The sequence below is a fragment of the Caballeronia sp. KNU42 genome (assembly GCF_053760385.1).
Window position 1 is genome coordinate 2,581,034 of the sequence record NZ_CM132388.1, and the last position, 115,343, is coordinate 2,696,376.

General features: G+C 59.4%; 101 protein-coding genes and 1 pseudogene (2 of these 102 running past the window's edge). 45 read left to right on the top strand and 57 right to left on the bottom strand.

Annotated features, from left to right (window positions below; all coding sequences use genetic code 11):
• On the bottom strand, positions 1–254 hold the 5' end (the start) of the coding sequence (locus ACSOSP_RS11620) for a TIGR03862 family flavoprotein (protein WP_455306729.1). The gene continues 1,018 nt to the left of window position 1, outside the view; the window shows 254 of its 1,272 coding nt (coding positions 1–254); its start codon is at positions 252–254; its stop codon lies off the left edge, out of view.
• Between the two features lie 148 nt (positions 255–402).
• Between ACSOSP_RS11620 and ACSOSP_RS11625 the strand changes: the two genes are divergently transcribed.
• The 9 genes from ACSOSP_RS11625 to ACSOSP_RS11665 all read left to right on the top strand — a co-directional run bounded on the left by ACSOSP_RS11625 (position 403) and on the right by ACSOSP_RS11665 (position 8,193).
• Positions 403–1,812, top strand: coding sequence for a dipeptidase (locus ACSOSP_RS11625; RefSeq protein WP_455306731.1), 1,410 nt, complete (start codon positions 403–405; stop codon positions 1,810–1,812).
• A gap of 118 nt (positions 1,813–1,930) precedes the next feature.
• Positions 1,931–2,929, top strand: coding sequence for a 1,2-phenylacetyl-CoA epoxidase subunit PaaA (gene paaA / locus ACSOSP_RS11630; protein ID WP_455306733.1), 999 nt, complete (start codon positions 1,931–1,933; stop codon positions 2,927–2,929).
• Positions 2,930–2,939: 10 nt separating this feature from the next.
• Positions 2,940–3,224, top strand: coding sequence for a 1,2-phenylacetyl-CoA epoxidase subunit PaaB (paaB, locus tag ACSOSP_RS11635; protein WP_455306735.1), 285 nt, complete (start codon positions 2,940–2,942; stop codon positions 3,222–3,224).
• A 16-nt stretch (positions 3,225–3,240) separates the two neighbouring features.
• Positions 3,241–4,041, top strand: a complete 801-nt coding sequence (paaC, locus tag ACSOSP_RS11640) for a 1,2-phenylacetyl-CoA epoxidase subunit PaaC (RefSeq protein WP_455306737.1) — start codon at positions 3,241–3,243, stop codon at positions 4,039–4,041.
• 5 nt (positions 4,042–4,046) lie between these two features.
• Positions 4,047–4,577, top strand: a complete 531-nt coding sequence (gene paaD / locus ACSOSP_RS11645) for a 1,2-phenylacetyl-CoA epoxidase subunit PaaD (protein WP_455306739.1) — start codon at positions 4,047–4,049, stop codon at positions 4,575–4,577.
• 8 nt (positions 4,578–4,585) lie between these two features.
• On the top strand, positions 4,586–5,674 hold the full coding sequence (paaE, locus tag ACSOSP_RS11650; protein WP_455306741.1) for a 1,2-phenylacetyl-CoA epoxidase subunit PaaE: 1,089 nt from the start codon (positions 4,586–4,588) through the stop codon (positions 5,672–5,674).
• A gap of 136 nt (positions 5,675–5,810) precedes the next feature.
• Positions 5,811–6,626 carry a DUF1835 domain-containing protein gene (locus ACSOSP_RS11655; RefSeq protein ID WP_455306743.1) on the top strand — a complete coding sequence of 272 codons (816 nt, stop codon included), beginning with the start codon at positions 5,811–5,813 and terminating at the stop codon, positions 6,624–6,626.
• A 73-nt stretch (positions 6,627–6,699) separates the two neighbouring features.
• Positions 6,700–7,305, top strand: coding sequence for a TetR/AcrR family transcriptional regulator (locus tag ACSOSP_RS11660; RefSeq protein ID WP_299714269.1), 606 nt, complete (start codon positions 6,700–6,702; stop codon positions 7,303–7,305).
• Between the two features lie 222 nt (positions 7,306–7,527).
• Positions 7,528–8,193 carry a GNAT family N-acetyltransferase gene (locus tag ACSOSP_RS11665; RefSeq protein WP_455310933.1) on the top strand — a complete coding sequence of 222 codons (666 nt, stop codon included), beginning with the start codon at positions 7,528–7,530 and terminating at the stop codon, positions 8,191–8,193.
• Positions 8,194–8,328: 135 nt separating this feature from the next.
• Here ACSOSP_RS11665 and ACSOSP_RS11670 read toward each other — a convergent pair whose 3' ends face one another.
• Entirely contained in the window at positions 8,329–8,832 is a 504-nt protein-coding gene (locus ACSOSP_RS11670; protein WP_455306746.1) for an Lrp/AsnC family transcriptional regulator, read from the bottom strand.
• 157 nt (positions 8,833–8,989) lie between these two features.
• On the opposite strand from ACSOSP_RS11670, the gene hppD reads away from it, so the two are divergent.
• Positions 8,990–10,093, top strand: a complete 1,104-nt coding sequence (gene hppD, locus ACSOSP_RS11675; RefSeq protein WP_455306748.1) for a 4-hydroxyphenylpyruvate dioxygenase — start codon at positions 8,990–8,992, stop codon at positions 10,091–10,093.
• A gap of 640 nt (positions 10,094–10,733) precedes the next feature.
• Complete coding sequence (locus ACSOSP_RS11680) at positions 10,734–14,333, top strand: indolepyruvate ferredoxin oxidoreductase family protein (protein ID WP_455306750.1); 3,600 nt, start codon at positions 10,734–10,736, stop codon at positions 14,331–14,333.
• 72 nt (positions 14,334–14,405) lie between these two features.
• Here ACSOSP_RS11680 and ACSOSP_RS11685 read toward each other — a convergent pair whose 3' ends face one another.
• The 11 genes and pseudogenes from ACSOSP_RS11685 to ACSOSP_RS11735 all read right to left on the bottom strand — a co-directional run bounded on the left by ACSOSP_RS11685 (position 14,406) and on the right by ACSOSP_RS11735 (position 32,322).
• On the bottom strand, positions 14,406–18,062 hold the full coding sequence (locus ACSOSP_RS11685; RefSeq protein ID WP_455306752.1) for a YadA-like family protein: 3,657 nt from the start codon (positions 18,060–18,062) through the stop codon (positions 14,406–14,408).
• 395 nt (positions 18,063–18,457) lie between these two features.
• Positions 18,458–19,033 (bottom strand): C40 family peptidase, encoded by a 576-nt coding sequence (locus ACSOSP_RS11690; protein ID WP_455306754.1) that lies wholly within the window; start codon positions 19,031–19,033, stop codon positions 18,458–18,460.
• 726 nt (positions 19,034–19,759) lie between these two features.
• A complete protein-coding gene (locus tag ACSOSP_RS11695; RefSeq protein WP_455306757.1) occupies positions 19,760–20,152 on the bottom strand; it encodes a C40 family peptidase in 393 nt (130 codons plus the stop codon).
• A 282-nt stretch (positions 20,153–20,434) separates the two neighbouring features.
• Positions 20,435–22,507 carry an ATP-binding cassette domain-containing protein gene (locus tag ACSOSP_RS11700; protein ID WP_455306758.1) on the bottom strand — a complete coding sequence of 691 codons (2,073 nt, stop codon included), beginning with the start codon at positions 22,505–22,507 and terminating at the stop codon, positions 20,435–20,437.
• Between the two features lie 159 nt (positions 22,508–22,666).
• Entirely contained in the window at positions 22,667–27,460 is a 4,794-nt protein-coding gene (locus tag ACSOSP_RS11705) for a beta strand repeat-containing protein (protein ID WP_455306760.1), read from the bottom strand.
• A gap of 69 nt (positions 27,461–27,529) precedes the next feature.
• Positions 27,530–28,255, bottom strand: a complete 726-nt coding sequence (locus ACSOSP_RS11710) for an HlyD family efflux transporter periplasmic adaptor subunit (RefSeq protein ID WP_455306762.1) — start codon at positions 28,253–28,255, stop codon at positions 27,530–27,532.
• On the bottom strand, positions 28,255–28,824 hold the full coding sequence (locus ACSOSP_RS11715; protein ID WP_455306764.1) for a hypothetical protein: 570 nt from the start codon (positions 28,822–28,824) through the stop codon (positions 28,255–28,257). Before ACSOSP_RS11715 ends, ACSOSP_RS11710 begins: the two co-directional genes overlap by 1 nt.
• A gap of 48 nt (positions 28,825–28,872) precedes the next feature.
• On the bottom strand, positions 28,873–29,400 hold the full coding sequence (locus tag ACSOSP_RS11720; protein WP_455306766.1) for a hypothetical protein: 528 nt from the start codon (positions 29,398–29,400) through the stop codon (positions 28,873–28,875).
• Complete coding sequence (locus ACSOSP_RS11725; protein ID WP_455311047.1) at positions 29,400–29,570, bottom strand: hypothetical protein; 171 nt, start codon at positions 29,568–29,570, stop codon at positions 29,400–29,402. The genes ACSOSP_RS11720 and ACSOSP_RS11725 overlap by 1 nt, the downstream gene beginning before the upstream one ends.
• A gap of 42 nt (positions 29,571–29,612) precedes the next feature.
• Positions 29,613–29,700 (bottom strand): annotated as a pseudogene (locus ACSOSP_RS11730) (ESPR domain-containing protein); the annotation flags it as partial.
• 333 nt (positions 29,701–30,033) lie between these two features.
• The gene (locus ACSOSP_RS11735; RefSeq protein ID WP_455306768.1) at positions 30,034–32,322 is read right to left on the bottom strand and encodes an NADP-dependent malic enzyme; all 2,289 of its coding nucleotides are present in this window, start codon (positions 32,320–32,322) and stop codon (positions 30,034–30,036) included.
• 39 nt (positions 32,323–32,361) lie between these two features.
• Here ACSOSP_RS11735 and ACSOSP_RS11740 point away from each other — a divergent pair, with 39 nt between their 5' ends.
• Together ACSOSP_RS11740 and ACSOSP_RS11745 are read left to right on the top strand one after the other, a co-directional pair.
• Positions 32,362–32,502 carry a hypothetical protein gene (locus tag ACSOSP_RS11740; RefSeq protein WP_455306770.1) on the top strand — a complete coding sequence of 47 codons (141 nt, stop codon included), beginning with the start codon at positions 32,362–32,364 and terminating at the stop codon, positions 32,500–32,502.
• Positions 32,503–32,847: 345 nt separating this feature from the next.
• Entirely contained in the window at positions 32,848–33,534 is a 687-nt protein-coding gene (locus tag ACSOSP_RS11745) for an orotate phosphoribosyltransferase (RefSeq protein ID WP_031360493.1), read from the top strand.
• 87 nt (positions 33,535–33,621) lie between these two features.
• Here ACSOSP_RS11745 and ACSOSP_RS11750 read toward each other — a convergent pair whose 3' ends face one another.
• Positions 33,622–34,326 (bottom strand): response regulator transcription factor, encoded by a 705-nt coding sequence (locus ACSOSP_RS11750; RefSeq protein WP_031360492.1) that lies wholly within the window; start codon positions 34,324–34,326, stop codon positions 33,622–33,624.
• A 396-nt stretch (positions 34,327–34,722) separates the two neighbouring features.
• Here ACSOSP_RS11750 and ACSOSP_RS11755 point away from each other — a divergent pair, with 396 nt between their 5' ends.
• The 6 genes from ACSOSP_RS11755 (at position 34,723) to ACSOSP_RS11780 (ending at position 41,330) form a co-directional block, all read left to right on the top strand.
• Positions 34,723–35,250, top strand: a complete 528-nt coding sequence (locus tag ACSOSP_RS11755) for a YbhB/YbcL family Raf kinase inhibitor-like protein (protein ID WP_455310934.1) — start codon at positions 34,723–34,725, stop codon at positions 35,248–35,250.
• Positions 35,251–35,413: 163 nt separating this feature from the next.
• On the top strand, positions 35,414–35,980 hold the full coding sequence (locus tag ACSOSP_RS11760; RefSeq protein ID WP_455306773.1) for a flavodoxin family protein: 567 nt from the start codon (positions 35,414–35,416) through the stop codon (positions 35,978–35,980).
• A 149-nt stretch (positions 35,981–36,129) separates the two neighbouring features.
• Positions 36,130–37,083 carry an N-acetyl-gamma-glutamyl-phosphate reductase gene (gene argC, locus ACSOSP_RS11765; protein WP_455306775.1) on the top strand — a complete coding sequence of 318 codons (954 nt, stop codon included), beginning with the start codon at positions 36,130–36,132 and terminating at the stop codon, positions 37,081–37,083.
• Positions 37,084–37,585: 502 nt separating this feature from the next.
• Positions 37,586–39,037 (top strand): DUF2957 domain-containing protein, encoded by a 1,452-nt coding sequence (locus ACSOSP_RS11770; RefSeq protein WP_455306777.1) that lies wholly within the window; start codon positions 37,586–37,588, stop codon positions 39,035–39,037.
• 115 nt (positions 39,038–39,152) lie between these two features.
• Positions 39,153–40,400, top strand: coding sequence for a DUF2957 domain-containing protein (locus tag ACSOSP_RS11775; RefSeq protein WP_455306778.1), 1,248 nt, complete (start codon positions 39,153–39,155; stop codon positions 40,398–40,400).
• Between the two features lie 93 nt (positions 40,401–40,493).
• Positions 40,494–41,330 carry an OmpW/AlkL family protein gene (locus ACSOSP_RS11780; protein ID WP_455306780.1) on the top strand — a complete coding sequence of 279 codons (837 nt, stop codon included), beginning with the start codon at positions 40,494–40,496 and terminating at the stop codon, positions 41,328–41,330.
• A gap of 166 nt (positions 41,331–41,496) precedes the next feature.
• On the opposite strand, the gene ACSOSP_RS11785 is transcribed toward ACSOSP_RS11780, so the two are convergent.
• From ACSOSP_RS11785 to ACSOSP_RS11795, 3 genes are all read right to left on the bottom strand, one after another.
• Positions 41,497–41,862, bottom strand: coding sequence for a response regulator (locus ACSOSP_RS11785; RefSeq protein ID WP_455306782.1), 366 nt, complete (start codon positions 41,860–41,862; stop codon positions 41,497–41,499).
• Positions 41,863–41,872: 10 nt separating this feature from the next.
• Positions 41,873–42,325, bottom strand: coding sequence for a hypothetical protein (locus ACSOSP_RS11790; protein ID WP_455306784.1), 453 nt, complete (start codon positions 42,323–42,325; stop codon positions 41,873–41,875).
• Positions 42,326–42,669: 344 nt separating this feature from the next.
• On the bottom strand, positions 42,670–43,548 hold the full coding sequence (locus tag ACSOSP_RS11795; RefSeq protein WP_455306786.1) for an NAD(P)-dependent oxidoreductase: 879 nt from the start codon (positions 43,546–43,548) through the stop codon (positions 42,670–42,672).
• A gap of 82 nt (positions 43,549–43,630) precedes the next feature.
• On the opposite strand from ACSOSP_RS11795, the gene ACSOSP_RS11800 reads away from it, so the two are divergent.
• Together ACSOSP_RS11800 and ACSOSP_RS11805 are read left to right on the top strand one after the other, a co-directional pair.
• Positions 43,631–44,410, top strand: coding sequence for a Mut7-C RNAse domain-containing protein (locus tag ACSOSP_RS11800; protein ID WP_455306788.1), 780 nt, complete (start codon positions 43,631–43,633; stop codon positions 44,408–44,410).
• A 93-nt stretch (positions 44,411–44,503) separates the two neighbouring features.
• Positions 44,504–44,788, top strand: a complete 285-nt coding sequence (locus tag ACSOSP_RS11805) for a hypothetical protein (protein WP_455306790.1) — start codon at positions 44,504–44,506, stop codon at positions 44,786–44,788.
• A gap of 200 nt (positions 44,789–44,988) precedes the next feature.
• Here ACSOSP_RS11805 and ACSOSP_RS11810 read toward each other — a convergent pair whose 3' ends face one another.
• The 4 genes from ACSOSP_RS11810 to ACSOSP_RS11825 all read right to left on the bottom strand — a co-directional run bounded on the left by ACSOSP_RS11810 (position 44,989) and on the right by ACSOSP_RS11825 (position 48,235).
• On the bottom strand, positions 44,989–45,300 hold the full coding sequence (locus ACSOSP_RS11810; RefSeq protein WP_455306792.1) for a cupin domain-containing protein: 312 nt from the start codon (positions 45,298–45,300) through the stop codon (positions 44,989–44,991).
• A 192-nt stretch (positions 45,301–45,492) separates the two neighbouring features.
• Positions 45,493–45,804 carry a high-potential iron-sulfur protein gene (locus ACSOSP_RS11815; protein ID WP_455306794.1) on the bottom strand — a complete coding sequence of 104 codons (312 nt, stop codon included), beginning with the start codon at positions 45,802–45,804 and terminating at the stop codon, positions 45,493–45,495.
• Positions 45,805–45,956: 152 nt separating this feature from the next.
• Positions 45,957–47,057, bottom strand: coding sequence for an NAD(P)/FAD-dependent oxidoreductase (locus tag ACSOSP_RS11820; RefSeq protein WP_455306796.1), 1,101 nt, complete (start codon positions 47,055–47,057; stop codon positions 45,957–45,959).
• A 200-nt stretch (positions 47,058–47,257) separates the two neighbouring features.
• Positions 47,258–48,235, bottom strand: a complete 978-nt coding sequence (locus ACSOSP_RS11825) for an AAA family ATPase (RefSeq protein ID WP_455306798.1) — start codon at positions 48,233–48,235, stop codon at positions 47,258–47,260.
• Positions 48,236–48,617: 382 nt separating this feature from the next.
• Between ACSOSP_RS11825 and ACSOSP_RS11830 the strand changes: the two genes are divergently transcribed.
• Both ACSOSP_RS11830 and ACSOSP_RS11835 read left to right on the top strand, forming a co-directional pair.
• Positions 48,618–49,121, top strand: coding sequence for a hypothetical protein (locus ACSOSP_RS11830; RefSeq protein WP_455306800.1), 504 nt, complete (start codon positions 48,618–48,620; stop codon positions 49,119–49,121).
• A gap of 55 nt (positions 49,122–49,176) precedes the next feature.
• Positions 49,177–49,983: an endonuclease/exonuclease/phosphatase family protein gene (locus tag ACSOSP_RS11835; protein ID WP_031360474.1), complete on the top strand. Its 807-nt coding sequence runs from the start codon at positions 49,177–49,179 to the stop codon at positions 49,981–49,983.
• Positions 49,984–49,995: 12 nt separating this feature from the next.
• On the opposite strand, the gene ACSOSP_RS11840 is transcribed toward ACSOSP_RS11835, so the two are convergent.
• From ACSOSP_RS11840 to ACSOSP_RS11850, 3 genes are all read right to left on the bottom strand, one after another.
• A complete protein-coding gene (locus ACSOSP_RS11840) occupies positions 49,996–50,409 on the bottom strand; it encodes a response regulator (RefSeq protein ID WP_455306803.1) in 414 nt (137 codons plus the stop codon).
• A gap of 115 nt (positions 50,410–50,524) precedes the next feature.
• Positions 50,525–51,463, bottom strand: a complete 939-nt coding sequence (locus ACSOSP_RS11845; RefSeq protein ID WP_455310936.1) for an aldose 1-epimerase — start codon at positions 51,461–51,463, stop codon at positions 50,525–50,527.
• A gap of 83 nt (positions 51,464–51,546) precedes the next feature.
• Complete coding sequence (locus ACSOSP_RS11850) at positions 51,547–52,347, bottom strand: phytanoyl-CoA dioxygenase family protein (protein ID WP_455306804.1); 801 nt, start codon at positions 52,345–52,347, stop codon at positions 51,547–51,549.
• 288 nt (positions 52,348–52,635) lie between these two features.
• Here ACSOSP_RS11850 and ACSOSP_RS11855 point away from each other — a divergent pair, with 288 nt between their 5' ends.
• The 6 genes from ACSOSP_RS11855 (at position 52,636) to ACSOSP_RS11880 (ending at position 59,249) form a co-directional block, all read left to right on the top strand.
• Entirely contained in the window at positions 52,636–53,724 is a 1,089-nt protein-coding gene (locus ACSOSP_RS11855) for a LacI family DNA-binding transcriptional regulator (RefSeq protein WP_455306806.1), read from the top strand.
• Between the two features lie 124 nt (positions 53,725–53,848).
• Entirely contained in the window at positions 53,849–54,862 is a 1,014-nt protein-coding gene (locus ACSOSP_RS11860) for an ABC transporter substrate-binding protein (RefSeq protein WP_455306807.1), read from the top strand.
• Between the two features lie 141 nt (positions 54,863–55,003).
• The gene (locus tag ACSOSP_RS11865) at positions 55,004–56,578 is read left to right on the top strand and encodes a sugar ABC transporter ATP-binding protein (RefSeq protein WP_455306809.1); all 1,575 of its coding nucleotides are present in this window, start codon (positions 55,004–55,006) and stop codon (positions 56,576–56,578) included.
• Positions 56,575–57,561 (top strand): ABC transporter permease, encoded by a 987-nt coding sequence (locus ACSOSP_RS11870; protein ID WP_455306811.1) that lies wholly within the window; start codon positions 56,575–56,577, stop codon positions 57,559–57,561. Before ACSOSP_RS11865 ends, ACSOSP_RS11870 begins: the two co-directional genes overlap by 4 nt.
• 12 nt (positions 57,562–57,573) lie before the next feature.
• The gene (locus tag ACSOSP_RS11875) at positions 57,574–58,530 is read left to right on the top strand and encodes an ABC transporter permease (RefSeq protein WP_455306813.1); all 957 of its coding nucleotides are present in this window, start codon (positions 57,574–57,576) and stop codon (positions 58,528–58,530) included.
• Positions 58,531–58,652: 122 nt separating this feature from the next.
• On the top strand, positions 58,653–59,249 hold the full coding sequence (locus ACSOSP_RS11880; protein ID WP_455306815.1) for an alpha-ketoglutarate-dependent dioxygenase AlkB family protein: 597 nt from the start codon (positions 58,653–58,655) through the stop codon (positions 59,247–59,249).
• A gap of 11 nt (positions 59,250–59,260) precedes the next feature.
• Here ACSOSP_RS11880 and ACSOSP_RS11885 read toward each other — a convergent pair whose 3' ends face one another.
• A complete protein-coding gene (locus ACSOSP_RS11885; RefSeq protein WP_455306817.1) occupies positions 59,261–59,653 on the bottom strand; it encodes a RidA family protein in 393 nt (130 codons plus the stop codon).
• 193 nt (positions 59,654–59,846) lie between these two features.
• Here ACSOSP_RS11885 and ACSOSP_RS11890 point away from each other — a divergent pair, with 193 nt between their 5' ends.
• Positions 59,847–61,079, top strand: a complete 1,233-nt coding sequence (locus tag ACSOSP_RS11890; protein WP_455306819.1) for a DUF2252 domain-containing protein — start codon at positions 59,847–59,849, stop codon at positions 61,077–61,079.
• A 98-nt stretch (positions 61,080–61,177) separates the two neighbouring features.
• Here ACSOSP_RS11890 and ACSOSP_RS11895 read toward each other — a convergent pair whose 3' ends face one another.
• A complete protein-coding gene (locus ACSOSP_RS11895; RefSeq protein WP_455306821.1) occupies positions 61,178–61,477 on the bottom strand; it encodes a hypothetical protein in 300 nt (99 codons plus the stop codon).
• A 181-nt stretch (positions 61,478–61,658) separates the two neighbouring features.
• Between ACSOSP_RS11895 and ACSOSP_RS11900 the strand changes: the two genes are divergently transcribed.
• From ACSOSP_RS11900 to ACSOSP_RS11910, 3 genes are read left to right on the top strand one after another with little or no spacing between them, the layout of a single operon-like run.
• Entirely contained in the window at positions 61,659–61,931 is a 273-nt protein-coding gene (locus ACSOSP_RS11900) for a hypothetical protein (RefSeq protein ID WP_455311048.1), read from the top strand.
• Complete coding sequence (locus ACSOSP_RS11905) at positions 61,928–62,941, top strand: DUF2515 family protein (RefSeq protein WP_455306823.1); 1,014 nt, start codon at positions 61,928–61,930, stop codon at positions 62,939–62,941. Before ACSOSP_RS11900 ends, ACSOSP_RS11905 begins: the two co-directional genes overlap by 4 nt.
• Entirely contained in the window at positions 62,938–63,567 is a 630-nt protein-coding gene (locus tag ACSOSP_RS11910; RefSeq protein ID WP_455306825.1) for a flagellar biosynthesis sigma factor, read from the top strand. The genes ACSOSP_RS11905 and ACSOSP_RS11910 overlap by 4 nt, the downstream gene beginning before the upstream one ends.
• 189 nt (positions 63,568–63,756) lie before the next feature.
• Here the strand turns inward: ACSOSP_RS11910 and ggt are convergent, their stop codons facing one another.
• The 6 genes from ggt to ACSOSP_RS11940 are packed head-to-tail and all read right to left on the bottom strand — an operon-like array spanning position 63,757 to position 70,933.
• Complete coding sequence (ggt, locus tag ACSOSP_RS11915) at positions 63,757–65,394, bottom strand: gamma-glutamyltransferase (protein ID WP_455306827.1); 1,638 nt, start codon at positions 65,392–65,394, stop codon at positions 63,757–63,759.
• Positions 65,395–65,438: 44 nt separating this feature from the next.
• On the bottom strand, positions 65,439–66,311 hold the full coding sequence (locus tag ACSOSP_RS11920; RefSeq protein ID WP_455306828.1) for an ABC transporter permease: 873 nt from the start codon (positions 66,309–66,311) through the stop codon (positions 65,439–65,441).
• Positions 66,311–67,255: an ABC transporter permease gene (locus tag ACSOSP_RS11925; protein WP_455306830.1), complete on the bottom strand. Its 945-nt coding sequence runs from the start codon at positions 67,253–67,255 to the stop codon at positions 66,311–66,313. Before ACSOSP_RS11925 ends, ACSOSP_RS11920 begins: the two co-directional genes overlap by 1 nt.
• Before the next feature lie 7 nt (positions 67,256–67,262).
• Positions 67,263–68,774, bottom strand: a complete 1,512-nt coding sequence (locus ACSOSP_RS11930) for an ABC transporter substrate-binding protein (RefSeq protein ID WP_455306832.1) — start codon at positions 68,772–68,774, stop codon at positions 67,263–67,265.
• Between the two features lie 15 nt (positions 68,775–68,789).
• Positions 68,790–69,893: an ABC transporter ATP-binding protein gene (locus tag ACSOSP_RS11935; protein ID WP_455306834.1), complete on the bottom strand. Its 1,104-nt coding sequence runs from the start codon at positions 69,891–69,893 to the stop codon at positions 68,790–68,792.
• The gene (locus tag ACSOSP_RS11940; RefSeq protein WP_455310938.1) at positions 69,890–70,933 is read right to left on the bottom strand and encodes an ABC transporter ATP-binding protein; all 1,044 of its coding nucleotides are present in this window, start codon (positions 70,931–70,933) and stop codon (positions 69,890–69,892) included. Before ACSOSP_RS11940 ends, ACSOSP_RS11935 begins: the two co-directional genes overlap by 4 nt.
• A gap of 204 nt (positions 70,934–71,137) precedes the next feature.
• Here ACSOSP_RS11940 and ACSOSP_RS11945 point away from each other — a divergent pair, with 204 nt between their 5' ends.
• From ACSOSP_RS11945 to ACSOSP_RS11955, 3 genes are all read left to right on the top strand, one after another.
• Positions 71,138–72,001 (top strand): LysR substrate-binding domain-containing protein, encoded by an 864-nt coding sequence (locus tag ACSOSP_RS11945; RefSeq protein WP_455306836.1) that lies wholly within the window; start codon positions 71,138–71,140, stop codon positions 71,999–72,001.
• A gap of 180 nt (positions 72,002–72,181) precedes the next feature.
• Positions 72,182–72,457 carry a hypothetical protein gene (locus ACSOSP_RS11950; RefSeq protein ID WP_455306838.1) on the top strand — a complete coding sequence of 92 codons (276 nt, stop codon included), beginning with the start codon at positions 72,182–72,184 and terminating at the stop codon, positions 72,455–72,457.
• Between the two features lie 342 nt (positions 72,458–72,799).
• Entirely contained in the window at positions 72,800–73,918 is a 1,119-nt protein-coding gene (locus tag ACSOSP_RS11955) for a fimbrial protein (protein ID WP_455306840.1), read from the top strand.
• Positions 73,919–74,232: 314 nt separating this feature from the next.
• Here the strand turns inward: ACSOSP_RS11955 and ACSOSP_RS11960 are convergent, their stop codons facing one another.
• Both ACSOSP_RS11960 and ACSOSP_RS11965 read right to left on the bottom strand, forming a co-directional pair.
• On the bottom strand, positions 74,233–74,598 hold the full coding sequence (locus tag ACSOSP_RS11960) for an L-rhamnose mutarotase (RefSeq protein ID WP_455306842.1): 366 nt from the start codon (positions 74,596–74,598) through the stop codon (positions 74,233–74,235).
• A 3-nt stretch (positions 74,599–74,601) separates the two neighbouring features.
• On the bottom strand, positions 74,602–75,720 hold the full coding sequence (locus ACSOSP_RS11965; RefSeq protein ID WP_455306844.1) for a mandelate racemase/muconate lactonizing enzyme family protein: 1,119 nt from the start codon (positions 75,718–75,720) through the stop codon (positions 74,602–74,604).
• Positions 75,721–76,133: 413 nt separating this feature from the next.
• Between ACSOSP_RS11965 and ACSOSP_RS11970 the strand changes: the two genes are divergently transcribed.
• Positions 76,134–77,219: an IS630 family transposase gene (locus ACSOSP_RS11970; protein ID WP_455306846.1), complete on the top strand. Its 1,086-nt coding sequence runs from the start codon at positions 76,134–76,136 to the stop codon at positions 77,217–77,219.
• 705 nt (positions 77,220–77,924) lie between these two features.
• On the opposite strand, the gene ACSOSP_RS11975 is transcribed toward ACSOSP_RS11970, so the two are convergent.
• From ACSOSP_RS11975 to ACSOSP_RS11990, 4 genes are all read right to left on the bottom strand, one after another.
• Positions 77,925–78,785 (bottom strand): carbohydrate ABC transporter permease, encoded by an 861-nt coding sequence (locus tag ACSOSP_RS11975; RefSeq protein ID WP_455306848.1) that lies wholly within the window; start codon positions 78,783–78,785, stop codon positions 77,925–77,927.
• A gap of 4 nt (positions 78,786–78,789) precedes the next feature.
• Positions 78,790–79,644: an ABC transporter permease subunit gene (locus ACSOSP_RS11980; RefSeq protein ID WP_436183216.1), complete on the bottom strand. Its 855-nt coding sequence runs from the start codon at positions 79,642–79,644 to the stop codon at positions 78,790–78,792.
• Positions 79,645–79,743: 99 nt separating this feature from the next.
• Positions 79,744–81,078, bottom strand: a complete 1,335-nt coding sequence (locus tag ACSOSP_RS11985; RefSeq protein ID WP_455306850.1) for an ABC transporter substrate-binding protein — start codon at positions 81,076–81,078, stop codon at positions 79,744–79,746.
• 68 nt (positions 81,079–81,146) lie between these two features.
• Positions 81,147–82,211: an ABC transporter ATP-binding protein gene (locus ACSOSP_RS11990; RefSeq protein WP_455306852.1), complete on the bottom strand. Its 1,065-nt coding sequence runs from the start codon at positions 82,209–82,211 to the stop codon at positions 81,147–81,149.
• Between the two features lie 252 nt (positions 82,212–82,463).
• Here ACSOSP_RS11990 and ACSOSP_RS11995 point away from each other — a divergent pair, with 252 nt between their 5' ends.
• Both ACSOSP_RS11995 and ACSOSP_RS12000 read left to right on the top strand, forming a co-directional pair.
• On the top strand, positions 82,464–83,255 hold the full coding sequence (locus ACSOSP_RS11995) for an IclR family transcriptional regulator (protein ID WP_455306854.1): 792 nt from the start codon (positions 82,464–82,466) through the stop codon (positions 83,253–83,255).
• 54 nt (positions 83,256–83,309) lie between these two features.
• The gene (locus ACSOSP_RS12000; RefSeq protein ID WP_455306856.1) at positions 83,310–83,699 is read left to right on the top strand and encodes a cupin domain-containing protein; all 390 of its coding nucleotides are present in this window, start codon (positions 83,310–83,312) and stop codon (positions 83,697–83,699) included.
• Between the two features lie 476 nt (positions 83,700–84,175).
• Here ACSOSP_RS12000 and ACSOSP_RS12005 read toward each other — a convergent pair whose 3' ends face one another.
• From ACSOSP_RS12005 to ACSOSP_RS12015, 3 genes are all read right to left on the bottom strand, one after another.
• Positions 84,176–85,150: a VTT domain-containing protein gene (locus ACSOSP_RS12005; protein WP_455306858.1), complete on the bottom strand. Its 975-nt coding sequence runs from the start codon at positions 85,148–85,150 to the stop codon at positions 84,176–84,178.
• A gap of 136 nt (positions 85,151–85,286) precedes the next feature.
• On the bottom strand, positions 85,287–87,296 hold the full coding sequence (locus ACSOSP_RS12010) for a VTT domain-containing protein (RefSeq protein ID WP_455306860.1): 2,010 nt from the start codon (positions 87,294–87,296) through the stop codon (positions 85,287–85,289).
• A 365-nt stretch (positions 87,297–87,661) separates the two neighbouring features.
• Positions 87,662–88,267, bottom strand: a complete 606-nt coding sequence (locus ACSOSP_RS12015) for a DnaJ domain-containing protein (protein WP_455306862.1) — start codon at positions 88,265–88,267, stop codon at positions 87,662–87,664.
• Positions 88,268–88,464: 197 nt separating this feature from the next.
• Between ACSOSP_RS12015 and ACSOSP_RS12020 the strand changes: the two genes are divergently transcribed.
• On the top strand, positions 88,465–88,947 hold the full coding sequence (locus tag ACSOSP_RS12020; protein ID WP_455306864.1) for a DUF2934 domain-containing protein: 483 nt from the start codon (positions 88,465–88,467) through the stop codon (positions 88,945–88,947).
• 828 nt (positions 88,948–89,775) lie between these two features.
• Entirely contained in the window at positions 89,776–90,453 is a 678-nt protein-coding gene (locus ACSOSP_RS12025) for an H-NS histone family protein (protein WP_455306866.1), read from the top strand.
• A 322-nt stretch (positions 90,454–90,775) separates the two neighbouring features.
• On the opposite strand, the gene ACSOSP_RS12030 is transcribed toward ACSOSP_RS12025, so the two are convergent.
• The 14 genes from ACSOSP_RS12030 to ACSOSP_RS12095 all read right to left on the bottom strand — a co-directional run bounded on the left by ACSOSP_RS12030 (position 90,776) and on the right by ACSOSP_RS12095 (position 106,297).
• Positions 90,776–91,126 (bottom strand): hypothetical protein, encoded by a 351-nt coding sequence (locus ACSOSP_RS12030; protein WP_455306868.1) that lies wholly within the window; start codon positions 91,124–91,126, stop codon positions 90,776–90,778.
• A 139-nt stretch (positions 91,127–91,265) separates the two neighbouring features.
• A complete protein-coding gene (locus tag ACSOSP_RS12035; RefSeq protein ID WP_455306870.1) occupies positions 91,266–91,550 on the bottom strand; it encodes a hypothetical protein in 285 nt (94 codons plus the stop codon).
• Between the two features lie 107 nt (positions 91,551–91,657).
• A complete protein-coding gene (locus ACSOSP_RS12040; RefSeq protein ID WP_455306872.1) occupies positions 91,658–92,719 on the bottom strand; it encodes an EamA family transporter in 1,062 nt (353 codons plus the stop codon).
• Positions 92,720–92,957: 238 nt separating this feature from the next.
• The gene (locus ACSOSP_RS12045; RefSeq protein WP_455306874.1) at positions 92,958–93,320 is read right to left on the bottom strand and encodes a copper-binding protein; all 363 of its coding nucleotides are present in this window, start codon (positions 93,318–93,320) and stop codon (positions 92,958–92,960) included.
• The gene (locus ACSOSP_RS12050) at positions 93,317–96,517 is read right to left on the bottom strand and encodes an efflux RND transporter permease subunit (RefSeq protein ID WP_455306876.1); all 3,201 of its coding nucleotides are present in this window, start codon (positions 96,515–96,517) and stop codon (positions 93,317–93,319) included. Before ACSOSP_RS12050 ends, ACSOSP_RS12045 begins: the two co-directional genes overlap by 4 nt.
• A complete protein-coding gene (locus ACSOSP_RS12055) occupies positions 96,514–97,995 on the bottom strand; it encodes an efflux RND transporter periplasmic adaptor subunit (protein ID WP_455306877.1) in 1,482 nt (493 codons plus the stop codon). Before ACSOSP_RS12055 ends, ACSOSP_RS12050 begins: the two co-directional genes overlap by 4 nt.
• 13 nt (positions 97,996–98,008) lie before the next feature.
• On the bottom strand, positions 98,009–99,304 hold the full coding sequence (locus ACSOSP_RS12060) for a TolC family protein (RefSeq protein ID WP_455306879.1): 1,296 nt from the start codon (positions 99,302–99,304) through the stop codon (positions 98,009–98,011).
• Between the two features lie 92 nt (positions 99,305–99,396).
• Positions 99,397–99,669, bottom strand: coding sequence for a hypothetical protein (locus ACSOSP_RS12065; protein ID WP_455306881.1), 273 nt, complete (start codon positions 99,667–99,669; stop codon positions 99,397–99,399).
• A gap of 189 nt (positions 99,670–99,858) precedes the next feature.
• Positions 99,859–101,199 (bottom strand): hypothetical protein, encoded by a 1,341-nt coding sequence (locus ACSOSP_RS12070; protein WP_455306883.1) that lies wholly within the window; start codon positions 101,197–101,199, stop codon positions 99,859–99,861.
• Entirely contained in the window at positions 101,196–102,785 is a 1,590-nt protein-coding gene (locus ACSOSP_RS12075; protein WP_455306885.1) for a vWA domain-containing protein, read from the bottom strand. The genes ACSOSP_RS12070 and ACSOSP_RS12075 overlap by 4 nt, the downstream gene beginning before the upstream one ends.
• Positions 102,775–103,815, bottom strand: coding sequence for a vWA domain-containing protein (locus ACSOSP_RS12080; RefSeq protein WP_455306887.1), 1,041 nt, complete (start codon positions 103,813–103,815; stop codon positions 102,775–102,777). Before ACSOSP_RS12080 ends, ACSOSP_RS12075 begins: the two co-directional genes overlap by 11 nt.
• A complete protein-coding gene (locus tag ACSOSP_RS12085; RefSeq protein ID WP_455306889.1) occupies positions 103,802–104,317 on the bottom strand; it encodes a DUF4381 domain-containing protein in 516 nt (171 codons plus the stop codon). Before ACSOSP_RS12085 ends, ACSOSP_RS12080 begins: the two co-directional genes overlap by 14 nt.
• Entirely contained in the window at positions 104,314–105,276 is a 963-nt protein-coding gene (locus tag ACSOSP_RS12090) for a DUF58 domain-containing protein (protein ID WP_455306891.1), read from the bottom strand. Before ACSOSP_RS12090 ends, ACSOSP_RS12085 begins: the two co-directional genes overlap by 4 nt.
• A 55-nt stretch (positions 105,277–105,331) precedes the next feature.
• The gene (locus ACSOSP_RS12095; protein WP_455310940.1) at positions 105,332–106,297 is read right to left on the bottom strand and encodes an AAA family ATPase; all 966 of its coding nucleotides are present in this window, start codon (positions 106,295–106,297) and stop codon (positions 105,332–105,334) included.
• 446 nt (positions 106,298–106,743) lie between these two features.
• Here ACSOSP_RS12095 and ACSOSP_RS12100 point away from each other — a divergent pair, with 446 nt between their 5' ends.
• From ACSOSP_RS12100 to ACSOSP_RS12115, 4 genes are all read left to right on the top strand, one after another.
• Positions 106,744–107,994 carry a formylglycine-generating enzyme family protein gene (locus ACSOSP_RS12100; protein WP_455306893.1) on the top strand — a complete coding sequence of 417 codons (1,251 nt, stop codon included), beginning with the start codon at positions 106,744–106,746 and terminating at the stop codon, positions 107,992–107,994.
• A 58-nt stretch (positions 107,995–108,052) separates the two neighbouring features.
• Positions 108,053–109,108: an HAD family hydrolase gene (locus tag ACSOSP_RS12105; protein WP_455306895.1), complete on the top strand. Its 1,056-nt coding sequence runs from the start codon at positions 108,053–108,055 to the stop codon at positions 109,106–109,108.
• Positions 109,109–109,232: 124 nt separating this feature from the next.
• Positions 109,233–110,924 (top strand): arylsulfatase, encoded by a 1,692-nt coding sequence (locus ACSOSP_RS12110; protein WP_455306897.1) that lies wholly within the window; start codon positions 109,233–109,235, stop codon positions 110,922–110,924.
• Positions 110,925–110,990: 66 nt separating this feature from the next.
• The gene (locus tag ACSOSP_RS12115) at positions 110,991–113,573 is read left to right on the top strand and encodes a fused MFS/spermidine synthase (protein WP_455306899.1); all 2,583 of its coding nucleotides are present in this window, start codon (positions 110,991–110,993) and stop codon (positions 113,571–113,573) included.
• A 222-nt stretch (positions 113,574–113,795) separates the two neighbouring features.
• On the opposite strand, the gene ACSOSP_RS12120 is transcribed toward ACSOSP_RS12115, so the two are convergent.
• The gene (locus ACSOSP_RS12120) at positions 113,796–114,194 is read right to left on the bottom strand and encodes a hypothetical protein (RefSeq protein ID WP_455306901.1); all 399 of its coding nucleotides are present in this window, start codon (positions 114,192–114,194) and stop codon (positions 113,796–113,798) included.
• A gap of 375 nt (positions 114,195–114,569) precedes the next feature.
• Positions 114,570–115,343 carry the 3' portion of an IS630 family transposase gene (locus ACSOSP_RS12125; protein ID WP_455306846.1) on the bottom strand. It continues 312 nt past the right edge of the window, so the window shows 774 of its 1,086 coding nt (coding positions 313–1,086); its start codon lies beyond the right edge, outside the window — the gene reads right to left on this strand; its stop codon occupies positions 114,570–114,572.

Consider the following 115,343-nt stretch of genomic DNA (forward strand, 5'->3'; position numbering starts at 1 on the left):
AGCGGTTCGATCAGCGGCCGGCGCTCCGCGTAACGCGAGAGGAATAGTTCAGTGGGTTCGGAGTGCGTGAGATTCATCCCGCCCTTGCCGGCCATCAGGAACTTGCGTCCGACCGAGGGCATGGCGTCATAAAGATCCACTTCGACGCCGCCCGCCGCCAGCGCTTGAGCTGCCATCAAGCCTGCAGGGCCGCCGCCGATAACGGCAACGCGCGTGCAGCGAGGTTCGGAAGAGGACGGCGGAGGTGACGGCATGCGGAAGACGCGGTTGGAAGCGAAGCCGCATTGTCGCATTCGGCATCGGGGAACCGTGAACGGCCCCAGGGTCGCACCGAGACACAAACTGAGTCCGCTCCGCCTCCCGCTGCATAATCCGGCGACAAAGTTCGAAAAGGAGATGTCGATGCAAATCGATTGGTCGAGCATCCGTTCCGGTCAGGCCGATGCGCTGCACGACGTAGTGGTCGAGCTGTCCGGCTGGATGATTCCGCTCGAATTGGAATCTTGCGTCGATTATTTTCTGCTGGCTGCCGACGCACCGTGTTGTTCCGGTTGCGTGCCGACGGATCCGCGGTCGAGCATCGAAGTCATGGGAGCGTCGTTGATTCAGGTGCAGAACGGCCCGGTGACGATTCGCGGACGACTGCGGCGACTGGTCAATGATCCGGCGGGTTGGCGGTATCAACTTGTCGATGCCTGCGTGACGAGCCAGGACAGAGCATTCAGTCGGCGAGCGTTCCTGGCATCGACGGCTGCGTTGGGTTTGGCCGCCTGCGCCCGGGGCCGCTTCGCGGGCTATACCGATAATCAGGACGCTCAGGCTACCGTTCAAAGCTGGCGCTCGAGCGACACGCTGACGATGGACATGCACAGCCACGCCGGCCGGGTGACCATTTCCCGCGACCCCGCGATTGGCGCCAACCGCCCTTTCACCGCGCTTGCCGCGCCCATGCGGAGCGGCGGGATGAACGTGGTTACGCTGGCGATCGTCACCGATACCGTGGTCACACAGGTGTCCGCAGATCGAAAGCGTTTCGAGGCGTACCGGGCGCCCGCGCCCGGCGAGCTGTACGCGCTTGGGCAATCCGAATTCGCGCGCGTGCACGCATTGATCGAGCGCGAACAGTTGAATGTCATCACCAGCGGCGCGTCGCTGAAAGCGAACGCCGGGCCGAGCGCGATCATTGCGTCGGAAGGCGGCGACTTTCTGGAGGGGCAATTGGATCGCGTGGATGAGGCGTACACGCAGCATCAGTTGCGGCACCTGCAATTGGTGCACTACCGCGTAAACGAACTCGGCGATATCCAGACCGAGCCATCCCAAAATGGGGGTTTGACTGATTTCGGCGCGCAGGTGGTCCGGCGATGCAACGATCTCGGGATCGTTGTCGACGTCGCGCATGGCACGTTCGATCTGGTTAAACGGGCGGCGTCGGTGTCGTCGAAACCGTTGGTTTTGTCTCATACGGCGCTGTCTGCCCATCCCCGCGACCGAAGCCGGCTGATCAGCCCGGATCACGCTCGCGCCGTCACCGATACGGGCGGCGTAATCGGCGTCTGGCCAAGTTCCGGGTCTTTCCGGGATTTGGAGGGGATGGCCGAAGGCGTCAAGCGCATGGCCGATCTGGTCGGCGTCGACCATGTCGGCATGGGCACGGACATGCTGGGCTTTATTTCTCCGCCGGTTTTCACCCACTACGGTCAGTTGCCCGACTTCGCGAACCAGCTCCTCGCCTCAGGATTCTCGAACGAAGAGACCCGAAAAATTCTCGGGGAGAATTACCGGCGAGTGTTTGAGGCGAGCGTGGGGTAGACGGTAGAGAGATGGACGGGGGAAGGAAATTTCACCCATCTCAAAAAAATAGCTATTAACCGACCGGACGGTCGGCTTATAATTGCGCCACAGTGACTTCCTAGAGCGAGCGATCGTCATGTATACGCAATCCCTCGATATCCCCGGCAACGTGCAGTCCATCGATCCGGCGTCCACATCGCCGGAACTCAGCCGTTTTGACGCCGTGATGGCCGCCGACGGCAAGATCGAACCCCAGGACTGGATGCCCGAGGCGTATCGCAAGACACTGGTCCGCCAGATCTCGCAGCATGCGCATTCGGAAATTGTCGGCATGTTGCCCGAGGGCAACTGGATTTCACGCGCGCCGAGCCTGAAACGCAAGGCAATCCTGCTCGCGAAGGTGCAGGACGAAGGCGGCCACGGTCTCTATTTATATAGCGCGGCGGAAACCATGGGCGTGTCGCGAGATCAGCTCGTCGATGCCCTGCACGCCGGCAAAGCCAAATATTCGAGCATTTTCAATTACCCGACGCCCACCTGGGCGGACGTCGGCGTGATCGGCTGGCTGGTGGACGGTGCGGCGATCATGAACCAGATTCCGCTCTGCCGCTGCACCTATGGCCCTTATGCACGCGCCATGATCCGCATCTGCAAGGAAGAGTCATTCCATCAGCGGCAAGGTTTCGACGCGTTGCTCTCCATGATGAAAGGCACCGACGCCCAAAAAGAAATGGTCCAGCAGGCAGTGGACCGCTGGTGGTGGCCGGTGCTGATGATGTTCGGCCCGAGCGACAAGGATTCCATCCATAGCGGCCAGTCGTTCAAATGGGGCATCAAGCGGATATCGAATGACGATCTGCGGCAGAAATTCGTCGATGCCACCGTCGAGCAGGCCAAGATTCTCGGCGTCACACTGCCCGATCCCGATCTGAAATGGAACGAAGAACGGCAGGCGCACGACTACGGCGAGATCGACTGGGAAGAATTCTGGCGCGTGGTGAACGGCGACGGTCCGTGCAACAAGGAACGCCTCGCCACGCGAGTCAAGGCACACGACGACGGCCTCTGGGTTCGCGAAGCCGCCCTCGCCTACGCCGCCAAACAAGCCGCGCGCGCGCAAAAGCAAGCTGCATAAGGAGAGTGAAATGAATAACGAATGGCCGATCTGGGAAGTGTTCGTGCGCAGCAAGCAGGGCCTTGACCACAAGCATTGCGGCAGCCTGCACGCACCGGACGCACCTGGCGCGCTGCGCATGGCGCGCGACGTCTACACGCGCCGCCAGGAAGGCGTCAGCATTTGGGTTGTGCCGTCGTCGGCAATCACGGCCTCCGATCCCGCCGATAAAGCCGAGTTCTTCGACCCGGCCGGCGACAAGATTTATCGTCACCCGACGTTCTTCGTGCTGCCCGACGAAATCAACCACATGTGATGGAAGGGTCCAGCCCATGACGACGCCCCAACATCTGTCCTACGTATTGCGCCTCGCCGATAACGCCCTGATCCTCGGTCAGCGCAACGGCGAATGGTGCGGACACGGCCCGGTGCTCGAGGAAGATATCGCGCTGGCCAATATCAGCCTCGACCTGATCGGCCAGGCGCGATTGCTTTACTCGCACGCGGCCACGCTCGATGCCGAGCTTTTCGGCACGAAGAAAACCGAAGATGACTACGCGTATTTCCGCAACGAACGCGATTTCCGCAATTACACGCTGACGGAGCTGCCGCATGCGGGTCCGCTGTCGGGCACGGCGCGTTCGGATCGCGACTACGCGGTGACGGTCGTGCGCAACTTCCTTTACTCGACGCTGATGGCGCATCTCTGGACCGCGCTCACGCAATCGACCGACGCGCAACTTGCGGCTATCGCGTCGAAGTCGATCAAGGAAACCCGTTATCACCTGAATCACGCGAGCGACTGGCTGCTGCGTTTCGGCGATGGCACCGAGGAATCGCATCGTCGTGCGCAAGCGGCGGTGGATTACCTGATGCCGTACACGCGCGAGTTTTTCAGCATCGACGACGTGGAAACGAGCATCGCCGATGCGGGTATCGGTCCGCTGACCGCCGATCTGGAAACCGCGTGGCGTGAAGACGTGGACGCAACGCTTGCACAAGCCACGCTGCAAAAACCCGCCGATGCCAAACACGTGACCACCGGCAAGTTGGGCGAGCATTCCGAGCACATGGGCTTCCTGCTCGCGGAGTTGCAAAGCCTCGCGCGGCAGCATCCTGGTGCGAGCTGGTGAACTCGATGACGACCGCCTCCGAAGCTTCGCTCGATCGCGTATGGGAAGTGCTGGACGCCGTGCCCGATCCGGAAATTCCGGTGGTATCCATACGCGAATTGGGCATTCTCCGCGATGTCCGCCGCGCCGCCGACGACGCATTGGAAATCGTCATCACGCCCACGTATTCGGGCTGCCCGGCGATGTATCAGATTGCGGAAGACATTGGCACGGCATTGAACGAAGCCGGTTTTACCAAGCATCGTATTGAGACCGTGTTGGCGCCAGCATGGACCACCGACTGGATGACCGACGCCGCCCGCGACAAGCTCAGGCAATACGGCATCGCCCCGCCCATGGGCAATTGCGGTTCAAACGAACACGCGCCGCAGGAGCGGCCGATTCGCTTCGTGCCGCGTGTCGTCGATAAACCCGCCTGCCCGCGCTGCGGATCATCCCATACCGAGCGCCTCGCTCAATTCGGCTCGACCGCGTGCAAGGCGCTGTATCGCTGCATGGATTGCCGCGAGCCGTTCGACTACTTCAAACCGTACTGAAAACGACCATGGCGACTCCGCAATTCCACTCGCTGCGCATCCGCGACGTCCGTCCCGAAACCGCCGACGCCGTGACGGTGTCCTTCGATGTCCCCGAAACCCTGCGCGATGCTTTCCGCTTCACGCAAGGTCAGTTCGTCACGTTGAAGACGCATATCGACGGTGAGGAAACGCGGCGCTCGTATTCCATTTGCGTTGGTGTCGCCGATTACGACCGCGACGGCGAATTGCGTCTCGGCATCAAGCGCGTGCGAGGCGGCCGCTTCTCGAACTTCGCGTTCGATACGCTGAAACCCGGCCACGAAATTGAAGTGATGACGCCCGATGGCCGCTTTTTCACGCACCTGAACGCCGATCACGTGAAGCACTACGTGGCGTTCTCGGGCGGCTCGGGCATCACGCCGGTGCTCGCGATCATCAAGACGACGCTGGAAACGGAGCCGACCAGCCGCTTCACGCTGATCTACGGCAATCGCAGCGTGGACGCGATCATGTTCGCCGAAGAACTGGAAGACCTGAAGAATCGATTCATGAGCCGATTCTCGCTGTATCACGTGTTATCGGACGATTTGCAGGACGTCGAGTTGTTCAACGGTGTGCTGAACCAGGAGAAATGCGCGGCATTCCTGGAAGCGCTCGTGCCCGCCGATGCTATCGACGAAGCCTTCATCTGCGGCCCCGGCCCGATGATGGACGCCGCCGAAGCCGCGCTGAAAAGCGCAGGCGTGCCACCTAAACAAGTCCACGTCGAGCGGTTCGGCACGCCCTTGCCGCAAGCGGGCGTGCCGGCAATCGAGATCACCGACGACACCCCCGCCGCCGATCTGGAACTTGTCATCGATGGAAAAAAGCGCAAGCTGCGCCTGCCGTATCAGGGCGTGAGCGTGCTCGACGTCGGGTTGAAAGCCGGACTCGCGCTGCCCTATGCGTGTAAAGGCGGCGTGTGCTGCACGTGCCGTGCGAAGGTGCTGGAAGGTGAAGTACGCATGGAAAAGAACTACACGCTCGAGCAGCATGAAATTGACGCGGGTTTCGTGCTGACCTGCCAATGCCATCCGATTTCTGATCGCGTGGTTGTGAGCTATGACGAACGTTGAGCGCGGGGTTGGCGGATTGCGCTGATTCGATTCGCTTACACTAGGGGCCGCCCGTTGCAAATGCGGTGTGCAGCGCCTCGTCGCCGCACTCGCCGCGCACAGGGCAGCCTACTTACGTTTGCGGTCACCGTCACTGATGAGCATCATCCACGTTACCAACGGCGACCACGCCGCCGAGATTCTGCGCGAAGCCTTGCAAACAGCGGCCCGCGAGGAACGCGTCATCCCGCTGAAGGACGACCTTGCGGTCGGCCAGTTGCGAGGCATCGACGACAATCCGGAAACCCGGGCGTTGTTCTGGCAACAGGTGCTCAACGAACAAAAGTTCGACTTCATATCGAAGCTCAAGGAACAGGACGCGCTCCTGCGCGAACTCGCGCAAGGCAGCGGACAGGTCGTGATCTGGCACGGTCAGAGCGCCAGTGACCAACTCACGCTGCGACGAGTGGCCTACACGTTGCGCAACACGCCGCAGCGCCTGAACGAAGCCAAGCTCACCCATGAAGACCTGCCCTTCGTCACCGCCAGCGACGGGACGCAGCAGCGCCGCGGCCGTGAAGACGGCGTGACGGCGGTCGGCATGTTCACGGCGGCTGAATTGGGCGACAAGCTGCCAACGGCCGCGCCCATTTCGGTGTTGCGCATCAGCCGTCTTGCGCTGGAATGGCAGGAAGTGAAGCAGATCAATAGCGAGACCCGCCGATGGCGTGACAACACATTCACTGCCGGCACCTATTCCGATGTCGATGAAACCATCCTCCAGATAGCCAGCGATGGCTGGCAGGAAGCGCGCAAGCTTGCCGGCCAGGTGATGGGCTCGAGCTTCGGTTTCCTGGTCAGCGATTCGATTGCTTTCTGGCGTTGCCGCGAACTCGTGGCGGCGGGAAAACTGCAGATTCGCGGCGATCTCGGCAAGATAGCCGACGCCCAGCTGCGCCGCGCCGTGCGGTAGTCGCCTGTGCGTCTATTCGTCCCGCATTCGTCAGACTAGAATCCCCGATCGACCCGCACTTCTTCGAGACTCAATGGCCCGTACCAGAGCGCCTGACCACGACACCCAACGCGAGCAGATCCTCGAACTCGCTGCCGCGAAATTCGCGCAGACCAGCTACCCGAGTACATCGATGGCCGATCTGGCTGCGGCCAGCGGCACCTCCAAAGCGCGGCTTTACCACTACTACGCGAGCAAGGAAGCGATTCTCTTCGACCTGCTCGATCGCTACACGAAGCGGCTGATGCTGATCATCGCGGAAGTGGAAGGAGCGAGCCAGCGGCGTGGGTTGACGGAGCGCGAGGCGTTCGCCGAGCTGATTCGCGCGTTCCTGACCGAATATGAAACGTCGCATAGCCGGCACGTTGCATTGCTGAACGACGTCAAATACCTTGAGGACACGCAGCGTGAAATCGTGCTCGAACGCCAGCGCGGCATTGTCGCGGCGTTCGCCCGGCAACTCGCACGCGCTTACCCGAAGCGGGCGACGAAGGAAAACCAGACCGCGCTCACGATGATGGTGTTCGGCATGATCAACTGGACGTTCACGTGGCTCAAGCCGGATGGGAAGCTGGGCTATCGCGAATTCGCGGAGCAGGTTGTGGGCGTGATCGAGCACGGAATGAACGGCGACAATTGAAATGCTGCGTTGCGACATTTTGTTACCGCACGACTGTACGCTTCACGCAACATGGCATAAGTGTTTGTTTAATATAAATTTTTATTCGTAATACTTGAGCGTTAGACGTACTCCTCCATAGTAAATTACGGGTTTTCCCTAGTGCTCAAACGGTGGTTCGGTTAAAATTCGTTTTGCGACGCACCATGTCGCACGACGAATCAAGGAGCCACTATCGTGAACATGCCTTTAAACCACCGCACTGCATCGATCTTCGCAGCTGCCGATCGTTTTCAAACGGTTGCCGGTCGTCCGCCCGTTCTCGTCCGTGAATTGTCCTCGACCGATCGCGAACGCTTGCTCACCCACTTCCTCGCCCTCGATGAAGACGACCGCCTCCTGCGCTTCGGCCAGATCGTGCCGGATCGTGTGATCGAGAATTACGTCGCGAACATCGATTTTTCGCGCGATACCGTTTTTGGCGTCTTCGACGAGCAATTGAACCTCGTGGGCGTCGGCCATCTGGCCTATCTGCCGGCCGAAGGCGACAAGCGCACGGCGGAGTTCGGCGTCTCAGTGCTGGAAAGCGCACGTGGCGAAGGCGTGGGTAGCCGCTTGTTCGAGCGCGCCGCCATCCGCAGCCGCAACACGCACGTTTCAATGCTCTACATGCATTGTTTGTCACGAAACAAGACCATGATGCACATCGCGAAGAAGTCGGGAATGAAGATCGAGTATGCGTATGGCGAAGCCGACGCTTATTTGTCGCTCACACCCGCCGACCAAGGCAGCATCCTGTCGGAAATGTTGCAGGAGCAGGCGGCGGTCTTCGATTACGCGGTCAAGCGCCAAGCGCGCCGGACATCGCAAATGTTTCAGGCGTTCATGCCTACCGCGGACGCGGCCTGAAGTAAGGACCTGCAGTAGCAGGGTCCCAGGCACACATCAGCAAGCATGCGCAAAAGCACGAAAGGCGGCGAAAGCCGCCTTTTTTGCGTCTAGCGCTTTTGGAGTGAGTGTTCGCGCACCAATTTATGAACCGGTTTAACGAATGGGCAGTGCCGTCGTATCCTTGAAGCGCTCCAGCGAGAAGCTGCTCTTCACGTCGATCACCGACGGATGGTGCAGCAACTGCTCCTGCACGAAGCGTGAAAAGTGCTCCATGTCTTCCACCTGGACGCGCAGCAGATAGTCCGTGTCACCGGTCATGGCGTCGCACGCCACCACTTCCGGCCAGGCGCCGACGGCTTCGCGAAACCGGTCCGCATGCGTTGGTGGATTTTTCATTCCCGCCGATACCGGCGTCCCGCCGCGTTTTTCCAGCCGCACATTGACGTAAGCGAGCAGCCCGAGTCCGAGGAGGCGCGGTTCCAGCAGCGCGACGTAACCGCGGATCACGCCCTCTTCCTCCAGCCGCCGGATTCGCCGCAAGCATGGACTTGGTGAGAGGTTCACCTGATCAGCGATGTCCTGGTTCGACAGCCGCCCGTTCACCTGAAGAATCGCGAGGATTTTCCGATCGATCGCATCGAGTTCGATTCGAGCCATTTTCTGTCTCCTTCGCTCATTATGCCGCTATGAACGTGCGCCATCGTAGACATGGACGATTTACTTCGCAACTATCTGCCTCCCTTCCATCGATAAACTTTGTCCCAATAACCATCGACTAATCAGCGATCTATTCTCACGGTTCAGGAGACAAAGCATGCAGGCAACGACTTGGGACAACCCGGTTGGCACGGATGGTTTTGAATTCATCGAATACACGGCGCCCGATCCCGTGGCGCTCGGGCAATTGTTCGAACAAATGGGGTTCACCGCGATTGCGCGTCATCGTCACAAGAAGGTGACGCTGTACAGGCAGGGCGAGATCAACTTTCTGGTCAACGCCGAGCCTGATTCCTTCGCGCAGCGGTTTGCGCGTTTGCATGGCCCGTCGATTTGCGCGATCGCCTTCCGTGTCGCCGATGCAGGCAAAGCCTACAAACGCGCGCTCGATCTCGGCGCGTGGGGCTTCGACAATAAAACCGGCCCGATGGAGTTGAATATCCCCGCGATCAAGGGAATCGGCGATTCGCTGATTTACTTCGTAGACCGCTGGCGCGGCAAGAATGGCGCGGAGCCGGGCAGCATCGGCGATATCAGCATCTATGACGTCGATTTCGAACCCATTCCAGGCGCGGAGCAAAACCCGGTCGGGCACGGCCTGACGTACATCGACCATTTGACGCATAACGTTCATCGCGGACGGATGATCGAATGGGCCGAGTTCTACGAACGCTTGTTCAATTTCCGCGAGGCGCGTTACTTCGATATTGAAGGCAAGGTGACCGCGGTCAAGTCGAAAGCGATGAGCTCGCCGTGCGGGAAAATCCGCATCCCGATCAACGAAGAAGGCTCGGATACGTCGGGCCAGATCCAGGAATATCTCGACGCATATCACGGCGAAGGCATCCAGCACATTGCGCTCGGCAGCGACGATATCTACAGCACCGTCGACAATTTGCGCGTCGCCAAAATCGCGCTGCTGGACACCATCGACACGTATTACGAACTCGTTGACCGACGCGTGCCGAATCATGGCGAATCGGTGGCGGAACTGCGCAAGCGCAAGATCCTGATCGATGGCGTGCGCGACGAAATCCTGCTGCAGATCTTTACGGAAAACCAGATTGGCCCGATCTTCTTCGAGATCATTCAACGCAAGGGCAATCAGGGTTTCGGCGAAGGCAACTTCAAGGCGCTGTTCGAATCGATTGAACTCGATCAGATACGGCGTGGCGTGGTGAAGGACACAAGCGCCAGCTAAAACGTGCGGTCTAAATAGAAATGCCGGAGATCCAAAGATCCCCGGCATTTTTTTGTTCATGCGCGATTAGCGCGTAACGAGTTTGCGCATTCGCTCGCAGCCACGACGCCGCGCGGCCTGAACCAACTACAACCCTTCAAGCGTCAGCGTCGTCCTTGTTTTCCGCCGTCTGCTTACTGGAAACCTGTTCGACCCGAACCTGCGAAATTCGCGGTATGCGCGAGATCGTTGCCTCCGATCCAGCCGGTCCGCCAACGCGAACTGGCGCGTTCATCGCAAAAAATGCTGCGGAAACCATCAAAAAGCTTTGGATGTATCGTTGTTTCACTGCTTCCTCCTTCAACTGCGTGCATCGGTTGCCCAACAATCGTGCTTATCCCGCTGGCAAAGCCAACGAGAACGGACATCGATCGCGGGTTTGAATACCCTCAGCGCGAGCGGTTCCCCGATGACATCGAAATACGGCCGTTTTTACACGTCGTAACACCTGTGCAATGTTGAAATTACTTTTCAGCGGGTTATTACCAGTGCTGTAAAAAAGGCAAAACAGGCAAACTCAGAATCCCGGCCAACGCGTCCACAAGACGCGGAGGCCCTAAAAAGCTTTGGCGATCCCAAACGTTGGCGGAGAGACCCCACAATGAATGCCCCCCTTGACGCGGAACAACAAGCTTCCCTAGAAGCCGCGCTAAAAACCGTCACTCTCGACGACAAATACACACTGGAACGCGGTCGCGCGTACATGAGCGGCATACAGGCGCTGGTTCGGCTGCCGATGCTGCAACAGCAACGCGATCACGCCGCAGGACTCAATACCGCCGGTTTTATTTCCGGTTATCGCGGTTCCCCGCTCGGCGCACTCGATCAGCATCTTTGGAAAGCGAAGAAACATCTCGCTTCGCACGAGATCGTGTTCCAGCCCGGCGTGAATGAAGACCTCGCGGCGACCGCCGTCTGGGGCTCGCAGCAGGTCAATCTTTATCCCAGCGCCAAATACGACGGCGTGTTCTCGATGTGGTACGGCAAAGGTCCGGGCGTCGATAGAACCGGCGATGTCTTCAAGCACGGAAACTCGGCGGGTTCAGCGCCGCATGGCGGTGTGCTTGTGCTCGCCGGCGACGATCACGCCGCCAAATCCTCTACGCTCGCGCATCAGTCCGAACACATTTTCAAGGCGTGCGGATTGCCGGTGTTGTTTCCATCGAATGTGCAGGAATACCTGGACTTCGGCCTGCACGGTTGGGCCATGAGCCGTTACTCCGGCCTATGGGTCGCAATGAAATGCGTGACCGATGTGGTGGAATCGTCGGCTTCTGTCGATATCGATCCGCATCGAACGCAAATCGTTTTGCCGACCGATTTCGCGATGCCCGATGGTGGCCTCAACATCCGCTGGCCCGATCCGCCGCTGGTTCAGGAAGCACGGTTGCTCGACTACAAGTGGTACGCCGCGCTCGCCTATGTGCGCGCGAACAAGTTGGACCGGATCGAGATTGAATCGCCGAACGCCCGCTTCGGGATCATGACGGCGGGCAAGGCCTACCTCGATGTGCGTCAGGCTCTTTCAGATCTCGGTCTCGACGATGAAACCTGCGCGCGCATCGGCATTCGTTTGTACAAGGTCGGCTGCGTGTGGCCGCTCGAAGCGCAAGGTGCGCATGCGTTCGCGCACGGGCTGCAAGAGATTCTGGTCGTCGAAGAAAAGCGCCAGATTCTCGAATACGCGATCAAGGAAGAGCTTTACAACTGGCCCGATGCACAACGCTCGCGCGTGTTCGGCAAGTTCGATGAGAAAGACGGCGCTGGCGGCGAATGGTCCGTGCCCATGGGCAACTGGTTGCTGCCGGCGCATTACGAGTTATCGCCGGCGATTATCGCGAAGGCTATTGCCACGCGACTCGACAAGTTCGATCTCCCCGCCGATGTCCGCGCGCGCATCGCGACGCGTATCGCCGTGATCGAAGCCAAGGAAAGAGCGCTGGCGCGGCCGCGCGTTGAAGCCGAGCGCAAGCCGTGGTTCTGCTCGGGCTGTCCGCACAATACATCGACGAATGTGCCTGAAGGGTCGCGCGCGCTCGCCGGTATCGGTTGCCACTACATGACCGTGTGGATGGACCGCAGCACGAGCACGTTCAGCCAGATGGGCGGTGAAGGCGTCGCGTGGATCGGCCAGGCGCCGTTCTCCAACGACAAACACGTGTTCGCCAATCTCGGCGATGGCACGTACTTCCACTCCGGCCTGCTCGCGATCCGCGCAGCGATCGCGTCGAAGAACAACATCACGTACAAGATCCTCTACAACGACGCCGTCGCGATGACCGGCGGGCAACCTGTAGACGGCGTACTCACCGTGCCGCAGATCACGCATCAACTGGCGGCCGAGGGCGCGACGAAAATCGTGATCGTCACCGATGAACCCGAGAAATATCAGGCGAACGTGGGATTGGCGCCGGGTATCGATGTATTTCATCGCGAGAAGCTCGATGAGGTCCAACGTGCGTTGCGCGAGATCGCCGGCACCACAATCCTTATCTATGACCAAACATGCGCGACGGAAAAACGCCGGCGCAGGAAACGCGGCGCGTACCCCGATCCGGCGAAGCGCGTGGTCATCAACGAAGCCGTCTGCGAAGGCTGCGGCGATTGCTCGGTGAAATCGAATTGCCTGTCGGTCGAACCGCTCGATACCGAATACGGCACGAAACGCCAGATCAACCAATCGACCTGCAACAAGGACTACTCGTGCGTGAACGGTTTCTGCCCGAGCTTCGTCACGGTTGAAGGCGGACAGTTGAAGAAACCGAAGGTATCGAGTATTTCCGGCGATGCAATGCCTCCGCTGCCGACGCCCGAGTTGCCGTTAATCGATCGGCCATATGGCGTGTTGGTCACGGGCGTAGGCGGCACGGGTGTTGTGACAATTGGCGCGTTGCTCGGCATGGCGTCGCATCTCGAGCAAAAAGGCGTGACCGTGCTGGACGTCACCGGCCTCGCGCAAAAAGGCGGCGCGGTGATGAGTCATGTGCAAATCGCCACGCATCCCGGCGATATCCACGCCACACGCATCGCAATGGGCGAAGCGGATCTGGTAATCGGCTGCGATCCGATCGTCACAGCCAGCGATGAATGCGGTTCGCGCATGCAACCTGGTCATACGCGCGTGGTGGTGAACAGCGCTGAAACGCCGACTGCCGAGTTCATCAAGAACCCGAACTGGCGCTTCCCGGGCGCGAGCGCAGAAGCCGATATCCGCACTGCCGCGGGCGAGCATGTTGCGCTCGTCGATGCCAATCGCTTCGCCGTTGCTCTACTCGGCGATGCCATTTACACCAATCCGTTCGTGCTGGGTTTTGCGTGGCAACGCGGCTGGGTGCCGCTGCGGCATGAATCGCTGGTTCGCGCGATCGAACTGAATGCAGTGCAGGTCGAGAAGAACCTCGCGGCGTTCGAATGGGGACGTCACGCGGCGCATGATCTTGAGGGCCTCACGCGGTTTGTCAAGGCGCAGGGTCGGGGAGGGTTATCGGCTGGATCAGAAGGCGGCAGCAAGATCATCGCGTTGCATACGCCGAAGGCGTTGGACGCGCTGATTGAAAAGCGCATCGCTTATCTTGCCGATTATCAGAACGACGCGTATGCGGCGCGTTACGCTCGCCTCGTGACCGACGTACGCAAGGCGGAAGCGGCGCTCGGTCTGGGCGATGGCTCGTACGCATTGACCGAAGCCGTTGCGAAGAATCTGCACAAGCTGATGGCGTACAAGGATGAGTATGAAGTCGCGCGGCTTTACGCAGATCCGGCGTTCGTGGAGCGGCTGAAAGGCAGCTTCGAAGGTGACTGGAAAGTGAAGTTCCATCTCGCGCCACCCATGCTCTCAAAGAAGGACGCGCACGGTCATCTGATCAAGAAACAGTACGGCCCGTGGGTGTTATCCGCCATGAAGGTTTTGGCGAAGATGAAGTTCCTGCGCGGTACATCGTTCGATATCTTCGGCAAGACTGAAGAACGGAAAATGGAACGCACGCTCATCACGGATTACGAGGCGTTGGTGAAGGAGTTGATCGGTGGATTGACAGCGGAGAAGTTGCCGCTGGCGATAGAACTGGCAAGCCTGCCCGATTCGATGCGCGGTTACGGTCACGTGAAGGACAACAACGTGAACGCGGCGCGTGTGAAGTGGAATGCGCTGCTGACTCGGTGGCGTGGTCGTGAAGGCGGCGAGACGCGGCAAGTAGCTTAAAACCTCGAGCATAAATAAAGGGCGATCCGAAAATCCGGATCGCCCTTTATTACAGCAGTTTCAAACCGTCAATCAGAACTCGTAATCCGCGTGCGCCCGTACGCCCGTGTCTCCGCTCGGTGCAACTGACACCGCGCCGTTCACGATCCATCGTCCGCTATCCGAACGATGCGTCACGCCGGCGCCCAACGCCGTATAGCCCTTGAAGTTGGCCACACCTGCGCCGACGACCGTCTTGCCTGGCGCGCTCGGCGTCGAGTTGGGCATCGCCATTGCTGCGGCAATACCGCCGAATGCCGAACGTTGCAGCGAGCGGAAGCTCGTACCCATATCGTTGCGCAACGCGTTCATCTGGTTCACGTTTGCCGCGTCCGTCCCGCTGACACCGGGAGCCACGTTCGTCACCCGACGCTCGTTTCCGGCCGATCCTATCGAAACCGTGTTGGCTTCATTGGCGACGGAGTTTGCGCCCAGCGCGACCGAGTTGTCACCGGAGGCTTGACTGTTGCCACCGAACGCCACCGCGTTGTTACCCGAAGCCTGCGAATTTCCGCCAATGGCCGCAGCGTTGCTGCCGGTCGCCGACGCATTGCCGCCGAATGCCACCGCGCTTTCGCCCGATGCAATGGAATTCGAGCCGTTAGCCGTCGAGTTGTTGCCCGAGGCCGTGGCGCTACCGCCGGTTGCGGTTGAACCGCTGCCTGAAGCGGTGGCGTGGGCGCCGGCAGCAGTCGAGTTATCGCCGGTCGCTTCGGCATTAGCGCCGATAGCCGCTGCATTCTGTCCCGATGCCGTCGATCCTGTCATACCCGACGCCTGCAGGTTGGCAATCGCGTTCTCCGTGTTAGTGACACGGTTGTTGGTCGCGCTGAGTTGCGCGCCGTTGACGGCATCCGTACTGGACGCCGAAACATCTCCGGTCGCGACGTTGGTCAACTGCACTGCGGCGGTGGCCGCGTCGGCGCCGCCAAGCGTGACCTTGCTGTGATCGGCCGAATCGTAGGCTATGGCGTTCGCCGCCGTGTTCGCCACGGTCGCGAGGTCACCCTTCATTCCCGCGATATCCGCCGAGTTCTGCGTCACCCGGCCGTCCAGATTACCGATCGCGGAACCGACGTCGTTCACCTGCTTGCCGCCGACCGTGTATGACGGCGCAGTTACGCCGCCGTTACTATCAACGCTCGCGCCGCCGCCCAGCGCACTTGCCATTTTCGACGATGCGTTGAACATCTGTGAACCATTGATTGCGTCCGTGCTGCCCTGGTTGACAGCGCCGCTCGCCACACCGGTCAGGATGCGCGAACCTTGAAGGCCCGCGAAGCTGATCGAGTTGCCGTTGGTGCTGGCGCCGATACTGAGTGCGTCCGTTACCGCATCCTGGCGTACGAGGCCCGACGCGCCGGTACTCAGGTCGCTCATCGAACTGTTCAGGCTGGCGATGTCCGAAGTGTTCTTCATCACGTCCTGCTTGACCGTGTACAACTGGGAACCGTTTACCGCGTCGAGGCTGTTCGCGGATATATCGCCGTCCTTCACGTTGCTCAGCGTCACTGGCGCGTCTGCCGCGCCAAGCGTGATCTTGTCGTGCGCTGCGGAGTCGTACTGAACCGAGTCGGCCACCGCACCGCCTTGCGCCGCGATACTCTGCTGCACCATGAACAGTTGCGAGCCGTTCACTGCGTCTTTGCTCGCGGCGCTCACTTGCCCGTCGCGCAGATTCGTGATCGCCGTGCCGGCTGCTCCGCCGCCCAGGGTGATCGTCGAGTGACCCGACGTGTCGTATTTGACCGCATCGGCCATTTGAGTATTCAGCGTGCTGATGTCCCCGGTGTTGCGGGTGATATTGATCTTGTTGGTTGCGATGTCGGTCGTGTTCGTTGCGATGTCGATCGTGTTTGCGCTGATGTTCGCCGCGTTCTTCGCGATGTCCGAGGTATTCGTCGTGGCATCGACCGTGATCTGCGCGATGGCCGCGTTGGCAGCCGTAATACTCGAGGCGTTCGTCGCGATATCCACCTTGCTCGCGGCAATGTCCGCCGTATTCGTCGCGATAGCCGCCGTGTTGGCCGCGATGTTCGTGGTGTTTGCGGTGATATTCGCCGTGTTCAACGCGGTGTCGGAGGCGTTCGTTGCGATATCCACTTTGCTGGAAGCAATGTCCACTGTGTTCGTTGCGATATTCGCTGCGTTCGTCGCTACATTCTGGTTCGTCGTGTACAACTGCAAGCCATTAACCGCGTCCGTGCTCCCCGCCGACGATACATCGCCTGCCGCCACGTTCGTGATCTTAGTGCCCGCTGTGCCACTCAACGTCATCGTATCGTGAGCCGCGCTGTCGTACTTCACGGCATCGCCGAGTTGCGTGTTGATTGAGCCCACTTGCGTGTTGAGCACGCCGATGTCGTTCGTGTTTTGCGCAATACCGCTCGTGTTGGTGGCGATGTCAGCGGCGTTCGTCGCGATGTCGCTTGTATTAGTGGCAATATCGCCAGCATTGGCGGAGATTGCGCTGGTATTGTCCGCAATTGCCGTGGTGTGCTCAGCGATGGCGCCCGCATTCTGCGCCACATTCTGATTCGTTGCGAACAATTGCGCACCATTGACCGCGTCAGTGCTGGCTGCCGACGAAATGTCGCCTGCGGCAACATGCGTGAGCGTCGTGCCCGCTGTGCCGCCAAGTGTCGCTGCGTTTTTGCTCGAATCGTTATAGGCAATGAACGCGTTGGTCGCGACGCCAGCGGAATTGGTAGTCAGACCCGCTGCCTGAAGCTGGCTGACGTTGACTGCATCGTTCGCCTGCGTGCCGTTCGCGACATTGACGATCTGCCGCATCGAGGTAGCGGAGCCGACAGACACCGTACTCGACCGATCTGCCACGGAGCTGCTGCCCAACGCCACGCTATAGTCCGCGGTCGCACTGGCAGCCCGTCCGACCGCCACGCTCAAGATGCCTGAGGCGTTCGTGCTGTACCCGATTGCCGTTGCGCCCGCCTTTGCAACGGCGTTTGAGCCCAACGCGGTGGCTCCATAGAACCCGTCGCCCGTAGCAGTAGCACCACTACCAATCGCGATGCTGCCGGAGTAGGCGCCCGTATCAGAATGGGCATTCTGGCCAATCGCGATGCCGCCGTAGCTCGTCGAGCTTGAATTGTCTGTTCCATTACCTGAGCCATTCACCTTGATATATGCGGATTGTGCGTAAGCCGTGCCGTCCGTCACGTGGAAGAGCTGCGAGCCATTCACCGCATCCATGCTTGTCGCTGAGATCGCGCCCGCGGCTACGTTCGAGAGCTTCGTTCCCGCTGTGCCCACAAAACTAATACTGTTATTCATCGAATCATCATAGAGAACGGATGCACCCGTGGGTGCTGCGCCCAACATTTGCGCACCGAGCATCTGCGAACCAAACAGCTTCTTGCCGCTCGCCCCATTGGTGCCCGAAGTTGAGTCATCGCTCGCTTGCTGAGTCAACACCGTATCCGACGCGGCATCGGCGTTGCTTCTCGCGTCCGGCACGATCTCCGAGTAACCAACTGCTGGCACGCTGTCATCTGCAACCGCGTCACCTGCGGACAAGATGGCAATTGACGCGCCCAATGCCAGCGAAGCCGATGCCAGCTTGTTGGCCACCTTGTTCGTCGAAGACTTGCCGCGAGATTTCGCTTTTTCACCCACGGCAACTACGGTTCCGGTCGATTGATTGCGTATCGATTTGTATGTGTTATTCATAATTATCTGTATTCCTAATAAAGTACCTAGTCTCTTGACTGAAATCCGTCTCGACAGATTGCTGAATCGGCAATTCGAAATGGCTGGTCCCTCCCCTGGCAACACTGCCGGAGGTCAACAGGCGGCGAACGCGGAAGCTTTCAGAAGCTTGGCGCGTCGCACCTTGCGTCAGAACCTACTTTATTAGGATGAGATAAGACTTTCGATTGGCACAATCCTAGTTGACGTTGCACGGGTTGCAACAGTTTCTTGCGCAGACAGAGGGGAAAAATGAGGATGGGCACGGCGGTCCCCTCCTGGCACATCTTCCTTCGGAAAAACGCGTGGCCGATCCGCAGTCTGGCGCCCGATGAAATTCATCGGGCGCTGTGTCGTCGAAGCCCATATATCGGCGATCATGCGATTCGGCGAGCACCGTAATATTGCGAACGCCAGTAGGTACTCCTCATCGATTCGATGCGAATATATTCTCCCGTCTTCGGTGCGTGAATGAATTGCTGCTCGCCGATGTAAATACCCACGTGTGTCGCCCGGCCGCGCGGTGTATTAAAAAATACAAGATCCCCGGGATGCAGATCCCGCTGCGCCATCGCGCTGCCCGACCGGCTGATTTGCGCCGATAACCGTGGAAGCACGATGCCCGCTGCCTTCTCATAGACGTAGCGTACGAAGCCACTGCAATCGAGTCCCTCTTCTGGCGTATTGCCACCCCACAAATAGGGGACACCGACCATCGTCTCTGCTTTCGACAACACATTTGAAAGCAAGTTGTTCGATGTATCCCGCGCACTCCATTGATCTTCTGCGGGCAATCCACTGGGAGGAAAAGTCTCCTGCTCCGGAGCGTCGCCGCCGGCCGGCAACTCGCCGACGGCCGCGTCAACCGCACCGCTCTGAATCGATTGACTGCCAGTGTCGGATGTCGTTGCGCGCGCAGATCCAATCGCAATCAGGAATCCGCTGAGCATCATGACTAGCATCCGCGTTGCGCGGCCGTTGACTGACGGGGCGCGGTGGCCTTTGCACGGTCGCGGAGAACCATGAAATAGATTCGTATTCATGTCAGCCTGCCTTTACGGCCTTTGCTCACCTCATGCGTGTCACGAGCCAGCGACGAGGGCAACGCAAGTCGAATTGCCCGATCACGCTCGCACAACCTGAAACCACCCCGCTCGCGTTCACCAGCGAGATCGCGCGTCATAGCGATCTGGTTCAGTATCGATTTATATTTTAATTTCATAATTTATATGTATTCCTAACTGGTTAATCGGATTGAACTGAAAGCGAATTCAAAACATATCCGACGCGGTTCGTCTTACCGGTCAAGGTGAATCACCGCTGACTACCCAGGAATGTGAATTCTTTGTGCTTGGAATCAACGCCCGAACAGCAATTAGAGTTGCGGGCAAAGCACGTGAAAACCGGAGGTAAATCGTTTGTCGCGATCTCGCTTCAACGCGTATTTTATTCAGACATTACAGGATTACTGATAGGTGCAATCTTAAAGAAAACGCGATGCGACGAGCCGGTCCATGGACTGAGTATGGTCATGCCTGGGCCGGGATTGATGCTCGCTCAATTGACAAAGGGGACTGCCATAGCGCCATGCCGCTCCCCAACGCATTAAATAAAACGCCCGATGAAGCAATTCATCGGGCGTTTATTACTTTGACTGCGATTGGCCCGGATATCCGGCCTTACGCAACACGACGTGCGCCGTAGTATCGCGATGTCCAGTAAGCGCTTTGCATCGATTCAATTCGGATCACCGCACCCGTTCGTGGCGCATGAATGAACTGCTGTCTGCCCACGTAAATTCCGACGTGCGTGGCCCGCCCGCGCCGCGTGTTGAAAAAAACCAGATCGCCTGGGTGTAAATCGGGTTGCGCGATTGCACTGCCCTCCCGGCTTATTTGCGCCGACAACCTAGGCAGCAGCATCCCCGTCACCTTCTGATAAACGTAGCGTACAAAGCCACTGCAATCGAGGCCTTCCTCTGGGGTGTTACCGCCCCACACGTACGGAACGCCGATCATTGTTTCAGCTTTCTCGACCACACCGGCGAGCTTTGAAGCCACCGGGGCCGACAAGTTCGAAACATCCGGCGCAACCGGATCGTCGTCAGGAAAAATCCTTTAGGCAATGGTCTCGCTGTCCAGTGAATTAAGGTCGACGACATCAATAGCTTTAGCACTAACAGCCTGGACGCCGACATCACCAGGCGAAGCATTCGCCGATCCAGTCGACAAAACGACGCTAGAACATGCGATGGCGATAAGACGCGACAGGTGCTGCTGAACCGAAGCGGATAACCGGCGCGCACGACTTTCCGAAGGAGCTCCAATTCGACTATTTTTTGTAAGTTCCATGTTTCAACCCATGGTTGCATTTGCACGCATTTTTTTGAACTCATCGCGCGAGCCATCAAACGCAACCGTGCCTTCCGACAAAACAATGACCCGATCCACAAGCGAAAGGAGATTGCCGCGATCGGTGAGTAACACCACCGTCGTTGTGCTTGTCATCTTGTCCTTCGCAAGCTCGATGAATGCCTTTTCAGTCTGCCCATCCAGATTCGCCGTCGGTTCATCCAATAGCCATATGGGGCGTTCGGTGAGGGCGAGCCGCGCCATCGCAAGCGCCTGGCGCTGCGCTGCGGTCAACCGTGCCGGCATTTTGTCGAAGCGGGTGTGCAGCCCGTCAGGAAGCATCGGCGGCAACCATTGCAACGGCGCACGGCTTAGCGCGGCCACGCACGCTTCGTCCGTCTCTGGTGTTTCAGCGCACAGGTATTCGCCTAACGTATCACCAAGCAGCATGCCGTCCTGTCCAACGTAATGCGTCTGATAACTGAGCGCCTCGACACGACGCCCTGTTAGCCGCTGGCCGTTGTAACGAACCTGGCCGTGATCGGGCGGCATCAATCCCAGCAAGATATGCGCGAGCGTACTTTTTCCGGATGCGGGCGCGCCGATGATCGCGACCTTCTCGCCGGGCAATATATGCAGGTCGATACCGCGCAGCAGCGGTTGATCCGGCAAATACGCGAACTGAAGATCGACAACACGCCAGCCTTGCTCATTGGCGACAGGTTGGATCGATTGAGCTGCGACATTCGCCGCGGCGTCGCTCGTGCGATTGATGCCATCGAACACGGTGCGCAACTGCCGAAGCACGGGAAGCACACTGACGAGCGCGAAGACCGGCTGGCTCAGCTTTCCCGCAAGAATCACGGTGGCAAACAATGCGCCGGCGGCCAGATGACCGCCCTGCAACAGATAGAACGCGACGACAACCGTCGCCACGGTCTGCACCGAAGAGAGCGCCATCAGCACTGCATAGCACCGTGCCTGCAGCACATGCCGGCGCTCCTCGACCGACGCGTTGCGTTCGACATTGCTCAGAAACATGGTGCGCAGGAGATCAAACGCTCCCCCAGCGGAGTAGGCCGAAGGTTTGGCCAGCGGTGCGAATGGCGTAAGCGGAACTTCAAGACCACTCTTTTGCAGGTGTTTGTCGAAATGCCAAACGACAGCACATTCGGCTATCCACACGAGAAGCGGGACAAACACGAGCCAACCCGCAACGATTGCGATCACCGCGAAAAACAGCACGCAAAACAGCACGCAAAACAGCACATCGAGTGCGGAGCTCGCAACGAGGCTCCAGAACAAAGAGCGCGCTTTCGCCCACCCGGTGAGGCCGTTGAGCGTCGCCATGCCCCACTCGGTCGTACGCGACAGCGGCGCGCGTACGAGCTGATCGACAACTTGCGGTTCGATATCGCTACGGATCGAACGCGACATGCCGACCATCACCTTCGAGCGCTCCATGCGGAACAGATATTCCACGCCGAAAACGAGCAGCGCACCGAAAGACAGCACCCACAATGATGCATCGGCTTGCGCGGGAATCACGCGACTGTAAATCGCATTCATGTAAAGCGGAATGACAAGCGCAAACAGATTGAGCGCGAACGTGCCCCACAACAGTTGAGCCAGGAGTTTTCCTTCCTTGCGCCAATGACTGATGAAAGTATGAAACGACAATGCGCCAAGACGCTGAACTTTGACCACGCGATACAACGGCCTGATGTTCGCTGGATTTTCGGCGCTTGCTGAAGGCCGCTCGTCGTCCTGATCCCGGCCAATGACGCCAGCAGTAAGCGCACCGTTACGCATGCTCACGCATTGCCAGTAGTGGCTTTCGTCGCGCGCGAGATATACATCGCCATCAAGGCGCTGCATGCCTGCACGCACGGGCAAAAAATCGAGGCCGTATTCGCGGCCTATCTGATCGAGCAGCCCGCTCTCGCTACTCGTGCCGGCTAACGCCGCGCATGTGCGCCGCCACCGTTCCTGCGCCAGCTCGCCGTGGATTCCGGCGATGGCGCTGCCCGCGGCCTGAAGTAGTGCCGCTGCGGGAAACTCCTGTTGGGTATTCATTGTTTCGATCCTTCCTTTACATACAAAAGCGCAACGGAAAGCGCCAGTGTGCAGAGAGGTGCGCGCGAGACACGTTATGCTGTCGCGCGCGCGTTTACAAAGTTAGTTATCCAAATTGAAATTGAATAAATTACTTCAACGACAAACCGTTGCTTTAACTTAGTGATTCCAGATCAGTGTGTGACCGCCCAACGCATAGGTGTCGGTCGTATGTCCGTCAACAACAGACGTAGTATGCGTCCATCCCTCCAGCGCCGTGTTATGCATCATGCCTATAGTGTCTTTCGAGCCGGTGGTCAGTGTCAGCGTTTCATTTCCACGAGAAAGCAGATTCGTGAAGTCGACGGTAATCTTGTCCGCCGCAGAACTGGTCGAGAAATCGATCTTTTCGATGTTCGTCACTCTCGCCAGCATTGTCGTCAAATCATAGGTTCCAGCACTCGCAGATGTCTTTTGCAGCGTGTCGTGCCCACCACCGCCATCGAGCGACAGGTTGGCAACGTCAGCCTGGCTATTGAATGTGAAGACGTCGTCGCCTTTGGTTCCAACAATTCCCGCAATGCCACCGAAACTATCGACGCCCTCGCCCGCGCCCTTCTTCACCGTTTTGCCCGACAAGTCCGCGGAAATACTGGTCATGTTGGAGTAGTTCACGATCGTCGAGCTGCTTCCGCCTGAAATAGAATTGTCGGCTTTGCTCGCATACAAAGTCTTCGTGCCGCCGCCGCCCATCCAGAAGGTCATGTTGACGCCGTCCTTGCCGTGCACCACATCGCCATCGTAGTTAGAGCCGTTATATTGTTGGAATCCTTTAACCGTATCCGTTCCAACGTAGGTGCCGGCGGAATTGTATTTGACGATTACGCCTGTATTGAAATCGGCATTCACCTTGAAGTCGCCGTACACGGAATACACGTTTGTGGATCCGCCGCCTGCGTCGATCGTGTCGTTTCCCTTACTCGCCAAGATCCAGTCGCTTTGAGTCGCGTGTCCTATGATGACGTCGTCGCCATTGCTACCCACGAACCGGCTAAAACCTTTGATTGAATCAGCGTCGCGGCCATCAGCAAATGTCACCACTCCCGACTCCAGGTTTGCATTGATTCCCACGCCTGTACTGGTGTAGTTGATCATTGCCCTGTTCGCAACCTGATTGGGGATACTTTCGCCGATGCCGACGTATCCGCCATTGATTACGTTTCCGCCACCATTGACGTAGAAGAAATCTTGATTAGTCGAACCGTTGATCGTAACGTGGTTCGCCTTGCCCCAAGAGACAAAGTTGCTCGTCAGGTTCGATGTATCGAGTACGTCGATATTTTTGAACGCCGCGGCACTTGTTGACGGCGAAGACGTCGCTCCGGAAATCCAGTCACCTGAGTTCATTCCGGTGATTGTTCCACTGCGGCCATCGGCGTTGAACTGGTACGCCATCACCTTGCCGGTCCCACCGCTTACACCGACCGTATTCAGCTCGTTGCGTCCGCCGCCGCCATCCAACGTAACCGCACTGGGCGCCCCCGACAATACGATCTTGTCATTGCCGGAGCCGCCGGCAATATTCACCTGACCCGACACATTGAAGACATCACCATGATTGGTTCCGATAATGCTGCCGACCGCGTTCACCAGCGTGTCTTTCCCGTTTGCACCTTTCTGCACTACGCCTGTGCTCGTGTCCAGATTGATGCCGGCATCAAGCATCGAATAATCGAGCGCGCTGGTGCCGTTGTGGCTTACATAGGTATCGTTACCCTTCGATCCAATCACTTTGCTATTTGCACCCGTGCCTAGATCTATCCAGTTGTCGACACCGTTCTTGCCCTGGAACACGTTCCCATTTGCGTTATTGCCAATGATGCGCTGGACATTCGTAATCTGGTCACTGAAGCCGTAGCCGTTCTTCGAGGCATTATCGGTTTCCAGGTTTACATTCAGAGCCCCTGTTGTACCGCTGTAGTCGACGGTATTGTTAGTGCCTGATCCACCATCGAGCAGGTTGTTGCCGAATCCGCCAATAAGCAAATTGTTGTCGCCAGATACGTGGATTTCGATGCCTTTGTTGCCACCCCGGATGATGCTGTTGCCGCCTTTGTTGCCGATGATCACATCAATATCAAATAGACGATCGACAAAGTCGTTGCCAACCAGCGCCAGATTTCGGTCGAGCGAGATTTCCAGGTGACCTTCGCCCTCGTAGGGGGTGTAGTCGACGGTAACCTTTCCACCCATGCCGCCCTTGATGGTGTTGTTCGCGGCGCCGCTAAACACGTGCAGATCTCCCGTGCCGGCCGTAATGCTGTTGGCGCCCCCGCCCGTTGCGCGAAACTCGCTGTTGCCACTGCCGGCGATCATCGTATTGTTCCCGCCGTTCGTGCTCGAGAAAGTATCCGTACCCGCACTACCGTGAAAGCTGTTCGTGCCGCCGCTCACTTCAAACAGGTTGACGCCGTCGCCTGCAAATAGCGTGTTGGATCCGCCATCCGCGTGGACGGCGTTCGAGCCCGCGCCGCCATACACGGTGTTTGTGCCGTTTTGCAAATACACGACGTTGGAATTCGCTCCACCGTGAATCGTGTTCATGCCGCCATCGGCATGCACGGTGTTCATCTTCCCGCCGCCGTAGATCGTGTTGGTGCCCTGCGCGACGTCGAACGTGTTGCTACCCGCCCCGCCATACAACTGGTTCATGCCCGCGTTCGTGATGAATCGCGTTTCGCCATCGGTGCCCACCAGCAAATTGTTGCCGCCAACAAGGCCTGTCAGCGAACCGCCGCCTGCCGAGCCAATCACCGACTGAATATGCGTCAACGAATCCACCCCGCCGCCGCTCTTGACCGCGTGCCCAGTCACACCGTTGAGGTCCACGTCGACTGCATCCGACATCTCGGCGTAACTCATGGTGTTAAAGCCGCTGCCGCCGTCGATCGTGTCGTTACCGCCGCTCCCAATGATCAGGTTGTCGCCGGCGTTGCCCATGATGATGTCGTCACCGCCGCTGCCTCTGATCCTGTCGTTGTGCGTGGAACCCATGATCCGGTTCACATTCGAGAAATGATCGACGCCTGCCTGGCCATTTGCGTTGGTCCAGCCGTTATTCGACGTCACGCCCTTCGACATGTCAATATCCACGCCGTCCAGCACGATCGAGCGCCCGCTTGCGCCGATCGCCGCGGTGTCGAACACCGTTCCGCCGGCGCGCGAGTAGTCGAGCAGGTTCTTGCCCGCGCCTCCCGTGTACACATTGTTGCCGCCGTTGGCGATAAACGTATTGTCACCCGAGCCACCGATGAACTCATGGTCGAACGCATTGCCGATGAACGTATTGGTGCCACTGCCTCCTTTGATGATCTGCATGTTTTCGATGTTGTGGACCGCACCCCCGGCCTTCACCTGGCCCATGTCGATCGCGGCCTCGCTGTTCGGCGCAATGCCCAAGGCAGCACGGACATCGACTGAAAGGTCGACCATGACAGGTGTCGAAAATGCTGAGTAGTCCAGTGTATTGATGCCTCCCCCGCCGTCATACATGCCGTTCGCATGACCGGCGATGATCGTGTCGTCACCGGAACCCGCGTGGATCGACACATCGCTTGCGTTGCGGCTCAATTGATAGACATCGTCGCCGTCGCGCAACGCCGTAGGCGAATCCAGCACCTGGAAACTAATGTCCGCTGCACCAGTTTCACCCGAGGCTGCATCCACAAAGTCCGCGTGAACCTGAAAGACGCCGCCAAGCAGTTGCTGAGAAACAGGATAGTGCAGCGCGAACTCGTTGCTCTTCAGGCCGAGGGCAATCCCCTCGGCGGAATTCCACATGACGACGCTCACGCCCTTCGCCGCCAGTTCCGCCGTCACCGAGACGTCAAGCAGCGAACTGACCGAGCCCACATTCACGATTCTCATCATGCTGCCAGGTTGGTCCACGCCGACCGTAGTGTCGGCGTGAATAGTCCAGCCGTCCGTTTCGTGGCTCAGATCAACGTCGCGGGTCGAATACTGAGTCGCAATGAGACCGTCCGTACGCGCGTTGTCGGGACCACCGCCAAGGATGTATTCGTGCGTCGAACCATCGGCAACGCCCTGCGTTTGTAGCAAGACTACGTCCTTCAACGCCGGCGGCTTCGGGTCAGGTGTCGGATCCGGTACCGGATCGGGAGTGGGGTCCGGTGTCGGATCTGGCGTTGGATCCGGCGTTGGCTCGGGCGTTGGCTCGGGCGTTGGCTCGGGCGTTGGCTCCGGCGTTGGCTCCGGCGTTGGCTCGGGCGTTGGCTCGGGCGTCGGCTCGGGCGTTGGCTCCGGCGTTGGCTCGGGCGTCGGCTCCGGCGGCGCGTCCGGCGTCGGCTCTACCGGCGATGTGGGAGGTTCATCCACGGGAGCCGGTTCGCTATGGGTCGGCGGGTGGTCCGGCTTGGCCGGCATGCCGGAAATCTGATCGACTCGCGGCAGAGGTTCTTCATCGAAACGATGCTTGCTGAGATCGCCAGGGTGAACAATTGGCGGCTGCTTGTGTGCGGCGTCGGCATGATCGCTCCCCGCACTGTCCTGCGGTTGCGATTCAACGACGACGATCTCCTCTTTGGTGACGACCTTGGTCACTTCTTTCTCGGACTCCTTGGAGCTCTCCTTTTCAGCCGTGCCCTTACCTTCGTCGTGATGAGCCACCGGCGCCGCGGCGTTCGGAGCGACACTGACGGAAGTTACATAGGCAAGCAACTGATCCGAAGGAATCTCTTTTCCATCGGCGAATACGAGCGTGAACACCTGCTTTCCCATGGTCGCGAATTGCGCGGCAAATGGGAATGTCATCACGTGTCCGTCCGCGGTCTTGACGACAATGTCAGGACCGTTGATAGAAATCTGCACGTCACTAAATTTGAACGGCAACTCGTTCTTTGAATACGTCTGCAGGATGACGGTGGTGTCCAGCTTGGTCGGTACGGGTAGTTTCATGTTAGTTCTCCATGAGGACGGTTCATCATCGCGAACCGTTCAACACTATGGTTAAGGGGCAGCCTGTCCTCAGGACTCGGACAGGGCAGTCGACGCCCCTGTCATAAGAGGCTTCAGCAGGTATTGAGCGAGAGACCGATGGCCCGCGAGCAGGTAACCTTCAACCGCCATACCCGGATAAATTGGTTTCTTCATATTGGCCTTGGGGACTTCGACGGTTACGTCGTAAAAGCGCCCTGTGCGCTCATCGCCTAGCGCATCGGCGCTGACCACTGCAACACGGCCAACGAGCGTGTCCGTATAGCTATTGCCGAAGGCGTTCACGTGAACACGAACCGGCATGCCTTGCCAAATCTTGTCGCGGTCTTCGGGGCGAATCTTCACTTGCGCGACAAGCGGTACGTCGGTGGGTGCAATTTCGAACAAATCGCCACCTGCTTTCACTACCGCGCCTGAGTGAGGATTGACCACGCGCTGGATGACGCCGTCGGCAGGGCTTTCGATCTGCGCCTGCTTACGCCTGTCGCCGCTGGCCGAGGTCTTCGCATTCGACTGCGCGAGTTCATCCCGTACTTGAGAGAGCTGCTTCTGTGCATCCGACAAAAAGTCCGTCTTGGTCTGCTCGACCTTCAACCGATATTCACGCTCTTCAGCGATCAGCCGTGGAACCCTGGCGCGAGCTTCGTTCAGCGCGCTTTGCGAACCTTGGAGGTCGGTGCGTTTTTGCAATAGAACGCCTTCTGCAGCAGCGCCTTTGCGAACCAGCGGTTCGATCATGTCGACTTGCTGGCGCATCAAGGCAACTTCCTTTTCCAGATCGCCGATGCGGCTGCGCAACTCGGCCAATTGCGCCGAGCGCTGGTCCGCCTGCACGGCAGAGATTGACGTGGCTTGCTCCAGCGTGCGCTGACGCGACTCATAAAATGCCTGTTCGCTTGCGATGGCCTTTGTTTGTTCCGGATCCGAAGAACTTGGGGGGCGAACGGCGTTCTTCCGATTTCAGCCATCAGGCGTTGTTCGCGCAGACGCAGCGCATCGAGCGCGGCAGTATTCTTGGCGAACTCTTCGGAGACGTAGGTGTTGTCCATAACGGCGAGCAACTGGCCTTTGTGGACCGTTTGCCCCTCGCGTACGAGCAGCTTTTCGATCTGGCCGCCGTCCGGATGCTGAACCATGATGTTATGGCTCTCTACACGGATGACACCCGGGCCGCGGACCAGAACATCGAGCTTGAACGCCGCCGCCCACAAGGCGAACACCGTGACTGCAAGGAGTCCTGCGCCTGTGACGCCGCGCGGTAGAAACCGGCGGTACGGTGCGATTGCATCGGCTACCTTGCTCTTGATAACAGTTAGTTTTTTCATGTTGGTTACCTCTGCGCGGTGCGCCGCGCGCGGTGATTTATTCGGGACTCATTTAAGCCTGAGGATGATGGAGTCTTGCGTCGACTTCTCTGGAACCGGATTGCGCAATTCGATCTTGTCGCGGGGAATCTTCAGTTCATCAGCGATGGAAACCACCACCAGAGAGCGTTCGAACTGCATGCGCAAACGAACACCGAGTGGGGCGTCGGTCGTGCCTGTCATCGAGAATACGAGGAGCCCTCGCTCGCGGATCGCCTGCGCGTTCTGGCTGATCCATGCACGCGTGGCAGCACGCTCGGCCGGTTGCAGGAAGTTTTCTTCCACACTGACCTTCGCGGCGAAATCGGTCGGCAACTGCGCGAGACTTTCATCCATGGACGCCGCATGCGGAACCGGACTGGCCTCTGCCGAGGTCGCATTCGAAACAGGCGGCGCGTCGGGCGTACCGGACGACGGCGTGGCCATTGCGGCGAGCACCTGGAAGATCATGCTGAGCAGCATGTAGACCATCAGCAGCACCGTCATCATGTCGACATACGCCGGCCAGATGTGGTTACTCTTTGAACTTGCAGCCATCACATTGCTCCTTTAACCAGATTGAGGGCTCGCAGCCCGTCCATTGTTCTTGCGTCGAGGTTGTAAAGCGCGAGGGTCGACAGTTTGTAGCTCGACTCGGCTTGCTCGCGATCGCTGCGCGCGTTGAACAGATCAACCTGAGCGCTGATGAGATCGGATACCCGTAGCACTTAACCCCACCACCAACGCCACCGCCCGCGCAACCTTCCCCCCGCCTTTCCCGCGCCCGCGGCACAATTCCGACGCCGCTACCCAGGCGCCCAGAGCTTCGCTCCAAACCGATTTAAAGACCTTGTTCATGCTGATTACCTGCAAAGAATTGTGCGAAAAGTGTCTGACGTGAAACGAGTTCGAGAAACGACTCGCTTGAACGCTCAGGGAAATGAAACGTTTCGCGACTCTACTCAGCACAACTTGGCAATCGAATCGGAATTGTCCGAATAAGAAAGGTGTCGCTATACGCGCCACACCTTTGTTCATCTCAATAAAAAATCACTAAGCTTTTTTAGCGCATTTGGGTTACAGGCACAGTCGTACATAAAAAAACGGCGACAGGGTAAACCCAGTCGCCGCTTCACACGAGCCTCGGTAACGCTACATCAATTCTTCAGGATGTCGTAATAATTTTGTGGATTACGCTACGTTCCTCGCCGCTTCGAGTCGCGCATTCGCCGACGCCACCGCCGTCATGTTAATGATCCGTCGCACGGTCGCGGCCGGCGTAAGAATGTGCACCGGCTTGTCCGCACCCAGCAAAAACGGCCCGACCGTCACGCCTTCACCACTCACCATCTTCAACAGGTTGTACGTGATATTCGCCGCTTCCACGTTCGGCATGATTAGCAGATTCGCTTCGCCGGTCAGCGTCGACCCGGGCATCGCGGCCTTGCGCACGGCCTCCGACAAGGCCGCATCGCCGTGCATCTCACCATCGACTTCCAGGTCCGGCGCACGCTCGGCGATCAGCTTGCGAGCCTCGGCCATGCGCTTCGATGAAGCCGTCGGCACGCTGCCAAAGTTCGAATTCGACAACAACGCGACCTTCGGCGCAATCCCGAATTTCTCGATTTCGCGCGCCGCCAGGATCGTCATATCGGCGAGTTGCGTGGGCGTCGGGACCTCGTTGACGTATGTATCGCTGATGAAGAGGTTGCGCCCCTGCAGCATCAGCAGGTTCATCGCAGCGAAGTTCTCAACGCCCTCAGCCTTCCCCAAGACCTGCTCGATAAATTTGAGATGGTCGTGATACGTATCGATCATGCCGCAGATCATGCCGTCCGCATCGCCCAGACGCACCAGCAGCGCGCCGATCAACGTGTTGAACTTGCGCAGCGCGGCCTTCGCGTTGTCCGGCGTCACGCCCTCGCGTGCAGCGATGTGGTGATACTCCTGCCAACACTTCTGGTAACGCGGATCGTCTTCCGGATTCACTATCTCGAAATCGGTGCCGGGCTTGAGCTTCGAGCCCATCTTCTGCAGACGCATTTCCACCACCGCCGGCCGCCCGATGATGATGGGCTTCGCGATCTTCTCCAGCAGCACGAATTGCGCGGCGCGCAGCACGCGCTCGTCTTCGCCCTCGGCGAACACAATGCGCGCCGGCGCCGATTTGGCCGCCGCGAACACCGGCCGCATCACCATGCCCGTGCGATAAACCGTCGTGGCCAGTTCCTCGCGATACGCGTCCATGTCGTGAATCGGCCGCGTCGCCACGCCCGAATCCATCGCGGCCTGAGCAACAGCCGGCGCGATCTTGATGATCAAACGCGGGTCGAATGGCTTCGGAATCAGGTACTCCGGGCCGAATTCGAGCGAATGGCCTTCATAGGCTTTGGCAACTTCATCACCTTGATCGGTCTCTTCGGCCAGTTCCGCGATCGCGCGCACGCACGCGAGCTTCATCTCTTCGGTGATCGTGGTCGCGCCCACATCCAGCGCGCCGCGGAAGATGAACGGGAAACACAGCACGTTGTTGACCTGATTCGGATAGTCCGAACGGCCAGTCGCGATGATCGCGTCCGGGCGCACCTTCTTCGCTTCCTCCGGACGGATTTCCGGCTCGGGATTGGCAAGCGCCAGGATCAGCGGCTGCGTTCCCATGACCTTGACCATTTCCGGCTTGAGCACGCCCGCGCTTGAGCAGCCTAGGAACACGTCGGCTTTGTCGATGGCATCGGCGAGCGTGCGGTCGGTCGTATTCGCCGCGTACCGTTCCTTCGACGGATCCAGGTTGCCGCGTCCTTCGTAGATCACGCCTTTGGAATCGCAGACCAGGACGTTGGCTTTGTTCAAGCCCAGATGGACGAGCAAATCGAGACACGCAATTGCCGCCGCGCCCGCGCCGGAACAAACCAGCTTCACTTCGTCCAGCTTCTTGCCGACCACTTTCAGGCCGTTGAGAATCGCCGCCGATGCAATGATCGCCGTGCCATGCTGGTCATCGTGGAAGACGGGGATTTTCATGCGCTCGCGCAGCTTCTTCTCTATGTAGAAGCATTCCGGCGCCTTGATGTCTTCGAGGTTGATCCCGCCGAGCGTGGGCTCGAGCATCGCGATGGCTTCGACGAGTTTGTCCGGATCGGTCTCCGCGAGCTCGATGTCAAACACGTCGATGCCCGCGAACTTCTTGAAGAGACAGCCCTTGCCTTCCATCACCGGCTTGGCGGCGAGCGGCCCGATATTCCCGAGACCGAGCACAGCCGTGCCGTTCGTCACCACGCCGACAAGATTGCCGCGCGAGGTGTATTTCTGGGCATCGAGCGGGTCGTCGAAGATTGCCATGCAGGCAGCGGCCACGCCCGGCGAGTACGCCAGCGACAAATCCAACTGGTTGTACAAGGGCTTGGTCGGCGTGACCGAGATCTTGCCGGGCTTCGGATACTGGTGATAGGCGAGGGCGCTGAGCTTCAGTTGTTCGTCCATGATTGGCCTGAGACGTTTAGGAAAAGAGTTGGAAAATCAATGAAAAGGAAAGCGTGGGAACTGCGTGCGGGACGATCAAATCTCGTGACGAATCAAGTGCATCTTGTCCGCCCGACTAGTCTTGAAGACGCTTCGCAATGGCTGCGCGCATCGCAGACAAGCGCGCGGGCGCCGAAGTGAAACACATGGCCTTGGCATTTTTCGGGGATAAATAGTGTACACCGTGCGTTAAAGATGACGCGCAGCACCATTTCCGGCAGAAACGACGCGTGAGCGTGCGAAAACGCTTGCATCGATTCTTTGGCACGCCTTGAATTCACATGACAAATCCGGCAACGAAGCGGGGTTTCCCGTTACGTCCGTGTCTTGTCTGTCGGGTAAAATCCCGGCCTACGCGCGCATCGAACGCCGTCGGCATTTGCTCGACCGGACCCTACCGCTGCGCCAGGCGCCATTGGCCGCCGTCGCTTGATGGCCGATCACAACGGGCGCCAGGCGCCAACCCAAAACCGCAAGGATTCGCCCATGACAGGCTTCGACCGCCAGACGATCTCCGACACCACCGCCAAGATGCTGCTCGAGGTGCAAGCCGTGCATTTCAATGCGGACAAACCGTACATTTTCACGTCAGGATGGGCGAGCCCGGTCTATATCGACTGCCGCAAGCTGATCTCGTATCCGCGCGTTCGCCGCGCCCTGATGGAGATGGCCGAGACCACGATCCTGCGCGATATCGGCTATGAGCAAATCGACGCGGTCGCAGGCGGTGAAACGGCGGGTATCCCGTTTGCCGCCTGGCTGTCCGATCGGCTGATGGTGCCCATGCAATATGTCCGCAAGAAGCCGAAGGGTTTCGGCCGGAATGCGCAAATTGAAGGATTGCTGACCGAAGGCCAGCGCGTTCTGCTGGTGGAAGACCTGACTACCGACAGCCGCAGCAAGATCAATTTCATCAACGCGCTGCGCACGGCCGGCGCGAAGGTGAATCACTGCTTCGTGCTGTTTCACTACAACATCTTCAAGGAAAGCGTCTCGGTATTGAAAGATATCGACGTGGAATTGCACGCGCTCGCTACGTGGTGGGATGTGTTGCGCGTCGCGAAGGAAGCGGGCTATTTCGAGACAAAGACGCTGGATGAAGTCGAGAAATTCCTGCACGCGCCGGCACAGTGGTCCGCGGCGCACGGCGGCGTGACGGCATCACCGCAATAGCCGCCAAATTGTCAATTTTTGTGTAATAAAAAAAGCCGCTCGTTTCTATATACGAGCGGCTTTTTCATGCAACAACAATAACGAATATTACGTATTCACGGGAATGGCGTCATCAAGATTTCCATCGCCCACATAAGCCGAAAGATTCAATAAGCCGTTACTCTGGGCGTATTGAAACAATTCAGAATCCCGTTCAATTCCCAGCTTGCGCATGGCGGTATTCTTTTGCGTGCTGATTGTTTTAATACTGCGTTTTAACTGCGCGGCAATTTCAGTAATCGTCATGCCGGACACGAATAAACGCACCACTTCCAGTTCCCGCTTCGACAACACCACGTCACGCTGCTGGCCACTCGCCGACAACCCCATGCTGTCGAGCGCCAGACGCACCGACGGTCCAATGTATTCCTGCCCGCGCATCACGTGAACGATGGCCAGTCCAATGTGGCTCAAATCGTCAGACTTATTGATCACGGCCGTCACACCCACCTCACGCAAGCGTTTCAGGAGGGCGGGATTTTCCAGCATGGTCAGCACGACGATGCGCACCGTCGGAAATTGACGGCCGATATAACCCAGCAATGGCATGCCGTCGCCAAATTGTCCCCCCGGCATGGCAAGGTCGGACACGACCACGTCGCAGGGCGATTTTTGCAGAAGCTGAATCAATTCCGTCGATTGACGCGCTTGCCCAATCACTTCGATCTCGGGAAACTTCAATAGCGCCTGCGCGGCGCCAAACAGAATGACAGGATGGTCATCGGCGATAATGACTTTTATCCGTTGACCCATTATTTTCCCCTCGCTCGTAAATGAACAAATCCCTCGCGCATTATAGGCAATGTGCTCCTACTCATTACATTGGCCCTTCAGCCGGGAGAGCGAAACTGCGGCTAAGCCCGAAGTCACGGTGTTGACCCTTGCGGAGTCTCGTTTTGAACATTTGAAAAATTTTGTCCTTTCCCGCGATGTTAAACTTGAATCCAGCGCTAAGCCAATTTCTGAGACAAAATACATCGTTACAGTGGGTGAAACGCCAGATTTGGCCCCACCCGTGACCGGAGAATTTGCACCATGCGCTTGGGGATCGGGCTTGTGGTTTGTGCTGTGTACCGCGCTGTTGAGCGGCCTGTCATCAGGTTGCGGAATTTCCGCCGCGCGGTGCTGCTACCGGTTTTCTGCGCCGCGATGGTATCAAATGCGCCGCGTGCGGTCGCTGAAGTTATCGCCACAGCGCCTTTCACCCTGACAAGTACCGACCTTCGTCCGAACCAGCCGATGCCGCTCACGCTCGTCTTCGAACAGAACGACTGCAAAGGAGGCAACCGTTCGCCGCAGCTATCGTGGCACGGCGCGCCTGCTGCCACGCAAAGTTTCGCGATCACCGTCTTCGACCCCGACGCGCCCGGCCGCGGCTGGTGGCACTGGGCCGTAGCGGGCATTCCTGCCAGCGTCTCGCAGTTGCCGTCGAACGCAAGCGCCTCGGGCATCCTGCGCAAAATGGGCGCAGTGGAAGCGCGCAATGACTTCGATATCGACGGTTACGCGGGCCCTTGCCCGCCGCCGGGCAAACCGCATCACTACGTCGTCACGGTCTACGCGCTCAGCAGCAGCGACTTGCGCCTGCGCCAGAGTAGCCCGGCGCTCATGTTCGAGCACGAAATTCGAACTACGACCATCGCCAGTGCGCAACTCGTCGTCACCTACGGGCGGTGAACCGCGTTTATACCGCGCCGGCAGGTCGAATTTGGCTTTGCTAGACTCGCCCGTGAACTGTCACCGGCGCCGTTTTTTTGCAGCCGGCCAAATTAGCGCGAAGACGCATGGTCCCGGTTGATCTTGCGCAACCCGCGGCTTTCTGTCGCAAACGGGGAATGAAATGCCAAAAATCGTTATCGTTTATCACAGCGGCTACGGCCATACGAAAAAAGCCGCCGAGGCCGTGCTGGCCGGGACGATCGACGCCGGCGCGGAGGCGAAACTGCTCGCTGTCGGCGACCTGGACGACGCCGGCTGGGCCGAGCTCGACGCTGCCGACGCCATCATCTTCGGCGCACCCACGTATATGGGCGGTCCGTCAGCGGACTTCAAGAAATTCGCCGATGCCAGCTCCAAACCGTGGTTCGCGCAATCGTGGAAGGACAAGGTCGCGGCCGGGTTCACCAACTCGGCGACCATGAACGGCGACAAGCATTCGACCATTGCCTACCTGATCACGCTCGCGATGCAGCACAGCATGATCTGGGCTGGCACCGGCATGATGCCGTCGAATACGAAGGCGGCCACGCGCAACGACCTGAACTTCGTCGGTGGGTTTTCGGGCTTGCTGACGCAATCGCCGGCAGATGCGTCACCTGATGAAGCTCCGCCGCCCGGCGATCTGGAGACGGCGAAGGTGTTCGGTGCAAGGATCGCGGCCGTGACGGCGCGCTGGACCGGGAAGTAGTGTTTTCGGCGGCATTGCAACGTTTTTCAGGCCGATCGGCCGATGTGCCCGGCATTGCCATCGCGTTGTCGCGGAAGCGCATTAAAATAGCGTTTTGACCGCGCCCGGCCCGTATGAGCTCCGGGCGCGACCGACCCAGCGAGATCGAGATGACCACGAAAGTATTTGTCGACGGACAGGAAGGCACCACCGGCCTGAAGATTTTCGAATATCTGTCCGAGCGGCGTGACGTCGAGGTGTTGCGTATCGAGGACGCGCGGCGCAAGGACGTGGAGGAGCGGCGGCGGCTGATCAATGCGTCGGACGTTACGTTCCTGTGCCTGCCGGACGTCGCTTCGCGCGAATCGGTTTCGCTGGTGGACGCGGACAATCACCGCACCGTCGTGATCGACGCCAGCACGGCGTTCCGCACGCACGACGACTGGGCATACGGCCTTCCCGAACTCATGCCGGCGCAGCGCGAGCGTTTGCGCACGGCGAAGCGCATCGCGGTGCCGGGCTGCCACGCGTCGGCGTTCCTGCTGGCAATGAAGCCGTTGGTGGCGGGCGGTCTTGTTTCCGCCGATTTCGCCGCACACGCGTATTCCATCACCGGTTACAGCGGCGGCGGCAAGAAGATGATCGCGGACTATGAAGCGGGCGGAAATCCGCGGCTGGACAGCCCGCGGCCTTACGCGCTGGGGCTTACGCACAAACATCTGCCCGAAATGGCGGTGCGCTCGGGACTGAAGCACGCGCCGGTGTTCACGCCCATTGTCGGCAACTTCCTGAAGGGCCTGGCCGTCACCACGTACTTCTCGCCCAATCAACTGTCACGCGCCGCCAAGCCGCAAGACGTACAGGCATTGTTTGCCGAGTACTACGCGAACGAACCGTTCGTGCGCGTGTTGCCGTTCAATGCGGACAGCAATCTCGACGATGGCTTCTTTGACGTCCAGGCTTGCAACGACACCAACCGGGTCGAGCTGTTCGTCTTCGGCAACGACGAGCGATTCGTCACCGTTTCCCGACTGGATAACCTCGGCAAGGGAGCGTCGGGCGCAGCGATCCAGTGTATGAACCTCGCGATCGGCGCCGACGAAGAATCCGGGCTTGCGCGCTAAGCCAGCTATCGACACCAGTAAAAGCTAAGCGCGCCAGCCAGCGCTCAACTTGGCTAAAAACCGGTTTCCGCCATTGGGCGAAACCGGTTTTTTTACGCCTGCATTATTTTCTGCCGCGCTTTTACATCGTTATTTCCATTCACACGATCACCGCCTCGCGCCCAGTTTTCAAATCTCCGCCTCGCAAATTCCACGCAGGTCAAATAGATCTTCCGCCGCGGTTTCATAGGGATTCTCCTAATTTATTTACGAACGTTCGTTCGTCGATGATTACGCGCTTTCGCACTTAAACGTTCTTCGTTTGACCTCGCGTTGAAATAGATTTTCTCTAATCAACCTTACGGAAAAACTTTTGTTTCAATGCGCCGTTCACGCCTTATCAGTCAAGGCGCAAACGGAAACCCTCCGTTTGAATCGTCGAATTAGACGTTTCAGTCGGTTGACACACGAAAAGCCGACAGCGAAATTACACGCGCAAAAACTAGATCAGGGAGACAGCGGTATGCCGTATGCCATTTCGAAAGGACTCGCGCTCGCACTTGCGACCGCACCGTTGTTTGTTGCTTGCGGAGGCGGTAACGCCGACAACCCGGGTCCGATCAACACGCCGCAATGTTCCGGCGCGAGTTGTGGCACGCAGGGCGCACCGGCTGTCGGTGCGGGTGCGGCGCCGCTGTGCCCGGCTAATGCGGACATTGTCTCGAGCACGTATCTGGGCGGGGCAGGAAGCGGCGAGATCGTGAGTCTGAACATCGACGCCGTGAACATGAAATACACGCTGAAGTGGCTTGAATCGCCAATCCCGCTCGTCACCGGCACCGTGAATCCGACCCGCAAGGGCACGACGATTGTCGGCGCCGTGGTGCACCCGCCGGCAGGCACGCTGCCCACGGCCGAGCAAACGCGATGCGCGTTCGTGCTGACGCCGGGCGGCGGCCAGGCATCGGATGGTTCGATCTACACCACGGCCGCCGCGTTCAACCAGGCGAACCCGCCGACCATCTTTATCGGCCAGGGTGTGGCGGGCGGCGGCATTCCAGGCGCGACCGTGCAATACAACGGCGCGACGCTGACCGCTGACGGGGTCCATGCGATCCCCGGTTTCCCGCAATTGTTCCCGGTGCCGAACCGTCATTTCGACTTCTATCCGTTCATCGGTTTTTCGACGGTGAGCACGAACGTCGCGGATCTGAAGGGGACGTATAACGCGCTGCTTTACCACCTGGTTCCATCGAACAACTACTCGACCACCACGAGCCAGGCGCAAGAATCCTTCGATGCCGCCGGCAACTGCAGCGTGCCGGTACCGGCATCGAATACATCCTGCCAGACAACCGGCGGCGCGTGGACAGCGAACGCCCGCGGCGCGTACTTCACCAGCGCGGTCGCCCCGCAAGTGCAGGGCAACCGTTCGACGCCCGTGTTGCCGCTTATCGGCGCGCTCACGTTCCCGGCAGTGGCGAACGCGAACATGGTGATCGGCAAGATCAACGGCGCGATCGTGCCGATCGTCGTGCGGACGGGCCAGGTCTTCGTACCCTCGCCGCTCACGCCGCTGAACACATCGGCCGCGCAAGTCGACGATGAATCCGGCATTGCGATGCTCGCGCCGAACACGGCGCTCAAGTCGGGCGCGTTCGATGGCGGGTATGTCGGCGCGGATTCGAACTTCAAGTACACGGCCGCGTTGCTGCAAGGTCCGGTGGGCTCGTTCATCAATCCATCGACGCAGGCTTCCGAGACCGGTTTCGGGATGAGCTACGCGCAGCAGTTGCCGGGCTTGATCGGCGTGCAGGACCAGAACGGCGGCCAGGGTGCGCTGATCTCGGCGGGCGGCCTGTACGGGATCTTCATTGCCGGCAGCACGGTGAACGGTGGCCTGACCTCGACGTCCGCTAACGCCGATACCCCAGCGAGCCCGTACTTCGGTATCGGCTCACTGCTCAGCAAATAAGCACTGCCGAGCACACAAAACGCACGGAAGCACACAAGCACCCAAGACCAGGGCAGCCGGCACGCGCCGGCTGCCAACGAAACACGAACGAACAAATGTGGACGGAGACAGCAGTATGAAATGGAGAACTTTTGCGTTGGGTGCGATGGGTGCGGCAGTCACCAGCGTCACGCCGCTCCTCGGCGGCTGCGGTGGCGGCAGCGATGCGCCTCAGGCGCCGGTCGTCCGGCTGTGCCCGGCGTCGCTTGACTACACGACCACGTTCACCGGTGGCGGCGGCAGCGGTGAACTCGTCAAGCTGCAACTCGACACGACCAAACTCACGTGGCAAGTGACCTACGTGGAATCTCCGATCCCGGCGGTCACGGGCACGGTCTCCCCCACCCGCGCCGGCACGTCGCAGAGCGGCACGCTGACGATGGAAACCGGCTTGCCCACGCAAAAGCTCAATCAGTGCGCGTACCAGTTGAACGGCGCGACGCTCGATCCGACGCGTCCCGCGCGCATCTTCGTGGGCGAAGGGGTGGCGGGCGGCACGATTCCGGGCAAGGAGCTGCAGTTCGGCGGGATTCTCGGCCAGGGCGTGGTACCTGACCGCACCTTCCCGTACTACCCGTTCATCGGTTTCTCGACGCTGGAAACCAATCTCGCCAACGTAGCCGGGACCTATAACCAACTGGGCTATCACGAGATTCCGTCGCAAAACTACGCGCGACTCTCTGTCGATTCGAAGATCACGATCAATGCCGATGGCACCTGGCAAGAGTGCGACAACACCGGTGTGAACGCCGGCAAGTGCCAACAGGCGGGATCGAACTTCACGCAATCGCCGGATGGCAGCGGCGCGTTCGTCACGAACAACTTCCTCGGGCAAGGCAACCCGACGCTCGCCGCCGGACCGCTCGGCAAGGGCTACATGATCGTGGGCAAGCTGCGTGGCCAGAACGTGCCCATCCTCGTGCGTACCGGCACGGCGAACGCCACGATCACCACGGGCATTCCGCCGTTTGCCGACGACGAATCCGGCATTTCGATGATGTCGCCACAGACCAGCGTGGCGTCGGGATCGGTGAATGGGGAATACGTCGGCGTGGATAACGCCTTCGATTACCGCACCACGGCGCTCAGCGGCACGCAGGCCACCTTGATCGATCCGTTCCAGCCGTCGCAGGTTGCGTTGTCGCGCGCGCTGAATCTGGATTACACGGAAGCCGTTCCGGGTCTGGTGACATCGACGGTCGTGGGTGCGGCGACCGGCACGACGCCGACCGGCAAGTTCATCTTCTCCGGCGGTGTGTTCGGCTACCTCGACCAGAGCGACCCGACGACACCGTATTACACCATCGGCTCATTTGTGCAGTGACCGTCTAGCAGCCCATCAAGAACGGCTGCATGCGAACAACGCGGGGGTTAAGTGCGGCGTTCGCATGACGGCCTGTAACCGAAGAGAGACGAAATGAAAAAGCTTTTGGCTGCGGGAAAACCGTTGGCGGTAGCGGTAGCTGCGTGCGTGTCGCTGTCGGCGCATGCGCAAAGTGCTGGCGATAACGTCGTGGGACTCGGCTGGTTTCACGTCATGCCGCAGGATTCCAGCGATGCCCTGACCACGCACGTGGCGCCTACGCCGATCAATACGCCGCTGCGCTTGCCGTCGGAATTCACGTCGGCGGGGACGAGTTTATCGACGAAAAGCGCCGATACATTCGGCCTCGTCTTCACGCACTTTTTCACCGATCACATTGCGACCACGTTCGTGGGTGGCGTACCGCCCGAGTTCGAACTCGATGGCCATGGCACGATTCAACCTCCGGGACCCGCAGGCGCGCTTGGCAACCAGAACCTCGATCAGACCAACCCGATCGTAAAGAGCGTGCGGCAGTGGAGTCCGGCGCTGATTTTCCAGTATTACTTCAACTCGCCGACTTCTGCGTTCCGGCCGTTTGCAGGCCTCGGTGTGTCGTATAACTTCTTCACGAACATCAAGCTCACCAACGGTTTCGAGCAATCGACGCAGAATAATCTTGGGGCGGTGCTGGCGGCGGGTGCGGGCAAGCCTGGGCCGACGTCGGTGGAGGCGAAGGCTTCGTCGTCGTGGCAGCCGGTGTTCAATCTTGGCGCGACGTATAACTTCGACAAGCACTGGGGTTTGATTGCTTCGCTAACCTACATTCCGTTGAAGACGACGTCGTCGCTGATCATCAAGGCGGCTGACGGGACCGAACTGGCTACGACGAAATCAAAGCTGAGCGCCAATCCGCTGATCACGTTCCTGGCGGTTTCGTACCGGTTCTAAGGAAGTCGCGCGGGCAAAATCTGGATAAAAAAAAGCCCGCCTAAGATGGGCGGGCTGAATCCATATCAGTGGAGACATGGAGGAGACAACCCCACTGTACCAAAACCATTGGTGCAGCGCAACATCTCCCTGTCGATCCACGTTGATTTGTTGCGATGGCGCAACATCAAGGCTGGGTCATCGACAGAATAAAGCCCAGTTGATCGATGGAAACAGGTTTCACCAGATGAATATCAAAACCTGCTTCCTGCGTCATTGCGTGATGCTGCGGCTGTCCCCAGCCGGTTAGCGCAACCAGCAGCATCGCCGGGCCGTCAGGCAATGTCCGCAAAGCGCGCGCGGCGGAAAGACCGTCCATTGGCGACATGCCCAGATCCAGGATCACCACTTCCGGTGCGAATTGCCGCGCGACTTCGAGTGCCTGGGCGCCGCACGACGCCTGTGCCACTTGATGACCCAGCCCCGTCAGCAAGTTCGCGAGGCAACTCAGGGCGTCGTCGTCGTCATCGGCTATGAGAACACGCTTGGTCACGACTGCCCCCTCATTTGCCCGACACCGCGAGCGTCAACTTTCCTGCACCAGCAGTCGTTGCAGTAATCTGCGTGCGCTGCCCCCGCGCCCCAATATAAAAATGCTGCCGACCCGGCGAGTTTTGATCGTGAGTAGCGTCCGGCAAGCACGCGGCGATGTCCGCCGCCACGCCCTGCAAAGCGTCCGCCGCCGATCCGGCGTCCGCTCCCTTCGTCCACAAACAGCTGTAAGTGCTGGCTTTCACCGCACACCGCGCGTCGCGGCCATAAGGCTGCGCGACAGCTTTGCCATCGTCGGGTCGCAAGGAAGTGAAACCATCAGCTGCTGCCGCCACAATGCGCTTGAGTGCATCGCAGGGATTGGGGGTGTCGTCGGCGAGAGCGACTGCAGGCGTACTCAGGCAAGCCCATGCAAGGCCCGCCGATGCCGACACGAACATGAAACCCCGGAGAGTTCTTTTCATAGTGGGCGCTGTCCTGTCTCCGCTTCGTCTTTTTATAAGCTGGCCTGAAGGCCGACCGGGAAGCTCGCTTCCCGGTCACTTCCAAACCAGCTTCCCAGCCGGTTTCGTCGCCGATGAGACCTTTTAAAAGCCTGCACCGGCGGCGTGTGTCCGTATGTGCGCCACCGAATGCTATCCAGAATGCTGTCAACTTCGAAACATTCCGGAACCTGAAGCGAACGGCGCGACAAGTATAGGGAACGTTCCACTCCATTGGCGCTAATTTTCGTCGATACAACGCCGCCGCATCCTGCCTTCACTCCGTGCTTTACTTTTATCACCGAGCAAAAATCAATCCGTATTGATCACACTTTCTTTCCCGCGCGCCGCACCGCGACTTTTCCCAGTACAGCCAGGTCCTTGTCGCCATCGCCTTGGGCAAGAGCATCGATCAGGTTGTCGCGCACCACACTTCCCACCGGCAACGCCACGTTCACGGCTTCACCGGCAGCGAGCGCAAGCCGCACGTCCTTCAGGCCGAGCCGCGCCTTGAACAACGCGGGTTCGTAGCGGTTGTCCGCGATCATCCGGCCATAGCCCTGATAAACCGGACCTGGGAACAGCGTGTTCGTGATCAAGTCGAGGAAGCCGTGTTGATCGATGCCATGTGCCGACATCAGCGACGCGGCCTCGGCAGTTGTTTCGATCGCCGATGCCAGCATGAAGTTCGCCGCCAGCTTGAACACATTTGCGTGTTGCGGTGCAGTACCTACGCGCCATGTTTTTTGGCCGAAGACATCGAAGACCGGTTGCACGCGGGCGATGGCGTCATCCGGACCGGCCGCCACGATATTCAGCTTGCCTGCCGCCGCCACGTCCGCCCGCCCGAGCACGGGCGCAGCAACATACGCCACGCCTTGCCGCTCGTGCAGGCTTACCAGTTCCTCGCAGAACGCCACGGAGATCGTGGCCATGTTCACGTGCACGAGCCCCTTGGGCGCACGTTCGAGCAAGCCGCTGTCGAGCAGCACTGCGCGTAGCGCGGAGTCATCGGCGAGCATGGAGAACACAGCGTCGCCCGCGAACGCTTCATCCGCCGATGCCACCACTTGCGCGCCTTGTTCGGCGAGGAGTTTCGCGGCATCGGGCGAACGGTTCCAGACGCGTACCGTGTGGCCTGCCTTCAATGCATTGAGCGCCATCGCGCCGCCCATGCTGCCGAGTCCAATAAATCCGATGTCCATACTGTTCTCCAAGTGGTCTCACGATGAGCCCGCTTCATACGCGCCAAAGCGGGAGTATTGAAGCGATGCCATACTCAAATCCATGACGACTGCCACGTTCCGTTTTCATCGGGAGTTGAATGAGTTCCTGGCGCGGCCGCAGCGCGAACAGGCGTTTACGTGCGTGTGTCCGGCGGCGTCGACAACCAAGCATATGATCGAAGCACTCGGCGTGCCGCACACGGAGGTGGCGCTGATTCTACGCAACGGCCTGCCCGACGGCTTCGATACCCTCATGGAAGACGCCGATTTTATCGATGTCTACCCGCCCGGCGCGATGCCCCGCGCGCTTGAAATTGTGCATCCGTTGCGTGCCCCATTGCGGCTTGAGACGTTGCGTTTTATCGCCGATGCGCATCTTGGCGGCCTCGCTCAACTGCTGCGCCTGGCCGGTTTCGATACCCGCTACGATAACCATTTCCCCGACGATGAAATCGAGCAGCTTGCGCGCGCTGAACATCGCGTGGTGCTCACGCGCGATCGCGAGTTACTGAAGCGCCGCTCGCTTGTTCACGGTTGCTACGTGCGCACGCTTCAGCCCGATGCGCAATGGCGCGAAGTCGCCACGCGGCTCGGGCTCACGCAACACGTCCGCCCGTTTCGCCTGTGTTTGATGTGCAACGCGCCGCTGCGTCGCGCGAGCGCGGACGAGGTGAGCGATCGCGTGCCGGAAGGTGTGCTTGAACGGCACGCGCGGTTCGTAACATGCGATGTATGCAGGCGGGTCTTCTGGGAAGGGTCGCACTGGAAGAGGATGCGGGCGCGTATCGAAGAATTGATGGACGGCGCGCCGGGTAATCCGCCAGTTCCTGCGTCCGGTTAACGCGCTCGGTAAATGGCTCCGGAACGGCTCAAGCCCGGAGGTGCGTACAATACGCGCCTCGGCCTTGTGCCTCTATAGCTTTTGGAGCTTCGCGTGAAAAAATTCGATCTGGAAAAAAACAAGGCGCTCAAGCTCGCCAACGGCCTGAAGCAAAACAGCGCGTCGAGCTTCGGCCCGCAAACCGCGCAGCCAAAACTCGACAAGCGCGAACAGCGCCGGCTCGATCAGGAAAAGGGACTCGTGCCCTTCGCGTGCAAGCTGGACAGCGATCTCGTCAGGCAATTGCAGGAACATGCCGCCAAGCATGAAGGCGGAATGTCGGAAGCGTTGGCGGAGTTGCTGGTGAAAGCCGGCCTGGAACGCAAGGCAGCGGTTTAAGCTGACGCGATGAGTTCGCCCGAATGAGTACGGTTGGGCTCAAGACGGTGATATGACTGCGGATTGGCGCGGAGCCGAAGCGCAGTGCAGCTCCGGCGAGTTTGTCTGCTGAATGGAAGGCCGTTCCGGCGCATTGCGGAACGGCTTTTTCACGCGTGCTTTTAGAGTCGAATCTCCCGCGCCGCGTGCGCAAACTTATTTCAAACGCTCCCTTCTTTCTCGATCACCAGGATTCGCGCAATACCTACCGGTTCGGCGACATGTTCATCGCCGGGCTGGGCATGAAAGATATCGCCGGCATTGAGCAATACTTCTTCCTCTACGCCCTCCCGCCGCACGCGCATTCGCACCTGGCCTTGCATGACCGCGAAGACTTCCTCGCCGTCGTTCACGTGCCATTTATACGGCGCATCGGTCCAGTGCAGGCGGCATGAGACGCCATTCATCGTGGTGATATCGAGTGCGCCCCATGCGCGCTCCGCCGTGAATTCGCCGCTTTTAACAACTTTCATTGGTCATCCGGCAAGAGATCTAGCTATCAAGGGACAGGCCCGCGCGTCGTCGACATCCGCGTGGCGCAAGGAAGGAAAGTCTAAAGAGCGCTGAGATCGTTTTCAAGCAGCGCTAAAAAACGCGCCCGGCCAGTGCATGGCGGGGCGCGCTTCGATGATCACCAACTACGCGGCTGATCCGTTCCGGGCGGCTCAGGCTTTCTTGTTATAAGCGTTGCACCACCCTTTCGCTGCGACCTGCTTGCCTGCGAACATCGGGCAGGCAGCGAAAGTGTCGGCGGGTTTGCCTTGATAGAACGAACAATTGCCGCAATCCTGGCCGGCGGCGTAACGCGGGAATTTGGCTTTATCGACGGTGGTGGCGTCGAGCTTGTAACCGAGGCCTTGCGCCATCGGATCGGCTTCCGTCAGTTTGACCGGGTCGGCGAACGCGGTACGCGATACCGCGAGTGCCGATGCCACGCCAATGCTCGAAATCAGGAACGTGCGTCGTGAGGACTTCATGAGAATGTGCTCCGTTGTATTGGGGGTGTGCGCCGTTCTTGTCGACGACGATCTCCAAAGCATATCAACGCAAAGCACGACAATCTAAGTCAAATCTTATAGATAACCGATGGCGAAATGTCACAGCGGGTTTGCCATAGGGTCAGCTCACCTCAGCCCGCCATCCTCGCGACCTTCTCGGCAATCGCCAGCGACGCCGTCAACCCGGGCGATTCAATCCCGTACAAATTCACCAACCCCGCTATGCCGTGCGCCGCCCGTCCCTGAATCATGAAGTCGGCCGCCGGTTGCCCCGGCCCGGAAAGCTTCGGCCGAATCCCGGCATAAGCGGGTTGGAGTGCATCGTCGGGAAGATTCGGCCAGTACGCGCGAATGGCCGCATAAAAGCTGGCGGCCCGCTGCGGATCGACGGTGTAATCGATCTTCTGGATCCATTCCACGTCAGGACCGAACTTGGCCTGGCCGCCCATATCGATGGTGAGATGCACGCCGAGTCCGGCTTCATTCGGCATCGGATAAATCAGGCGGTCGAATGGCGTCCGGCCGCTCACGGTGAAGTAATTGCCCTTCGCGAAATACAGCGGCGGCACATGGCGCGGGTCGAGTCCGCGAATGTTGCGCGCGATCTGGTTTGCCCACAGCCCCGCGCTATTGATCACGCAACCGGCCTGGAAGGCCATTGGCGCCTCGCCCCCCGTTTCCACGATAAACGCGCCGTTGCGTGCATCGATATCCGTCACCGGCGTATGAAACGCCACGGTCGCGCCGTCGCGTTCCGCGTCGCCTTGCAACGCGAGCATGAACTGATGGCTATCGATAATGCCGGTCTGCGGCGACAACACCGCCTCCACGCAATGAAGCTGCGGCTCCATCTCCATGGCTTCGGCGCCGCTTACGCGCACCAGGCCCGTGACGCCGTTTTCGACGGCCTTGTGCTGGATTGCCGTCAATTGCGGCAACTGATTGCGCGCCGTGGCAACGAGTAATTTGCCGCAGCGGCTGTAGGGGACGCCGTGGGCGTCGCAATATTCGTAGAGCATCGCGCGGCCGCGCACGCACAGGTCGGCCTTCAGCGAGCCGCGCGGGTAGTACAGCCCCGCGTGGATAACCTCGCTATTGCGCGAACTCGTGCCGGTGCCGACCGCTTCGCCCGCCTCGAGCACGATCACCTCGCGGCCACGCGCCGCCATCGCTCGCGCGACGGCGAGTCCGACCACGCCGGCGCCAATCACCACACATTCGATTCTGTCCATCTCACTATTCTAGGCCAGCCAGCCGAACCGTTTCGCGCGCTTTATTGCGCTTTTTGTGCAATTCGCAATGCCGATGCCCAGCAAGCACCAATTTCCGAAATAATCCGGGCCAAATCAAGAAATATGGCCTTTTTGCCCGGAAAAAGTCAGTTTCAGGCCATATTTCGAGGGGTTTTTGCAGATTTCTCCAAAACGCGCAATCAGAACCCGATCGATTTCTTTCGCCCACCATTGCCTAATTCGATGTCTCGAGCCTGCACTTCATGCCGGTTATCGATGCGCGCGTTGCCAAAAGCGTTGAGCATGGCGCGCCGCATCGCTCGCGGGGAAGCCTGCGTCAGCGCGTCGAGCGGCGCGTCGCCGAGTGTTTCCGGAAAGCGTGCGCCCCACGCGTGCGCGCTGCGAATCTCGTGATAAATCGACTGGGCGATACGGCGCGCGCCATCGCGATCCGGCGGCGCGATCTCATACACGTTCATCCGGTTCAGCAGCGGCTCGGGAATCGTGTTTGCCTGATTCGCCGTCGCGATCCAGACCACGTTGCCCGCGTTGATCGGAATTTCGGCGAATTCATCGATGAAACTCTGCGCCGTATCGTGTTCCAGCAGCGCGTACAACGCGCCGAGCGGGTCGTATTGGGCGTCGCCGGTAGCCTTGTCGATTTCATCGACCGTCATGACCGGATTGGCGTAACTGCCGTTCACGAGCGCGTCGAACACCTTGCCCGGCTTGGCATTGCGCCATTGCGACGACGCGCCCGACAGGATCCAGCCTGCCGTCAGCGAACTCATGGCGAGGTAATGGCAGGACGTGCCGAGCAAACGCGCAAGCTGCTTGGCGAAATGCGTCTTGCCGATGCCTGGATCGCCGAGTAGCAGCATGGGCATCAATTCGAGGCGGTCCTCGGTTTCAAGGCACAGCGCGATCTGCTTGCGGATGTCGTTGAGCGGCTCCTGGAAATTGGGCAGGTCCGCCACCAGATCGTCGATGGAAGGCATCCGGTTCGGCTTGACGCAAAAGCGCAGATTGCCCGCTTTCAGCATCTTTTCGTACGTGCCGCGCAGCGCTTCGCTGCCCCCTTCGCCCAGGTCGTTCAACGCGGTTTCGACCTCGTCCAGGTCGTAGACCTTGCTGAACGACGCCACGGCGAGTTCTTGTTTGACTACGGCGGTGGTCATCGCTTTCCCCGATTTTGTTGGTCGATAAATTCAGTTTATCGGCCATAAAACTGCACGCAAGCGAGCAGTCCGGACCGTCTGCTGCTAATCGTTAAAAATGCGATGGCGTCGGCAGGCAAGCCCAAGCGCTTGTATGATCGTCAGGCTGTGCTGCGGAAAAAACCACGGCGAGCGGGTGCGGAAAGTGCGTCGCCAGATTGCGCGCAACATCAGCGATTGCTGCGGTTTTTGCGTTCGCGCGAGTAGCTTTTGGAAACATTTCGGCGCTGAACGGCCGCAGCAAATCAGTGTCAGAAGTCGTCAGAACTCAGTCTCAGAGCAAGCTACCCGGATCGAACGGGCCATGGCCCGGACGTAACAAGGGATCAGGAGAAAAGCACACATGTTGAAACACCCCACGGCAGCGTTGCTGTTCTGCGCCGCGATCGCCGCACCTTTCACCGCCCTTGCGCAAAACACGCCGCCGCAACCGGTCAAATGGGAGTTGCAGGTTTTGCAGGACGGTCAGCAGATCGACAGCTTTACCGGCACGACAAGCGTCGGCCAGGGCCACACGGATACCCATCATCACGTGGTAAAAAACAACGTCGGTTGCGCGGACAAGCCCGCCGGCGACATCGACCTGCAGCGCACCCTCACCATTTCCCCCATCCACGCGAATAGCGACGACATCACGTTGCAGATCGACGCGCAGGAAACTTTACAGGACAGCACCGCGCCCGTTACGGCGCAGGGTTGCAAGCTACCGCCCCAACCGCGTCAGGTCAGCGCCGCACATCCCGGGCTGGTATTGAAACCGGGTGAATGGTCGACATGGCAGATCGTCGATAAAAATCCGTCGCTCACCTACAAGGTTCGTGCGACGCTGGCAACGGCTGCGCAGTAGCGCGCCGCCGCGTCGATCAACTGACGGTCAACTACGCGGTCAACTCATTCATCGCATGCGAAATCCAGAACATTTCACCTCCGGCATTCCCTCCGTTCGCGACACACCCGACTTCGTGGCCGTGAGCTGGAACCTGCACAAGGGGCGCTCACCGCTTGGCCTCCAGGCGTGGAGCGCGATGCAGCGCTGGGTCCAGTCGACCAAAGCCGACGCCTATTTCCTGCAGGAAGCCATGGCGCGCCGGATGCCGCAGCCGGTGCTGGCGGCGAGCTTCGGCAATCCGCTCGATGCTCCGATCGATGACATCTGGCATTGCCAGGCAACGGAAATCGCAACCTCGCTCGATTTGCAGATCGCGCTCGGGCAGAACGTGTTCAAACCGTCGTGGCGGCATGGCAACGCGATTCTTTCACCGCATCCGCTGGATCTGGGTGGGCGTTGGGACATCTCGGCGCATCGGTTCGAGCGGCGTGGTTTGCTGGTCGCGCGCGCCACGTTTGCCGGGCGCTCGGTCACGCTGCTGTGCGCGCATCTCGCGTTGACGCGGGCCGCACGGTTGCGGCAAATGAACTGGATCGCGTTGTGGATCTCGAAAGAAGCGCCTGAAGGGCCGCTGGTTCTGGCGGGCGACTTCAACGACTGGCGCAATGATTCGGTGGGGGTCTTCGGCGAACTTGGGATGAGCGAAGTGGCGACCATGCTCGGCGAATCCGGGCGGACTTATCCGGCGTTTTCACCCGCGCTCGCGCTCGACAAGATGTTTGTGCGCGGAATGAAGCCGGTCGAATGGATCACGCCGACGCAGGACACCGCATGGCTGTCCGATCACCTGCCGTATATGGCGAAGTTGCGGGTGGAATGAAGCGTCGCTTTATTACTTCGCGCCTCCTGCAAATGACGCGGCGATCACGGTTTCTATCGCGGTGAAAGAGACGGGCTTGACCAGATGGTGGTCGAAGCCGGCGTCGCGCGCCGCTTTCTTGTCACTCTCCGCGCCATAACCTGTCAATGCAATCAGCAATGCGGATTTGGTCACGCCGCGCTTGCGCATCTCGCGCGCAACTTCAAAACCATCCATTCCCGGCAAACCGATGTCCAGGATCACGACATCGGGCGCAAAGTCATCGACCATGGCAAGCGCGCTCGGGCCATCGTGCATGACGCGAACTTCGTGCCCCAGCGTTTCGAGCAACATCGACATGGCTTCAGCTGCATCGACGCTGTCATCGACGAGCAAGACACGGCGCGGTTGGGTCGATTCGCCTGGCGGGCTGTCGATCATCGTCATGATACTTTCCTGGGTTTTTGAGAATGCTGAAGGTGCTCGCCTGCTCAGTGAATAAGGCACGCGGATCATTTCAGGATGATACCGGGAAAGTGGATGCGATCCGTCCGGCGTCGGATCAAGCCGGTCCGTGCGGCGTCCAGCCGAGGCGTGCTTGTGTCATTTCCCCTGGCATCAAAACCCCGCCGCCGATGTCCTCTCGCGGGGCGTCCAGGTTCAGGAAATCCACTGTGTTCGTTACCGGTTCCACGCACAACTGGTCAGGATGCGCGGAGGGCGCGAACAGGACCATGTGATCGAACGGCGCATCGGCAGAAAGCGTCACGCTGCGGTGTTCATCCGGCCAGTCGATGGTCGCCGACCTCGACCATCCGGCGAAGTTATTGTCCAGATCGTAGGCATCGGCGGGCAAGCCTTCCGGCGACGACAACGCATCAACGCACGGATGCGCGCCAAGGTTCGTAGGCAGGAGATCCTTGGTCGAGTGCCACATTGCGCGAACCTTGGTATGGATGCGCGTAGCCCGCGTGCGAGGGTAATAAGGATGATGGCCCATGCCGAACGGCATGGGTTGATCGTCGAGATTGCGTATCGACATCGTGACGAACAAGCCTGAATCATCGAGTTCAAAACGCTGGGTCGCTTCGTATCGATACGGCCAGTGATGCGCCGCTTCGTCGCCAGGTTCGTGGTTCAGATGCAGTTCCACCGTATTCGACGATACCAACCCCACGCGCCATGCCCGCCGCCACGCATGCCCGTGCAGCGCATGATCGAACGCGTTGCCATCGGCGGATAGATCGACTTCACGGCCGTCGAAAGCAAACCGCGCATCGCGTAGCCGGTTGCAATACGGCAGCAGCGGAAAGCTCGCCATGCCGAGCGGGTTGCCAGCAGCGAGCGCATCGGCCGACGCGGGACGCAGCCAATGCAGCGCGCCATTGCCGCCATTTGTAAGATCGTAGAACGCCGCGATCGCGCCGCCGACGTGCGGCGCCAGCAACACTCGCCGGTTCTCAAAGCGCAGTTCGATCAGCGCAGCATCATTCAACCCAATGCGGAACGCGTCGTCAGCGGCCTGAGTGGGCTCAGTGGATCGGGCTGCGGCGCTTTCACCCGCGCTTGTTCGTAGATCGGTGTTCAATATGCAAACCGCTGATAACTTTCGTCGAAGGTCCGCGGCGTCTTGTCGACTTGCGGGCTATAACGCAACAGCCGTTTCGCGCGGGCGGGCAGCGCGGCGAACACATCGCGCGGCACTTGCACCTGCACTTCCGGCCGGAAATACCACGAACGGCTATACCCGATCACGACCATCGGCCGCGGGGTATCGGTGAAATTCGGCGTTCCGCGATGCAAACCGCGCACATCGCGGATCATCACATCGCCTAGTTGCATGGGAACGCGCTCCGCCGGGAACCGGCCATCCGCCAAGCCGGCAAGCGCTTCCTCACGCGATATCCGATGCGTCCCGCGCGTCGTTTCCAGCGATCCGTTCTCGTCATTCACATCGACAAGCGGAAAATTCACCGCCAACTGGAACGACGGTGTTTCCGGCACGCCATCGAACAAAGGCGGCGTGTCGCGATGCCAGTCCTGAAAGTCGGAACCGCGCACGGGTGTATCGGTGGCGAGTTGACACATCACAGGATCGGGACCGGCAATTCGCTCGACGATTCCCAGCACGTCGGCATCGCAGAAAATGGCCGGATCGGCGAACTCACCCTCGAACGGCAACGTGACGTAATAGCGCCCCGGCCCCCGATTGCCGCTGCCGCCCTGCTCCCGCGCCGCCGCTTCATGCGGCTCGAAAAGCGGTGCGAAAGCCGCGCGCCAAGCTTGAAGCGTCGCGCGCGGGAAATGGCCGGGCAGCAGGACAAAACCGTCACGTTCGAAATCCTCCGCAAGCGCATCGCGAGCGCGCTCGTCGTAGCGGGCCATCTTCGTCTCCTTGTATTGCGCCGCGCGAACCCGGCGGCGCGGTCGGCACGCGTGGCTTTCGTTGATCCGACATCCGCTGTGCGCCCCGAGAATCGCATGATCACCACGAACTAGTCAATATTATTAGTAATAGAACTTAGACCCGTTTGATCGCTGACGGAAGTAATACAGGCAATGGTTTGTGAGCGTTGTCGGTAAAAAATATTAGTGGTACCGTCAAGAGCATCCCGCAGAACGTTCCAGCGCAACGCAACCACAACGCCACCGCCTTTTTCGCGGCCTCAGACAATGAAAAAATCCACGCAACGCCGTCCGACGATGACCGACATCGCGAAACTGACCGGCGTTTCGCAATCCACCGTGTCGCTGGTGCTAAACAACGCGACTAGCGCGAAATTCTCCGACGCGACCCGCAACAAGGTGCTGAAGGCGGCGCAGGATCTCGGCTACCGGATGACGGCCCGCGAACCGCTGGACCCGACGATCGGGGCGAACGAGAAGAACCTGATCGTGTATCTGGCCGATGAAATTTCGACTAGCCCGCATCCCGTGGTGAACATCGACGGTGCACGCGATACGGCGTTCGCAAACGGCCGGATGCTGGCCGTTTACTCGACGCACGGCAACGCGGAGATCGAGCAGCAGGTACTCGACGCCACGCTGACAAACCCCAACGTGCTCGGCGTGATTTACGCGACGGTTTATACGCGCAAGGTGATCTTGCCCGCGGCGCTTTCGAAAGTCCCGACGGTCCTGCTGAACTGCTACACAAACGATTCCGAGCTTTCGTCCGTTGTGCCCGCGGAAGTTACCGGAGGCCATACCGCAACGGATTATCTGCTGAACGCGGGGCATCGAAGAATTGGGTATGTGAATGGCGAACCCTGGCAGGACGCGTCGCGGGACCGGCTGAAGGGGTATCGGATGGCGCTCTCAACTGCTGACCTGCCGTTCGCCGCTGAACTGGTGCGTGAAGGCGACTGGAGCTCGGGTTCCGGCTTCGAGCAAACGCTCTCACTCATGCGCGAATCCAACCCGCCAACGGCAATTTTCTGCGCGAACGACTTGATGGCGCTCGGCGCGATCGAAGCGCTGAAGCAACTTGGATTGCGCGTACCCGAAGACGTATCCGTTCTCGGCTACGACGATCAGGAAATCGCCCGGCACACGCATCCGCCGCTCTCGACCGTGGTCCTGCCCAACTATGAACTGGGGCGATGGGCAGTCGAGACACTCCTCCAGGAAGAACACAACCGCACCGCCGGCGCTCCCGTGCGCCGGCGCACGGTAAAGCTCGATGGACCGCTGGTCGAACGTGCATCGGTAAGGGTAATTACCGTGGCAGAACAGCCCGTAATTAATAATATTAGCGATTGACCAATAATAAAGTACGGTGAAATAATCATCGCACCTCAACTTATTGAGATAGAGCTGAGAGAACGAAAAACCCTGCAGGACCGAAGTACTTAAAAAAGCAGGACCATCCATCCCGGAGGAAGACATGCTGTCGCTTGAAAACTGCAACACACGCAAATTCCCGTTGCGCGCACTGGCTGCGTCGGTGCTCGCTTTGTCGATGGCGGCGGGCGTTAGCGTCGCCCACGCCGACGACTCTCCGCTGCCCAAGCTCGCGAACAAGAAACCCCTGCGCGTCGGCTTCGCCCAGACCGAAAGCAACAACCCGTGGCGCCTCGCCGAAACCAAGAGCTTCAAGGACATCGCCGCCAAGTGCGGCTGGCAGATGGTGATGACCGACGCAAACAGCTCGGCATCGAAACAAGTCGCCGACATCCAGAGCATGATCGCGCAGCATGTCGACCTGATCGTGTTCCCGCCGCGTGAAGAAAAACCGCTCGCGCCAATCGTGTTGCAGGCGAAGAAAGCCGGCATTCCGGTGATCCTGGTCGATCGGGACGTGGATCAATCGGTGGCGAAAGCGGGTCAGGACTACATCACGTTCATCGGCTCGGACTTCATCAACCAGGGGCAGCGCGCGGCTGACTGGCTGGTCAAGGCGACCGGCGGCAAGGGCAAGATCATCGAACTGGAAGGATCGACCGGCGCGTCCGCTGCGAACGATCGCAAGAAAGGCTTTGACGATGTGATCGCGAAGAATCCGGGCATGCAGATCATTGCGTCACAAAGCGGCGACTTTGCGCGCGACAAGGGCCGTCAGGTGATGGAAACGCTGCTTCAGGCGCATCCTGATGTCACCGCCGTCTACGCGCACAACGACGAAATGGCGCTCGGCGCGATTGCGGCGATCAAGGCAGCCGGCAAACAGCCGGGCAAGGACATCATCCTTGTGACGATCGACGGGACGAAGGGCGGCATGGACGCTATCGCTGCCGGCGAACTCGGCGCGAGCGTGCAGTCGAGCCCGTTCTTCGGCCCGCTGGCATGCGATGTGGCGCAGAAGTTCGCGAAGGGCGAAACGGTCCCGCCGTGGGTGAAAGTCTCCGACCGCTTCTACGACAAGAGCAACGTCAAAGAGAGCATGCAGTACGGCTATTGAGCGTGCGCGCTCAGTGACTGTATGACGCTCGGGTAAGAGCAACGAAGGTGTTCGAAGCGGCGCGCCCGGTCTTTCGCGGGCCGTCGCTTCTTTTGTATCCGGCGGACTGAAACGAAACCAGCCGCCAGGGAGACGCACTAGATGAACACGCCGAATTCCGGATCACCCCTGCTCGAGATGCAGGATATCGACATCAGCTTTGGCGGTGTGGCTGCGTTGCGGCACGCGCGGCTGTCGGTATCGGCGGGTGAGGTGCATGCGCTGATCGGGCAGAACGGCGCGGGTAAGTCGACGCTGATCAAGATCCTGACGGGCGCATACCGGCGCTCGGCGGGCACGATTCGCTTCGATGGCCGCGAAGCCGATTTCCGCAGCCCGAAAGAAGCGCGCGAAGCGGGTATCAGCACGATCTATCAGGAGATCAATCTCGTCCCGTTCCGCTCGATTGCCGAGAACATTTTTCTCGGCCGCGAGCCGCGCAAGTTTGGGTTGATCGACTGGAAGACGATTCATCGGCGCGCGCAGGAATTGCTCGACTCGTTCGGCTTGCAAATCGATGTCAGCAAACCCGTGCGTGAATTTTCGACGGCGATTCAGCAGATGGTGGCGCTGGCGCGGGCGGTATCGTCGGACGCGAAGATGGTCATCATGGACGAGTCCACGTCCTCACTCGATGAACGCGAAGTCGAATTGCTGTTCAGCGTCGTGCGGCGTTTGAGGGACGATGGCCGCGCGGTGATTTTCGTCTCGCATCGGCTGGATGAGTTGTATGCGCTGTGCGATCGCGTCACGGTCATGCGCGACGGGCAGACCGTTGCGGAAAGCCCGATGGCCGCGCTCGACAAGCTGCAACTCGTTACTACTATGCTTGGGCGCACGCTTGCTGCCGTGGTGCACGAGGACAGCGCGGTCAAGGAAGCGAACCTCGCCAAGCGCGGCGCGACGGCGATCAGCGCGACGAATATCGGCGCGGGCGCGAAGGTGTCGGATGTATCGCTCGATGTTCATGCGGGCGAGGCTGTAGGTCTGGCCGGATTGCTCGGGTCGGGCCGCACGGAAACCATGCGGTTGATGTTCGGCGCGGATTCGACCGAGCGCGGGTCGCTTTCCATCGATGGCAAAACGGTCACGCTCAAGTCGCCACAAGACGCCATTGCGCGCGGGATTGCGTATCTCACCGAGGACCGCAAGGCCGAAGGCATCGTGCCGGAGTTGTCGGTGCGCGACAACCTCACGCTCGTGTGCCTGCGCACGCTGACTAAACGCGGCGTAGTCGATGTCGCGAAACAGCGCGAGATCGTGGACCGGTTTATCGAATCGCTGGGGATCAAACTGCGTTCGCCTGACCAGCCGATCCGCGAACTATCGGGCGGCAATCAGCAGAAGGTTTTGCTCGCGCGCTGGCTGGCGACGAATCCCAGTTTGCTGCTGCTCGATGAACCCACACGAGGCATCGATGTCGGCGCCAAAGCCGATGTCGCCAAGATCATCCGCGAATTGCGCGACTCCGGGCTGGCGGTGTTGCTGTCGGCGTCCGAACTGGAAGAACTCACTGCCGTGGCCGATCGCGCAGTCGTGATCCGCGATGGCAAGACCGTCGCCGAACTCGACGGCGCCCGTATGAGCGAAGCGTCGATCATGGATGCGATCGCGTATGGATCGGGAGAAGAATCCTCGCTGGCGGAAGCGGTCGATGCCAAAGAAGGTCACTCATGAATCAGAAAACTCAACCGGCAACTGCCGCGCCAATCGTGCAGGCCGCCCAGAAGAAAAGACATCGGATAACGATTCAGCGCGAGATCGCCGTGCTGCTCGCGATGATCGTTTTCAACCTCCTTTTCACGCAGCACTTCTGGTCGCTGCAGACGTTTAACGTCAACCTGACGCAAGTGGTGACGATCGTGATCGTCGGCATCGGGATGACGCTGGTCGTGGCGACGGGGGGTATCGATTTATCGGTGGGCGCTTCAATGGCGATTGCCGGCTCGCTCGCGCCGATGATCTTCATGAACGTAGCCGGGCCGTTCGGCATTGCGTTGGCGTTTGTCTTGCCCGTACTGGCCGCCTCCCTCTGTGGCGTCTTTAATGGCTTCCTCGTGACGAGGCTTTCTGTGCAGCCGATTGTCGCGACGCTGGTGCTGTTTATCGCCGGGCGCGGCATTGCGCAGGTGTTCACCGACGGCAGCCTGCAAGCCTTCGATAACCCCGCGTTCCAGTGGATCGCACTCGGCCGCGTAGCGGGTGTGCCGGCGCAAGTGTTCCTGATGCTCGCGTTGGTGGTGTTGTTCGCGTGGATCGTGCGCAAGACCTTGTTCGGGCAGTATCTGCTTGTCACCGGCGGCAACGAACAGGCTGCGTATTTGAGCGGCATTCCAACGGCGCGCGTGAAGATGATCGCGTACACGTTGTGCGCGGCGTTGGCGGGGTTGGCGGGGTTGATATCGATATCCGTGAACTCCTCTTCAGACGCGAACGTGATCGGCCTGGGCTCCGAGCTCGACGCCATTGCCGCGGTCGCGGTGGGCGGCACGGCGTTGACGGGCGGCCGCGCGTACATAGTCGGGACGCTGATTGGCGCGCTCATCATCCAGTTGCTTCGATACACGCTGCTCGCCCACGGCATTCCCGATGCCGCCGCGCTCGTGGTCAAGGCCGGCATCATCATCGCCGCGGTGTATGTGCAGCGGCGCCATCGATAGGGAAACATCGACATGAAAAAGAACCTTCCTATCCTGCTGGCGTTGGCCGCGTTGCTGCTCCTTGGCGTACTTCGATACGACCACTTCGCATCGGCCTACAACATCAACTCCTTCTGGCGATACAACTCGATGTTCGCGTTGATATCGGTGGGCATGGCGTTTGTGATCATCACGGGCGGCATCGACCTGTCGGTGGGAACGGTGGCGGCGCTGGCAAGCGTGGTGGCCGCGCTGGCGAGCCCGCATGGCGGCCTGGTCGCGGTGCTCGCGGGCGCAGGCGCGGGGCTCGCGATAGGCATGCTGAATGGCCTCGTCATCACGCGCATGCGGATCTTGCCGTTTATTGTGACGTTGGCGACGAGCCTGGGGGCGCATGGGTTGGCGTTGCTGCTGGGCCATAACGACGCCGTATCGATTGCACCCACCTCCAGTTTCGGCAACTTCGGACAAGGCGATTTATGGGGTCTGCCGATCCCGGGAATCGTGGCGGCGGTGGCGGCAGTTTTGGGCTGGCTGGCGTTGAGAAGCACACGCTTCGGGCGGCATGCGCTTGCAATTGGCGGCAGTGAAGAGGCCTCGCGTTTGATGGGCTTGAATGTAGACAGGACGCTGGTGGCGGTCTATGCGTTGAGCGGTTTGCTCGCCGGCATTGCGGGCGCGATATTGGCAGCACAATTCGGCGCAGGGCAGCCGAACGAAGGCGTCGGCTGGGAGTTGTTCGCGATATCGGCGGTGGTGTTGGGCGGGACGTTATTGACTGGCGGACAAGGATCGATAGCGATGACGATTGCCGGCGTCGCGCTGCTCGGATTGGTGTTCAACCTGCTGAACTTCGAGAACGGTTTGGGCTTCATCAGCCTGTCGGCGTATTGGCAATCGGTGATTCGCGGCGTGTTCTTGTTGCTCGTGATCGTGCTGCAAGCGCGCGTGCTGAAGAAGCGGGTGACGGTGACAAAGCTCGCGCGGTGAAATGGCAAGCCGCCATGCAACGTGGCGGCTTGTAAAAAATGAGTGCGCAAGTTACCGGAAGGAGAATCTGCTAAGTTACTGAGACTGACCTAGCAGACAGCCCGAAGGCGAAAACTACCGCCATGTTCGACCTCTTCGACGACATCCCCAAGCCTGACATCGTATGGCTGCCTGACTGGCTGGACGCGCCGACAGCGTCGGACACGCTGGCAACTTTACTCGATGAAATCACCTGGCAGCAGGACTCAATGACCACGCCCGCCGGCAGGATCCCCTTCCCGCGCCTGACCGCGTGGCAGGGAGACCCCGGCGCGGTGTACGTGTACTCAGGCATTCGCAACATTCCGAAGCCCTGGACGCCGACGGTGCTGGCGTTGAAGACACAGGCCGAATCCGAATCCAAAGCCCCCTTCAACAGCGTGCTGATCAACCGCTACCGCACGGGCATGGACAGCATGGGCTGGCATGCCGACAAGGAGCCTGAACTCGGACCACAACCGGTGATCGCGTCGGTAAGTCTGGGCACGACGCGGACCTTCGATTTCCGGCATACCAAGACTCGGCAAACGCATACGCTTCAACTCACGCACGGCAGCTTGCTGATCATGCAGGGACGCACTCAGCTCGACTGGGCGCATAGAGTGCCGAAGGAACCCGAGGCGCGCGGCGAACGGATCAACCTGACTTTCCGATACGTGGACTCATCGGCGCGTAAATAGTCTTATTAGACTTATCGCCTGGCGACGAAATCGATCTCGACTAGCGCATCACGCGCCAACCCCGTCACGCCGATACACGTCCTCGCCGGCAACGGCTTAGGCAGAAAGTAGGCCTTATATACATCATTCATGGCGGCGTAATCGCGTTTGAATTCGGTCAGGAAAATCCGCACGCTCACCACGTTATCCAGCGACAAGCCGATCCCTTCCAGCACAAGAATCAGGTTATCCATCACCCGACGCGTCTGCGCTTGCACACCTTCGGGCAAGGGCCTGGAGTCATCGGCGGGATCGGTTGGCATTTGTCCCGTGAGGAACACCCAGCCATCCGCTTCAGCCGCGTGAGAAAAAGGACCGACCGGGGTGGGGGCGGTATCGACCATCGAAAAAGTGGGCAGCGTCATTGTGTCTTCTTGGAAAGTGCAGGCCGTCACCGTAACGGATCAAAAATCCGGCTGCCTGACCAGACGGTCACACTACACGATCGCTTTGCTGCACTATCGACCTCAGCGATAAACCTGCGTCCAAAATGCCTTCATTTTCATTACATTGCGGCGGCATGCGCCTTGCTCTAATTGAGCACCCAAGGACGATCCCATGCCCAAGAAAAAGAAATTCAAGCTTCCCAGCCCCAATGATCGTCAAGCGCTCCTCTTTGAGCGCCGCAACATGAAAATGGCCGAATCCGCGCATGCTTACGTGCGCGGCAGCACGACCAAGTTTTATGAATGGCTCGACGGCATCGAAGGCCACTCACTGCCCGAAGGCCCGGCCATCTGGATCTGCGGCGATTGCCACACCGGCAATCTCGGACCCATTGCCAACGCCGATGGCCGCGTGGAGATCCAGATCCGCGACCTTGATCAAACTGTGATCGGCAACCCGGCGCACGACATCATCCGGCTTGGGTTGTCGCTGGCAACGGCTGCACGCGGTTCCGACCTGCCCGGCGTCACGACAGCACGCATGATGGAAGCCGTCGCGCAAGGCTACGAACATGCCTTCGATCGTTCCCACCATCGCTCCGTCAAGGATGCGAAACCCGAAGAGGTACGGGTGATGATGAAGGAAGCGGTGCGCCGCACGTGGCAGCAACTGGCGATCGAACGCATCGAAGATATTGAGCCGAGCATTCCTCTCGGCAAGCGTTTCTGGCCGCTCGACAAGACCGAGCGCGCGGAGATCAAGGCGCTGTTCAAGCAGCGCGAAATTGCCGATATAGCGACCGCTTTGCGCAAGAACGCCGACGAAGAAAACGTCACCGTGATCGATGCCGCCTATTGGGTGAAAGGCTGCAGCTCGCTCGGCCGGCTGCGCTATGCGGTGTTGCTGGACATCGATGGCGGCGCGATAGAAGGCGACGATCTTTGCCTGATCGATATCAAGGAAGGCGTGAAGGCCGCAGCGCCGCGTTATACGGATGCGGACGCGACCAAGCGCATGCCGCGCGATAACGCCGAACGCGTCGTGGAAGGCGCGCGGCATCTAACGCCGTGGCTTGGGGAACGGATGCGCTCGGCGCGGTTGAACGACCGGTCGGTGGTGATCCGCGAATTGTTGCCGCAGGACATGAAGCTGACGGTGGAGCAATTCACGCAGGTTGAAGCGATGAAGGCGGCGCGCTTCCTGGCGATGGTCGTTGGTAAAGCGCACGCCCGGCAGATGGATGCAACACAGCGGCGCGCGTGGTTATCGGAGTTGCGGCGCGCCAAGTCGAAGTCGCTCGATGCGCCGTCGTGGCTGTGGGCAAGTATCGTGGAGTTGGTCAGCAGTCACGAAGGCGCTTACCTTGAACATTGTCGGCGGTATGCGCTGGGGTCGGTTTCCTAGCGCGCACATTGACGCCGCAATAAAAAGGGCCGTTCTCGCAAACGCGGAACAGCCCTTCTTCATTTTCGTAGACGACCGCTCAAGAAACCGGTCAACACTCAATAGCCGTAGCCGCGACGCTCGCGCCAGTGATTCTCACGCCATTGTTCATGATGCCATTCGCGGCGACGCCATTCGCGTTCGCGCCAGCCTTCGTCGCGATAACCACCATAACCGCCATAGCCTCCGCCGTATCCATACCCCACGACAACCGGCGGCGGCGGCGCGACATACACCGGCGCCGGCGCGTAATAACCCGGTACGCCGATCCCCACGGCGACATCCACATGCGCCGACGCTGCCGCCGATACCAACAGCGCGCTCAAGCCCAGTACCGCACCCAGGATCTTCTTGTTCATTGCATCTCTCCGTGCACTTGGTGTGCAAACGTGTTGTTTACATGACCGAGTGTAGGGAGAGCGCTTTGATACAGGTGCTACCGTTATGCGATAAACGTAACCGGGCGTATCTCTTTTTTAAAACCCCGCCGCCAGCCCGTCCCTGCGGCTATCGCTTGCGGCCACGTACCCGCGCTGAGGAATGTTGCTGTCGAGCTTGGAGACAGAACAACTGCGGGACGAATCAACCATAGAAGTTCGCGCCCGCGATGCCCGTAACAGGCCGATCTTTCCCCCTGAAGAGAGCGACGCCTATCCCAATAACATGAACGTTCAGCAATCTGCTAGGTTTGCCCTCAATGAGAGCGGCCGCTCGATGTTCTGTGCGGCTGAGTTTATATGTGGGCGTGCGCCGCAAACTATGATCGCGGTGCGTGATAAAAACGAAATTAATCACGACAAGCAGGTTGCATGAAAAAGTGCGATGACCACAGGTGTCCGATTTGTTACCCGAACTGGAAAGAAGAAGAAGCAGCCGCGAAAAAACGGGCGGAAGACGACAAGCAAGACTGCTTCAACTGCTGGCGCGTCTACCAGAAGAAGGCTGAGGCTATCGTATCCGTTGACGATCCGATCGTGCGCAACCGACGAATCAATGCGGCTTATGCGCAATTGTGGTTGGACGATCACCGATTCCAATGGGCGGGGCTTGCTGCATTTGCATCCAAACAGGTTGGCTGCGGCCTGCTCAACGCCGCGGAGATGATCGATAAGTCCAATCGACAGCGAGACGCCTACCAGCAATGGGACAAGACCAGTTCGCCGCTTGAGCGCCTGTCTCCTTTTGCGTCGCCGCGTATGCCAATGCCGGATCAGGCGTCCGGTGAGGCCGCACGAAAGGTCTATGAGATGCTGGCGAAGGGCAATACTGCATTGTTTCTCGATATATGGCCGCTGCACATGTTTTATAGGGAATTCGGGTTGCAGAGGTTCGAGCGCTGTCTACCGGAGCGAGCGCTATTGAGTGGGGCGGTCGTGTGGCCAATAGCTGATCGGGTTCCCTTCGGTACAGTAAAGGACGAAATCCGACGCGGGTTCAGTGCAATTGATGCCGGCAATCTTACTGAGGGAGTCGCGCAACTGGCTCGCCACGAGCAACTCAATATCCTGCAACCCGCTATGTACAACGATCCGGGTTTTGCCACGATGATGCGAGCAAATCAGTTCGCGTGGGCGCTTAACATTCCAACGGGATCGGCGCGGGAAATCCAGTTGACGCTCGCCAATCAATGCACGGTCACGGGTGCCAACGCAAAATACGAAATCTTCAGCAAGGAGCCCCTGGCGAATCTTGCAGATCCTGATCAACGCATGGCGTTTGTCCTGCGCGCAGCAAACCGGTTTGACGAATTGTTGCACCGTTCGGTCGAACGCCATTCCGTCGAGAACTCTCTGTTCTTGCTTGCTAGAGGGGATAGACGATGACCGAAACTCGAACTAAGAAATGGCGCTGGCTGGTTGCCGGTCTAATTCTTGGATTTGCTGTCGCATGGGGAATCTATGTGAAGGCGAAGCCGGCCGACGAAGTTGTGTTGACGATTGGCGAATCTTATTCGCAGATACGTCAGCAATCCCGATCGACGCTGCCGGTGCTTACCAGTGACAACAGGATTAACCTCTATGTTCGGCGCCCAGCCGTCCTACAGTTCAGCGACCCGCAATACGGGTTTGTGACACCGGCTGCAAAACTCCTAAGCCTATATGCGGATCAAGACGGCAAGGTCACGCAGCTAACCCTATCGCCCCAGGTTGAGACACTTCCACTTAACGAAGCTATAGCGACGGCAGTCGCTTTGCAAGACCAACTCCGGCGTGCTCACTGGCGGCCGATTCTAACTGCTGACCATCCGCCCATCACGGATACGTCAGCCATGCGCGCAGAGATACGTGCCGGGACCGACCCACAGACTTTCTGGCAAGCAGGCGACAAATATCAGATCTCTCTCGATGTTCGGCGCTTCAAACACGCGAACCCGACTAGTGACGAGCGATACCTGATCACGTTACAGCTAAGTGGGCCGCCTTTAATGACGGAGCAAAGCGGTGATTGACGCAGCGCTGCTTGCTCGCTTTCACGAGAACCGCCCGAACGACGAGCGGTACTTGATCACGCTGACCCTGGACCGCCTGTGTTCGGCGAACTGCCAAATGAATAGTTGTTCTCTTGCCGCACACTTGGCTTGGCATCTGGTTGCGCGGCCAAGTGCGGACACGACGAGCTGATACTGCAAAGACGAAACTTAGAACCCCGCCGCCAGCCCATCACGACGGCTATCGCTTGCAGCAACATACCCACGCTCGGGATCATTACGGTCCAGCTTCCAGATGTACTGCCCCGAACCGAAATCCATATAAGGATCGTCGACGGACTTGATCGTGTGCCCCATCGCCTGAAGCGCGTTGACGGTTTCACGATCAAGCGTCGATTCCACATCGACGGTGAAATCGCGGTTGACCTTCCAGCGCGGAGCGTCGCACGCGGCTTGCGGTTGTTGTCCGTAATCAAGCATCCGCACGATGGATTGCAGATGGCCTTGCGGTTGCATGTCGCCGCCCATCACGCCGAAGCTCATGACCGCTTCCTGCGTGCCGTTCACGTTCTGCGTGAGGAACGCCGGGATGATCGTGTGGAAGGGCCGCTTGCCGCCTTCCACCACGTTCGCGGACTTCGGGTCCATCGAAAAACCAAAACCGCGGTTCTGCATCGCGATACCTGAATCGGGCACGACCACGCCTGAGCCAAAACCCATGTAGTTCGACTGGATGAAACTCACCATCATGCCGCGCTCATCCGCCACCGACATATAGATGGTCCCGCCCGCCGGCGGCATGCCGAAATCGAAGTGCTTCGCCTTGTTCGGATCGATGAGCTTGGCGCGCTCGGTGAGATACGCGTCGTCGAGCATCTGCTCGGGCGTGAGGTCCATGGAACGCGGATCGGCGACGTACTGATAGACATCGGCGAAAGCGAGCTTCATGGCTTCGATCTGCAAATGCTGCGACTCGATCTTGTCGACGGTGAGCGACTTCACATCGAATTTATCGAGAATGCCGAGTGCGATCAGCGCGGCAATGCCCTGCCCGTTCGGCGGAATCTCATGGACTGTATGCCCGCGATAATCCTTCGAAATCGGCTCGACCCAGTCGGCCTTGTAGTTACGCAGATCGGCAGCGGTCATCGCGCCGCCGCCCTGCTTTGAAAATGCCGCGATCTTCTCGGCGATCTCACCCTCGTAGTACGCACGCGGCCCGTGTTCGGCAAGCGCACGCAAGGTCTTTGCATGACCGGGATAACGCATCAGTTCACTGATCTCCGGCGCGCGGCCGCGTGGCATGAAGGTATCGGCGAAACCCGGTTGATCCTTCAATTCGGGAATAGCCGCCGCCCATTTGTACGCCACGATGCTCGCCACCGCATGCCCACGTTCTGCAATTTCGATGGCCGGTTCCATCAGGTCGCCGAACGGCAGCGAGCCGAACTTCGCGTGCAGCGCTTCCCATCCCGCGATCACGCCAGGCACAGTGACCGCATCCCAGCCGCGCTTCGGCTGGCTCGCCAGGCCGTTTTGCTCGCCGTATTTGTTCTTGAAGTAATCGACGTTCCAAGCGGCCGGCGACACGCCCGATGCATTCAAGCCATGCAACTTGGCGCCGTCCCAGACAAGCGCGAACGCATCGCCGCCAAGGCCACACGACACGGGTTCGACCAACGTGATGGCTGCCGCCGCCGCGATAGCCGCATCGACCGCATTACCGCCCTTCCACAACATCCGCAAGCCGGCTTGCGCAGCGAGCGGATGGGACGTGGAAACGATATTGCGCGCGAACACCGGCAAGCGCGGCGTGGGATAGGGGTTCTGCCAGTTGAAGCGGGTCATGGAAAACTCGTCTCTTTGATTGATGAAAGTTGTTGGAGCACACGTCAAAGCTCGCGCGGATCGAGCGCGTCGCGCAATCCATCGCCGAGCAGGTTGAAGCCGAGCACAGCCAGGAAGATCGCGATGCCCGGGAAGATCGACATCCACGGCGCCTGGCTGACAAAATCCTTCGCGGTGTTCAGCATCGATCCCCACGATGGCGCGGGCGGCAATTGCCCGAGACCGAGGAACGACAGACTGGCTTCCGCGATGATCGCCATGGCGACCGTGAGGCTCGCCTGCACGATGATGGGCGGCAGCACATTGGGGAAAATGTAGCGGACGATGATACGGAAGTGCCCTAGCCCGATCGCGCGTGCGCCTTCCACATAATCCTCGGCTTTGACGCTGATCGCCTGACCGCGCGTGAGTCGCACGAAGCGCGGCATGGCCGAGACGCCGATAGCGATCATCGCGTTGGTAAGGCTCGGTCCGAGGAACGCGGCAAGCGCGATCGCAAGGATCAGGAACGGGATGGACAGCAATGCGTCGGTGAAGCGCGAGATCACGCCGTCAACCAGCTTGCCGAAATAGCCCGCCAATAGCCCCAGCGGCACGCCGATGACCACCGCTATTCCTACCGACACAACCCCCGCCAACAAGGAAGCGCGAGCGCCCCACAGCAAGCGGGTGAATACATCGCGGCCGAGTTCATCGGTACCGAACCAGTGACTCGCCGATGGCGCTTGCCGCACCGTCATGAAGCTCGCCTGAATGGGATCGTAGGGTGAAAGCCACGGCGCGAAGATAGCCACGAGAATCACCAGCAGCACGATCACTCCGCCAGCCACAGCCGCACGATTGCGCATGAAGCGACCCAACGCGCGATTGCGTTTGCGCGGTAAAGCTGCTGTTTCCACTTCCACAATAGTCGCCATCAGCTTTTCCTAAGCCGCGGATTGAGCAGCACGTACAAGACATCGGCGAACAGATTCACCACGATAAACCCCACCGCTGTAACCAGCACGACGCCTTGAACGACGGCGTAGTCGCGGTTGAAAACCGCATCGACGACCAGCTTGCCGAAGCCCGGAATGGTGAACACTTGCTCGGTCAGCACAGCGCCCGCAAGTAGTTCGCCGAACAGCAACGCGAGCACCGTAACGATCGGAATCAGCGCGTTGCGAAAGCCGTGTTTCACCACCACCGTGCCGCGCAAAAGCCCTTTGGCGCGCGCCGTCCGAATGTAGTCGCTGCGCAGAACGCTCAGCATCGCGCTGCGTGTATGCCGCATCAACTGCGCGCCGAGCGCCGCACCCAACACAAACGCGGGCATCAGCATGGTCTTGATGCTCAACCAGAAGTCCTCGGTCGGCGATACATATCCGGACGATGGCAACAACTGCCATTTCACCGATACAAGAAAGATCAGGATGATTCCGAGCCAGAAGTTCGGGATCGACATGCCGGTCAGCGCGAGAACATTCGCGCCGTAATCAAGCGCTTTCCCCTTGTTCGCCGCCGATAAAACCCCCAGCGGCATACCGATGCCAATCGCGAAGATCATCGCCATCACGGCCAGTTGCAACGTCACCGGCAACTTCTGGGCGATGAGTTTCGTCACCGGCACATCGGTTCTCAGCGACGCGCCGAGATCGCCATGAAGAATGTCCTTCACCCAAAGCGCGTACTGCACAGGCACGGGTTCATCGAGGTGATACTTCAGCCGCAACGTAGCGATGACCTGCGGGTTCTGATCTTCGCCGGCCATCGCCAGGACCGGATCGCCGGGTAGCATTTTTTGCAGACCGAAGATCATCATCGACACGAGGATCAGTGTCGGGATCGCAACGAGCGCGCGGTTGGCGATGATTCGCAGCATGACGGTATTACCCCTTGATGCTCACGCCACGCAGACGGATCAGCCCGTCAGGATAAGGCGTGAAGCCCTGCACTTTCTTCGACAACGCATACGGCCACGGCTGCGCGTAGAGATACACAATCGGGTCTTCATCGGCGAGGATCCTTTGCGCGGCGTCGTAGATCGGCTTGCGCTCGGCTACCGTTGCTTTCACGCGAGCGTCGTCGAGCAGCTTGTCCACGTCCGCGTTGCAATATCGCCCGTAGTTCAGGTTGCCCTTGCAGGTCACGAACTGATGCAGGTTGCCATCCGGATCCGTGCGGCCCGACCAGCCGAGATAAAGCAATTCGAAGTCGCCTTTCGTCGATGCATTCAGCGCAGCCGCGTAGTCCGTCGGACGCAGCTTCAGGTTGATGCCGGCCTCCGACAGCATGGCTTGCAGCATCTGCGCCATCTGGTTCGATACCGTGTTGTTACCAAAGGTCAGTTCCACATTGAGCTGCTCGAAACCCGCCGCTTTCAGCAACGCTTTCGCCTTCGGGATATCGCGTTTGGTCGTCTTGATCGATGCATCGAAGTACGGGCTGTTCGACGGGATCGCCTGACCGATCGGAGAGAAAATTCCGCCGCCGATCACCTGGTTGATCGCATCGCGGTCAATGGCAAGTTCGAACGCCTGGCGCACGCGTTTATCCTTGAACGCCTTCGGCGCACGCGCTCCATTCGAGACGTTGAACGTGAGGTCGTAGAAGCCCAGGCCGCTCATCGAAATAAAGTTGAGGTTCTTGTCGCTCTTCACCGATGCAACGTCGGAAGGCGCGAGACGCTCCAGCATGTCGAGCGAGCCCGAGCGGAGATTCGCAAGACGAACGGTGCTGTCGGGAATCGGCTGGAAGATCACTTTCTGGATCGGGTATTTGTCGGCATCCCAGTAGCCCGCGAATTTCTCCAGCACCACGCGGTCGTTCTGCACGCGCTCGACAAACTTGTACGGGCCGGAGCACACCGGATGCGTGGAGACGCTGGAATCATCGGCGAGAGTTTTCGGTGCGAGCATCATGCCGGCGCGATCCGTGAGCGTGGCGAGCAGCGCGGCATCGGGCGCTTTCAACACGATAGCGACGGTGAATTCATCGACCACATCCACATGATCGATAGAAGCCAGCTCGCTCTTGCGATTGCTCGCGGGCATGGAACGCGCGCGGTCGAGATTGGCTTTCACAGCGGCGGCGTTGAACGGCTCGTCGTCATGGAACTTCACGCCGTGGCGCAACTTGAACGTGAGCGTCTTGTTGTCGGCGCTCATGCTCCACGAGGTCGCGAGCATGGGCACGATCTTCAGATCCGGACCAATATCGACCAGCGAATTGCAGAGCGAACTGAACACGATCCTGTCAACCACCTGACTGCTGCGCGCCGGATCGAGCGTGCCAATGTCGTCCTGCAAACCAATCCGGATAGTCGAGTTCGACTGAGCCATCACGGCGGTGGTAGTCGCCATGCTTGCCGCGAACGCCGCGGCCAAGAGAATCTTTCGCATCTGCATTTCCCCGTTTTATCGTGTGTTCGATTGTTCTGTGAGCGCACCGTCGACCAGCGCCTGACGTTGCCGATACACCGCCAGCCGCTCGGTAAGCTTCGGGCTGACGATGGAAACCAGCGGCGCGCCGCCACCCGCGTTCTGTATCTCGCGCCAGAAATGGCATGCGACCCGGTGACCGTTTTCGAGCGTTTCGCTGACCGGTTGTTCGTCGGCGCAGCGCGCTTTTGCATGTGGGCATCGTGGATGAAAACGGCATCCTGAAGGTGGTGCGGTCGGACTCGGCAGATCGCCAGTCAAAGAAGGTTTGCTGCGACGCTGACGCGGACTGCTCGCCGGAATCGCTTGCAGCAACGCTTGCGTATAAGGATGAAGCGGCTGGTCGAACAACGCGTTCACATCCGCCATTTCCACGATCTCGCCGAGATACATCACCGCCACGCGATCGCTCATATGGCGAATCACCGCGAGGTCATGCGCGATCATGATCAGCGTCAACCCAAGCTCCTGCTTCAGCGACTCGAGCAGGTTGATGACCTGGGCTTGCACGGACACATCGAGCGCGGAGACGGGTTCATCGCCGACTATCAGCTTGGGCTCGCCCGCCAACGCCCGCGCAATGCCAATACGTTGCCGTTGCCCGCCCGAAAACTCATGCGGATAACGCTCGGCGTAACCGGGTTGAAGGCCGACCGTACGCAGCAAATCGGCCACGCGTTCATTAAGCGCCGCCCCTTTCGCCAGACCATGCAGCGCTATTGGCTCGCCAATGATCTGCCCCACCGTCATGCCCGGATTCAGCGACGCGAACGGGTCCTGGAAGATGATCTGCATCTCACGGCGCAGACGGCGCATGGGCTCGGTGCCCAGATGCGTGATGTCCTTGCCTTCGTAGATCACGCGGCCTTCGGTGCTATCGATAAGACGCAGCAACAGGCGCCCCAGCGTCGACTTGCCGCAACCCGATTCCCCGACAATGGCAAACGTCTCGCCCTTCTGCACGGAGAACGAGACACCGTTCACCGCGTAGACCGTCGGCGTGCGCGTGAACAGGTTGCGGGTACCGCCAAAGTGCTTGGTCAGGTCGCGGGCTTCAATAATGGGAGCGTTCGGGTTCATACCGCCGCCCCGCCAAGAGCATGTTCAACTGGCGCTACCCAGCACGCCACGCGATGCGTTCCGTCTAACCGTTTATCGGGCGGCACCGCGTCGATACACCTTTCCTCCACAAACGGACAGCGCGGCGCGAACCTGCACCCCTTAGGCATCTGTTCCGGCGACGGCACCGAACCACGAATGGTCGCGAGCGCGCCTTCGCGTTTTCCCACCGATGGAATCGCACCCATCAATCCGATGGTGTACGGATGCTGCGGGTCATCGAAGATTTCATCGACTGAGCCATATTCCACGATCCGTCCCGCATACATCACCGCGACGTAATCAGCCACTTCGGCCACTACACCGAGGTCGTGCGTGATCAACACCATCGCCGTGCCGGTTTCGGCTTGCAGGCTGCGCACCAGCAATAAAACCTGCGCCTGGATGGTGACATCGAGTGCGGTCGTGGGTTCATCGGCGATGACCAACTGCGGGCGATTGGCCAGCGCCATCGCGATCATCACGCGCTGGCGCATGCCGCCGGATAACTCGTGCGGATACGCGTCAAGGCGCGTTTCCGGTGCGGGAATGCGCACGAGGCGCAGCATGTCCAACGCCTCCCTGCGCGCTGCCCCGCTGCTCAAACCGCGATGCCGCTGCACGCATTCCGCGATCTGATGCCCGACGGTGAACGCGGGATTGAGCGAGGTCATCGGCTCCTGGAAGATCATCGACATCCGGTTGCCACGGATATCGGCAAGTTCGCGTTCGCTTAGTTTGAAGAGATCGCGGCCGTCGAACATCGCCTTCCCCGAGACGATATTGGCCGGCGGGCTGGGCAGCAAACCCATCATCGCCAGCGACGTCACGCTTTTCCCGCACCCCGATTCCCCGACGATGCACAGCGTTTCACCCGCGTTCACGGAGAACGACACGTCCTCGACGAGGTTCGGAACATGCGCGGCGCGTGAGAATTTCAGCGAGAAGCCGCTGACTTCGAGTACAGGACGCCTGGCAGGCGGGTTGAGCTGATCGTGAGGATCAGGCTGGTTTACTGGCAGCTTGCTTAACGTCGACAAATTCAACACTCCGCTGCGGGGGAATACAGGCGACTAACCGGAGCCTTTTGGCCGGCGTCAACAACAAAACGGCCGCACGTCGCCTGTTGCGCGTCGCCAAACTTTCATGAAGTAATTATGTCGGCCTAATTGCATCAGGAAATATTAAACTTTCTTTTTGACGCTTAACTTTTTCTTGAACTAGCCATGCCGACTATTCGAATGCTGAAGACCTTCCGGGCGGTCGCGCGAACGGGCTCGTTCGCCGCCGCGGCTGATAAGGTCGCGCTTACCCAGGCCGCGGTCAGCTTGCAGATGCGCGGGCTGGAGCAGGCGCTGGGGCGGCAGCTTTTCGACCGCAGCGCAAGGCAGATTACGCTGAGCCGGCAGGGGCACGAGATTCGGCCGAAGGTGGAGCAGATACTGGATCTGCTCGATGAACTGGAGGCTACGCCGGCTGGGTCCATGCAGGGGCCTGTGGCCATTGGCGCGGTGGTATCGGTGATTCAGGCGCTCTCGCTGGGGGTGGCGCGGCTGAAAGCGGCGCATCCCGGGCTGGACGTGCGGTTGTTGTCGGCGCGTTCAGATGAGTTGACGGTCATGGTGGAGCAAGGCGAGGTGGATATTGCGGCGGTGGTCGCGCGCCCCGACCAGGCCTTGCCGGATACGCTCAAATGGACGCCGCTCTACGCCGAGCCGCTGATGCTGATCGTGAGCCACGAGATAACCGATACCGACCCGCGCCGGATCCTGGCGTCCCACGGATTCCTGCGCTTCGACCGGCGCGTTCGAACCGGCGTAGTGGTCGATCAGGCGCTGACGACGCTCGGGCTCGAGGTGATCGAGTACCTGGAGCTGAATTCCATCGAGACGATCGTGGCGCTGGTGAGGAAGAACGTGGGCGTAACCGTGTTGCCGCAACTGCATCGGGCGGGGTGGCAAACAGACCCGTCGCTACGCTTGATCCCGATTGCGCAGCCGCCCATTCTTCGGACCGTCGGAATGGTCGAGCGGGCTTCGTACGGGCGCACGGGCATCACGGCGGCCATCATCGAGACGCTTCACGACTAGATTCCGCGTGCTCGGCAGTCCGCAAAACCGCATCTCATTATTATCAGATTCCGAAAAGTCAATTGCATCCTATCGACACAATAAATCGATAGTAGGGGTATACACTGCATTTCATCGACGCAGTGAGCAGAAAAAGCAAGCCGCTACGCCCCTTAAAACTTATGCAAATCGGAGCACATCATGAACAAGAATCTTATCGCCGCATTGTTGGTCGCCGCTTCCGCAGCCTTGGCTGCCCCCGCTTTCGCCAGCAGCGGTTACGGCCCGGCACCGTCGTATAACCCGAGCGTTGGTGCACCTGCATCGCAACGCGGTCAAAGCGTGCAAACCGTTCGAGCCGAACAAGCTGAAGCCAACGCGAACGCAACGTCGTACGGCGGCGTGCAAGATACCCAATCGCAATCGGGCAGCCGCGTCAGCCTGAGCAACGAACGCTCGCTTTACTCGCATAACTAATATGAAGGCGTTACGGACTGGAGCGCTGTTCGCTCAGTCGTAACGTTGAAGAATGTAAAAGCCAAAGCCCGGCAGAACTTGCGTTCTGCCGGGCTTTGGCTTTTATCGTTGGCGAGGGCGTTTGCGTTCGGAATGACCTTCTGATCGCCTCGCGGCAGCTTGCGGTTCGCTGGACGCTGTTGTCGCTGTCGTGTCACTTCGCTACCCGAAGCGAAACGCTGTAGGGTCGACTTTGAAGTTGACGGCGTTCGACTGCCTCATAGATTGTTTGTCATCGGGTGAGGACCTTTGATTCCAGCCAACGGGATCTATCGCGTTCCGATAACAACGACATGAGGTTACATGACAGTTCCGAATAGAACCGGCAAGCAATTGCGCATTGACGGCATGTCGGTGAAGGCTCAGGCGATAAAAATCGGTCGACAATTACGTGCGTGGATTCTTACCAGCTTGTTCGCAATTTTCCTCGGCGCGCTGTTCGTCAGTCCCGTCTCTGCAGCTATCACATGCACTCCAGGTAATGTGGGTAAGGTATTGAGCGCAGGGACGATTGTCGTTCCGATGAACGCGCCGTCGGGCACCGTGGTTAGCACTGTCGCGCCCGCGAGTTTTCAGATGCGATGCTCTTTTATGAATAGTTCGCCGTTCAATACGACAGGAACCGCCACCCTTCAGCTAACGGTGACCGCCGCACTCGCGCCAGGCTTTGCAGACGTCTACAAGACCGCCATCGACGGTCTGGGTGTTCGATTCGTCTTCAACGCCCCGACGTGCAATGCCACCAACCTGTCACTCAATAACAGCCTGCTGCGAATACCGTGCGACATCTCCGGGCCGTTGGGTGGACCATATCAAGACACGAATGTTACTGTCACGACCATTTTCGTTACCTACGGCGCAGTTAAGGGCGGAGCAACAACACTCTCTTCAATTCCGGTGCTGGACGAGGGCTTCGAGGCGTCGGACAATCCGGGAAAAATTTGGTCCCAGACCCCCGTTTATACAGGCAGCGCCACCGGCACCCTTAACACGGCAACGTGTTCCGTACAGACCCAGGACCTAGCTGTTTTCCTTCCCACTCCCGCCGTACGGGCCTTCGCCGCCGGCGTGGGCGCAGTCGCTGGGCGGACAGCGTTCCACCTGGATTTCACGTGCTCGACCGGTGCACAGGTATCCATCGTCATAACGGATGCCGTCACTCCTGCGAATCGATCTAATGTGCTCACGCTGTCCCCCGAGTCCACGGTCAAGGGAATCGGCGTGCAGGTATTGAAAGGTGACGGCACCCCCGTCGCCTTCGGACCTGACGCGGTAGGCGTTAGCGTCGAAAACCAGTGGCTGATCGGAGCCTCTCCCAACGGCGTGCTTGTTCTGCCTTTGTCGGCGCAATATATCCGTACCGGAAGCGTCACGCCCGGTTCACTCAAAGCGTTAGCGACGTTCACCATGTCCTACAACTAGGCGTACGATTTAGCCGTAATTTCGACGCGTGCCGCGAGGGCGGGGTCAGATGCCTGAAGGGGAATGGATGATCAAGGATGCGTTTGCCGAGCGCTTAATGTTCCCTTAAGTCTCGCGTCTTACGATGCATCTCATTGATCCCCTGTAGTACCCCTCTTCAAGGCCGCTTTGCGGCCTTCTTTTTTTAGGTACGACCAATGAAGACCCTTTGGCGATTGTGCGCGGTAGCCGTCTGCCTGGTCGGTGGCGTCGGCATCGCGGTGTGGCTCTTTTCTGTGATCGTACGTCTCGTTTGATCGAGTGGAAATAAGGGCTCAACGCTCGTGGCCCTGCATCTGCGCCAGCATGTTGAAAGCTAATTTCATTGGTTGCCACTCGGCGCTCGTTGCGCCCGGCAGCGGACATTGAAAGCTCGCCATCAACGCATTCCACTCAGTCACGCGCGGATGAACATCGGCGCCTGCCACTAGTTTATCGAAGCTAAAATCCGGCTCGGTCTCAATCAACATGACCAAGCGTGTATCGCGCCGCCAGATTGTCATGTCGATGATGCCTGACGCTCTCAGCGCATCCAGCACCTCCGGCCAGACCGCCTCATGATACCGGTCATATTGCGCGATGACTTCAGGGTCATCGCGCAGATCAAGTGCCAGGCAATGCCGCATGACGTTCTTGCTCATGGCTTAAGCCGCCGCGCGGGCATCGACGCAAACATGGGTGCGTTGCATCGCCTGGATCGCGTCCCAATCCCAGTCGATACCAATCCCCGGTTCCATCGGCGCAACCGCATAGCCGCTCTCGATCTGAACCTGCTTGCCGGTCAGTGCATCAAGTTGCGGGATGTATTCGAGCCACGTTGCGTTCGGCACGGCCGCGCACAAACTCACATGCAACTCCATCAGGAAGTGCGGACAGATGGACACATTCATGGTCTCGGCAAGATGCGCCACTTTCAACCACGGCGTGATTCCGCCCACGCGTGCGACATCGGCCTGAACGATCGAGCATGCATCCGCCTTCAGGTACTCGGCGAATTGCGCGGGGTGATACATCGATTCCCCCACCGCGATTGGCACCGAACTCGCCGCGCACAGCCGCTGGTGTGCAGCGATATTTTCAGCGGGCATCGGCTCTTCGAGCCATGCAAGTCGCAACGGTTCAAATGCGTGAGCGCGACGGATCGCTTCGGATAACGTAAAGCCTTGATTGGCATCGACCATGATCTCGAAGTCGTCACCCATGGCGTCGCGCACAGCGCTAAGACGACGCGTGTCTTCGGCCAGATGCGGCCGGCCGACCTTGATCTTGGCGCCATGAAAACCGGCATCACGCGCTTGCAAAGTTTGATCGACGAGATCCGCCTCCGATAAATGCAACCACCCGCCCTCAGTTGAATATGTACGCGTACGTGGCTTCGATCCACCCGCCGCGACCCACAACGGCAAGTTCGCCACGCGTGTGTTGCGGTCCCAAAGAGCGGTATCGATTGCAGCAAGCGCGAGGCTCGTGATCGCGCCCACCGCTGTCGCATGCGTATGGAAAAAGAGGTCGCGCCAGATGGCTTCGTATCCCGCCGGATCGCGTCCAATCAGCAATGGCGCGAGATGATCGTGCAGCAACGCGACAATAGACGAACCGCCCGTTCCGATGGTGTACGTATAACCCGTGCCTACGCTGCCGTCGTTGCAACGGATTGTCACCAGCACGGTCTCCTGCACCACGAACGACTGGATCGCATCCGTGCGCTTGACCTTGGGTTGAAGGTCGACCTGGCGGATGTCGACGGTATCGATAGTTGTCATTTTTTTGGTTCCCTTTAAGAGGTAATCGGAGGTGGGGTTCGTTCGCACTCGGTCGGGGGCGTTTGGTTCTGGGTTTGTGGTTGGGGTTGGGGTTGGGGTGCCAGGTTCTTGGGTTCTGCGGTCGGGGTTGATGCCGGGTTGCTAGGTTCCCGCGTTAGCGGTCGGAGTCATTGCCGGGTTGCTGCTGCTTGGCTTAGTGGTCTGCTTGAGTGAGCTATTTTCTTTATCACTATTAGCCACTGCGCGTGGCGGCGCGTCATTTCTTTGTCCAAAGCGACAAAGAAACGAAGCAAAGAAAGCGCTTTCAAAACGAGGGCTCGTAAGTTGACCTAGTGTCCTGAGTTGGAAGTTCATGGAATTTATTGATCATTGCGTTGTCCGTCGTATAGTTGGTTCGATACGGCGGAGGCGCGATGAGAGGTCGACCGAAAGCGGAGTTGGTGTTGAGTGAATCGGAACGTGAGCAGTTGCAGGCCTGGTCGCGTCGGCGCAAGACAGCTCAGGCGCTCGCCTTGCGCTCGCGCATCGTTCTGAGTTGCGCCAGTGGCACCACCAACAGAGTCGTAGCCGAGGTGCTTGGCGTGACACCGCAGACGGTAACGAAATGGCGTGCGCGCTTTCTCAACCAGCGACTTGATGGGCTGCTCGATGCACCCCGACCCGGTGCGCCACGCACCATTGATGATGCTCGGGTCGATGCACTCATTGCCAAGACACTGGAAGAACAACCGACCAAAGCGACACATTGGAGCACGCGCACCATGGCGCGTGAAAGTGGTCTGTCGCAGACGGCGGTGAGTCGGATCTGGCGTGCGTTTGGCCTGCAGCCTCATCGTCAGGAAACCTTCAAACTGTCGACTGATCCGCAGTTCGTTGCCAAGACGCGTGACATCGTCGGTTTGTATCTCGATCCGCCGACCAAGGCCATGGTGTTGTGTGTGGACGAGAAGAGCCAGATTCAAGCACTGGACCGGACTCAACCGATTCTGCCGTTGGCCCCCGGCATAGCCGAGCGCCGTACGCACGATTACGAACGCCATGGCACCACGACGCTGTTCGCGGCCCTGGATATAGCTACGGGAGAAGTCATCGGCCAATTGCATCGGCGTCATCGCGGCACTGAGTTCCTGAAGTTCCTGCGTACGATCGAAGCCAACGTTCCCCCTCAATTGGACGTGCATCTGGTGATGGACAACTACGGGACTCACAAGACACCGACCGTGCGCGCCTGGTTCGCTCGTCATCCGCGTTTTCATATCCATTTCACTCCAACATCGGCTTCTTGGCTTAATCAAGTGGAGCGCTGGTTTGCCACGTTGACTGAAAAACAAATCCGGCGTGGCACCCATCGTTCAACACGCCAGTTGGAAGACGCGATTCGCCACTATCTCGACATCTACAACGCTGAGCCGCAGCCCTTCATGTGGACAAAATCTGCTGACGACATCATGGCAAGCATCGAACGATTTTGTCTGCGAATCTCTAACTCAGGACACTAGCGTGCAGTCTCCGCGTTTTTGGCACCCCAAAAGCACGGTGCTCGCAAGAGCGACGGATGTGTGAAACCCTCCTTCTCCGAACACCGATACCCACACGCTTCGCCACCAGTGACTGAACCTGCCCAAGGTTCACCCCGCGCTATCCGCGAACAACCACCCACCGAATTTGTACGCATGCCGAACCATGTCGCCAACCCGCCTCGAAACGAGGCTACTCAAATAGATAACGCCGCCCCTACCGACGAAAAATAACCGCGCTAATCATGCAGCCAACCCACGAAGACCCCCAGTGGTAGATACGCGTGATGCCGTTTGGGATCCTTGGCAAGGGTGCTTGCCCGAGAGCGTACGGGGCGAAGCGTGTTCGTGTCAGGATTCGCGAGAAGGAGGGGTTCAAACATCCGTCGCTCTGGCGAGCACCGTGCTTTTGGGGTGCCAAAAACGTGGAAACTGCACGCTAGGTCAACTTACGGGCCCGCGTTTTGAAAGCGTTTTCTTTGCTTCGTTTCTTTGTCGCTTTGGACAAAGAAATGACGCGCCGCCACGCGCAGTGGCTAATAGTGCTAAAGAAATGAGCTCACTCACGCAGACCACTAAGGCCGAAAGCACCAACCCGGCACCAACCCCGACCGCTAACGCCAGAACCTATCAACCCAACCCCAAACCCACCCCCTCAAACAGTGCGAACGACCCCTCCCGTCCATTTCAGCCCTTCACCCCACCGAGCGTCAACCCCGCGATCAGATGCTTCTGCACGATAAACGTCAGCACGATCGCCGGAATAATAATGATCACGGCCATCGCGCACATGCCTGCCCAGTCAACCGAAAACTGCGCCGTAAAGTCCATCAACCCGACCGGCAGCGTCTTGGTATCGGGGCTTCGGCACAATTGCGTGGCGAGAGCAAATTCATTCCAGCTCGTAAGAAACGCAAAAATCCCCGCCGATGCAATCCCGCTTTTCGCCAGCGGCAACTCGATGCGCCAGAACGCCTGCCATCGATTGCAACCATCGATTTGCGCGGCTTGCGACAACTCGATCGGCACCTCGCGAAAGAAGCCATCGATGAGCCATACGGTGAACGGCACGTTCATCGCCAGATAAACAAGGATCACGCCAATGCGCGTATCGAGCAGACCCGTCCACGCCCACAGCATGAAAATAGGCAACGACAACGCAATGCCCGGAATCGCGCGCGTGAGCATCAGCGCCACGAACATGACCTGCTTGTGCCTGAACTCGAAACGCGCAAACGCATAGCCGCCAAGCACGCCGACCGCCAGCGCGGCGATCGTGCTCACGCAAGAGATGATCAACGAATTCACGAAGTACTGGCTGATAGGCAGCGACGCCATTTGCCCATAGCCGAACATGCTCTTGAAGTTATCGAGCGTGTAGCTTGAACCGACCAGCGGCGATTGATTCGACAAAATCGCCACGTTCGAACGGAACGCGTTGAGCACGACCCAAAGCCCGGGCAAACAGATGATCGCCATCACGATGAACACACCGAACCAAACCGCCGACTTGCGCACGAACGCGCCCTTGAATGCCGTATCGCTCATGATGTCAGGCAGGTCCCATGTGTTTGCGCGCGCCGCTTAACTTGCGAAAAAAGTACAGCGTGAAGAGGATGGACACCAGCACCGAGACATACGCAATCGCATTCGCATAACCCATGCGCGAGTCGTCGTAAGCAATTCGCCCGACCATCGTCCAGAGCAATTCCGTGCGTCCGCCCGGACCGCCGTTCGTCATGATCCTCACGATGTCGTAAGCGCGGCCTACATCGAGTGAACGGATCGTCATGGAGATATAAATGAACGGCATCAGGTACGGCAGCGTCACATAGCGAAACGTCTGCCATGACGTGCAGCCATCCACCTTCGATGCTTCTATCGGATCCTTTGGCAACGCCATCAAACCGGCCAGCAGGATCACCGCGAAGATGGGCGTCGAGTTCCACACCTCGGCCGCGATCAGCGACGCCAGCGCGGAGTTCGCATTGACGAGGAACGGGAACGCCGACTTCGCGCCGAACAACGTCTGCATCAGGTTGTTCACAATGCCCGTGCTGTCGTTGAGCATGAACTTGAACTGGAAGCCGACGAGCACGGGGGAGAACATCATCGGGAACATCATCACCGTGCGCAATGCGCGCTGGCCTTTCGTGACCTGATTGAGCAGCAGCGCCACGCCAAGGCCCAGCAACAACTCCAGATTCAGCGCAATGGTGAGGAACAGGATCGTGCGGCCGAACGCGGCCCAGAAGTCGCCATTCGCAAACGCGCGTTCGTAGTTTCGCCAGCCGATCCAGTGCGAAAGCGTATCGGGGTCGGTCAGGCGGTACGCCGTGAAGCTCGTATAAAACGAGAACAACAGCGGCAGGATCACCACGATCCCGACCGCCAGGAACGCGGGCATCAGCAGCTTGATCGGCAGCGGTATCCGTCTGCGCGGTGTAGCGAGAACGGGCTCGCCGCCGATCGAGTAAGGCGTGTTGGATTGCATGTCGATCGCTGGTTACTGGTTATCTGCCGCGTCCTGCATGATGTCCGCGACCTTCTTCGCCGCGTTATCCAGGGCTTGCTGCGAGGTCTCATCGCCGATGATCGCCTTCTGCAATTCCGGCCACAGCGCATTGGAGATTTCGTTCCACTGCGCGATGCGCGGCGGCGTGAACGAGTCTTCCTTCGCGGCCTGACTGAAGGTCGCGACCGTGTCCGCCATGAAGTGATCGTCCTTCGTCTTGAACTCCTGCACGATGGCCTGCTGCGCATCGATACGCGAAGGAATCGAACCAAGCCGCGCTTCAACCATTTGCGAATCCTTGCTCGTCAGGAACTGGATGAAACTCGCCGCCACTTCAGGCCGTGCGCACACTTTCGTGATCGAGAAGCTGTGCGAACCCGACCAGCCCGGCCGCTTGTTGGCAGCACCCAGCGGCGCACGAACCACACCCACGTTGCCGGCAAGTTTCGACGTTTTCGGGTCGTTATAGAACGATGCAAAACCCGGCCAGTCGAGATCGAGCGCGACCTTGCCCGACGCGAAGTTGTTACCAAGATCGTCCCAGACATAGCTCGGCACGCCCTTGGGCACCACGCCCGCTTTGTACAGGTTGACGAACCAGTCGAGCGTCTTCACACCCACCGGTGAATTGAACTTGGGTTGCATCTTTGCATCGAGTAACTGGCCGCCGTTCGCCACCAGCAGCGAGTAGAACGTGCCCGTGAGTGCTTCGTCCTTGCCCGGGAATTGCGTGCCGTAGAAGTTCGGCGCCTTGGTAAAGAACGTCGCTTGCTGCGTGAACTCGGCGAAGGTCTTCGGCGGCGTGAGGTCCTTGCCGAATTTCTTCTTGTAGGCGTCTTGATTCGCGGGATCGGCGTAAGCGGTCTTGTTGTAATAGAGCGCTTCAATATCCGTTGATCGCGGGATCTGGACAAGCTGCCCCTTTACCTCCGACTGCTTCAACAAAGCAGGCGCGAACGCTGCAAGATAGTCAGCGGGAAACAATCCCTTGAGGTCGCGGAAGATGGGATATTGCGCCGAGAAATTCGTATGATTCGACGACACGCAATAGTCGATATGCTGCGAAGCAATGTCCTGCTTCAACTCACGATCGAGCTCGAAGTGACTCTTGCGCGAGATGATCTCGACCTTCGCGCCGGTCTGTTTTTCCCATAGCGGAATGCGCGTGTAGAGCGCTTCATATTGCACGCCGCCGATCAGCTTGACGCGCAACGTATAGCCTGCATATTCGTTGTCGGCGCGTGCCGCGGTCGTGGCGACCAGACCCGCCAAAGCCAGTACCGACACAGCGATCTTGAGGCCGGTTTTCATCGAATCCCTAACCATGATTCATCTCCTTTGTTATGTGCCGTAACGTCGGGCGATACGGCTTGCGTGTGGTTTTTTCCAGCTTTCTAGCGCAGCCGGCGACTGGTGCCGGTATCGAAGACAAGGGTGTGCTCAAGCTCGGCGTCGAGGCGGATACCCTGCTCCGGACGCAGCAACAAACGGCCATTGACGATGACGCAACAGCGCTGTCCTGCGACCGTGCCGAACAATTCCGTGGACGCGCCCGTTGGCTCGACTACATCGACGCTGAATGGAATGCCGCCCGTCTGCGCGACCACGAGATGCTCAGGCCGCACGCCGACGGTCACCTCTTGCCCGTCCCGGGCGTTGACCACCGGCACTTGTATCGAGAAATCTCCTATGCGTACCCGCGCGCCATCGTTTTGCAACTCGTAGCGGCCGCTAAAAAGATTCATGGAAGGCGAGCCGATAAAGCTCGCGACAAACAGGTTGTCGGGGTCATCGTAGAGTTCGAGTGGCGCGCCAATTTGCTCGATCACGCCGCCATTCAGCACGACGATGCGATCAGCCATCGTCATCGCTTCAATCTGATCGTGCGTCACGTAGACCGTGGTTGCGCGCAAGCGCTGATGCAGCGCCTTGATTTCCGCGCGCATTTGAACGCGTAGCTTCGCATCGAGGTTCGACAACGGTTCGTCGAAGAGGAACACCTTCGGGTCACGCACGATCGCGCGCCCCATGGCCACGCGTTGACGCTGACCGCCGGACAAGTGGCGCGGGTAGCGGCCAAGCAAATCCTGAAGGCCGAGAATGGTCGCTGCTTGATTTGCACGCGCCGCGATTTCATCGGGTTTCAGGTCGCGCAATTTCAGCGCGAACGTGAGGTTCTCCAACACGCTCATGTGCGGATACAGCGCGTAGTTCTGGAACACCATCGCGATGTCCCGGTCCTTTGGCGGCAAGTCGTTGACCACACGGCCGTCGATGAGAATTCGTCCATGCGTCACGCCTTCGAGTCCCGCCAGCGCACGCAGCAATGTCGACTTGCCGCACCCACTCGGTCCAACGAGCACAAGGAACTCGCCGTCCGCCACGGTCAAGTCGATCTGCTTTAACACCTGGACGGCGCCGAACGACTTCTGCACCTGTTTGAATGCCACTTCAGCCATCAGCGTTGTCTCCCTATGCCGGCGTCTTGCAGACCACTTTTCCATCCATGCAAATCATTTTAAAGATAAAACGTTATTTCATACATGAATTTTCATTGGTGTTTTCCCGATGCCCATTTAAGTTCGTTTTCCTTCGCCTATGACGGCAAACACCGGGCTTGCACGCGTCTACAATCACGCCATGCCGTTGCCGGATCTCATGACGTCGAGACCGGTTGAACGCAGACATCTGGCTTTGGGCAAGGAGAGATTTTGGACAACACGCGATACTCAGCGCCGGCGCTCGAAAAGGGGCTGGACATCATCGAACTGCTGGCGAGTCATCCGGAGGGCTTGTCACTGGCTGACCTGGGAAAGACGCTCGGGCGTACGACTGCGGAGATTTTTCGCATGGTCGTCACGCTGGAGACGCGCGGATATCTGCGCGCGTTGGGTGACAGGTATGTGTTGTCGTTGTTGCTGTTCCAGCTGGCGCACCGGCATCAGCCGGTTCGCTCGCTTGTGACCACCGCGCTGCCGCTGATGACGCAACTGGCCAACGACGTCCGTCAGTCGTTCCACCTGTGCGTGTATCAGGACGGCCGCGTGCTGATTGTCGCGGGAGTGGAAAGTCCGGAACGCTGGGGCTTTTCGTTAAAGGTGGGCACGTTGATCGGCATGACCGATACCGCTTCGGGACAAGTGCTGATGGCGTTCCAGGAAGAACTGGAACGCAAGCGGATGCTCAAGCTGCATGTCCCCGTTGACGGCGAACTTCCCGTCGATGCAAAACAGCTTGCCGCGGATCTGGCGCGGATCAAGGAACGCGGACATGCGCGCATGCCGAGTCGCCAGGTCAAGGGCGTCAAGAACCTCGCGTACCCCGTGTTTGGACGAAACGGACACGCCGTTGCATCGCTGACGACGCCGTTCATAGAACGCATCGATCAAGCACCGGTGCCCGCGATGAACGAAGTGGGGGAAAGAATGAAAACCGCGGCGCAAACGCTAACCGAGTTAATGGGGTTAAATGTGTACTGGGAGCCGGGCGTGGGTGCGGGTTGAATCCCGCCCCTCCGCGTTGCCAAGTCTCGGCTTCGAGATTAACTGAATGGAGAAATGAATATGAACCTGGCCTTTTCCGCCGGCGCCATCGATCTGAAGACCGCGTTCGACGCTGTCACCGAATACTGGTCGCCCAAGGTCGTAGCGCAGGTCAATGACCAATATGTGAAAGTCGCGAAGGTTCGAGGCGAACTCGTGTGGCACAGCCATGCGGGTGAAGACGAACTGTTCTATGTCGTACGCGGGAGCCTGCGGATTGAGTACGAAGGAGGCAAAGCGATCCATTTGCCTGAAGGATCGATGCATGTCGTGCCTCGCGGCGTCCTGCACAATCCGGTGGCGGAAGAAGAATGCTGGATCGTATTGATCGAACCGGTGACGACAAAACATACCGGTGACGTAGAAAGCCCGTTGACGAAATCGCTTGCACAGCAACTGGCCTGATCAAGCTGATCTGGAACCAGCGACTCGGCTACGGGCTCTTCTAAAACCAGAAGTAAGCTACAACCATGCAGCGAGTCCGACGACCGGGCGTCTCGCCACGCCCAGCCGCCGGCACGCCACCTCTCCCCTCGTTAACTATTTAATTCGCTACGTTTCAACAACCGCTTCTTTTCACTTACCGGTTGAACGCCCCCGTTATTCCATCCCCCGTCGCGTTTTCACCGGTTTTTTTTGCTGAACTTCATTGTCAGCTTGTCCCCGTCAGACCCCTTGAAATCCCATAGCAGCCGCGCAAACGTTTGTTTGCGGCACGTCCTTTTGTTTTATTGCTTCGGGTAGCTTAGGACTTCTTTGTTCGAGTCGTTGGGCTCATTTAGCCACGAGATTTCGTGGCGCGCATCCCTACTAAAGCAGGCATACAAATGTGCGTATGTGCGCTAGAGGAAGTGCACCGGCCGATCCAGGCGAGTGGCGCTCTAAAACCGCGCCATCGATGCAGTGAAGAGATTCAACTCCGGCGGCAACGGTTCGACCGCATAACCGCGGCGCACCCACTCGTCCAGGCCCCCGTACAAAAGGCGGGCATTGACGACGTTTTTCTTAAGCAACCGCTTGCGAACCTTCCGGACGGCCGCATCACTCGCATACATGCCGTACACAACAATGTTGCTTGCCGAAAGATTCGCATCCATGGTGTCCAGCGATTCAACATCAAGCAGAATCGCCCCCGGGATTCGATACGACTCGTCACGGCGAACCGACGCCGGACGCGCATCGAGAATCAAGGGCGGTGCGCTGGAACGCATCATCCGGTTGAGCCGATCGGGCGTCACGACCCTGCGGCTCAGCCACTTCCTGAGACGCCAGCGCAGCAGGTATCGATACGTCAGGTAAAGAACGGCCGCGGCGAACAGCACGTCAAGTATCGATGCCCCGTAGGGCCGCAGCGCGCTCAGCAGCATTCCAAGTTGCCGCTCGAACAGCGCGCCGCCGAGCAGCCAGAAAGAGGCCCAGGCCACCGTGCCTACCGTGTCCCACGCAACGAACGCAGCGGGCGCAATCGCCGTGGTCCCCATCAGCGGCGGTGTAATGAGCGCCAGGCCCGGAACAAACTTCGCCACCGCCACGATCCCCACGCCAAACCGTTCGAACAAAGCGCGCGTGGTGCGCATGCTTGCATCGAGCGATAACGACATACGCCCGAGGGAATCGGTCAGGCGCCGGCCATAGATGCGCCCCGCGGAAAACCACACACCGTCGCCAAGCAACGCAGCGACTACCGCCGCGCACAGCACGTGAGAAAAAACCAGGTTCCCGCCGGCAATCGCGGAGCCGGCGAAGACGAGCACGGGGATAGCAGGCAGCGGCACACCCAGCCGCGTGGCCAGCACATTGGCGAAGACTGCGGCGCTTCCCCAGTTCTCAATGGCCGAGGGTGGAATCTGTATCAAGTACTCGCCTCCAGAAGCATTCGGTATTGCGTGGCCCCGCTTGGCGTTGGCTAGTGCCTTTGAATCTCATCGCTTCATGAGTGCAGGATCGACATCATTTCACCGCTCATTGACTGCCTGGTGACCGCTTGATGACTCATTGCCCCTCGGATTCCACCAGCGTCACCGGAATACCCCCGCAGCCAGCGCTTCTCGCCACCTCCAAACCCCGCCACGGCGATGCCTCGCCGTGGGCTGCGATCATCGAATCGAGTCGCCTGTCCGGACGCAACACATTGAATGGCCATGTCGGCCGCAACAAGCGCTCGTGGACAAGCGAGCCGAGCCAGATCGGTGTGGGCGGCTGGCCGCCGCGCTGAGTCACCGCGTACTGCGTGGGCCAGAACCGCAAGACATCGCGCTCTTCCGGGGTCATGTGAGCCCGCGTGAATACCAGCACCGACGGTTCGCCATTGTTCAACCTCGGCAACACGGGAAGCGCCGTAGCCGCCACGTCCGGAGAAACGAGCGACAGGATGCTATGCGGCGATAAGCGCGTACCTTCTGTCCACCCCCGGCGCTCCAATTGAGCCCTGATCTCTCCCGCCGTTGCTGTCCATTGAACCGTGATGGGTTCGAGGCGGTCTCCGTCCATGCTTGAGCGGTAGCAAGAAAAGGTCCGCCATACGGTATCCGTCCATTGCATCGGCGACACGACGATAACCGCCGGGGCGGGTTCGACCGCCATCGCGTCAAGGCTCGTCCTGAACTGCAACACGACGCTCACGCAGACGACCGCGAGGACGGTGACCGGCATCATCACGCGGATTCGCGGTTTCGCGGGGTATCGCCACACGGCGGTAAGCGCAACGAGAAAGACCCAGGTGGCGGCAAGTGCGGCGCCGCCGACCGCATCGGAGAAAGTGAAGTGGCCGAAATAAAGCCCCGAGAAAGCGATCGAAACCAGTATGGCGATGGTTGTCATCGCGACGAATATCCTCGCGACCGGCCCCACCCGGCGCGCCAGCAAGAATGAGAGGAAGCCGTAGATCACCACGCTGGCAGCAACGTGATTGCTCGGGAACGCACGCAAGCTGGACGCTACTGCGCCCGGCAGCGGACGCTGGATCGTGATCTGGATCGCCAGGATCAATAGCTGGGAAAACACGACGGCGGTCAGCCAATACGCGACCGTACGCCAGCGGCGTTCAAACATCATCCAGACCACGACCAGCACCGTCAGCGCGGCGAGTGTCGACACGCTGCCGAGCGTGCCGAGCACGGCCAGGACCGCGTCACCCCACGAGGATCGGAACGATTGCAGGAAGCGATAAACCGATACATCGACTTGAACCAGAGGGTCGCCGTGCGAGACGCCGTGCAGCGTGGAAAAGAACACGGTGGCTGACGCCAGCAGCAGCACGGAGATCACGGCGATCAGCGCTGCCGCCTGATGCTTGGGGTCCAGGATGCCGAGCACTATCCGGCCGATCCGGCCGTGGTGGTGACGTGCCCAGAGCATCAGGCTGCAACGCGAGGAGTCGGTCCAGGCCCGGGCGTGCGACACCAAGAGGCTCGTCAGCCTGAACGTCAACCAGGTTCCGGCGACCAGGATGGCAAGCACCGCGACAAGCCGGAAAGACACGGCGCCCGCCAGTTCGATCGACGCCCCAAAGACGACGCCTGGAAGAATATGCACGGGCGCCCAGACGAGCGCCGAGACGATGTTGATGACCAGGAATCGCACGGGCCGCATCCCCATCATGCCGGCTACGACAGGTACGACCGCGCGCAGCGGTGCAATGAAGCGCGCGAAGATCACGCTTTTTGCGCCGTGCGCCTCGAAGTACCGCTGCCCCGCCTTCAGCATGCCGGGGTGCGTGCGAAACGGCCACAACTTCGCGATGGTGTCCTTGTGGCTGCAGCCGAACCAGTAGCTTGCGGCATCCCCCGCCACGGCCCCCACGAGGGCGCAGGCGAATACCCAGCCGAGGTTGAGCGAACCGGTGCCGACCAGCGCGCCGGCCACGAACATGGCGGTGCTGCCCGGAACAAATGTGCCGATAAACGCAATGGATTCAAAAAATGCTGCAAGCAATACGACCGTCAGAGCCCATGCAGGATGCCCCGACAGCAAATGCAGCAATTTGAAGTAGCCATGCTCCATCGAGCGTCTCCGGACCGTTCTTTCCTTTCTGCAGATTTTAAGTCTGTTCCAGCCAGGCCAGGGTGCGCTGAAACTCGCTGCATGGCAGGCATGGTGCTGGCTTGACCGGCCAGTATGTTCCTGCAACGGTGTTATTAGGGCGCTCCGCTCGCCTGGCTCTTTCGACGTAGACAGGCGACTTAGAGGCGATCGTGCCCCGAGATCTGGCTACCCAGCGTCCAGCCGCGCGAAAACGCACAACCAAGCCATGAGCTGACGGGATGTATATCAACGCGGCATCGCCAAAGCTTAAGTTGAGTTTTGAGGGCGTTGGGGGCTTTGATTCTGACCCCGTAGCAAGACTGCGACCTGCCGCGCGCAAGCGGTCACGGGCGCAGCACGTTCCAGAACGGCATCCAGATATCGGAAAACGAACGCACGCGATCCGCGGGTGCCGGGCTCTCTTCTTGCTGCGCACCGTGCGTGTCGACAGCGGCCTCTTCTGGCTTTGGCGATTCAGGCTCGGCCTCAACCGCGGCCTGTCTGGACGCATGCAGCGCAAGGGCGCTGTCGGCGATACGGCACGCAAGGTCGTCGCTGCAATCGTGGGCTAGCAGCACGCCGCGGACGACGTCGCGGTTATAGCCCTGTGTCGCGAAGCGCATCGCCAGCGCGACTCGGGCGGCATATTCCGCTTCCTGCGCGGCGCGCACCGCTGCCTCGCGTTCAGCCTGCTCCTGTTCCTCACGCCGCCGCTCGGCTTCCTGCCGATTCATTTCTTCAGCAAAAACGGCATCGTAGACCTGCCTTTGCGCTGGATCGGACAAAATTGCATAAGCATTTCGAACGTCGAGAAATGCGGCTCGAGCAGCATGCTCCTGACCGACATTGCGATCCGGATGCCAGCGCATGACCGCCTTCCGGTAAGCCCGCTTTATCTCTTCTGCCGTCGCATTTTCCGCGACGGACAAAGTGTCATACAAGGTTGTCATAGCAATACCTCAAACTATCCGCGGAACATGCTAGCACGGGAAAAAAGACATTTTTATAGCGTGGCAAGATCCAGGCACGCGCTGCGCCTGGATAAATCGCCAGCTCGACCAACTAGCTCGACGCGCCCGCCGCCCGTTCACAAGCGGAGCGACGCTCCTGTAACATAAACGCTCGAATACGCGAAATGGTTAATGGAATGCACAACAAATCTTTGGAAGAAAAGCTTCGGTTGCGGGCATACCATCTGTGGGAAGCGGATGGCCGTCCCGAAGGACGGTCTGAGGAGTATTGGGAGAAAGCGCGCGTCTTGCTTGAACAAGAGCTTGCCACTGTCATCCCGCCCCATGAAGCAAACGATGCGGACGAGTTCGCCAAGCAACCGCCAAAGAAAACGGTCAAGGCGAAGTCAAAGGCGACGCCTGCGGATGAAGGTAGCGTCAAGACACCAAAGGCCAAGTCCAAGGCTGATGCGAAGGCTGACACCAAGACCGACGCAAAGGTTGCGCGCAAGACGGCGACTAAGACCGAAGCTAAACCCAAGACGGCAGACACCGACATAGCGCCGAAAAAAACCAAGACCGCGGCCAAGCCTAAAGCAATCGCCGAGGCTGCGGAGAAACCGGCTAAGAAACCAGCGGTCAAAGCCGCAGCAAAGGTTTCGAAGAACGCCAAGAAGTAACCCGGAGAAACCGGTTTTTTTGCTTGAGGAAACCGGTCTCGATTGAAATCATGAGCGGGTTTTCTATCGCCGGGTAGTGCATCGGCGAGTCATGTTTCTGTTCGTATTTTTATGGAGCACGTATGCGAAGATTTCTCGCGGCCGTCTTGTTGACCGCCGCAGCGAGCGCCGCCGTACCTACGGTGGCTGAAGCCCGGCCCCGGCAGGAATGCCGGCGCGTCTGGGTTCATGGTCATTACGTACGACGCTGCCGCCCGTTGCCACCGCCGAGACACCACCATCATCGGCCGCCGCCACGGCATCGGCCGCCACCACATCGGTATTAGAGATCGCCAGCGAGCGTCCCCGGGATGCTCGTTCGCGACGCAGCATTCACGGCTTGCCGGTCGTAAAGATCCATGCCGTTGCTCGATACCTCTGCGATCAATGCTCCTCGATATCTCTCAGCGCGTTCTGTTCGTCCCAGGCTCAATCATGAGAGCCGGGCATTCTCCCCTCGCTACCCGCTAAGTCGTAGTCCGGGCGTTTCGCAAACTTGCATCGATATCCTCTGCATTTACATCCCGCCCGACCGATGCAGGAATCGTGCGGCTGAATAACGCAGTGGAGAGCCGCAAAGCCCGAGCTTCTTCTACCTTTAACGCGCCGCAAGCGGGCGTATCTAACCTGGGCCGTTCAACGAACAAGGCTCAAAATCTTGGTTTTTTTGTCAGGGATTGAAACAAACTGTATTAGAGGTGCGTACCTTTATTACCAAGCTCTATTACCCGCTTCCGAAATCACGGAGCGCATGGCATAGTGCGGGCAATCACTCTTAAGGAAACCATAATGCCGACTCTGGAACAGATTCAAGCCAAGCTGAAAAAGCTGCAGGCGCAAGCAGAAGCAATGATCGCAAAGCGCGCGCAATCCGTACTCGACGACATCCGCAACTTGATGGAAAAGCATGGACTGAGCACCGCCGATATTGAAGCGCATTCATCCACGAAGAAACCGCGCGGCCGGCCTGCAGGCAAAACATCGAAACCTGGCGTCAAGGCCAAGGCAAAAGCAGCCGCAAAGCCGAAGCTGCCCGCCAAGTATCGCAATCCCAAGACCGGTGAGACGTGGAGTGGCTGGGCTCGCCCGCCGCTTTGGATCAAGGACGTCAAGGACCGGACGAAATTCCTGATCGATGGTCACAGCGAGAGCCATGCCGTTGCAACAAGCGCGACAAAACCGGCAAGCAAGAAGGCAGCAAAGAAAGTGACGGCCAAAAAAGCGACGGTCAAGACGCTAAGCGCGAAGTCGCCGGCAAAGAAAGCTGTTGCCAAGAAAGCGTCGGCCAAGAGCGCGACTGTGGCGAAAGTTCCCGCGGAGAAAGCAGCCGCCAAGAAGGCGTCCGTGAAACGCGCCTACGTCAAGAAGACCTCCGCTGCGAAGAAATCCGCAACCGTCGCTGGCACGACGACGCCTGCGGCTAATCAAGATTCCGCATCGGCCGTAGCGGTTACGTCTGCGATTTAACGACAAGCCGTAGCGCCCCTCATTGGTGACTGAGGGGCTCGCTAAGCTTGGGCGTAAAGTGACTTTGAAGTGACTTTGAATTCATCCGCGGCTACTTTCTGGTAGCCGCAGTAACTCGGAACAAGTCGAATAAGAGCTGGAAGATTTGACCGGACTCGCGCGATCAGCAGAAAAGCTTTACCGGAGTCCCCGGTATATGGCTCATCGTGTACTTTGGCACGTGCGCTTGGCGCCATCGAGGATATTCGCCGAATGTTTGCTTACTGAAAAACAATCCGACATTCAAGAGATTATCCGATGAAGCCAGCCAAGGCCTGATGCCCTAGCCGCGGCCGCCGCCGTGCCCGCCGCCGCTATGCCCACCACTGCCCTGCCACTGTCCGCCGCCACCACCACCGTGGCCCCAGCCGCCGCCATGGCCGCCTCCGTGGAAGCCGCCGTACCCGTGGTTCCAGCCATGGTTGTAGTAGTGGCCGCCGTACCAACCGCCACCGCCACCGACATAGATGCCACCGCCGTAGACAGCCGGATAACCCGAGTAGTAAGGCCCCGGATAATAGGTTGAGTAGGGATCGCCGTATCCGTATCCGTCGTACCCATAGCCGTAACCCGGCGCGACGACACAGCCGCCCAGACACGCAACAAGTGCGAATAATGCAATTGGTTTAAGCATGTGATTGTCTCCCAGGCTTCTTAAGTAGGAGCCGAAGAACCTTGCTTAGTTCCAAGCGCAATTGTGTCTCTGGATTACAGTGCGAAGCGCATGGCGCCAGGATGTATGATCGGCTAGCGCTCGCTGGAATACCATCACCCTACTGCACGTTCTTTGCAACAGCCTTGCCGCCGTTCGACGACATCGCGCCCATGTCGGCACTGTTCCCCATCCCCGGGTTCTGCATATTGCCCGGCAGGGGACTTGTCGGCCCGGAAACCGGATCACCCCAGTGCGTCATGCCGGCCGTCGCGGCGCTATGCGCGTTGCCGCCACCTGAGCCGCCGTTCCCGTTGCCGCCGCCCTGCGCGAATACTGCCGCCGAGCCGCACAGGAACGCCACCGACACGCCCGCCAACATCGCTTTCCGCATTGCCTTGCTCATGGTGTTTCTCCGTTAGCCGCGAGTGCTGGATTGCGTCGCGTCAAGGCTATATACGGCGCTGGCGCGACGCTGGATGCAACGCATGCCTAATCGACGAAATCCGCCGCTCAATGAATGTGGCGATGATGGATATCCGGGAAATGTCCATGGGTGTGCGTCATCGGCACATGGTGATGCGCATGGGTGTGCGGCTCCTCTCCATCCCACTTGAAGTCGTGCGTATGCTGATGATGTTCGTCGTGGCGATGCCTGTGATTGTGGTCCATCAACACGTGCGTATGCGCGTGCTCGTGGCGCTCGCGAATATGCAGCCAGACGCCGAGCACCATCAACACGGCGGCCACCCAAAACAACGGGCCGGGTATGTCGGGCCACAAGATCAGCGAAAGCGTCACGCCGAATAACGGCGCGACTGAAAAGTACGCGCCGGTGCGCGCCGTGCCGAGGTTGCGCAACGCAACAACAAATAAAACCAGACTGACGCCGTATCCGGCCAGACCGGTGAGCATGGCCGCCCCCGTCTGCAGCAATCCGGGAAGATGCGCGCCGAGCACGAAAGCAATGCACAGGTTCACCGATCCGGCGATCAACCCCTTCAAGCAGGCAATCACCATGGCGTCGTTCGTCGATACCTTGCGCGTCAGGTTGTTATCGATCGCCCAGCACGCGCACGCGGCCGCGACCAGCAGCGCACCGGCGGATACGCCGGCCGCGCCCGGCTGCCATGAGAGCGCCACGCCGCCGGCGACTATTGCCACCATGCCGAGAAAAATCTGCAAATCCACATTCTCACGAAACACCACCCACGCGATCACTGCCGTGAATACACCTTCGAGATTCAGCAATAACGAACTCGTTGCGGCTGGCGTGGTGCTCAAGCCGAACATCAGCAGCACCGGGCCCGCGATACCGCCGGCGGCGATTGCGCAGAGCAACCAGGGCACTTCGGCGAATTGAATCCGGCTTTCGTTAGCGCGCTCGTCTTTGGAGCGCCTGACGCGCTGGAAGGCGATCGCGATGGCCAGGCCAAGTCCGCTGCCTAGATAAAACAAGCCGGCGACCATGAACGGCGACATCGTGCCAAGAAGGGTCTTGGCAAGCGGGGTGGTCGCACCAAAGAGCGCCGCCGCAAGAAGCGCCGTGAACGCAGCGTTGTAGCGTACAGACATGGATGTTCCTGACTTTGGGTTTAACACCGATTCTAAAGAAGATTTAGGAACTCTGTCCTCGCACGGGGATGCCGCGGCGCCGGGATTTTGCGCACCTGCAAAACCGTCAGATCTTTGTGTCAGTTTGCGCGTTGTGAGCGACAGGGCGCGCTTAGCCGGCGCAGCCTGTCAACATCACGAGCCGCAACCGCGCGCTTGCGGCCGGCCAGAACCGATTGCGCGCGGCAACGTCCTCAGCTTATTGCTTTTGCATCGTCACGATAGTCATCGTGCCGCCCACGTTCTCAACGCGCACTTTCACTTTGTCTCCTTCGTGAGCCTGCTTGAGCATCGCAGCGTCCCGGGCTTTGAATGCCATGGTCATTGGCGGCATACCGACATTGTCCAGCGCACCGTGTTTGAGCGTCACCATGCCGGACGCCGGATCGACTTTCCTGATTTCCGCGTCGGTCAAAGCGGATTTCGACGATGCCGCCGCCGGACTCATTTCGCCGGAACTCATCTTCATTCCGGCCATATCGTCGGCGACTGCGGATTGCTGAACAGCAAATACGGCGAACGTAGCACCCAACGCCAACGCGGCGTAAGTCAGTTTAGTCATTTCATTTCTCCAGTGGGGATAGAACGAACATGGGAAGGCACATCGAATTCGCTGCGCGCCTGGACTTCGCGACGCACTTGGCGACGCTTGAGCAACAGCCACGCAGCGGGGATAACGAACATTGACAAGAGCGGCGCGGTGACCATGCCGCCGACCATCGGAGCCGCGATGCGCTGCATCACCTCCGACCCCGCGCCGTGACCGAGCATGATCGGGATGAGACCAGCGAGGACCACGGCTACGGTCATTGCTTTCGGCCGCACGCGCAGCACGGCGCCTTCGCGGATGGCGTCGAAGAGCAGCGCCTCGGTCAGTACAGCGCCGGCGTCGAGACGATGCTCAAGCGCACGTTTCAAATACAACAACATCACCACGCCGAACTCCGCCGCCACGCCAGCCAGCGCGATGAACCCAACCGCGGTTGCCACCGACACCGCGTGACCCAGCGCCCATATCAGCCAGAACCCGCCGACCAGCGCGAACGGAACCGTCGACATCAGCAGCAATGCATCAGCGGCCGAATTGAAGGTCAGGAACAGCAGCACGAAGATGATCACGAGCGTGACCGGGATCACGGTACGAAGCGTCGCCGATGCTCGCTCCAGATACTCGAACTGACCCGACCACGTGATCGAATAACCCGCTGGAAGAGTCACTTTCTCTGCGACAGCCCGCTGCATCGCTGTCACCGCCGACTGCAGGTCCGTGTCGCGGATATCGACGTACACATAGCCCGCAAGCCGCGCGTTCTCGCTGCGAATCATGGGAGGTCCATCGGCGATCTTCAGGGCCGCGACATCGCCAAGCATGATCTGCGCGCCCCGCTCCGTGACAACCGGCAAGCGCCGCAGATTCTCGAGCGAGTCGCGAACGTCGCGCGGATACCGGACATTGATGGGAAAGCGCTGACGTCCATCGATGACCTCGCCCACGTTCTCCCCGCCCACCGCCGATGAAACAACCGCCTGGATATCCGCAATCGCGAGTCCGTACCTTGCAGCTTTCAGGCGATCGATATCAACGTCGATATAACGCCCGCCATTCAAGCGCTCGGCGAGCGCGGAAGAGACACCGGGGACCGTCTTGACCACGGCTTCCACTTGCGTTGCGATGGAGTCGATCACGCCAAGATCCCCGCCCGAAATCTTCACGCCCACCGGGGCCTTGATGCCGGTCGACAGCATGTCAAGGCGGTTGCGTATCGGTGGCACCCACACGTTCGACAAGCCCGGCACCTTCACCGTCCGGTCCAGTTCATCGACGAGTTTTTCCGGCGTCATGCCGGGCCGCCACTGACTGCGCGGCTTGAACTGGATGGTGGTCTCGAACATCTCCAGCGGCGCCGGGTCGGTCGCCGTATCGGCTCTCCCGGATTTGCCGAATACAGTCGCGACTTCAGGGACCGTCTTGATCAGCCGGTCGGTCTGCTGCAAGAGCTCCGACGCTTTCTCCGCCGAGATACCGGGAAGCGCGGTCGGCATGTAGAGAAGATCGCCTTCATCAAGCGGCGGCAAAAATTCGCCGCCTAGCCGCGACAATGGAATCAACGTAAGCACAAGCGCAATGACCGCGATACCAATCGCAGCCCACGGCCGGCGCAGCGTTGCTTCAAGCAATGGCCGATACAAAAGGATCAGCACTCGGTTGATCGGATTGGCGTTCTCGTTCGGAATACGGCCCCTGATGAAATAGCCCATCAGCACCGGCACCAGCGTGACCGACAACAGCGCGGCCGCTGCGATCGTGTAGCTCTTGGTGAACGCCAGCGGCGAGAACAACTTCCCCTCCTGGCCCTCGAGCGAGAACACGGGGATGAACGACATCGTGATGATAAGCAGCGAAAAGAACAGTGCAGGCCCGACTTCTGCCGCCGATGTCGCGATGAGCTCCCATCGATCGGATGCGGTGATCGGCTGATCCGGATGCGCGTGGTCAAAAGCTTCCAGATGCTTGTGCGCGTTTTCGATCATCACGATGGCCGCATCGATCATCGCGCCGATCGCGATCGCAATGCCGCCGAGCGACATCAGGTTCGCGTTGACGCCCTGATAACGCATCACGATAAATGCTGCAAGCACGCCAAGCGGCAACGACAGGATGGCAACAAAAGCGCTTCGCAGATGGAACAAAAACAGCGCACAGACCAGGCCGACGATGACAAACTCTTCGATCAGCTTGTCTCGCAGATTGCTCACGGCACGCTCGATCAGCTTCGATCTATCGTAGGTCGTGACGATCTCAACGCCGGGCGGCAGCGACTTCTTCAGCGTATCGAGTTTCGCTTTCACAGCCTCGATGGTCGTGAGCGCATTCTTGCCGGAGCGCATCACGATCACGCCGCCTGCAACCTCGCCTTCGCCGTTCAGCTCGGCAATGCCGCGCCGCATTTCAGGTCCGATCTGGATACGCGCAACGTCGCCGAGCAATACGGGTGTCCCTGCGTCGTTGGTACGCAAGACGACGTGACGGAAGTCATCGAGTGAATGCAGGTAACCCGACGAACGCACCATGTAGTCGGACTCCGCCAGCTCCACCACGGAGCCGCCGGATTCCTGGTTCGCTTTCTTCAGCGCATCTGTCACGGTGGCTTGCGTGATGCCATAGGCGCGAAGCTTGTCCGGATCGAGTACGACCTGATACTGCCGTACCATTCCGCCGATAGACGCCACCTCCGAGACATCGGGAACGGCCTTCAGTTCGAACTTGAGGAACCAGTCGTTCAGCGCACGAAGCTGACCAAGATCGTGCTTGCCGGTGCGATCGACGAGCGCATATTCATAGACCCAGCCGACGCCGGTTGCATCGGGTCCGAGCGAGACGCTTGCGCCCTGAGGCAACCTGCTCTGCACCTGATTCAGGTATTCGAGCACGCGTGAACGCGCCCAATATTGATCGGTCTTGTCGTCGAAGAGGACATAGACAAATGCATCGCCGAACGAGGAGTAGGCGCGAATCGTCTTGGCGCCCGGCACGCCGAGAAGCGTTGTCGTCAACGGATACGTCACCTGATCTTCGACCACCTGCGGCGCTTTGCCCGGATACGATGCCTTGGTGATGACCTGCGTATCCGAGAGATCGGGAAGCGCATCGAGCGGTGTTTGCGTCAGCGAATAAACACCCCAGCCCGTGATCAGGACGGTCGCAAGCAGGACCAGGAAGCGGTTCTTGATGGACCAGCGAATGAGCCGCGCGATCATTTACCACCTCCCATTGGTTCGACCTTCGTCAGCTCGTATCCATCGTCGGATTGCTTGAACGCGAAGTGCACCGTTTCGCCGGTTTTAACGTCCGGGAATGCGCTTGCGGAAGGCTTGTTGAATGCCATGGTCATCGCGCCCCAGCCGAGCACTGGTACAGGTTGATGCGAAAGCGTGATGTCGTGGCTTGTGACAGCTTCGACCTTGCCCGTCGTCTCGTACGTCTCGGCTGCGGCAGACGCGTCGCTCGCCGGCCGCGCTTCGAGTCTCGGGAGCACGGACTTAAGACTCGCCTCAGAGTCGATCAGGAATTGACCCGATGCGACCACCTGCTCCCCTTCACTCAAGCCGCTCAACACTTCCGTATTGCCGCCCGAATCGTTGCCGGTCGTCACGGTGACGGGCTGAAGCCGACCATCTGCTTGCTTCACAATCACGATAGAGCGCTTGCCGGTCGTGATCACCGCCTCGGACGGCACGACCAGCCGCGACGCCGTCGTCGCGCCGCCAATATGCGCGCGCATGAGCATGCCGGGGGTGAGCGACTGATCCTTGTTATCGATGACGAGGCGCGCTTGCAAGGTACGGCTGCCAGTACTGATCCCCGGCAGGACTTCGTGAATGTGTCCGGTGAAATGCCGCGTGGTGTCTCCGGCAAATACGGCGTCGACACTCATGCCCGCCTTGACTTGCAACGCCAGCGCTTCGGGCACGTCGATCACGAGCCATAACGTGCTCAAGCCCGCGACCTTGGCGAGCGTCTGGCCGGGTGCGACCATCGCGCCATCGCGCACATTTAATTCGGTGATCACGCCGGCCGCCGGCGCCTGCAACGTGACGTGCGTCTGCACACGGCCGGTGCGATCGAGGTTGGCCACGACCGCATCGGGTATCGATAAAGCGCGCATGCGTTCGCGCGATGCCGCGAGCATGGCGTCGTCCATGCCGCTGCGCTTGAGCGCCAGGTATTCCTCTTGAGGCGCCAGCCAGTCCGGTACGAACAGCGACGCAATCGGGGCGCCTTTGGACACACGTTGCATCGGCGCATTCGCAAACAAGCGGTCGATGTAACCCGTCACCCGCGACTGGACCACATCGGCCAGCGACTCATCGAACTGCGTTGTACCGACGGCCTCGAAGCTGGCCGCTACATCGACTCGGCGAGCCGTGGCGTATCTGATGCCGAGGTTCTGCTGAAGACCCGGGTCGATCTTCACACCGCTCGACGCACCCTCATCCGCGAATACAGGTTCCAGTTGCATGTTCATGAAGGGCGACTTGCCGGGTTTATCGAAGTGCTGGTTCGGCATCATGGGATCGTGCCAATAGAGCACTTTGCGGCCGGGCTCTTTTTCGCTGATCGACGACGCGGTTGTTGTGGTCACGGTTGTATTGGCGTGCCAGGTTCCGGCCACATACCCCGAAGCAAGCAACGCCACTGCCGCGATGACAGCGAGCGTCATAAGTTTCTTGTTCATCGTGTTCTCACTGTCAGTAGGTCATGGAAGGCGGCACGACCTGGTACTCGAGTTGAGCCCAGGTGAGCGACACGTCGCGCTGGAGATCGAGCACTTGCAAGCGTGCGTCGAGCACGGCGCGTCGGGCAGCGAAGGTATCGGCCAGTGACCCGGTGCCAGCTCGATAAGCCGCGGTCGACAGCTGTAAGCGCTGGTCTGCTGCGGGCAAGAGCGATGCGTTCAGGTTGGCGATGCGCTCGCGCCCACTGGCGAGCGTGGCGGAGAGGTTGTGGATATCGGCATTGACTTGACGCTGTGCGTCTTCGTACATCAAGCGCGCCTTCGTTCCCAACTCGGCCTTCTCGGCGGTATCGCGGTCTTGCCGATCCCTCCTGTTCAGCGGAATGGGAATACTGACGCCAACCGACACCATGTTCGAGTACTGACCACCTCGTTGCTGGTACGCGACCTCCCAAGTCCAGTTCGGGTTGCGATTGCTTTGCGCAACCGCAGTGTCCGCGTCAGCGACCGCTATCTCCGACGACGCATTGATCAGCGCAGGCTCGACACGCTGAAGCTCTTCAGGCGGCAGCGATGCGACCACCGACTCCGGCGCAGGCGGCTCGCCGGAGACGTCAGTGACCGTTGCAGCCGTCCATCGAGACAAGCCAATGAGCGCCGTCTGAAGCGATTGCTGCGCCTTGAGCAACTGGTCCCGGGTCTGCGCGAGCATGAGCTGCGCCTGGGTCACATCTGCAGCACTGGCTTTAGCGCCGCGATAAGACGCTTGCGTCGCCGATAGCTCGTGCGCCATGTGATCCGCAAGTTCCTGCTGCAGCGAAAGCGCTTTCTTCGCGTAGGCCGCGTTGAGCCATGCGGTTGCGGTCTGCTCGCGCACGTTGACTAGCTGAGTGAGATAACCCGAACGTTCGCGATCGACTTCCTGATTAGCCAGCTCAGTGCGCAGACGGCGCTTTTCCGGTGACACCCATTCCTGTTCGATGCCGATACGCCGCATCGTCATGAAATCCTGGCCAATGGTGAACGCCTGAGAGCCATTGATGGGCAGGTTATCCACACCCGCCTTGAGCGTTGGGTCGGGTAACTGGCCGGCTCTGACAACGGCCTGCGAGCTCGCGCGAACGGACGATTGCGCTGCCTGCATGGAGGCTGAGCGATCGGTCGCGGATAACAGCGCAGCGTCCAGCGTCAAGGCGCTCCCCTGCGCTTTAACCGCTACGCCGCCGCCAAGAAGGAATAAAAATACGGCTAGCGCGGGCGCACGCCCGCATCCACGCCGGAATACCGGCGCGGTAATAGATGAATGCATTTCTCAACCCCAAACGGTCGAATCCCATAGGGAATCACGTCCTGGATGCAGGACGACCTCACCGCTAAAGCGGCGAACTGGTGACGAAGGGTTTAGAGCGCGCGAGGAGGTTTCCACAAGCCGTCAGGCTCGCGGACAAACAGCGACTGGCTAAAGTGAAAAAACATCGGCCGATAAGCGCCGGCACTGCGGACAACGGCCGGAGCCGACACAGGAATGCTCATGCAGCCTATCTGACACTGCACGGTCATCTTGCATGGCGAGTCTTTCGACTTGCCGTCCTGACCGGCTAGCGTTGCCATCGATTCGCAGTCGGACATGGCCGTGGACATCATGCTGCCCGAGTCGTGAGTCATGGACTGCATGGGACATTGTCCGGCCGAGCCGCTAGCTGCCAGCCCCGTTAAGGGCAGCACCGCGCAAAGCCACAAGACGAACAAGGTACGCAGGATTTTCACGACGGCAAGTATAGCTCAGCGCTGGATTTCAGATAAAGCCCTAAGTTGAAGGGTTATTCTTGGCTTAGTGAACCAGCCACGTTAAGCGCTAAGCATTTAATATTGATTGAGCGGCGGAAGCGGCGACTGCGCATTGCGTTTTTTACGCGCACGCTTGGCTGCCTTGCGCAGCGCTCGTTGCGTTTTGTTCCAGTCGAGCTTAGTGTTGGTACTATTACTATCCGAGTAATATGTCGCGACTGTGTTTGCCAACTCACTAAGGTCAGCGTCGGCGGAAGAATCCAGGTCATCTATTCGTGCCGGATGCTTGAAATCGGGGCTCTTGTCCATGCAGCGATATAGCGCTGGAATGATGCGCGGCAAAGGCCCGTTGCGCGCTGTCGCACGCAAAACGCGCCAAGCCGGCGTTTCTCCTTCGGCGTAACGGTTCCGTGCAGCAAACCAAGCGCGCTTAGCCTGCTTGTATCGTAACGCCAGTCTGGGATAGGTCCAGATCGTCGCTAACAGGAAGGCTAAGCTCATGACAGCAATCAGCGCTCGCGTCCGGTCGATAACAATGATCCGATGTGCACCGCCTTTAGACAATGCATCGAGAGGAATATCAAAGAGCGGCTTTTCCCAGGCAGTCGCCGCCGAAAAATTGACGCCCGGCAGCACGATTTTTTCTCTTCTTTGCGTCGCCGTGTTCCACCATTCAATGGTCACCGGCGGAAGTTTGAATCTCCCGCTGCGGTTGATCACGTAAGTCACAGAGTCCGTGCGTTCACCCGCAACCAATCCAGCCCGGTCCTGCATGATGTTCTTTGTCCCGGACGGTTTCGGGTAGCGCTTAAGTCCGTCAATATCGCCGAAGTTAATGGGAGGGATCAACATCGACTCGGTTCTCGCTGCCGTTTGCGTAATGGTTCGGGTCAGCGCTCCGCCAACTTTAAGATCATCCGGCGACGGCTCGATCGTCTGCTTTGCGCTCAGCTTTTGCGTCGGAAAGAAAACGCTCATACCTTCCGCTCCGGCCGGAACCGTAGCAACGAGTCTTAGCGCCGGTGTCGTTAAGGTAGCCGGGGAATTCGTTCCGCCCGGGTACACCGTAATTGCGAACGAAGGAATCTCGAACGCTCCGGCCGTTTGAGGGACGACCCGATACGCCCTGCTCACGCCGTACCAACTCGAGCCGTTAATGACTTCGTGCAGATTCACGGCTTGCTCATCCGGCAGATTGACGATTGCATTCGGCACAGTAAATAGCGGCCAGTTCGGCGCCTCGGTGAACCAGGTTGTCGTCAGACAATCCACGATGAGCTTGACTTCAGACCCTGCCACGACTGTCCCGGCCGGCTCGATATGCGCGCGCACCAGTAGCTGCGGCGCACCTTGCGCCACGGCTGAGCCTGACATCAGCCACATGAAGATCAAAAGAACGAACACGAATATTTTCATGGCGCACCCGCACTATTTTCGTCCGACTCCTGTTCGAATCGCCGATGTAAAAAGGCGGCCGGGGATGTGCTCAGGTTGCGCATCCATACGTCCTCGGACGGCTCCATGATGATCGTGCTCTGTTCGACCTTGCCCTTCTTCTTTTCTATTTTCACCTCGTCTGATTCTTCATCCTCTTCGTCTTTTTGAGGTTCCTGCTTGGGCTGCGCTATTAGTTTTTTCATCAGATCCCGGTTGATCGCCGCTGCGCGCAATCCGGGTTGAAGCGCTAGCGCATTGTCGAAAGCCTTGATGGCCGACGGATAGTCTTCAAGATGCGCCAGCGTGTTGCCCATGTAGAAATAAGCCTGCGCAGTCTTCAGTCGCGAGAACGCTTCCAGCGCACCCGCGTAATTGCCCCCGAGATACAACGAGCGACCCTTCCAAAGCGGGTCATCGAAGCGTTGCGCTGCCGCGTTGAAGTCACCGCGCTCGAACTCCCAGCGCCCTTGCTGATCGTGTGTGGCAAACAGATCCAGCCAGTTCCATGAAGCCGCTTGCGCCTCGCGAGGCGTCGCGCTAAAGGTCAGCGAGATCAACACGACAGGCAGCCATTTCACGGTCCAGCCCTTGCGGAAACCCCAGAGCGCAAGCACCAGCAACGGCAACACCAGCCAGTAGCCCGTCTCCTTCCAGCGAGGCGCACGTTTCGATTCATCCACCTCGGCCAACCAGGTCTGCGCGCGGCGTTGAACCCACGCGACGTCATCGTCGTCGGCGCGGACGCTGGCAAGCGGAATGCCGGCGTCATGCGCTACTTTACGTATGCCATCGGCGTCGAAGGTACCCATCAGCGGATGGCCCTCTGCATCCATGGCAACCGTTCCGTTCGGGCCGAGAATCGCGCCGCCGTTCTCCGTGCCGACAGCAAGCCACAACAGTTGATGATGAGATTGTTTTGCCCTCTGTACGAATGCATCCGTCTGGTTCTGGTCAAACCCGTCGCTGATAAAAACGATAGTCCCGGCCACCGGGTCTTTCGCCAGAAGCTGCTCGGCAATGTCGAGGCCCGCGCTCACATTCTTGCCGTCGTGCGGCATCAACGATGGCGCCAGTGCCGGCAAGTACAACTGAAGCATGGCCGGGTCCTCGGTTGGCGGCACGACGAGATGCCCCGTTGATGCGAACACCACAAGCCCGGTTCGCGCTCCCTTGCGCGCAGCCGCCAGGTCGAGCACCTTTTGTTTGGCGCGCTCGAGACGCGTGGGCGCGACGTCGGTTGCATCCATCGAATGGGCGAGTTCAAGCACAATCACAAGCGGCGCCTTGTCCTGATTGAACGGTGGCCGTTCCTGCTGCCAGGTTGGTCCGGCAACCGCAATCGCTCCAATGCCAATGAGCAATGCCAGCGTATGGACCGGTTGAATGCCCCGCCGTGCGGTATCGCCGACTATCAAATGTTCGAGAAGCAAAGGATCGATAATGTTGCGCCAGCGAGCCCGCACACTGTTGCGTCGAAACCAGAATACGGGCAACAGGACAGCGGGGACGAGCAGCCATAACCATTGAGGCCGCAGGAAATGAAATGCGGTCAGGTCAATTTCCATGGCTTGCTGCCTGGGTACCCATAGACTCTGACTCCTGCTTTCGCCCCGATGCGCGAAGCACCGCTATCAGCAATGCAAAGCAGTGATAGAGCGTCAGCAGAGACAGCGCAATGGCAAGCGGTATCCAGAAAAAATCTCGTTGCGGCCGATAGATTTCGCGCTTCACTTTCTCGGGGGTCATCTTGTCGAGCGTCGTGTAGATATCGGCAAGTTCTTGCGGATTGCCCAATGCGTGGAATGAGCGCCCGCCGGTTATATCGGAGATGCGCTGCAACGCGTCCAGGTCGACCTTGTCTTCACCCGTTGCGCTGGGGTCGCCGATACCGACCGTGTGAATCACCAGCTTGTTGTTCTTCGCAATGTCTGCGGCACGATCGGGCGGGATGGCGCTGGCCGTGTCATTGCCATCAGTCAGCAAGATCAGCACCTTTTCCTGAGCCGGCGAATTCTCCATCAGCTTCACGCTCAGGCCGATAGCGTCGCCTATCGCCGTTCGCGGACCTGCCATGCCGATCTGCATCTGGTTCAACAGCAAAAGCACGCTGTCGTGATCCAGCGTCAGCGGCGCTTGCGGATACGCCGCTTCGCCAAACACCACCACCCCGATCCGATCCCCTTTGCGCTTCGCCACGAAGTCCCTGACCACCTGTTTGACTGCAGTCAGCCGATCCATGCGCTCGCCGGTTTGCGGATTCACGAAGTCGCGCGTACTCATCGATTGAGACAGGTCGATCGCCAGCATGAGGTCGCGGGCGGGTTCATCGCGAGTCACAGGTGGCTCGACGAATACAGGTTTTGCGGAGGCGGTCACAAGCAAGATCCACAGCACCGGCATCATCAAACGCTGCACTACGTTGCGGCGCAAACGGACGCCGCCGGGCGCCGGTTGCTCACCAGCTGCTTGCGCCATCTCGTGGAAAAACGGCATGCGGATCGCCGAGGTCGTTGCGCGCCATGCAGGCGCCAGCCACCACACAAAGGCGGGCAAGGGCAGGAGCAGGAACATCCACGGGAAGTCAAATTTCCACATGATGGCGCTGGATCCAGTCGCGAGCGACGCTTACCAGCGTCTCGGCTTCGAGCGGTGTTATCGAGGCGATTTGTTCAGCGGGCGCGTAGCTCACGAGCGTCAGGAGCGCGCCGCTGCGTTCATCGAATCGTCCTCGTGTGCGCTTGAGAAACGCAAGCCATTCATCACCGGAGAGCGCCGCGACGCGTTCGCGCGGAGCGGCTGCAAGCGAGGTGCGCTTGATGAGCGACGGGATAGCGGTAAGCGCGGCCGTTCGATGTTGCGCATCGTTCAGGGCCACCTCTATTTCTGCCAACTCCGCTAGTGCGACTCGCCGATAGCGCTCCCGCTTATATCGACGCCAACCCATCCAGCCGGCCCAAATTGCAGCCGCCATCAGCAAGACGGCAACCGCCGCCCAGCCGATGGTTTGCGGTGCCCACGACACGGGCTCAGGCAGCGGCAACTCCTGCAGCGGCTTGAGCGCCAACGGTGTATCGGCTGGTGTGAGCGAGGTGATCATAGGCCGCTGCCCGTGGTCGGCCTGACGCGCTCGCCGAACAGACGTCGAACTTGATCGACGGTGGGTTCATCCGTCGATAACGCCATCAACGGCACGCCACTCGATCGCAACAGGTCGGCCACCTCCGCGGTGCGGCCTCTGAACATGCTCGAAAGTGGCACCCGTACCTTCTCCTGCTCGATGCGCAGTTCCACCTGAAGACGGCCTTCGCTGACCACCAGCGCACGATGCTCGGGCATGCGCTGCCAGAGGGGATCGAAGACCATCGCGGCAATGACGTCGTTGTGCTTCGATAGCTGGCGCAACAGCTTGCGAGTGCGTTCGCTTGCGCCCGCAAAATCGCTGACGATACAGATAAGGTAGTCGTGTCCTGCCAGTTGAAGCACGCCTTGAAGCGCGGTGTCGAGCTGGCCGTAGTTCGTTCTGGATTCGCTCTCAGCATGTAACGCTCTATTCATCCCCGCGAGCGCACTGAACAGCACCTTGATGCGGCTGCGGCTGCGCAAGGGCCTTACGCGCACGACGCGGTCGTCATCGAAGATCACGCCGCCAACGCGATCGCCCGCGGCGAATCCCATCCATACCGCGAGCGCCGCGGCCTCCGCCGCCACCACCGACTTGAACGCGCGCCTCGATCCGAAGAACATGCTCATGCGTTGATCGACAACCACCAGGAGCGGCCGGTCGCGTTCTTCCGTGTAAGCACGAATCTGCGGCTTGCCGAGGCGCAATGACACCTTCCAGTCGATGTGACGGATATCGTCACCGGGAAGGTAGCCGCGAATCTCTTCGAAGTTAAGACCGCGGCCACGCAAGCGCGACGCATGGTTGCCCGACAAGATGCTGGATACCGGCGCAGGCGCGACAAAGCTCAACCCGCGTGCACGAAATTCGAGCTTCGCGAGATGTGCCGCGTCGATATACACGCGGCCAATAGCAGCTTCTGATGCCACGGCCATTGATCGTCCCCTTCGCGTTGAGCGCGAGCTTGAGCGCTATTCGCGCGCCAAGTCGCTAAGCCGGCACGGCAACTTTCTCTATCAGGCGGTCGATCACCTGGTCCGCGCTGATGTTGTCCGCGTTGGCATCATATGAAAGTATCAGCCGATGCCGAAGCACGGGATGAATAACTGCCCGCACGTCATCGGGCGTGACGAAACAGCGGTCCTGAAGCCACGCCTGCACGCGGCTTGCACGGTCAAGACCAATCGCGCCGCGCGGACTCGCACCAATCTCGATCCACTTGCCGAGGTCAGTGTCGAGTTCGCCACCGTGCCGCGTTGCGTTGACCAGCGAGACAATGTATTCGTCGATGGCAGGCGCCACCGCAATCTGACGCACCGCCTGGCGCACGGCGAAAATGACATCCTGGGAGAGTGCGTCGGTCACCTGCGGCGCATCGTTGCTTTCACGTCTTAGCAGTCGCAACATTTCGCGCTCACTTTCCGGCGATGGGTAGGTAATCAGGACCTTGAAAAGAAACCGGTCCATCTGCGCCTCGGGCAATGGATACGTTCCTTCCTGTTCAATCGGATTTTGCGTGGCCATCACCAGGAACAATTCCGGCATCTTGTGCGTTTTTCCAGCGACGGAAATCTGGCGCTCTTCCATGGCTTCGAGCAGAGCTGACTGAACCTTCGCGGGTGCGCGATTAATCTCATCCGCGAGGATCAGGTTGCCGAAAATGGGGCCCGGCTGAAATGTCAGCGTTCGTTCCGTTCCCGATTGGAGCAGCGTCTCTGCACCCGTGATATCGGACGGCAGCAGATCAGGCGTGAACTGGATTCGGCTCATGGTTGCCGCCAGCCGCGTCGCAATGGCTTTGACGGTGCGTGTCTTGGCGAGCCCCGGCAGGCTTTCGAGCAGCACATGACCGTCCGCCAAAAGCGCGATCAGCACCTGCCGGACGACGGCCTCCTGCCCGACTATGGCTTCATCCACGCTGGCTTCGAAGCGCAGGATAGTTTCGCGCATGGCTATCGATCCGTTAATCGTTTCATTATTGGATACCCGGGCACTAACGCTATTTCACTGAGACCTTCGCGCAGACGTTAAAGCACGCAACGCCGTTCGTCAAAGATTCAGTACCGCTTAAAAAATCATGAACAAGTCGTAGAAAAGTTGTTGCCTGCTTTAAACAAATATGAGATTGGTGGCTACTAACGAAGACTAATTTACACACTGTAAGCCGCAATGCGGCGTGAAAAAACGCGCCGCGGGATCACTGTTTGCATCGCGTCCATTCGAGTTTGCAGGGTTATCGACAAGGCTTGGGACGCTATCGGTCGGATCATTGGAAGAACGACAGATTCAATTGCGTGCCCGTCCAGGTATTGTTTAGTCATACTTATTTTATCTCGCGCAGCGAGAAATGAATATGCCGGGAATCCATGCACGACGCCATGATCGGCGTGAGGTAACAGGCCATGAGCGTACAAAAGCGTATCTCCCGCAAAGCGGATGAAGCCCCACCGAGCGCCAGCGCGTCCACCGGATCGAAAACTGGTTCGAAGCGGTATAGCAAATTGCTGCTTTGGGGCGCGCTGCTGGTGATCCTGCCGGCTGCTGTCGGTGCGGCGGTGAGCTGGGCGGTTACGTCACGTGCCGCGCCGCATCAGCAGATCGTCTACGGCGATGGCACGCGGGGTCCGCTCGACATGGCCTGGGTACCGGCCGGACAGTTTGAAATGGGAAGCGACTCCAAACAGGCGCAGGCCAATGAGCGCCCGGCGCACAAGGTCCGCGTGCACGGTTTCTGGATGGATCGTCACCACGTTACCAACGCTGAATTCGCCAGGTTCGTGGCAGCCACCGGGTACGTCACGACAGCGGAGAAGAAACCGGACTGGGAGTCGCTCAAAGTGCAGCTTCCGCCTGGCACGCCGCAACCGCCCGACAGCGCGATGGTGGCCGGCGCCATGGTTTTTGTAGGCACGACGCAGCCGGTCCCGCTGGAAGACTATTCACGCTGGTGGCGTTACGTACCCGGCGCGGATTGGCGCCACCCTACTGGTCCGGACAGCAACATAACAGGCAAGGACGACCACCCTGTTGTGCAGGTCTCCTATGAAGACGCGCAGGCGTACGCAAAGTGGGCGGGCAAGCGGCTGCCGACCGAAGCGGAATGGGAATTTGCGGCACGAGGCGGTCTCGATCAAACCACCTATGCATGGGGTAACCAGTTCGCGCCGAGCGGCAAGCAGATGGCCAACGTCTGGCAAGGCCAGCAGCCCCAGTCGTTTCCAGTTGTGAACCCGAAGGCCGGCGGGGCGCTCGGCACCAGTCCGGTCGGAACGTTCCCGGCCAACGGTTACGGACTATCGGATATGACGGGTAACGCGTGGCAGTGGGTCGCCGACTGGTATCGAGCGGATCAGTTCAGACGCGAGGCTTCCACGGGTGGCGTCATCGACAACCCCGCGGGCCCGGCGGACTCCTGGGACCCGGCGGATGCAAGCGCGGGCGTACCCGTGCAGGCGCCCAAGCGTGTGACACGCGGCGGCTCATTTCTCTGCAACGAGACTTACTGCCTGAGCTACCGGCCAAGCGCGCGGCGCGGTACCGATCCCTATAACAGCATGTCGCATCTTGGCTTCAGGCTCGTGATGGACGAGAGCACATGGGCAGACACACGCCAGCGGCAGCAGCTGGCAGGCGCCGATGTATCGGCCAAATAAGCCTGCATTCGGCCCACCCGCTTCGATCATTGAATGGCGTTACATACAAGGAGTCCTGATGCAGCTTTACTGCCGACGCGACTGGTTATGTCGCGCCTCCGCTCTCCTGGGCAGCGCGTTGGTCGTCCTATCGCTTGCAGGCTGTGCCGGCGCGGGAAGCACGAGCGCCGTGCAACCGGTGACACCGAGTACGGCCAACGTCTTGCCGTCCTGGCGTGACGGGACCGCGAAGCAGATGATCACGAAGTTCGTCGCCGACGTCACTCGCGAAGGATCGCCGAGCTACGTCACGCCCGCTGAGCGTATCGCCGTCTTCGACAACGACGGCACATTGTGGAGCGAGCAGCCCCTGTATTTCCAGATCCTCTTCATGCTCGATCAAGTCAAGACTGCGGCGCCGAGTCATCCAGAATGGAAGAGCAACCCTGCCTTCAAGGCGCTTGTCGCCCACGACTATCCCGCTCTCGCGAACCACGAAAAGGAATTGCTGCAACTGATGGCCGTTGCGAACAGCGGCATGACCGTCGACGAATATGACAAGACCATCCGCGACTGGCTGGCGACAGCGCAACACCCCAAATTCAAACGACCGTACACCGAGCTTGTGTATCAGCCGCAACTGGAACTGCTCGCGTATCTGCGCGCGAACGGGTTCAAGACGTTCATCGTTTCAGGGGGCACGATCGAATTCATGCGTCCGTGGGCCGAGAAGGTCTATGGCATTCCGCCCGAGCAGGTGGTCGGTTCCAGCCAGGTTGTCCAGTACGAAGTGCGCAACGGTCAGCCAACGCTCACGCGCTTGCCGAAGATCGATTTCGTCGATGACGGTCCGGGCAAGCCCGTCGGCATCTATCGAAACATCGGCCGCAAGCCGATTCTCGCGTTCGGTAATTCAGACGGCGATTTGCAAATGCTTGAGTACACGGCCTCGGGCAATCGTCCGCATCTCGCGCTATTGGTCCATCACGACGACGCGGTGCGTGAGTTCGCGTACGACCGTCAAACGAAGATAGGCAAGCTGGACCAAGCCTGGGACGAAGCCGTAGCACAAGGATGGACCGTAGTGAGCATGAAGGATGACTGGCAAACGATCTATCCCGGATCGAAGCCCTGAACGGCAAACAAGCAGCGCCAGAGAAATATCGATTCGCAATGTACCTGCAAGTCGAGAGAAGCCAATCCGCGCTGCCCGGACAAGGTGGCACGGAGACTGGAATCAACGTCATTGGAGCAACACGATGAGACCTATGTTCAAGAAAGGGCGCTATGCAGCGGGGGCCTCGCTTATAGCCCTTGCTGTGATTTGCGCTTTGGTCATCCCGCCGACCAATGCACCGGCTCAAACGCAAGGTGCAGTCAAACCGGCTACGCCCGCAGCAACGAGTGCAGCCAAACCCGCCAATCAAAATGGCACCAAGCCGAACATCCTTGTGATTTTCGGCGACGACATCGGCCAGTCGAATGTCAGTGCTTATACGCACGGTCTGATGGGTTACAAGACGCCGAACATCGACCGGATTGCGGCAGAAGGGATGATGTTCACGGACTACTACGCGGAAAATAGCTGTACTGCAGGACGTTCGTCGTTCATCACCGGCCAGGTGCCGCTGCGCACGGGGCTGTCCAAGGTCGGTGCACCCGGTGCGCCGGTCGGTCTGCAAAAAGGCGACATCACCATTGCGCAAGCGCTCAAGCCCCTTGGTTATGCAACCGGCCAGTTCGGCAAGAATCACCTTGGCGACAAGAACGAATACCTGCCAACCAATCACGGTTTCGACGAGTTCTACGGCAACCTCTATCACCTGAACGCAGAGGAAGAGCCCGATCGTCCGTATTGGCCGCAAGACAAGAATGACCCGTACGTGAAGAACTTTTCGCCACGCGGCGTGATTCACAGCACCGCTGACGGCAAGGTGGAAGATACCGGTCCGCTTAACGAGAAGCGGATGGAAACCATCGACGATGAAACGGGCGCGAAGGCAGCCGACTTCATCACCAAGCAAGCCAAGGCCGGCACCCCGTTCTTCGTGTGGATGAACTTCACGCGCATGCACGTGTTCACGCACGTGAGGCCCGAGTTCAAAGGTAAGAGCGGCATGCCCGGAAATGAATACGCGGACGGGATGTGGGAGCACGATCAGGATGTCGGCAAGTTGCTCAAGCTGCTCGATGACCTGAAGATCGAGAAGAACACCATCGTGATCTATACGACCGACAATGGGCCGAACATGTTCTCCTGGCCGGACGCGGCCATGACGCCGTTCCGCAGCGAGAAGGACTCCAACTGGGAGGGTGCGTTCCGTGTTCCCGCCATGGTGCGCTGGCCGGGCGTGATCAAGCCGGGTGAGGTGTCGAATGAACTGTTCTCCGGGCTTGACTGGTTCCCGACGCTGCTCGCGGCAGCGGGTGACGGCGGCGTGAAGGACCGGCTGCTCAAGGGATGGGCGCCGAAAGCCGGCGGCACGAGCTTCAAGGATCATCTCGACGGCTACAACCAGCTACCGTATCTGACGGGCAAGGCGCCCAAGAGTGCACGCACGGAGTTCTATTACTTCGATGACGACGGGCAGCTGGTTGCGATGCGATGGGATCAGGATGGCATGGCGTGGAAGGCGGTGTTCTGCGAGCAGCGCGCACCGGGCAACCTGAATATCTGGCAGAACCCCTTTACGTGCTTGCGCTTGCCCAAGATTTTCAACTTGCGCATGGACCCTTACGAGCGCGCGGACGTCACGTCGGATCAATACAACGACTGGTTGGTGAAGAACGCTTACCTGACGGGCATCGCGACACTGAAGGCATCGACCTTCCTTCAGACCTTCGTCGCTTATCCGCCAAGTCAGAGACCGGCGAGCTTTAGCGTCGATGCAGTTCGACGGCAAGTCGACAAGAAGATCGACGAGTCGTTCAAGAAGCGCGGGCTGGAGTAAGCCGTCGCCATGCCGCGTCCTTCGGTTTTACAACCGGAGGACGCGGCTCCTTTTATGAAGAAGCCAATGACCCAGACGCTCGCTGCCCGTGCCAAAGCAACGCATCGCGACAAACGCGAGCGCGCGCAACGTGAGATCCCCACGCGCGAGCGCACGCAAGCGGTCACGGCCGATGTCCCGGGCTTGCACGCCGCTTGGGCCGCACTGCTTCTGTTTGTATCCGGCGCGGCATCGCTGATCTATCAGGTCCTCTGGATCAAGCAACTCACACTCGTGGTCGGTGCCGAGGTACTGGCGGTGACCACCGGCGTCAGCGCCTTTTTTGCGGGTCTCGCGTTGGGCGGATGGGTGTTCGGCCGGCTCGCCGATCGCCAGCACTATCCGCTGCGCGTCTATGCAAGCCTGGAAATCGGGGTGTCGATACTGGCCGTTGGCGCAACGCTCGGCCTCGCACACTCAGCGCAGCCGTTCGCGGCACTGCAAGATCATGTCGGCCCGCTGGCCTGGCTACTGCCCTTTGCGCTTGTCGGCGTTCCCGCTGTCCTGATGGGCGGTACACTGCCGGTCCTGATGCGGGCAGTGGCGCCGTCAGCCATGCATATCGGCCGTGCAGGCGGTCGCTTGTATGCCGCCAATACAGCGGGCGCAATCGCCGGAACGTTGGTCGTCCCGTTCGTCCTGATTCCTGCGCTCGGCGTGTTGGGGAGTGCCCTTGCAGCCGCTGCGCTGAATGTCGCTGCTGCGTTAGTCGCGTTGATTCTCGGCCGTCGCGTGCATGCGCCAGTTCTGGTTGCAGCCTCTCCTCCTCCCGCAACTGCGGGTCGCGCCCGGCTCGCCATCGTGCTATATGCGCTGGCTGGCGGCATCGCACTGGGATACGAGGTCGTGTGGTCACAAGCCATCGTCCAGTTCATCAGCACCCGCAGCTTCGCCTTCTCCATCGTGCTGGCCACCTACTTGTGCGGTCTCGTGCTCGGCAGCGCCCTGGTGTCGCGTCATGTCGACCGTGCACGTGATCCGTGGGGAACGTTCGCGCTGCTAATAGCAGCGGCTGGTCTGGTCGCAATGCTGGAGATTACCTTCCTCGGCGACTGGTTGTTACAAGGACAGGCACAGGTAGCCAGCGCGGCCTTCGCTGCAACGGGCAACATGTTCGCCTCCATGTGCGCGCGCTTCGCGCTTGCAGGTCTGTGTATCGTCTTCGTGCCGACCCTGCTGCTGGGCGCCGCGTTCCCTTTCGCAATGCGCCTTTGCGTGAACAGCAGCCGCGTAGGACGCGACGTCGGCATCGTCATCGCGATGAACACAGCGGGTGGCATAGTCGGCACGATGCTCGCCGGCTTCGTCCTGGTGCCGAAGCTGGGCATCGTTCATGCGCTTGCGGCACTGGCCCTGGCGGCGAGCGTAGTGGGACTAATCGCTGTCTTTCGCGGTTCCGGCACCCGACTATTCGCGCGCGGGAGCGTGCTTGCCCTTGCCGCATGCGCACTATGCGCCACCGTATTCACGCCATCGGACCGGCTCGCCACCATGCTCACCCAAGCCCGCGGCGGCGACCTGACCTTCTATGCGGAAAGCGAAGGGGGGACCGTTGCGGTCGTTACGCAAAGGTCCGGCGAGAATCGCTTTAGGCGCCTATACATTCAGGGCGTCTCCAATTCCGGCGACGCCATGACGTCGCTGCGCTACATGCGCCTGCAAGCCATGCTGCCGCTGATCATTCATCGCGACACGCCACGTTCGGCGCTCGTGATCGGCTTGGGGACCGGCATCACAGGAGGGGCGTTGCTGCCTTATCCCGGCCTCGAACATCGCGTTGTTGCCGAATTGCTTCCGGCTGTCGTGCGGGCGGTACCGCAATTCAAGGGTAACTTTGGCGTGAGCACGGACCCGCGCATGGAGATCCGGTTGCACGACGGGCGGCTCGAACTGCTGCGCAACCCGCAGCGCTACGACCTGATCACGCTGGAACCGCCGCCGCCTTCTGCTTCGGGTGTCGTCAACTTGTACTCGTCGGATTTTTATCGGCTGGCGGCGTCGCGTCTGCAAGCGGGTGGCCTCGTCGCACAATGGTTGCCCCTGCCCACGCAAAACGAGGAGGACACGCGTGCGTTGATCAAGAGCTTCGTACAAGTGTTTCCCTACGCGACGATGTGGACCACCGAACTTCACGAAATGATGCTGGTCGGTTCAATGGAACCGATCGAACTCGACGTGCCGCGCATTAGCCAACGCTTCGCACAACCGGGTGTTGCTGCAGCGCTGCGCGAGGTGGGGATTGCGTCCCCCGCCGCGTTGCTTGCCACATGGATAACGGATCGCGCCGGCCTCGAGTACTACGCCGCCGATGCGCAACCGGTGACTGACAACCGGCCGGGGATTGAATACGCTGCCTGGGTACGCAGTGCCGACTTCCCCAAAGTATTGACCCAGTTGCTGGCCTTGCGCAGCGAGCCCCTGCTACGAGGAGCGGACAACGCTTTCCTCGAAGCCATGCAAACTGAACGCGGCGCATTGCAGGCCTTCTACGATGCGGGGCTGGCAGCTTATCGCGGCGATCGCGATGCGTGGCAGGTGAATATCCGCCGGGTCATGCGCGACGATGAAAACAATCCGTACTACCGATGGTTTGTTGGTGCGGGTGGTTAGCTTGATTGCAAGGGTTTCCGCAATGACGCAGACCCTGAACACCTCCGCATGCAGGTGTCAGCCGGGGCGGCGCGCTTGCGCTCGCCCCGGCCGCGAGAACTACTGTGCGAGCCCGCTCACCTTCGCTCTTATGGGATCGCAGTTACGCGCCCTGATGCTCCAATACAACACGCCGGGGGAGAAGTGATCGGCTTCCTCACGAATGCATCGAATGGATGCTGGTCATGCGCACTCCCGGTCACGCTCCTGATGACGCGCGCGCAATGCATGCAAATGGACGTTCGCACGCTCGGCCGCAACCAGTTCGCGCTTGCCTTTCAAGGTCGCGCTCTTGAACCGGGGGTCGCCCATCGCAGCAACGTACTTGTCCCACCGATACTTCTGGTAGCGCCGGAAAAAATCCGGCCCGGGCAGGCCGTTGTCGCATGCAAGCAGCACACCATAGTCGATATCAGGCCCATCGTTGAGTTCCCGCAGAGCGGCATCGAGTACCTCATATCGCCGGGTCAGAGGAACCGTGCGCTCAAACAGGACATGAAAACGTTTGTACGGTAATACCGTACTTTGCAGCGCGGCCCGTTCAAGTGCTCGGATGACAAGGGGCAACGGATTCGGGTCCATACAAGTCTCCGGTTGAACAACATTCATCGTGACGCACCACCGGCCCGAACGAAAATTGCGTTCCGGTCCGGCCCGTGCGATTGAGGTAAGAAATCGACGCGTGTCTCCTGGTCCGCGATCACGCCATCTTGTTTCAACCCGCTTTTGCTGCGGAGAAATTCAAAGAGCTGTCAGGGGCGATTGGGTTCAACCGCGTATTTCTAGCGATATCCCCCTGCTATTGCCAATATCGCCAATTCGAAAAGCACCCGTCGTGCAAGCGTCCTGCGATTAGGCTTGATCGAACTGGTCAGCGTATTGACGATGTAAAAATTCGCACTACGCATGATCAGGAATGACCCTTCCCGCCGCTCAAGATGTCTGCCTTGAAAGAGGCTAGTGTCCTGAGTTAGAGATTCGCAGACAAAATCGTTCGATGCTTGCCATGATGTCGTCAGCAGATTTTGTCCACATGAAGGGCTGCGGCTCAGCGTTGTAGATGTCGAGATAGTGGCGAATCGCGTCTTCCAACTGGCGTGTTGAACGATGGGTGCCACGCCGGATTTGTTTTTCAGTCAACGTGGCAAACCAGCGCTCCACTTGATTAAGCCAAGAAGCCGATGTTGGAGTGAAATGGATATGAAAACGCGGATGACGAGCGAACCAGGCGCGCACGGTCGGTGTCTTGTGAGTCCCGTAGTTGTCCATCACCAGATGCACGTCCAATTGAGGGGGAACGTTGGCTTCGATCGTACGCAGGAACTTCAGGAACTCAGTGCCGCGATGACGCCGATGCAATTGGCCGATGACTTCTCCCGTAGCTATATCCAGGGCCGCGAACAGCGTCGTGGTGCCATGGCGTTCGTAATCGTGCGTACGGCGCTCGGCTATGCCGGGGGCCAACGGCAGAATCGGTTGAGTCCGGTCCAGTGCTTGAATCTGGCTCTTCTCGTCCACACACAACACCATGGCCTTGGTCGGCGGATCGAGATACAAACCGACGATGTCACGCGTCTTGGCAACGAACTGCGGATCAGTCGACAGTTTGAAGGTTTCCTGACGATGAGGCTGCAGGCCAAACGCACGCCAGATCCGACTCACCGCCGTCTGCGACAGACCACTTTCACGCGCCATGGTGCGCGTGCTCCAATGTGTCGCTTTGGTCGGTTG

What these genes read in the sequence shown, in the direction of transcription:
- ACSOSP_RS11625 (WP_455306731.1), top strand. Translation starts at nt 403, where the DNA reads ATGCAAATCGATTGGTCGAGCATCCGTTCCGGTCAGGCCGATGCGCTG.
- paaA (WP_455306733.1), top strand. Translation starts at nt 1,931, where the DNA reads ATGTATACGCAATCCCTCGATATCCCCGGCAACGTGCAGTCCATCGAT.
- paaB (WP_455306735.1), top strand. Translation starts at nt 2,940, where the DNA reads ATGAATAACGAATGGCCGATCTGGGAAGTGTTCGTGCGCAGCAAGCAG.
- paaC (WP_455306737.1), top strand. Translation starts at nt 3,241, where the DNA reads ATGACGACGCCCCAACATCTGTCCTACGTATTGCGCCTCGCCGATAAC.
- paaD (WP_455306739.1), top strand. Translation starts at nt 4,047, where the DNA reads ATGACGACCGCCTCCGAAGCTTCGCTCGATCGCGTATGGGAAGTGCTG.
- paaE (WP_455306741.1), top strand. Translation starts at nt 4,586, where the DNA reads ATGGCGACTCCGCAATTCCACTCGCTGCGCATCCGCGACGTCCGTCCC.
- ACSOSP_RS11655 (WP_455306743.1), top strand. Translation starts at nt 5,811, where the DNA reads ATGAGCATCATCCACGTTACCAACGGCGACCACGCCGCCGAGATTCTG.
- ACSOSP_RS11660 (WP_299714269.1), top strand. Translation starts at nt 6,700, where the DNA reads ATGGCCCGTACCAGAGCGCCTGACCACGACACCCAACGCGAGCAGATC.
- ACSOSP_RS11665 (WP_455310933.1), top strand. Translation starts at nt 7,528, where the DNA reads ATGCCTTTAAACCACCGCACTGCATCGATCTTCGCAGCTGCCGATCGT.
- ACSOSP_RS11670 (WP_455306746.1), bottom strand. Translation starts at nt 8,832, where the DNA reads ATGGCTCGAATCGAACTCGATGCGATCGATCGGAAAATCCTCGCGATT.
- hppD (WP_455306748.1), top strand. Translation starts at nt 8,990, where the DNA reads ATGCAGGCAACGACTTGGGACAACCCGGTTGGCACGGATGGTTTTGAA.
- ACSOSP_RS11680 (WP_455306750.1), top strand. Translation starts at nt 10,734, where the DNA reads ATGAATGCCCCCCTTGACGCGGAACAACAAGCTTCCCTAGAAGCCGCG.
- ACSOSP_RS11685 (WP_455306752.1), bottom strand. Translation starts at nt 18,062, where the DNA reads ATGAATAACACATACAAATCGATACGCAATCAATCGACCGGAACCGTA.
- ACSOSP_RS11690 (WP_455306754.1), bottom strand. Translation starts at nt 19,033, where the DNA reads ATGATGCTCAGCGGATTCCTGATTGCGATTGGATCTGCGCGCGCAACG.
- ACSOSP_RS11700 (WP_455306758.1), bottom strand. Translation starts at nt 22,507, where the DNA reads ATGAATACCCAACAGGAGTTTCCCGCAGCGGCACTACTTCAGGCCGCG.
- ACSOSP_RS11705 (WP_455306760.1), bottom strand. Translation starts at nt 27,460, where the DNA reads ATGAAACTACCCGTACCGACCAAGCTGGACACCACCGTCATCCTGCAG.
- ACSOSP_RS11710 (WP_455306762.1), bottom strand. Translation starts at nt 28,255, where the DNA reads ATGCGCCAGCAAGTCGACATGATCGAACCGCTGGTTCGCAAAGGCGCT.
- ACSOSP_RS11715 (WP_455306764.1), bottom strand. Translation starts at nt 28,824, where the DNA reads ATGAAAAAACTAACTGTTATCAAGAGCAAGGTAGCCGATGCAATCGCA.
- ACSOSP_RS11720 (WP_455306766.1), bottom strand. Translation starts at nt 29,400, where the DNA reads ATGGCTGCAAGTTCAAAGAGTAACCACATCTGGCCGGCGTATGTCGAC.
- ACSOSP_RS11735 (WP_455306768.1), bottom strand. Translation starts at nt 32,322, where the DNA reads ATGGACGAACAACTGAAGCTCAGCGCCCTCGCCTATCACCAGTATCCG.
- ACSOSP_RS11740 (WP_455306770.1), top strand. Translation starts at nt 32,362, where the DNA reads ATGAAAAGGAAAGCGTGGGAACTGCGTGCGGGACGATCAAATCTCGTG.
- ACSOSP_RS11745 (WP_031360493.1), top strand. Translation starts at nt 32,848, where the DNA reads ATGACAGGCTTCGACCGCCAGACGATCTCCGACACCACCGCCAAGATG.
- ACSOSP_RS11750 (WP_031360492.1), bottom strand. Translation starts at nt 34,326, where the DNA reads ATGGGTCAACGGATAAAAGTCATTATCGCCGATGACCATCCTGTCATT.
- ACSOSP_RS11755 (WP_455310934.1), top strand. Translation starts at nt 34,723, where the DNA reads ATGGTATCAAATGCGCCGCGTGCGGTCGCTGAAGTTATCGCCACAGCG.
- ACSOSP_RS11760 (WP_455306773.1), top strand. Translation starts at nt 35,414, where the DNA reads ATGCCAAAAATCGTTATCGTTTATCACAGCGGCTACGGCCATACGAAA.
- argC (WP_455306775.1), top strand. Translation starts at nt 36,130, where the DNA reads ATGACCACGAAAGTATTTGTCGACGGACAGGAAGGCACCACCGGCCTG.
- ACSOSP_RS11770 (WP_455306777.1), top strand. Translation starts at nt 37,586, where the DNA reads ATGCCGTATGCCATTTCGAAAGGACTCGCGCTCGCACTTGCGACCGCA.
- ACSOSP_RS11775 (WP_455306778.1), top strand. Translation starts at nt 39,153, where the DNA reads ATGAAATGGAGAACTTTTGCGTTGGGTGCGATGGGTGCGGCAGTCACC.
- ACSOSP_RS11780 (WP_455306780.1), top strand. Translation starts at nt 40,494, where the DNA reads ATGAAAAAGCTTTTGGCTGCGGGAAAACCGTTGGCGGTAGCGGTAGCT.
- ACSOSP_RS11790 (WP_455306784.1), bottom strand. Translation starts at nt 42,325, where the DNA reads ATGAAAAGAACTCTCCGGGGTTTCATGTTCGTGTCGGCATCGGCGGGC.
- ACSOSP_RS11795 (WP_455306786.1), bottom strand. Translation starts at nt 43,548, where the DNA reads ATGGACATCGGATTTATTGGACTCGGCAGCATGGGCGGCGCGATGGCG.
- ACSOSP_RS11800 (WP_455306788.1), top strand. Translation starts at nt 43,631, where the DNA reads ATGACGACTGCCACGTTCCGTTTTCATCGGGAGTTGAATGAGTTCCTG.
- ACSOSP_RS11810 (WP_455306792.1), bottom strand. Translation starts at nt 45,300, where the DNA reads ATGAAAGTTGTTAAAAGCGGCGAATTCACGGCGGAGCGCGCATGGGGC.
- ACSOSP_RS11815 (WP_455306794.1), bottom strand. Translation starts at nt 45,804, where the DNA reads ATGAAGTCCTCACGACGCACGTTCCTGATTTCGAGCATTGGCGTGGCA.
- ACSOSP_RS11820 (WP_455306796.1), bottom strand. Translation starts at nt 47,057, where the DNA reads ATGGACAGAATCGAATGTGTGGTGATTGGCGCCGGCGTGGTCGGACTC.
- ACSOSP_RS11825 (WP_455306798.1), bottom strand. Translation starts at nt 48,235, where the DNA reads ATGACCACCGCCGTAGTCAAACAAGAACTCGCCGTGGCGTCGTTCAGC.
- ACSOSP_RS11830 (WP_455306800.1), top strand. Translation starts at nt 48,618, where the DNA reads ATGTTGAAACACCCCACGGCAGCGTTGCTGTTCTGCGCCGCGATCGCC.
- ACSOSP_RS11835 (WP_031360474.1), top strand. Translation starts at nt 49,177, where the DNA reads ATGCGAAATCCAGAACATTTCACCTCCGGCATTCCCTCCGTTCGCGAC.
- ACSOSP_RS11840 (WP_455306803.1), bottom strand. Translation starts at nt 50,409, where the DNA reads ATGACGATGATCGACAGCCCGCCAGGCGAATCGACCCAACCGCGCCGT.
- ACSOSP_RS11850 (WP_455306804.1), bottom strand. Translation starts at nt 52,347, where the DNA reads ATGGCCCGCTACGACGAGCGCGCTCGCGATGCGCTTGCGGAGGATTTC.
- ACSOSP_RS11855 (WP_455306806.1), top strand. Translation starts at nt 52,636, where the DNA reads ATGAAAAAATCCACGCAACGCCGTCCGACGATGACCGACATCGCGAAA.
- ACSOSP_RS11860 (WP_455306807.1), top strand. Translation starts at nt 53,849, where the DNA reads ATGCTGTCGCTTGAAAACTGCAACACACGCAAATTCCCGTTGCGCGCA.
- ACSOSP_RS11865 (WP_455306809.1), top strand. Translation starts at nt 55,004, where the DNA reads ATGAACACGCCGAATTCCGGATCACCCCTGCTCGAGATGCAGGATATC.
- ACSOSP_RS11870 (WP_455306811.1), top strand. Translation starts at nt 56,575, where the DNA reads ATGAATCAGAAAACTCAACCGGCAACTGCCGCGCCAATCGTGCAGGCC.
- ACSOSP_RS11875 (WP_455306813.1), top strand. Translation starts at nt 57,574, where the DNA reads ATGAAAAAGAACCTTCCTATCCTGCTGGCGTTGGCCGCGTTGCTGCTC.
- ACSOSP_RS11880 (WP_455306815.1), top strand. Translation starts at nt 58,653, where the DNA reads ATGTTCGACCTCTTCGACGACATCCCCAAGCCTGACATCGTATGGCTG.
- ACSOSP_RS11885 (WP_455306817.1), bottom strand. Translation starts at nt 59,653, where the DNA reads ATGACGCTGCCCACTTTTTCGATGGTCGATACCGCCCCCACCCCGGTC.
- ACSOSP_RS11890 (WP_455306819.1), top strand. Translation starts at nt 59,847, where the DNA reads ATGCCCAAGAAAAAGAAATTCAAGCTTCCCAGCCCCAATGATCGTCAA.
- ACSOSP_RS11895 (WP_455306821.1), bottom strand. Translation starts at nt 61,477, where the DNA reads ATGAACAAGAAGATCCTGGGTGCGGTACTGGGCTTGAGCGCGCTGTTG.
- ACSOSP_RS11900 (WP_455311048.1), top strand. Translation starts at nt 61,659, where the DNA reads ATGTTGCTGTCGAGCTTGGAGACAGAACAACTGCGGGACGAATCAACC.
- ACSOSP_RS11905 (WP_455306823.1), top strand. Translation starts at nt 61,928, where the DNA reads ATGAAAAAGTGCGATGACCACAGGTGTCCGATTTGTTACCCGAACTGG.
- ACSOSP_RS11910 (WP_455306825.1), top strand. Translation starts at nt 62,938, where the DNA reads ATGACCGAAACTCGAACTAAGAAATGGCGCTGGCTGGTTGCCGGTCTA.
- ggt (WP_455306827.1), bottom strand. Translation starts at nt 65,394, where the DNA reads ATGACCCGCTTCAACTGGCAGAACCCCTATCCCACGCCGCGCTTGCCG.
- ACSOSP_RS11920 (WP_455306828.1), bottom strand. Translation starts at nt 66,311, where the DNA reads ATGGCGACTATTGTGGAAGTGGAAACAGCAGCTTTACCGCGCAAACGC.
- ACSOSP_RS11925 (WP_455306830.1), bottom strand. Translation starts at nt 67,255, where the DNA reads ATGCTGCGAATCATCGCCAACCGCGCGCTCGTTGCGATCCCGACACTG.
- ACSOSP_RS11930 (WP_455306832.1), bottom strand. Translation starts at nt 68,774, where the DNA reads ATGCGAAAGATTCTCTTGGCCGCGGCGTTCGCGGCAAGCATGGCGACT.
- ACSOSP_RS11935 (WP_455306834.1), bottom strand. Translation starts at nt 69,893, where the DNA reads ATGAACCCGAACGCTCCCATTATTGAAGCCCGCGACCTGACCAAGCAC.
- ACSOSP_RS11945 (WP_455306836.1), top strand. Translation starts at nt 71,138, where the DNA reads ATGCCGACTATTCGAATGCTGAAGACCTTCCGGGCGGTCGCGCGAACG.
- ACSOSP_RS11950 (WP_455306838.1), top strand. Translation starts at nt 72,182, where the DNA reads ATGAACAAGAATCTTATCGCCGCATTGTTGGTCGCCGCTTCCGCAGCC.
- ACSOSP_RS11955 (WP_455306840.1), top strand. Translation starts at nt 72,800, where the DNA reads ATGACAGTTCCGAATAGAACCGGCAAGCAATTGCGCATTGACGGCATG.
- ACSOSP_RS11960 (WP_455306842.1), bottom strand. Translation starts at nt 74,598, where the DNA reads ATGAGCAAGAACGTCATGCGGCATTGCCTGGCACTTGATCTGCGCGAT.
- ACSOSP_RS11965 (WP_455306844.1), bottom strand. Translation starts at nt 75,720, where the DNA reads ATGACAACTATCGATACCGTCGACATCCGCCAGGTCGACCTTCAACCC.
- ACSOSP_RS11970 (WP_455306846.1), top strand. Translation starts at nt 76,134, where the DNA reads ATGAGAGGTCGACCGAAAGCGGAGTTGGTGTTGAGTGAATCGGAACGT.
- ACSOSP_RS11975 (WP_455306848.1), bottom strand. Translation starts at nt 78,785, where the DNA reads ATGAGCGATACGGCATTCAAGGGCGCGTTCGTGCGCAAGTCGGCGGTT.
- ACSOSP_RS11980 (WP_436183216.1), bottom strand. Translation starts at nt 79,644, where the DNA reads ATGCCCGCGTTCCTGGCGGTCGGGATCGTGGTGATCCTGCCGCTGTTG.
- ACSOSP_RS11985 (WP_455306850.1), bottom strand. Translation starts at nt 81,078, where the DNA reads ATGGTTAGGGATTCGATGAAAACCGGCCTCAAGATCGCTGTGTCGGTA.
- ACSOSP_RS11990 (WP_455306852.1), bottom strand. Translation starts at nt 82,211, where the DNA reads ATGGCTGAAGTGGCATTCAAACAGGTGCAGAAGTCGTTCGGCGCCGTC.
- ACSOSP_RS12000 (WP_455306856.1), top strand. Translation starts at nt 83,310, where the DNA reads ATGAATATGAACCTGGCCTTTTCCGCCGGCGCCATCGATCTGAAGACC.
- ACSOSP_RS12010 (WP_455306860.1), bottom strand. Translation starts at nt 87,296, where the DNA reads ATGGAGCATGGCTACTTCAAATTGCTGCATTTGCTGTCGGGGCATCCT.
- ACSOSP_RS12015 (WP_455306862.1), bottom strand. Translation starts at nt 88,267, where the DNA reads ATGACAACCTTGTATGACACTTTGTCCGTCGCGGAAAATGCGACGGCA.
- ACSOSP_RS12020 (WP_455306864.1), top strand. Translation starts at nt 88,465, where the DNA reads ATGCACAACAAATCTTTGGAAGAAAAGCTTCGGTTGCGGGCATACCAT.
- ACSOSP_RS12025 (WP_455306866.1), top strand. Translation starts at nt 89,776, where the DNA reads ATGCCGACTCTGGAACAGATTCAAGCCAAGCTGAAAAAGCTGCAGGCG.
- ACSOSP_RS12030 (WP_455306868.1), bottom strand. Translation starts at nt 91,126, where the DNA reads ATGCTTAAACCAATTGCATTATTCGCACTTGTTGCGTGTCTGGGCGGC.
- ACSOSP_RS12035 (WP_455306870.1), bottom strand. Translation starts at nt 91,550, where the DNA reads ATGAGCAAGGCAATGCGGAAAGCGATGTTGGCGGGCGTGTCGGTGGCG.
- ACSOSP_RS12040 (WP_455306872.1), bottom strand. Translation starts at nt 92,719, where the DNA reads ATGTCTGTACGCTACAACGCTGCGTTCACGGCGCTTCTTGCGGCGGCG.
- ACSOSP_RS12045 (WP_455306874.1), bottom strand. Translation starts at nt 93,320, where the DNA reads ATGACTAAACTGACTTACGCCGCGTTGGCGTTGGGTGCTACGTTCGCC.
- ACSOSP_RS12050 (WP_455306876.1), bottom strand. Translation starts at nt 96,517, where the DNA reads ATGATCGCGCGGCTCATTCGCTGGTCCATCAAGAACCGCTTCCTGGTC.
- ACSOSP_RS12055 (WP_455306877.1), bottom strand. Translation starts at nt 97,995, where the DNA reads ATGAACAAGAAACTTATGACGCTCGCTGTCATCGCGGCAGTGGCGTTG.
- ACSOSP_RS12060 (WP_455306879.1), bottom strand. Translation starts at nt 99,304, where the DNA reads ATGCATTCATCTATTACCGCGCCGGTATTCCGGCGTGGATGCGGGCGT.
- ACSOSP_RS12065 (WP_455306881.1), bottom strand. Translation starts at nt 99,669, where the DNA reads ATGCAGTCCATGACTCACGACTCGGGCAGCATGATGTCCACGGCCATG.
- ACSOSP_RS12070 (WP_455306883.1), bottom strand. Translation starts at nt 101,199, where the DNA reads ATGAAAATATTCGTGTTCGTTCTTTTGATCTTCATGTGGCTGATGTCA.
- ACSOSP_RS12075 (WP_455306885.1), bottom strand. Translation starts at nt 102,785, where the DNA reads ATGGAAATTGACCTGACCGCATTTCATTTCCTGCGGCCTCAATGGTTA.
- ACSOSP_RS12080 (WP_455306887.1), bottom strand. Translation starts at nt 103,815, where the DNA reads ATGTGGAAATTTGACTTCCCGTGGATGTTCCTGCTCCTGCCCTTGCCC.
- ACSOSP_RS12085 (WP_455306889.1), bottom strand. Translation starts at nt 104,317, where the DNA reads ATGATCACCTCGCTCACACCAGCCGATACACCGTTGGCGCTCAAGCCG.
- ACSOSP_RS12090 (WP_455306891.1), bottom strand. Translation starts at nt 105,276, where the DNA reads ATGGCCGTGGCATCAGAAGCTGCTATTGGCCGCGTGTATATCGACGCG.
- ACSOSP_RS12100 (WP_455306893.1), top strand. Translation starts at nt 106,744, where the DNA reads ATGAGCGTACAAAAGCGTATCTCCCGCAAAGCGGATGAAGCCCCACCG.
- ACSOSP_RS12105 (WP_455306895.1), top strand. Translation starts at nt 108,053, where the DNA reads ATGCAGCTTTACTGCCGACGCGACTGGTTATGTCGCGCCTCCGCTCTC.
- ACSOSP_RS12110 (WP_455306897.1), top strand. Translation starts at nt 109,233, where the DNA reads ATGAGACCTATGTTCAAGAAAGGGCGCTATGCAGCGGGGGCCTCGCTT.
- ACSOSP_RS12115 (WP_455306899.1), top strand. Translation starts at nt 110,991, where the DNA reads ATGACCCAGACGCTCGCTGCCCGTGCCAAAGCAACGCATCGCGACAAA.
- ACSOSP_RS12120 (WP_455306901.1), bottom strand. Translation starts at nt 114,194, where the DNA reads ATGGACCCGAATCCGTTGCCCCTTGTCATCCGAGCACTTGAACGGGCC.